We start from the raw sequence: 115,343 nt of genomic DNA, 5'->3' as shown, positions 1-115,343 counted from the left end.
GGTTGCCCGACTGATGCGGCTCGGCGGTAAAATCGAGACTCCGCCCATCGACGCCCTGCTTCACCATCCGGGTCAGCAAAATATCCTCCACCGACTTCAAGCTCATGTCATTGTCGGTGTCGACCTGAATTTTGAGATCTTTTTTATTGAGCTCAACACTGGTTTTGCTGTTTCGCAAATCGTACCGATTGGCTATCTCTTTGATAGCGACATTAATAGCATTATCCAGGGTCTGTAAATCTACTTTGCTGACGATATCAAAAGAAGCCATAGGAGTTTCGGTTTTTTAACGCATAAAAAATAAACGGACCGGAATGGTCTCCCGCAAAAGTAAAGTCATTTTCGTAACCCGGCAACCCCTGAACCGTCCCGGTGCTGCTGACAAGTCAGGCTGCAAACGCCCGGAAAGCTAAATCAAAGAAATCGAGTTTGTTTGTATAGGCAATACGGTTTACTTTTAACCCCTTAAAACCATACACTCACTCTGTTCTATGAAAATTATCCACCTCTTTGTGCTCGTTATTTTACTTTTTCCGGCCGTCTGTTATGGCCAATGTGCCCCGCCAACGCCCTCCTGTGCGGGTTGTGTTGCCCTGACAACCGGCAACCAAACCCTATCATCGGGTACCTACTGCATTACGGCGGCAGTCAGCAACCTCACCATTCAGGCAGGCGCGGTGGTTTGCCTCAGTGCGCCCGGCTCCATCTCCAATTCCAATTTGAGCGGAGGGGTATTGGTTTATAATTCCGGCACGCTTTCTAATTTTAACGCCAATTCAGGCGATCTGCGCATTCTGGGAACGCTTTCCAATCCGTCCAATACCAGTTTCAACGGAGCCCGTGTGATTGTAGAAAATGGTGGTGTCCTGACAATGAATTCACTGGACGTCAACTATGCTCTCGTTGTCAATGGCGGAACGGTCAACACGACGGGTTTATTCCGGATCAATGGCTCCGGGAGTGTCTGCATGGCAAACATGGGGCAGATCCATACCCAGTACTTCCAAAATAACAGCACCAATGGCACCACCGCTCTGTCCACCAAAGGCTGTATTTCGATTGCACAACCCCAGAACGGACAGACCAATTTGAATAACACCCTGACGAATTCATCCAATGTCCTGGTGTGTCTACCCGGTTCCTATACGCCTTCCAATTTGGGATCGGCCACGGTTACCACCAACTGTACGGATTGCGCTGCCGCTTTGCCCGTAGCCTATGCCTATTTTCGCGCCCAGCCTCAGCAGAATGGGGTGCGGCTGGAATGGCAAACCGCTAATGAGCTGAACCACAGCCACTTTATCGTTGAACGATCGAAAAACGCACTCGATTTTGTACCGATCAGCGGTCAGGTGGTCGACCCATTTGGCAGTCAGGAAGGCAAGAAAATATATCGTTATATCGATCATGAGGTGGCGCAGGGCACCTTCTATTACCGCCTGAAACAGGTCGACACGGATGGGCAATTCGCCTATTCAAAATTGCTGGCTGTCAGTCTGGGCGATCAAAGTCCGGTGGTTCGGTTAGTTCCCAATCCGATGGTCGATCAACTGAAAATCGGATTTGAAGCTGACGAAACGGGCATGGTGGATATCGAATTGTCCGACATCAGCGGCAAACAGTGGCTGACCCAGCGTAGTCTGAAAACCGAAAAAAGCCATCTTCAAACCCTCTCGGTTCAGCAGTTGCCGCGCGGCCTATATCTGGTTACGATTCGGCTGGGTAATCAGTATTTTATCCGCAAGGTGCTGAAATAATCGTTAAAACGTTGCTGTGTAAGCGCCCTGCTGGCGGACCGAATGACACTGAATTCCCAGGGTGCGGGCTTCAGCCAACAATCGGTCGGTCAGCGGGGTTTTGTTTGAATCGTCAAAAATAATATGCCGGGCAGCAACCCGGCCTTTCAGCTGGCTCCAGTTCTGCAGGGCATTTTTGCTAATGATGAGGTAATCAACGACGGCCGGCAATCGCCAGCGGAACGTTTTGGTGATTCGATTGACCAGGAGCACACTTTTCCCCTGCCAGTTCAGGAGCGTCACATCCCGGTTCTGGAACAGGGGCAACGAAGGATCGCTGCGGTCCGGCTGTACATACGCAATTTGATTGACGCCCAGACTATCCCAGGTATTCCGAACGTAAAATCTCACCTCCCGGCTGTTGTCAGACATGGGCTCTTTCGTTAGCAATCGGGCTGAATTTCCTTTTATAAAACTGATCGCCGACTGGTGGGGCACAAAATGCACCATAAATAACCGCTGTTGTTTCCGATGGATGGTGGCCCAGCCCACCGAGGTAGTCAGCAAAAAAGTGCTGATGACCAGCGCCCAGCCATACCGTTTTTCACGAAGGATGAACAGGGCAATAGCGGACAAAATGACCGCGTAGAGCAGCAGCAACTCCCCGCCGGTCACCGTGAGCGGTTTTACGATGGAGTGCGGCAATTGTTCGGTCAGCCTGATGGATTGATTAAGAAGCCACATCGACCCGAAAAGTAGTTTACCAACCACCATCCCAACATACGGAATCCAGCCGACAACGAGTAATCCCATCGCCAGGATTAAAACCAGGGAAGAAAGGGGAATCACGACGGGGTTGGCCAGCCAGAAATAAGTCGGAAACTGGTGAAAATAAAAGACACCGAGCGGAAAGGTAACCAACTGAGCCACCAGCGAAACCGCCGTTATTTTCCATAGCCAGTCGGCCCACCAAAACCGGAACGTAAGGCTTTGGTAAAGGCTCCGATGCCACAGAATCAAACCGCCAACGGCAACATAGGAAAGCTGAAAACCGGCTGTTGTCAGGGCGTAGGGATCTGCCAGCAGAATCAGGAAAGCGGAAGCAGCCAGCGTATTCAGCGGGTTGTTCACGCGGCCGATGGTTTGGCCCACGAGCAGCAACGTAAACATAAACGCCGAGCGCAATACCGGTGCTGAAAAACCCGTCATCAGGGCATAAAACCAGAGCAATCCCAGCATGATGGCGGCAAAGACAAACTTCCCGGCTTTTCTTCGTTTCAAAAAAGCCAGAAGAAAGCTGAGTACGGCAAACAGCACCCCGACATGCAGTCCCGAAACCGACAGAATATGAACCGCCCCGGCGGCTGAATAAGCCTGCTGCAAGTCGGTATCGATGCCGTCGCGAACGCCCAGAATCATCGCTTTCACGATGGCAAACTCCGGCCCGTTGCCCAAATGACTGGTAAAAACGCTATCGGCCCAGTTGTTAACGCCATACGCCAGGGCGGTCAGGCGGCTGGCGGGCTGGTAGCCCATCACCACCCGATCGGTGGGGCGTAAATACTGCTGATGATAAATTCCCCGGTTTGCTAAATGCCGTTTGTAGTTAAACTCGCCGGGATTCAGGGGTGGATCAATGGTTCGGGGCGCGCCCCGAACCAGCCAGACGTCGCCATACTGCGGTTTTTTCGCAACGGTTTTATCAAGGTAGATAATCAACCGTCCGCTGGCGGGCTGCCACGACCGACCCGTCAAAACCGTCCGCACATCCAGTTCCAGGCGAAATGTCTTGGTGCGGTTTTCGGCTTGCGACCCCACTACGGCCTGATAGGCTCGTATAGGTGCTTGCACACGCAACATATGAATAGGGTTATTTCGGGCCGTATGACTGGCGGTGATTAACCAGCCAAAACAAATCAGGATCCCCCACCCCGCGATGCCTTTGAACACGGAACTCAGGGCCGGTTTTACGAGAAAAACCGCCATTAAACCGGACAGGCTGATTAGCAATGCGCCGATCAGGATTCGGGAAGCATCCGGAAAAAATAGATAAGCGGTAATTCCGGTCATCAGCGCCAGCACGTAGCGGACGAACGGAAAAGCGCTCCAGCGTAGCATCAGGCCGGAAAGGAAGAAGCGGGCAAAACCATCTTGTAATGCTGAATACCGCATTCTTCGAACTGGGGGCCGACGGCTTTGAATCCGAAGCGGGCATACAAAGGCATGGCCGTAAGCTGGGCGTTCAAATAAACCGATTCGATGGGCTCCGGCTGCTGGCTGAACACATCGTCCAGCACCGCTTTCACCAGCGCCTGACCAACGCCTTTTCCACGATACGGTGCCAGAACGGCAAACCGTTCCAGTTTGACACCATAGGAAGTGGTGCGCCAGCGGGCGGTTCCGCAGGGTGTTCCGTTGTAGGTAGCCAGGAAATGGTGGCTCATTTTTTCAAATTCATCGTATTCATCCTCCGCCCGAACGTGTTGTTCTTTGACGAACACCGCTTCACGGATGGCAAAAACTTGCTGCATTTCAGCCGGACGGATAACCTGAATCACTTCAATCATACGGCAGGATAGTTTTTCGGTATACCGAACCTGTTTAACGAATCAGCAACCGGCGGGAAGCGGTCTCTTTATCAGTATGCACTTTTACAAAATAAACACCCCGGGCGAAGGTGTCCAGGGGAATGCTGATGGACGAACTGGGATAATCGGTAAAGTTCTGGGTCCGGATTACCCGTCCGGATAAATCGGTAATGTCAACCTGAAACGACTGAAAGCCGGTAAACAAAACTTCCAGGGTCGATTGCCGCTGTGCCGGATTCGGAAAAACATTGACCGTCAGCGATTCCGTCTGCGGAAGCGGATCCGACGAGCGGACTACGCGCTGCCGCCGGGGACTGGCTTCAATCACCGCCCGCATGCGAGCCCGCTGATCCTGCGTAAATAAATTCATGCAGGCATCGGGGGTGTAATCGAGGTAATTTTCAATCTGATTCCGGGTTCGGGTTCCGTTACAGGTCGAAAACCGCTCGGTACAGGCCGTGGTCTGATTGGCACTTTCGGTCGGTGGCGTATCGTTGCAGTAATCATCTCCGCAAACGGCATCGCCCCAGATATGAATCAACCCCAGCCAGTGCCCCACTTCGTGCGTCGTCGTACGGCCATATTTATAGGTAGCACTGGTTACCGCCCCCAGCTCACTGCCAAAATACCGGTAATCGATAATGACGCCATCCGTCAGTTCGTTTTCCAGCGGTAACAAACCCGGAATGCCTTCGGCTTCGGGAAACTGGGCGTAGCCTAAATAATCGCTTCGAAGCGTGGTTACCCAGATATTCAGGTATTGATCGCTCGGCCAGTAGGCGATTTGAGACAGCAGACGATCGTCGCCACTGGACTTATCGTAGACGTTGTAATTCGTTTTCTGGTTGTAATTCCGGGTAATGCCGTTGGTTTGTTTTCCATCGGGATCCGTCCGGGCCAGAAAAAATTCAATACCGGTATCCGCGCCGATGGGGTTGGAATTGAACCCCCGGGTATTGGCCATCCGGCGATAATCTTCGTTTAACACCCGGATTTGGGAGGCAATCTGCTCGTCCGAAATATTGGGATTATTAGCTCCGCCGACAAAACCGGATGAATTATTATGCACGACATGCACCACCACCGGGATCCGGTAAACCACTTCCCCAATGCGCGAATGGCCCGGCTCACTGTTTTTTTGCCGAATCAGTTGCTCGACCTGTTCGTTGAGCTTTTGGCGTTTGGCAAGCCGTTGCGGATCACGTTGTTGCAGGATCTGCTCCCGACCATCGATTCCGCAGCGTTGCGGAGACACGGGAGTTTGCGCCCCTGTCTCCGCCCAGCCGAAACCGAGTAAAATACTGAATACCGCCACTAAGTACTTATTTTTCAGCCCGTTCATACGCGGTGATAATTTCTTTAACCAGCCGGTGACGAACCACATCACTGCCATCCAGTTCCACAAAGCCAATTCCTTTGATATCCTTCAACAGTTCAACGGCTTCGGTCAGTCCGGAGCGCTGATTTTTGGGTAAGTCAATCTGGGATCGGTCACCCGTAATGATGGCTTTGGAACTGGGGCCCATCCGTGTCAAAAACATTTTCATCTGCATCGGGGTCGTGTTTTGGGCTTCATCCAGCAGAATGAACGCATGGTTGAGGGTTCGCCCGCGCATGTAGGCCAGCGGAGCAATCTCAATCGTACGGCTTTCGATGTATAATTTAAGCTTTTCGGCCGGAATCATGTCATCCAGTGCGTCGTAGATCGGCCGAAGATAGGGGTCAATTTTTTCTTTCAAATCGCCGGGCAGAAAGCCTAAATTTTCACCGGCTTCCACCGCCGGGCGGGTAATGATGATCTTTCTAACCTCTTTGTTTTTCAGCGCCCGAACCGCAATCGCCACGGCGGTATAGGTTTTACCGGTTCCGGCCGGACCTACGGCAAAGACCAGATCATATTTTTCGGAAACATCCACCAACCGTTGCTGATTGGCGGTTTTTGCCCGAACGATAACGCCTTTGGTACCGTAGACCAGCACATTATCGTCGTTTTGTAAAACCGCTGCCGGTTCGCGTTCGTTGTTTTTGAGGAAGCTGCGAACGTTCTCGTGGGTCAGTTTGCCGTATTTCTGGTAATGCTCGATCAGAGAGTCCAGAATATCAGTGATTCGGGAAATTTCCGGGGTTGTGCCTTTGATGCGGATTTCGTTCCCGCGGGAAATAATCTTGCTCATCGGAAAGGCGGCTGCTACCTCTTTGATGTTGTTGTTTTCAACTCCCAGGAAGTCGATGAGCGATACGTTGTCAAGGGTGATTACTTTTTCTACCAAATCTCCGTTCATATTTTCAGGGTGACCATACTTATTTTTCCTTCTAAATTTAGAGGATCGTACGTAGTAAACAACAAAAATAGTTAATTATTATCTCCCGATCCTTCCAAATTTGTGCAAAGATTTGATGATTAATCAGTTGCGCAATCCCCCGCCCAATCCGAAATTCTATCGGTAAACAAGGGTATAAAACCGGGATAAACCGTAAGCTAAATACAGAAAACATTTTTTCTTTTTTTTCAACCGGTCCACGCCGGAATATGTACTTTAGAGCCAAGAACTTAGTGCCGGAGTAGCTTTCAATCAACCGCTGGCAATCCGTCCGGCGGCTTTTCATTGTACCATCGATTGGCTATACTTGCAAGGCAATGGAGAACGATCGCCCCACCAATTCAAATTTTCGGAAGACCCCTTATCTGGGCAATCGGCGCAGCCTATCCGATGGTGTAAACCACATGTTGACCCCCACCGGGCTGGGAAAATTGCCCCCCCAGGCCATCGATCTGGAGGAAGCGGTGCTGGGTGCGCTGATGATTGAAAAGGACGCGCTCTCGGCCGTCATCGACATCTTAAAGCCGGAAAGTTTTTATAAGGAAGCCAATAATCGAATTTATAATGCCATTGTTACCCTGTTTGGCAACGCCGAACCGGTTGACATGCTGACGGTTACGCAGCAACTGCGAAAAACCGGTGAAATTGAAGTGGTTGGGGGTGGTGGTTACGTTACGGAGCTGACCACCCGCGTTACCTCGGCCGCCAACATCGAATACCACGCCCGCGTCATTGCGGAAGCTTCCATCAAACGCGCGCTGATTACGGTTGCCAACGAAATTCAGCGTGACGCCTACGAGGACACCACCGATGTTTTCAATCTGCTCGACCGGATCGAGCAATCCATGTTCAAAATTTCCGAATCCAACATCCGGAAAAACTACGCCGACATGAGTACCATTATGCGGCAGGCCTTGGACGAACTGGAGCAGAAAAAGAACATGAAAGACGGCCTGACGGGCGTTCCGTCGGGTTTCAGTGCCCTCGACCGGCTGACCTCCGGCTGGCAACGCTCGGAATTGATCATTCTGGCGGCTCGGCCAGGGATGGGTAAAACCGCTTTTGTGGTCAGTGCGCTCCGAAATGCTGCGGTCGATTTTGGTCAGGCCGTGGCGATTTTCTCACTCGAAATGTCGTCGGTACAGTTGGTAAACCGGCTAATTTCGGCGGAAGCCGAAATCGATAGCGAAAAAATCAAGAAAGGGAATCTGGCTCCGCACGAGTGGGCCCAGCTCCACCATAAAATCCAGCGACTGACCGAAGCCCCGATTTTTATCGATGACACTCCGGCGCTTTCGATTCTGGAATTACGGGCCAAATGCCGCCGGTTAAAAGCCCAGCACGATATTCAGCTGGTGGTGATTGACTATTTGCAATTGATGCAGGGCGATAGTTCGGGAAAAATGGGCGGAAACCGTGAGCAGGAAATTGCCTCGATTTCGCGGGCCATGAAAAACCTGGCCAAAGAACTGAACGTGCCCGTGATTGCACTCTCGCAGTTGAGCCGGGCCGTTGAAACCCGGGGTGGCGACAAAAAACCGCAGCTTTCCGACCTTCGGGAATCCGGTTCCATCGAGCAGGATGCCGATATGGTTATCTTCCTCTACCGCCCTGAATATTACGGCATTAGCGCCGACGAACAGGGCAACTCCGTCTCAGGCATCGGGGAAGTGATTATTGCTAAAAACCGCTCCGGTTCGCTGGATACCGTTCAACTGCGGTTTGTTGGAAAATACACGAAATTCGCCGATCTGGACGCCTTCTTCATGCCGCAGACCCCTCCCCCATTCAGTGGTCCATCGGCCGGTTTCGACGCCAAAACTTCGGGGGCGCAGACTTTCGAAAACCAGGGCGGAATTGTCAAAAGCAAAGCCAACAATCTCAACACACCGAATACCAATTTCACCAACTTCGGCCACATCGACCCCAATCAGCAAGAAACGCCCTTCTGAGATAAGAATTAAGAGTTAAAAGTTATATGCGTCGGCAACTCTTAACTCTTAATTTTTAACTGATTAGGCCTGGCTTCTTTTTTCCAGCTTCACCACATTCTCGACGTGGTGGGTATGCGGAAACATATCAACCGGCTGAACCGCTTTCACTTCATACAATTCGTCCAGAATAGCCAGATCGCGGGCCTGGGTGGCGGTATTACAACTCACGTAAACAATGCGTTGCGGAGCCGCCAGGAGCAGATTCCGGGTGACGGCTTCGTCCATTCCGGCCCGGGGCGGGTCGGTGATCACCACATCCGGCTGGCCGTACGTATTGAAAAGTGCGGGCGTCAGGAGCGCGCCCATATCCCCCGCCAGAAAGGTGGCATTTGCAATTCCGTTGATGGACGCGTTTACCCGCGCATCTTCAACTGCGGACTCAACGTATTCAATTCCAATAACTTGCCGGGCTTTCCGGGCCACAAACAACCCGATGGTGCCGGTTCCGGTATAGAGATCGTACACCCGCTCCGAACCCGTCAGGCCCGCCCAGTCGCGGGTAATTTTATAGAGTTCAAATGCCTGTAGCGCATTGGTCTGGTAGAACGACCGGGGTCCGACCCGGAACGTAAGCGGTTGACCGCTGCCATCGTCCATCTGTTCCTCGATATACGGTTTTCCCCAGTACAGGACCACGTCCTGATCCTGATACGAATCATTGAGTTTGGTGTTATGGATGTAATTCAGCGAAGCGATTGCCGGGAACGACTGTTTCAGCATTTCCATCAAACCGGCCAGCTCCTCCGGCCGGTCTTCGGCCACCTGAACGATCACCATAACCTGGCCTGTCGAGGCCGTGCGAATGATTACCGTACGCAGAAAACCTACGTGAGTATTCAGGTTATACATGGTAAACCCGTGCTGGAATGCATAATCGGCTACGGCCAGGCGAATGGCATTCGAAGGATCGGGTTGCAGGTAACAATGCTGAATGGGCAGGATTTTATCAAACCGCTTGGGAATGTGAAAACCCACCGCCCGCTTGTCGACCGACATCCCGGACCGGATTTCCTCCGCCGATATCCAGCGGCCCTCTGCGCAGGTAAATTCGAGTTTATTCCGGTAATAGGTGGTCTGAGCGGACGGCAAAATCGGCTCAATGGCGGGCAATTGCACCTTGCCGATTCGCGTCAGGTGATCGAAAACCTGCTGGCCTTTGAAACGAAGCTGTTCGTCGTACCGGATATGCTGCCATTTACACCCTCCGCAGGTTCCAAAATGCGGACAGAACGGTTCCGCCCGGCTTGGCCCATACGCGTGTATTTTCTCGACCACGGCCTCCCGGTATTGCTTTTTCCGGTTCACCACGCGAATATCGACCACATCGCCGGGCGCCGGTGCGGGGCCTCCCGAACGACCTTCTACAAATATAATTCCTTCATCGGTACGAATCAGACACTTTCCTTCGGCGGCAACATCGTCAATGCGAATCGCTTGCAACCGTTCCACTATCTTTTGGGTCTTTCGAGACATAATATACTGTAATAAATTCTGTAAATTAAGCACCGTATTTTGGTTTCGACAACCCTAATCGTATTTGAATGAAACAGTTTTATCGGATTACAGCCTGGTGTAGTTGGTTCGTCTGGTGCTGGATTGGTCTGGTCGTAGCGGCCCGGGCTACCCACATCGTTGGCGGAGAGTTGGAGTTGAAACGGGTGACCAATCAGAGTTCGTATACCCATCAAATTAATCTGAACCTTTATTTCGATGCTTTAAACGGCAATCCGCAAGCCGAAGATCCCACCGTTGTTATTTTTATTTACCGCAAAGGGGACAATGCCTTTATCGGATCGGTTGAACTTCCCCAGGTAAGCTCTCGTCCCGTCGATTATACCAAGCCGGAGTGTGCGCTGCCTACGCTCATGACCCGTTTACTTCGCTACAGCGGGCTGGTCGTTTTTAACATGAATGCGTTCAACGATCCGCGGGGCTACTACATGGTGTGGGAACGGTGTTGCCGGAATAATTCCATCAGTAATATTCAGAATCCGGGCATGGCCGGGTCCACTTTTTACCTGGAATTTCCGGCGCAACGGTCAGGAACTACGGATTTGATCAACTCTTCTCCGGCTTTTCGACCCGTTCAGGGTGATTATATCTGTGTCAATCAGCCTTTTGCGTTCGATTTTGGCGCAACCGATCCGGACGGTGACAGTCTGGCCTATCGCCTGGTTACCCCGTACAATGGGTTCAGTACGTCGGCCAATCCCCGCCCCCAGGTTGCCATTCCCAGTTCGGCTTATCCCGAAGTTCGGTGGAGCAGTGGCCTGAATCAGGATCGGGCCATACCGGGACCAGCGCCCCTGCGCGTCGACGCCCGTACCGGTTTGCTAACGGTTACGGCCGGACAGGTGGGTCTGTTCGTTTTTTGCGTACAGGTCGACGAATACCGGAAAAATGCGTCGGGTGTCTGGCAAAAAATTGGGCTTGTCCGCCGGGATTTCCAGCTGAAAGTAATTGATTGTCAAAAGAATAATCCGCCTTCGGTGGCGATGCGGCAAGCCGGGCAGGTGGCATTTTACAAGGAAGGAACGGTATTGAAATTAACCGATAAAGACGCCAATTGCCTCGATATCTACATTACCGATCGCGATGCCAACCAGCGGGTAAAAATGTCGGTTTTGAACGGACCGGCACAGGGCATCACGTTTTCGCCGGACGAGGTCCTGATTCGATCATCAGGGGATACGATCCGTACCCGCATCTGTTTTGATAAATGCCTGGCCGATGGAAAACCGTTGCAACTGGCTCTGATTGCCACGGACGAAGGCTGTCCGCAGGGATTAAAAGATACGCTCGTGGTGAGCTTGCTACTAGTCCCGGAGCTCAACCGAAAACCGGATGCGGAAACGACGCTGCCCGGTAATCAGACGACCGTTCAGGCGGGCAAAACGCTCCAGTTTAAGGTTTTGGGAACCGACATCGATCAGGATATGATTACGCTCGTTGCCGTCGGACGCGGTTTCAATCTCGCTCAGGTAGGCATGAGTTTTTCCGCCGTTTCAGGACAAGGATCAGTTAGTCAGCAATTTAACTGGACGCCCCGGTGTGAACAGGTCAGGAACGCCGAGTACATCGTTGATTTTATCGTCACCGACACCCGCTGTAACCGCAATCTGCGCGACACGGTAACGGTTCGCCTGAAAGCCGCCCCCGAAACCAGTCGGCCCCCAACAGTTCGGACTACGCTCCCGAATCCGGTCGTCGAGTTGACCATAACCCACGGCGACTCGGTGCCGGCAGCGGTTCGCTTCGATGTCATTGCGGAGGATGTTGATCCGGAAGTCCTTCAATTAACGGCGGTTGGAAAAAACTTCGACTGGAAAAGCCTGGGAATGCAATTTCAGAACAAAACCGGTCCGGGTCCGCTAACCTCCCCCTTCGTCTGGCAACCGGACTGCGGGGTTTTGCAGGGCAAAGACAAGGCCACGTTCGAACTGGATTTTATCACACAGGACAGCAGCTGCCCCACTCTATACGATACAACCCGCGTGACTTTCGTGGTGAAGGACATCCCGGTAGACTATACCATTACGATCACCAACGTCATTACGCCCAATGGTGACGGCAAAAACGACGTTTTCAGCGTTCCGAACTTACCGCAGGACAATTGCGCCGATCAGTTTCGCCGGGTCGATGTGATGAACCGCTGGGGGAAAACGGTTTTTTCGTCTACCAGCCGGTTTTTCCAGTGGGACGGAGCCGATTATCCGACCGGCCAGTATTTTTACCTGATTCAATATACGAATCGTTCGTACAAAGGAACGGTGACGTTACTTCGCTAGCACACGAAAAAAAAGCGATCCCGAAAAGGATCGCTTTTTTTTCGTGCCTTCAGGCGGTTTTAAAATTCTTTCCGCATGATGTTACCCCGAATTTCACCACCCGGAAACAGGGTTGTGTGCAGATTGGCGTAAAGCCGGCCTTCCATCAGGGCATTTTCCTGATCCTGTTTGAGAATACTTTTTCCGCTGATCGGGCTGGTCAATGACGCAAAGGGAATAATAACGCCCCCGTTGGTGCCGGGGCCGCCCGGAGCCAGGTGGATATGACCCGCGTTCGGTGTTATTCCGGTATAATTAATCGTATAACTTAACTCCTTGGTCGCTTTATTATAAGAGCCTGTCATTGTGCCGGTTGCGGCTGAAGGAGTGGAAGGCACTTCCTGAGCGCCGTTCAAGGTTGCCACAAAATCAACCGTATCTTTCTTATCAGGGGCATCTTTAATGGGTGAGCAGGATGTAACGGCCAGGGCAGTTGCCACAAAGGCAGTCATCAGATACGCAAATGTTCTTTTCATAAATCGTAAATAGTGAATGGTCCAGATTGCTCCGCAATAATACTAACTTTGCCGTAATTCTCTGCAACCTCAGGCGGGCAATACCTATATAACTTATTAAAATGGGAAGTTTCTTGTAAAAACGAACAAATATTTATCAGACCGTCTTTCCCATTCGACCAGGAATTTCCAAAGTTTCATGAAAAATAAAGTTGTTTTGATTACGGGGGCTTCGTCGGGCATTGGCAGAGCGCTGGCCTTTGCATTTGGCCGCCAGCAGGCTTCCATCGTCATTTGCGCCCGGAACGTAGAATCGCTCGAAACCGTTGGTGCCGAATTGAGTCAGGCCGGGATCGAGAACCTCTGCCTGCAGGCGGATGTCAGCAACGAATCCGATGTCAGGCAGTTGATCGATGCCACGCTCCGGACGTATGGCCGACTGGATATTCTGATCAACAATGCCGGCATTAGCATGCGCTCGATGGTGCTGGACCTGGACCCCGAGGTGATCCGGAAAGTAATGGATATTAATTTTATGGGAACGGTCTATGCCACCCGCTACGCCCTGCCGCATATCCTGAAAACCAAGGGATCGATTGTCGGCATATCTTCCATTGCCGGGTACCGCGGTCTGCCGGTTCGAAGCGGTTATTCGGCGTCAAAATTTGCCATGAACGGTTTTCTGGAAGCCCTGCGAACCGAATTGCTAGACACCGGCGTTCACGTGCTGGTGGCCTGTCCGGGCTTTACCACCTCCAACATCCGCGTCTCCGCGCTTAATAACCAAGGCCGGGTGGCGGGCGAAACCATGCGTGATGAAAGTAAAATGATGAGCGCGGAAGAATGTGCCGATTACATTCTGAAAGCCGTCATTCGCCGGAAACGCGACCTGGTGCTGACGTCGCAGGGAAAACTAACGGTTTTTCTCAACAAATGGATTCCCGGAATCATGGACCGCATGGTGTACAACACGCTGGCCAAAGAGAAAGACTCCCCGTTGAAAGTTAAGAGTTAAGAATGAAGAGTGAAGAGTTGGCTGACGCATTAAACCGAAGTAGGAAGTATGCGTCAGCCAATTCTTCACTCTTCGTTCTTCACTACTTTCAAATCAACCACACAGTATCCTTCCGCACGTAATACAGTCCATCATTCCAGAAAACGTGCAGCCAGACATCCTGGCTACCCAAAATATTGACTTTATGGCCACGATTGATGACATCGGCAACGGGAGCCGCCGAGGAAGGATCGCGCCGGAGCAACACCCGATCGCGGTTGATGATACCGGACTGGTAGCGTTCGGGCAGGTTGACCAGCAATAGCAGCCCCGTCAGGTAGGCCAGAACGATCAGTTTATGCCGCCGGCGGGAAGGCTCCTTATTGCGGTATTTCAGCCAGAAAATGCCAAAAGCGTAAGTTCCCAGCAACACCAGACCCAGGGTGATGTAGAGACCATATTGCTTATAAAACAAATAAAAATAATTCAGGTCGTCGGTTTCGTATCCTCTTAAATTATTTTGAATGGCAATATCGTGCATCTTTTTCAGGACGGCTTCGTCGGGACGCCGGTCAAAATAAACCTGCAGATAATAGAGCATTTTGGCCACGTCACCCTGTTTTTCCCATATATATGCCAGCTTCAACAGCATGGGATCCGTCGGTTTATACCCCTGCTGAATGTGGTATTCATAGGCTTCTACGGCGGCCGGATAGCTCCCCGCAGCAAACAGAGAATCAGCCTGATACAGGGTTACGGACGTCGACTTTGCCACCACCGGAAAACCGGGGAGAATCAACAGAACAGAAAAAAAATAGAGCAATTTCAAATGGTAACCTTGCATTTTCACGTCAGAAAAGGTACTTTTGCATCGCAATTTTGGGAATCGCCCTAAAATTACAAAAGGTAAAAGTAGAAAGGGTACGATACGCATCATTTCTTTTCACCTTCCTTTTCCGATCTGGTAGCTCAGCTGGTAGAGCAATACACTTTTAATGTATGGGTCCTGGGTTCGAATCCCAGCCGGATCACCAAAATTAAGTCTACAGTTTTCAGTGCCAATTCTTCAGTCGCATCGAGTTCCTCACGTCTGATCACTGACAATTGCTAATTGATCTGGTAGCTCAGCTGGTAGAGCAATACACTTTTAATGTATGGGTCCTGGGTTCGAATCCCAGCCGGATCACCAAAATACAAATCAGTACATTCCATCTGATCGTCTTCATCAAACCCGCATCCTGTTCAGGGCGGGCTTTTTTGATTCGGCCCCTCCCCACTGGCTGGTTCAGGCCAACTTTTTACCAACAATTCCGTTTAGGGAACAACTGGACAATTACACCTATGAAAACGATCGGACATTTGGTTCGGGTCTTTCTTCTGTTTACCATCGCTTCCTGCAGCTCGGTGCGCGTCGTCAAAACCGAACCGGGCGCCAATTTTGCCTTGTCCAATTACCGCACATTTGCTTTTTCCGACATTGAATCGACGGGCGATGTTCCGCAGAGTGGTTTTTACCGTTCGCAGGTCGATGCGCTCAAAACCGCCATTGAAAAACAACTGGCGAGCAAGGGCCTGCGCCGGGTGGATACCCAGCCCGATCTGATGATGAATATTGGGATCGCCGTCGATGAAAAAACACAAACGCGGGAAACGAACATCCGAACCGATCCGCCGTTTTACATCGGGCAACGGCGCTACACCTGGCGAAGTCAGGAAGTGCCCGTGGGGCAATACCGGCAGGGAACGATCGATGTTCACCTGATCGATCCCAGGCGAAACGAGATGGTCTGGCGGGGAATCGTGGAAGGAATTTTACCTAAGAAACCGGAGAAGCTTCAAAAACAGATCGACGAGGGCATGGAGAAGTTATTCGCCCGACTGTAGTATTGGGAGAGTTCCAGCCTTCTGAAGCTCTCCCAACGCCGGTTCAACTTAAAAAGGCAATCCGTTGTCTTCTTCTTCAAACGTGGTCAGCGGGCGATCGGCGGCAGCGCGCGGTTCCGACCGCCGGGGTGCCGGAGCAGAAGCCGGTTGCTGGTCAGCGCCTTCGGCCGATTCGATTCGCCAGGCCCGAACATCGGTATACCAACGGTCGTTGTATTCCCGGGATTCGATGCTGATGGCACATTTCATGGTGTCGCCGGGTGCAAATTGGGCCAGATCACCGGCTTTTTCGCCCCAGGCCATCAGGCAGACTTGTTTGGGAAACTGGTCAATCGTTTCAATTACAAATTGTTGCTTCGTCCAGGTACCATTGCGTCCCTGGCCCGTTTGTTCGGGTAAAACTTTAACCAGCTTACCTGTTAATTCCATTGCCATATGCGGTGTATTGATTTCGGTTTGGTTCCTTCAATTCGAATTGTGTTTCGTCGGGCGAAGGTTAAAATGAAAGGTTGAAGTTACAACTTTTTGACTTAATTTTCCCCAAAAAACCACCTGGAAGATCCCCTGAGTTATGAAAATCGGAGTCTTGTTACACGGAAACGGCGTCTACGACGGAACCGAAATTCACGAAGCCGTGCTGACCTTGCTGGCGTTAGCCGAAGTCGGTGCCGAAGTGATTTGTGTGGCCCCCAATGTAGACCAATACCACGCCATCAACCACCTCACGGGTGAGGAAATGCCGGAAACCCGGAATGTGCTGGTCGAATCGGCCCGGATTGCCCGCGGCAACATTCGAAATCTGGCCACGCTGACGGCTGACGAACTGGACGCCCTGGTGATGCCGGGCGGTTTTGGTACGGCCAAAAACATTACCAGATGGGCTTTCGAAGGTCCGCAAGGCGCAATTCTGGAGCCGGTAAAACAATTGATACTCGACTTGATTTCGTTAAAAAAACCCATTGTCGGTCTTTGCATGAGCCCGACGACTATTGCCAAGGCACTGGAGGGAAGCGGTATTTCGGCCACGCTGACGGTGGGCACCGATCTTGAAGACAGCCCCTACGAAATCAGCGGCATTGCTGCCGGAATCAACTCCCTGGGGCATCTGGCCGAGATGAAAACCGTGCGGGAAATTTCGGTAGATCGGGAAAATAAAATCATTACGGCCCCCTGCTACATGATGGAAGCATCGATTCTGGACGTTCGCGACAACATCCGGGCCGCAATCGATGAACTGGTGGTGCTGCTGAACGACGAGAAAGTCTAAAAACACTGGCTCTTCTATCGGGAGAAGAGCCAGGTCCCGTGCTAACCTATGATGAACGGGCCAGCCCGCATCAACGATGCTGAACCAACCAGAATGGTTTTAGCGACGCGTCTACGCATCGCCCAAAACCGCCTATACGTTCTGGAATAAAAAGCAGCCGGAGCCGGACACTTACTGATCGATTCATGATTTTTTAGCAATAATGGGCTCCGCCTTGGTTTTTTGAGGTCAAGTTTCTACTTTTGCATCCACAAAAAATACGGTTTTCCTGTCCATGTGGTGGAATTGGTAGACACGCCATCTTGAGGGGGTGGTGCCGTCAAGGTGTGAGGGTTCGAATCCCTCCGTGGACACAGAAAGAAACAAAAACTGCCAAATCAGCTTGATTTGGCGGTTTTTGTGTTTCAAAGTGGCTTCAAAATAAGGAAAACAGGGCCTTTTTTGGCCCTACGTTTCAAACTGGTTTCAAACTTTTTGGGCATTCATCATCTTCCTCTCTCCTCTCCGGCATTATGTCTTATTCATGTAAACTGATGTTAGCGGATCATATTAAGGCAGATGGAACGGCTGATAGGTCAGGGGGCTACCCTGGGCAACGACCGGGACGCTAATGGATTCGCCGAGATGAACCGTGGAGGCTGAAGTGGGCTGGGTAGTGATGAGAGGTACGCGTTTATCGGTAATGGCGATTGAGACCCGGGCCGTACACCCGTTCTCAGCAGTGACAATCACCGGATAAGTGCTGGCTTGATTGACCGTATACGTAGTAGCCGTTCCAATTTGATCCGATCCCGGTCCATAGAAAGCATAAGCAATACCTCCACCAGCGGTTAAGGTGAGCGTGGGGTTATCACAAGAAAGTATGCCGTTGTTGGAAGCGGTCAGGGTTGGGACCGGTGCGGCTAAAATCGAGAATGGACCCGCCACCGTACTGGGTGAGGATGAGTCCTTAATCCGGAAGCGGATTTTATAGTTGGTGCCCTTAGGTAGATTTATGGGCTAACCCCAGTCCAGTTTTGCCTAACGGACGGCCTGGAACTTCTGCCGCCGGATCACAATCTTTGTTCCAAAAACTAACTCCACGAGATGCTTCCGCCGGATTACGAGCCAGTTACACGGCGTCTGTGAAATTCAGGCCCGTGTAACAACTGAGCAGAGCCCAGTTCCGCACTGTGTCCAATGGCTCGGGCAAGACCCGCTGCGCTAACGGGTGCACTTGCGCAGGTCAGACAGTATACCGTTTTAGCAGACTGGGCCTTTGGAACGTTAATCAATTACCGTTTTTATATAACCAACTTGGAGAAGAACCTTTCCGGATACGGGCACTTCAGAAAATCACCAAAAATCTATACCAGAAACTAACATAAAGTTAAGTATTTTATTAAAAACTAGTTAGGTAATTATTATCAGACATAACTTTAAACATATTATGTCAATATTGTATAATTGAAATATTTACTATGAAGAAAATTACTCTACTTTATTTAACTCTCTTTTTGCCTTTTTTATGTCTGGCGCAATCTCAGGAGAGCCAATCCGCTGCTTTACCTGCATATCGGCCCGGTTTGGCCATGGCGATCAGAGCAGGTACAGCAGGCATCGGACTTGATGTTTTTAAATCGATTGCTCCCCGCTTTACGGTCCGGGTTGGTGCTAGCCTATTTTCCTATAAGGGCCTATTAACCAGTGGTAAGCAAACGGATGACATTCAAATAGGCTTCGATTACCGGCTTAAATTAGCTTCAATTAATGCAATGGCCGACTATTACCCCTTCAAACGGGCTGGGTTTCGGCTGACAGCTGGGTTATTCTACAACCTTAATCAGCTGACTTTCGACGGGACGCCTATGAAAGAAGTGAAATTTAATGATGTCATTTTCAGCAAAGAACAAGTAGGCACCATCAATGGACAAGCCAATTTTAGCAAACTAGCACCATACGCTGGTTTGGGTTGGGGCCATCCTTTCCGGGGCACTAAACTGAAGTTTATGGTGGATCTGGGTTTTTTTTACCAGCAATCCCCTAAGGTCACCTTAGTCACTACAGGCATGCTTGAACCGTCCAGCGATCAGGGACCGGTAATTGAGCAAAATCTTCAGCCCTTGAAGTATTACCCCATCCTTAATCTGGGCCTTTCGTATCGTTTGTAGACTTCTTATTTAAATTATTGTCACTATGAAATTGCAATCAAGTTTACCCCAACAATTCCTGCTAAAAGGATCAACACTTCTGGTAGCTCTAACCATTCTGCTAGGAAGCTGTAATGATTTAAAAAATCTCAATCCATTGAAAGGGGTTACCTATAAATTGAATTATAGACCCGCCAATACACAGATACAAGGGTTGGTGGTCGATGCCAAAACCGGTCAATCACTTACGATTCCGGTACAGGTAACGATTTTTGGTAAAGATGCCAGCCGCGTTATAAATTTTGATGGAAAGGCCCAAACTTCATATAGCAGCCCTAAAGGGGATTTATTCATCGGTCTAAGAGGTGATGTACCAACTCGTCAGGCAGCTGCAGAACTCCGGATTGTTGTAGATGCTTCAGGTTATATTCCGTCAGGGGTTGACCTCCGACTAACGACAGCTTTGAATAACCCCTTTATTATTCGTCTGGTAAAGAAAACAGATCCACCGCAGGGAGTCGCCGTGAAACAGGATCAGGTTACCTTAGCGGCCAACGGAACGCTACAATCTGAAAAAGAAATTGGAATGGCCTCCACTTCGATGACCGCACCCACTACAGTTCAGTTTGCCAGCGGAACGGTGATGAAAGATGATAAGGGCAACGTGGTTTCCGGCACCTTAGCTACGGCTATAGCGGTTTATTCACCTCAAGCGACAAGTATTCCGGTCGGTTTAACGACAAAAGTGACTCAGAATGGCGAAACTACATCCACGAATGTATCTCTTCAGATTGCCAGTTATATCTCGATAAATCTCACTAACAGTGCCGGGCAATCAGCAACTTCCTTTACCAAGCCTGTTGTAATTAAAATGGGAATCTTGCCTACCTTTCTAAATAGATCGACGGGCAAATTGGTTCAAGTTGGTGATAAACTGGCCGTATACGTGCGGAATGAAAAAACGGGGAACTGGGCTTTTGTACAGGATGTCAAGACCGAAGCCATGAGTACGGGCTTAGGGGTTAGTTTTCCTGTCACGCACTTTACGGACTATGCCGTCGCTTCAGCTCAGCCTACGTCCAGTTCCTGTCGAGCAGTATGGAACATAAGTGGTTTAGCCGATGGGTATGCTTACCGGTACGAATTGGTTCAGAATGGCAGTATCCGGGCTTCCGGTACCACAACGGATAAAGCACTTGATTTAGGCGAAGCTAGTGAAGGCCCAGCCGAATTATCGATTTTTTCCCCAGCTGGAAATCTGCTGGGGAAATCAAGTGTTCAAAACCTTTGTGGGGATCATACTCTGGCTTTGTCGGTTCCTGCAGGTACAGTTAATGTCGCTTTTACCGTCCGAGCATCTTGTGAAAATGGTAAAAACATTGAAGTCTATCCCACTGTATTGGTTCGCTATGGCAAATCGGGAGGTGATCCCTCTGCTTCGGTTGGTGTCACTTTTGAAAGTGGCCACGGGACACTAGTCGGGTTGGAACCGAATACAAGCTACGAAGCGCGGGTTGATTATGAAGGTTCCTGGTCGGAAGTCTTTACTACGGGTACCGCATCTGAAAGCCGGAATTTAAATTATGTCCTCAAATCACATACGGAAGCCTGTAAGTAAATTTGCCTACTACTTCTCTTGATAACTTTTGTATAGAATCGGCGGATGAGCAAGGCTTATCCGCCGTTACTATAACCAGTAATAAACTCGTTAAGAGCAACTATTAAATACCGTTTTAGTAAAATTGGCACTTGCTTTATTTATAAAAATATTACTTAGCTCTTTACGGATCATGAAACGGTTAGCTTCTGACGAAGAATTAAATGAATTCTGGTTTTCCTTTACTAACTATGGGTTTATAGGTGGTAATCACATCGTTCAATGAAATCAGACCTTTGCCACCGAGGGTACAGTACGCTTTATTCGGGTAATTAAAACCGTCGTCGGGCAGGCCATTAGCCGTGATTTGCCAGCCGATTTCAACAGTCTACTGCTTTTTTCAATACCAAAGGTAATTTTGATTTGTATCTCCGCACCGTAAATGCCTATACCACCTGGTTTTTTAACACCCTTAAATTCTTATTAGAAGCGCCAGTATCACAAGCCCAATAAAAGTTTACTGTAATAGGAAGGACGCTGTTGTTATCGCACATTAATTGCAGTATGAAAAGTGACTACCTCGTCAATATTTGCCCGCTTAGCTAACTCCTTCAGATTTCGATTGATCAACACCTGAATGCTCGAAATCTTGTTGTAAAGCATCGTGTCAATAGCTACTGGCATTCGCGCTTTATCAGCATGTGACTGATATTTTGCGTAAGAAACATTATCATCCAATAAACTGAAAAGATGCTGCGGGCGTTTATCGCCTTCCGCGTAAAATAAACGGATAATACGCCAGTCTGTTTCGGTGAGTTTCATACTCATGAGTTTACCAGTCTTATCCATTTCGTACTCCAGCCGGTTGATGCAATAAAAACCGGTTCGGCTTGGGATCTAATATGAAAGTAAATGTTATACTCATTTAGCAGAAGCGGTTTCAGTAAGGTCCAAATTACTGAAACTGAAACATTCGCTTTGTTTAAATATTTTTCGCAAACAAATTCATACAAAAATATCTACCTTAAATAGCTTTATTGAGGCATACACCCTGCAATTAGAGAAAGGACCAATAAATTATAATGTTCCCTCCGTGGACACCTTTCAAATAGCGAACCTCGAAACTATCGCAAAAACCGCCCCCAAAAGGCGGTTTTTGGCGTTTTACAAGCTCTTATTCTACCTGCTGCTGCCGCCGGATCGAGGCTTTTTTCAGGGCGGTTTTCAGTACGTCAAGCAACAACGGTTTGGAAATGTAATCATCCATACCGGCTGCCAGGCACTCTTCCTGATCTTCTTTCATGGCGTTGGCCGTCATCGCAATGATGATTGGCTGGGGGCCGGCCTGCCGACGGATTTGACGCGTGGCTTCCAGGCCGTTCATTTCGGGCATTTGGACATCCATCAGAATGGCGTCGAAAGCCTGTTGCTGCAACATCGCCAGCACTTCGACGCCGTTCTGAGCCAGCTGGGGTTCGTAGCCAAGTTTATGCAGGATGTTCACAATCAATTTCTGATTCGCCAGGTAATCTTCGGCGATCAGAATATTGAGGGGATTTTCTCTCGCAAAATCCTCCGATAAAACCCGTTGTACAGGTCGGGATGCAATGGGCTGATCAGCCTGTTTGAGCTGCCGTTGAACCAGATCGAACAGTTGCTGCTGACGGATGGGTTTGGTCAGCATGGCCGAAAACAGGTCGGGATGCAATTTGCGGGTTTCTTCACCTACAGAACTCAACAGAATAATTGGCAAACGCGGATAGCGCTCCCGAATGCGCTGCGCCAGCTCCACCCCATTCATACCCGGCATCTGCATATCCGTAATAATGAGGTGATAACCCGGATTCGCGGCCAGTAACTCCAGCGCCTGCTGACCCGATAGCGCCGTGGTGGGCACTAATTTCCACTGCTCCAGCTGCGTCTTCAGGATCGTCAGGTTGGTCTGGTTATCGTCGACCACCAGAATCCGTTTGCCCGCATTTTCGGCCGTGTTAAATAAAATATAATGCCGTTTGGCCTCCTGGCTGATGCGGCAACGAATGGTAAAGGTAAAGGTCGTTCCGCGCCCCTCTTCGCTTTCGACGCGAATGTCTCCCCCCATCAGTTTGACCAACCGCTCGCTGATGGCCAGCCCCAGGCCCGTACCGCCATACCGTCGGGTCATGGACGAATCGACCTGCGAGAAGGCCTTGAAAAGCCGCTGAAGTTTATCGTCGGGAATACCGATACCGGTATCGCGCACCTGAAACACGAGCTCCAGTTCCTGATCATTGATGCGCCGATGAACATCAGCCCGGACAAAAACCTCGCCTTTGTGGGTAAACTTGACGGCATTGCCCACCAGATTGATCAGAATCTGACGCAGCCGCAAGCCGTCTCCAACAATATGCAACGGAACATGGTGTTCAAACTGATAGACCAGATCGAGGCCGCTTTCGGACGCTTTCCCGGCAAACAGATCCAGTACGTCCTCTACGCAATGAAGCAAATCAATATCGCCTTCTTCCAGCTCCAGACTGCCGGATTCGATCTTGGAAAAATCGAGAATATCGTTGATAACGCCCAGCAGGTTGGTGCCGCACTGGTGAATGGTATCGACGTATTCGTGTTGTTCTTCCGAAAGTTCGGTTTCCTGCAGCAGATACGTCATGCCCAGCACGCCGTTCATGGGCGTCCGGATTTCGTGGCTCATTGTGGCCAGAAAGACGCTTTTGGCCTGATTGGCCTGTTCTGCTTCTTCCCGGGCCAGTTTTTCCTGAACCTGCTGTTCGTGAATTTCTTCGTTCAGAACCTGTAAATGTTCCGCCTGCGACTGGAGTTCTTCTTTCTGATACAGTACTTCTGCCGTTCGCTCATGGACGATTTCTTCCAGCTTTTCTTTCTGCGCCTTCAGGGCGCGGGTTCGCCAGCGGATAATCAGGTTCGGGCTGGCGAAAAACGCCAGGGCCAGCAACGATCCAAACCACCAGGTTTGCCAGAAAGGGGGCTTTATAATCACCCGAAAGGCCGTTCCCTGTTCGTTCCAGATGCCATCGTTGTTCGAAGCCTTCACCCGAAACGTATACAGGCCCGGATCGAGGTTGGTATACGTAACCACCCGTTTGTGGTTTTTATAATTCCATTCGTGCTCAAACCCTTCCAGCTTATAGGCATATTGATTCTTTTCGGGCAACGAATAATTCAAAGCGGCAAACTCGAAGGTCAGGGTCGACTGTTCGGCAGAAAGCGTAATCTTGTTGGATCGGAGCAGAATAGGCTGGTCGAAAATTTGCAGACCCGTTATGAAAACCGCCGGCACAAACGGATTGTCCTGCAGACTATCGGGATAAAACGAGTTTAGCCCGCTGATACCGCCAAAGAGTAATTTTCCGGTTGGTGTCTTAAATACCGCCATCCGGTTGAACGGGCTTTTCTGCAACCCATCCGCTGCGTCAAAATGCCGAAACGTTTCGGTGCGAAGATTCAATCTCGACAGTCCTTTGTTGGTACTGACCCAGAGATTCCCTTTCTGATCGCTCGAAATCCCCTGAATCACCTCGTTGGTTAAACCCTGCTTTAACCGGTAACTGACAAACGACTGTTTTTTGGGATCAAACCGATTGAGTCCGCCGTTGGTGCCTACCCACAACCGGCCTTGCGGGTCTTCGTAAAGGCTGTTGACTAAATTATGGCTTAGACTTCCGGGAACCGTCCGATTGTGTTTATACACCGTGAATGTGCCGGTTTTTGCGTGAAACAGATTCAAGCCTCCGCCCTCGGTACCGACCCACAAATTTCCGTTTCGATCGTAACAAAGCGAACTGACTTCGCCCTGGCTGATGCTTCCGGGCCGGGCCGGATCAGGGCGATAATGAGTGAAGACCCCCATTTTCTTGTCGTATCGGCTAATACCGCCCCCCAGGGTTCCCAGCCAGATTTCGCCTTTTTGCCCTTCAATAATGGCGCAAACGCTTTCATTGCTGAGTCCTCTAGCGTTATCTGTACGTTTAAAATTGATGAAGGTCCCGGACGCCTTTTTCAACAAACTGAGTCCTGCTTTGTAATTCCCGACCCAAATATCCTGATCGCTATCCTGAAAGACACTCATGATAAAATTGCTGCCAATGCTCCCGGGGTCGGCCGGATTGTTTTTGTAGTGAAGGTACCGTTGGGTGGCTTTCAGGAGGACGTTCAGTCCTCCGCCGTCCGTACCCATCCACAGATTTCCCTGCTGGTCTTCCACCACCGCCATAACATTGTTGTTATTGAGGCTGTTGGGGTTTACATAATCTTTCTGATAGAGCGCGAATTTGGCAGGTTCGTGATCAAAAAAGTTGATACCTCCACTGTAAGTCCCAATCCACATATTGCCGCTGCGATCCCGGCAAAGGGAATAAATCGAGCCATTGTTGAGGCCGTCCCTTTTATTTTCGTCGTAGAGATACTGCGCAAACGACGTCCCGCTTTTGTTCAGGACGCTGATTCCACCGTTTTCGGTACCCACCCATAAATTTCCTTCGCTGTCTTCGCACAGCGAATTAAGATCATTATGGCTAATCGAGGTAGGATCGGCCGGATGGTGCAAAAACCGGGTAAACGTTTCCTGATCGGGATTTAGTCGATTTAACCCGCCCCCTTCCGTGGCAATCCAAAGCCGCCCTTTCGAATCTTCGTACAGTTTCCGAAGAAAATTATGGCTCAGGGAGGTGGGGTCCGCCGGCCGGTTTTCATACCGCCGGAAGGTTTGCGTGGTCGTATCCAGCCGATTGAGCCCCCCACCGAACGTTGCGGCCCAGATCTGACCTTTCCGATCGATCAGCAAATCATACACAAAATTATGGCTTAAACTGCCGGAACGACCGGCTTGGTTTACGTAGCGCGTAAACGTTCGGCTGGCGGGATTGAAACGGTTGATTCCACCGTCGGTTCCGATCCAGAGGTTACCAAAACGGTCTTCGTCAATGGCTCTCACCCGGTTATTGCTCAGGCTCTTCGGATCTTTTTCCGACTGTCTGTAGATGCTAAATTTGCCATTATTTTTACTCAGTGTGCATAAACCGCCGGTCTCGGTTCCGACCCACAGTTGCCCTTTCGAATCTTCGAACAACGAGCGCACATAATTATCCGGAAGGCTGTTGGGGTCATTCGGGTCATTGCGGTATACCGTAAACGTGTAGCCGTCGTAGAGATTCAGCCCATCCTGCGTGCCGAACCACATGAATCCCCGCCGATCCTGCAAAATGCAGGTTACATTGCTTTGTGAAAGTCCTTCATTGGTCGTAATATGTTTAAAACGCACGTTATCCGTCTGGGCTACAGACGAATTAAATACTAGAAAATAGGCCAGCAGCGCACCAATAAATATTTTCATGAAAGGCCTGATGATTCTTATAAATACAATAATAGTTTATTCTTTACAGAATTATATAAATGTCTGGTAATAGAATATAACTATACAAAAATTGATCCTAAATTCGATCGACAACGGTATCCGCAACGACGGAAACCGGTGCTTCTCAGGGTTTATTTTTTTCAGGAATAAGCCCCGAAACCGGTTCATTTTTTACCAAAAATTTCGTAAATTAGAATCAAGTCTACTCAACACCCGAATCCATTATGTGCTACTCGGTTTATGCCTTATCCGAACTGGCGGAACTGGCCAAACTTTATAAAACTCCGGAGTATCCCGATGATTATGAGCCGGTTGCAAAAGTTTCCGGTTTTGTTCATCCCCACCTTCCCGTCATCACGCAGGAGCGCCCTGCCGAAATCCAGCTTTTTAAATGGGGCTTGATTCCGACCTGGGCCAAAGAAGATAAAGCGGCCGAACTGGCCAATATGACCCTGAATGCCCGCGAAGATACCGTTTTCGAAAAACCATCTTTCCGGGACAGCATCGGAACGCACCGCTGTCTGCTGCTGATCGATGGGTTTTATGAATGGCGTCACGAAGGGAAAGCTAAAATTCCTTATTTCATTACCTTGTCGGACGGAAAGCCATTTTCACTGGGCTGTATTTATTCGGTGTGGAAAGGGACACCGACGTTCTCAATCGTGACCACCAGGGCGAATCCGCTCATGGAATACATTCACAATACCAAAAAGCGGATGCCGCTGATGCTCAGCCGTCAGGAAGAAAGGCGCTGGCTTGATCCGGAGCTTACGAAAACCGAAATTAAGGAACTGATGCAGCCACTGGACGAGGATTTGATGCAGGCGAAGGTGATTGCCTAGTTCCTTCCGGTTACGACAGGATCCGATCGACCTCCGCGATAACCGCAACCAGATCGTCCGGATTGTTGACATAATCCAGTTCATTCACGTCGATCACCAGCAATTTTCCGGCCTGGTAGTCGTCGGTAAAGGCTTCGTAATACCGGTTTAGATTTTCCAGGTAATCCCGGCTGATCGACTTTTCGTACGCCCGGCCCCGCAGCCGAATCCGTTCCTGAAGCTTCGGAATTCCGGCCCGGAGGTAAATCATCAGATCCGGCGGACGAACCAAGGCCAGCATGTTTTCGAACACCCGGCGATACGTGTGGTAATCGCGCGGGCTCATCAAACCGCTTTCGTGCAGGTTCCGGGCAAAAATATAGGCATCCTCGTAGATTGTTCGGTCCTGCACGACCGGCTGACGGCCCTCATTGATCGTCAGCATCTGTTCAAACCGGCTGTTCAGAAAATAGATTTGCAGATTGAACGACCAGCGGCTCATATCCTCATAGAAATCAACCAGATACGGGTTGCCTTCAACGGCTTCTTTCAAAACGTCCCAGCCGTAATGAGCCGCCAGCAAGGTGGCCAGCGTGGTTTTTCCGGCCCCGATATTTCCGGTAATGGCAATGTGCATAGCAGTCCGATTTAAGGTCATCGTACCCGAACGTGGCCGTCAGGATACTTTTTGTATCTTTGTGTGTTAACCAGTGACAGGAAGTATTTGTGTTATGAAGCCCTATCGCGTTTTATTATATTACTGTTATACAACCATTGAAAACCCGGAGCAGTTTCGCGACGAACACCATCGGCTGTGCATCAGCCTGAACCTGCTCGGCCGGATCATCGTAGCACCCGAAGGGTTGAACGGTACGGTTTCGGGTTTGCCCGCCGACTGCGACGCGTACATGCGGATTGTAAAGTCCGATCCGCGGTTTGCCAGCCTGGAATTTAAAGTGGATGAGTACGACACCCACGCCTTTCAGAAATTGAATGTGCGCTTAAAAAATGAGATCGTCAACTCCGACCTGCCGGTTAATCCGCTCGAAAAAACCGGTATTCACCTCGAACCGGAAGAATTCCGGCAAATCAAGGACAACGAAGATGTGGTGCTGATCGACATGCGGTCCAATTACGAACATTCCGTCGGCAAATTCAAAGGGGCGATCACCTTCGACATGGAAAACCTGCGGGAATTGCCGGAGCACCTCGATGAGATCAAACACCTGAAAAACAAGAAGATAATTACCTATTGCACGGGCGGTATCAAATGCGAAAAAGCAAGCGCCTACCTGCTCAAACAGGGATTTGAAAACGTGTACCAGTTGCACGGCGGTATTATCAAATACGGCCTTGAAACCGGTGGCGAAGACTTCGACGGCAAATGTTACGTGTTCGATAACCGGGTCGCGGTCGATGTCAATCAGGTCAATCCGGTCGTCATTTCAACCTGTTACCGCTGCGGAACGCACACCGACCGGATGATCAACTGTGCCAGCCCGGCCTGCAACAACCACGTTACGCTCTGTGAAACGTGCGGAACCGACCACCTGGGAACCTGCTCGGATGCCTGCAAGAACGATCCGTATCTGCGCCCGTACGACGGAACCGGGTATTACGCGAAGGAAACCCGGGGGTATTCGCCCCTGCTCGGCTACCGGAGTCAGCAGTCGTCAATGAGCCACTAATTCCTTTTCCAGTACATAGTCATTCATCCAGTAGGGCCCGATCGGAATATCTTCTTCCCGGACCACCACAAAGCCCAGCCGTTCGTAGAACTGCCGGGCTTTATTATACCGGTTGACGTTCAGAGACAGGCGGTTTCCACCGGCAGCCCGGCACCGGCGCATTACTTCTTCCAACAAAAACCGCCCGGTTCCTTTTCCCTGTTCAGACGGCAAGACGTAGATTTTGTGTAACTTAAACCGCTCATCGTCGGACGCGTTTCGCGAATAGGCGGCAAAACCGGTCAATTTTTGATCCCGATAAGCCAGAATAAAGACCTGATTTTCATTCGTCATTTGATCCAGGAGTGCTTCTTTCGAATAAATGGCTTCAAACATATACCGGATCTGTTCGGGGTCGAGAATGGGCCGGTAGGTTGGCTCCCAAATTTGTTCCTGCAAGGCAATGATGGAATCGATATCGGAACGGGTGGCCGTTTTAAACGCGAGTGACATGGCTTAACTGGATTAAAAACACAAAGTTAACGGTTTTTCACCTCCGCCCCCACCGGTATCTTTACGGGTTTTACGCGTTCCAATTTCATTATTGATTACCTTTGACCACCAGTAAACAAGCAAAACGAAGTATGATGTCGGAAAAAAAACCGTTGATTTTAGTCACGAATGACGATGGCATTACCGCCCACGGTATTCGAACGCTGGTGTCGCTGATGAAGCAACTCGGTGACGTTGTGGTGGTTGCACCGGACAGTCCGCAGTCGGGTATGGGACACGCCATCACCATTGCCTCTCCCTTACGCCTGAATTCGGTCGATCTGTATCCCGGCACGCCCGCGTACGAATGTTCGGGCACGCCCGCCGATTGCGTCAAACTGGCCAAGCATTTTGTTTTGAAAGATCGCAGCCCGGATCTGGTCGTCAGCGGCATCAACCACGGCAGCAATACATCGATCAGCGTGCTGTATTCCGGAACCATGTCGGCGGCCATTGAAGCGGCCATCGAAGGGATTCCGGCGATCGGTTTTTCACTTTGCGATTACGCCCATGACCCCGATTTTTCGCACACCCACGACCATATTCTGAAAATTGCCGGTCACGCCCTGGAAAACGGCATTCCCAAAGGCGTCACGCTGAACGTCAATTTCCCCGCCAAATCGGAAAAACCGCTCGGCGAGATCCGGATCTGTCGGCAGGCGGATGCCCGTTGGCAGGAAGAATTTGATCAGCGCAAAGACCCCTACGGCCGGAGTTATTTCTGGATGTCCGGGAAATTTGTCAACAACGATACGGGGGAAGATACCGACGAATATGCCCTTTCGCAGAACTGTACCTCGGTGGTCCCCTGTCAACTCGATCTAACTGATTATAAGAGTCTTACGGATTTGAAATCATGGAACATCAACGAACGGAGTTCGGCCATACCGGCTCCCGAATCGGTTGATTTGAATGAATCGATTGAACCCGTTAGACAACCATCCTAAAACCCATTGACCCATGGCCTTATTGGGAAGTTTATTGAAAAGAGGGATTTCGTTGACCAACGTGGTCAGACGCAAGAAGTTAAATGCCTTCAAATTACAAAAGAAAACGTTTGTCAAACTGATCGGGAAAGCGCGTTACACGCAGTTTGGTCAGGCTTTTCAGTTTGAAGACATCGAGAATGCCGCTTTTTTCGAAGACGAAAAGGAGTTTTATAGAAAGTTTCGGGAGCTTGTTCCCATTTACGATTACAACAAGATTTACAAAGACTGGTGGCAGCGTTCCATCAATGGCGAAAAGAATGTCTGCTGGCCGGGCCGGGTCAAGTATTTTGCCCTGAGTTCGGGCACTTCGGAAGCCGCTTCGAAGTACATTCCGGTGACGAAAACCATGTCGAAAGCCATTCAGAAAACCAGCATCCGGCAAATTCTGAGTTTGGGTCGTTACCAGCACCTGCCGTCGCAACTCTACGAAAAAGGATTTTTGATGCTGGGCGGCAGCACCCAGTTAAATTACCGTGACAACCACTTTGAGGGCGATTTGAGCGGTATTACGGCCAGCCAGATTCCGTTCTGGTTTCAGCAGTTTTATAAACCGGGCAAAGAAATCGCGCAGGAACGCGACTGGGCACTGAAACTGGATGAAATCACGGAGAAAGCCGACCAGTGGGACATTGGCTTCGTGGTGGGCGTTCCGGCCTGGATTCAGTTGCTGATGGAAAAAATTATTGCCCATTACAAGGTTAAAACCATCCACGACATCTGGCCGAATCTGATGGTTTTCTGCCACGGCGGGGTTTCGTTTGAACCGTATCGGCAGGGTTTTGAACACCTGCTGGCCCACCCCATCACGTACATTGAGACGTATCTGGCTTCGGAAGGATTCATTGCCTACCAGACCCACCCCGATGCGGAAGGGATGCAGCTGGTGCTCGACAACGGTATTTTCTTCGAATTTATCCCGTTTACCGACGAGAATTTCAATGCCGACGGCGAGGTGATCGATAAACCGCAGGCGTTGATGATCGACGAGGTGGAAGAAGGCAAAGAATATGCGCTGCTGATTTCGACCTGTTCGGGTGCCTGGCGGTATCTGATCGGGGATACGATAAAATTTGTCAATAAAAAGCGGTGTGAAATCGTCATTACCGGCCGAACCAAGCACTTTCTGAGTCTTTGCGGAGAACACCTTTCGGTCGACAACATGAACAAAGCCGTTGAACTGGCTTCTCAGGAACTGAAAATCGATGTTCGGGAATTTACGGTTGCCGGTATTTCGTATGATACCCTGTTTGCCCACCACTGGTACATCGGCACCAATGATCCGGTCGACGAGACGGTTTTGAAAAACCTGATCGACGCTAAACTCAAGGAGTTGAATGATGATTACGCCGTGGAGCGTCGGCACGCCCTCAAGGATGTGTTTGTGACGGTTTTGCCGGCTTCTATTTTTTACAAGTGGATGGAAGCCAAGGGCAAAATGGGCGGTCAGAACAAATTCCCCCGCGTTCTGAAAAAGAATTTGGTTGCCGATTGGGAAGGGTTTCTGAAAACCCAGGGCATTGAAGTCGAATCGGCCCGGGCCTAACGCGGTTAGGGTTTCAACATAACCAGCAGCGGATCATAAAGCCGGGTCCAGGCCAGTTGCAAGGCAATACCGATAAAAACAATACCGGTGGTACGGTTAAAGATCAACACCACTTTCGGCGTAAAAAACCGCTTCAGTTTGTGGGCAAATACGGCCAGCGCTGATTCGGTCGTGAAGATACCGATGAGGCTGGCAATCATAAAACCGTACCGCTCCTGGTTGCTGTAGTGGAGTGAGTTCGTTAGGTAAGCCGCCAGCGTCACCCAGGTAATGAAATTGATGGGGTTGATGGCGTTCAGCACAAACCCGGTCGTAAAATAATAGAGAAAATTCCCGAAACGGGTTTTTGGATACGCCAGCCGGGGGGTGCCTTTAAAGAGATTGGCAACGCCCATGGCCATGAGCAAAATAACGCCAAAAAGCGTCAAATAGAACTCGAAACCTTCAATTTTGGGCAAAAAAGCGGTACCGAACAACGCACAGACTACGAAGATCGCATCACAAACGACGACACCGAAGGCAATCTTGATACCCGAGCGGTAGCCGTTGTCGACACTATTTTGCATGAGGGAGAAAAACACGGTTCCGAATGTCAGACAGAGTAGGATTCCCGCAATAAAACCGTAGAAAATAGCTTCAATCATCATTCAATCAAATCCGTTTCAAGCGCGCGATTTTCAACAGGGCGCAGACACTGAGCGCGTCGGTGATTTCACCATTCATCACCATTTGAACCGCATCAGCCAGTAAAACCCGCCGGATTTGCAATTGTTCAGTTTCTTCCGGTTCGTGTGCGCCCTGGCTCAACTCCTCCGCGATGTAGAGAAATCCTTCTTCGTCGGTTGCGGAATTGGACGTATGAATGCGTCCGATCATGGTCCATTTTGCGGCTTCCAGACCGGTTTCTTCCTTTAATTCGCGCCGGGCCGATTCCAGTAGATCCGTGCCGATGGGCGCTCCGCCTTCCGGAACCTCCCAGGAGTATTCATCGAGCGGATAGCGGTATTGCCCCACCAGGTAGGTGTACCCCTCCTGGTCGATCGGGACAACCACAACGGCTTTATTCTTGAAGCTGACGACGCCATAAATACCGGGTGTATTGGACGGCGTAATCACTTCTTCATGCCTGATTTTCAACCAGTTGTTATCGTACACAACGGTCGAAGTAAGTGTTTTCCAGGGATTTTCCGTAAACTCCATACTGGCAAATGTAAAGAGAAATCCTTTACAGTTTACTACCTTTGCGGGCTATAAACCAGCCAACGGCTTCATGCAACCCAGTCAGCGAATCAAATACAAATGGATGTCGATCTCACTGGGTCTGAGTCTAACGCTGATGGTCCTCAAGTTTACAGCCTGGTGGCTGACGTTCTCCACGGCGGTTTTGACGGACGCCCTTGAATCGATTATCAACGTGATTGCCAGCGGTTTCGCCCTCTACAGCATCTACCTGTCGGGCCAGCCCCGCGACCGCAACCACCCCTACGGACACGGCAAGATCGAGTTTTTCTCGTCCGGTTTTGAAGGCGCTTTAATTCTGTCGGCGGGGGTGTTCATCATCTTTCAGGCCATTCAATCATTTTCGGAACCGCAGTCGATTACCAACCTGGATTGGGGCGTTGCGCTGATTGCGCTGACCACCGTTGCCAACGCGGTGGTGGGCTGGCTGCTGATCCGAAATGGGCGTTCCACCCACTCGATTACGCTCATTGCCGACGGCCGTCACCTGTTGACCGACAGTTTGAGCAGTTTGATTGTCGTCGTTGGCATCGGCATCATTCTTTTAACCGGACTGACCTGGCTGGACGGCGTATTGTCGCTGATTCTGTCGGGGGTTATTATGTTCAACGGCTTCGGGCTGATTCGGCATTCGGTAGCGGGTTTGATGGACGAAACCGATCTCACCTTACTGCAACGCATCCTTTCAATTCTTAACCGCCACAAGCGCAGCAACTGGATTGACATTCACAACATGCGGGCCCAGCGTTACGGGGCGGATTTGCACATCGACTGTCATCTGACGCTGCCTTATTACTGGAGTCTGGCGCAGGTTCACCAGGAAGTCCACGAATTTGAAGAAGCTTTAAATAGCGAAATCGATACGGAAGTCGAGATTTTCATTCACGCCGACCCGTGTTTACCGGAATGTTGTTCCTACTGCCGCATTGCCGATTGTCCGGTTCGGGCCCAGGTGTTTTCCGGGGATGTGGAATGGACGATTGCCAATATTTCAACCAATCAAAAACATTTCGTCACGGAAGCGGAGTGACATTTGGGCGGTTCTTCTTCGAAAAAATTTCTTAAAATCCGATTAAAAAAGTTGGTCGTTACCAACTTTTTTGTAATTTTCGGTGAGAATTTAGTGCTCAAATGAGATACTTAATTCAGGTTGTATTCATATCTCGGTTAAAAAGGCCCCCGCACACGCTGCTGAGGGCCTTTTTCCTTTTTTGGGACGTTTGGCTGCCATACCGGCACTCTATAAGAAGGAAAGAGCTGGTTGCTTCTCCAGGATTTCAGTCTCACCGCCGGTCGCCAAAGGTCCTTTTACAGCACGGATGCGGTTCGGGGTCACCATGAGAACCCTCTATTTTACTGGCTCAATCTGTAGACGCTTTCCATGCCAGCTTTCGACGAATTATCCGGGATACTGAACGGGCCGATTTGCTCAAGATGGGTCAGACCGTTTTATCCCGTTTGCCTTTGAGGCTCAGGCTTTCGTATAGTTCCAGGCCCGAATCCCGGTTAGGCAGGTACTCAGCGGTTTTCAAAATCCGGGCGTATACTCCACCAATCCCGTTTGCTAAATTTTTTAAAGGAATTGATTGGGCAATCCTTATAAAATACGTAGTATAGACCTGTTAAATAGCACGTTAACGCAAAACAACAGGTTACTATGGAAACGATTCAAGAGCAGTTAGCCCGTCTCAAACGCGAGAACAATGCCTTGCAGGTGATGATCTCTAATCTTAAAAGGTCGCCCCTGCTTCAGATGCCGACAACCGATCCCGCTATCATTCAAACAAAGCTGGATGAAATTGCCCGTCAGGAAAAAATATACGAGACCAATCTGGTCCGAATCAGGGAAATGGAAAACCAGGTTCAAACCAGTTAAAGCACCAGGAGCTGAGTGCCCCAATTTTAGAGGTTATTATATCCCGTAGGGTTGGCTGCTTATTGAAGCCAACCTTTTTTAGTAACTTGCCAGACAACACAATCCCGGCGTTCGGGAAAAGCCCAAATCAAAACGATTAACCTATGACTTCACGTCGCAATTTTCTGAAACAACTCGGCGCGCTGACCGCCGTTTCTTCCGCCCTGCCGGGTATGGCGGAATCAATGGCGAAAAAACCGTTCTTTGAAATTTCACTGGCCGAATGGTCATTGCACAAAGCGTTGTTTACCGAGAAAAAAATCACGAACCTCGACTTTCCGGCCCTCGCCAAAAATGAATTTGGAATCGATATCGTCGAATACGTCAACCAGTTTTTTAAGGACAAAGCGAAGGATGCCACGTACCTGAAAGAATTGCTGATGCGCTGCAAGGACAATGGCGTTCGGAATCACCTGATTATGATCGATGGTGAAGGATTTCTGGGCGAAACCGATGCCACCAAACGCAACGAAGCGGTTGAAAAACACAAGCCCTGGGTCGAATGCGCCAAAACCCTGGGCTGCAAAACGATTCGGGTCAACGCGTTTGGCAAAGGAACGGAAGAAGAAGTCGCCAAAGCCGCCATCGATGGCCTGGGAAAACTGGGCGAATTCGCCAAAACCATGAACATCAACGTCATTGTTGAAAACCACGGCAGTTATTCGTCCAATGGCCAGTGGCTGACGGGCGTCATGAAGCAGGTAAACATGAAAAATGTCGGTATTCTGCCAGATTTCGGCAATTTCTGCATCAAACGCAGCGATGGTTCCGAATGGGGCGGCAAATGTGTGGAAGAATACGACCGCTACAAAGGCGTTGGCGAAATGATGCCCTTCGCGAAAGGCGTCAGTGCCAAAACCCACGATTTCGACGCCAACGGCAACTGTACGGATACCGATTACATGCGCATGATGAAAATCGTGAAAGACAGCGGTTTCAAAGGCATCGCCGGTATCGAATACGAAGGCTCAACCCTGAGCGAATACGAAGGCATTAAAAAAACAAAAGCGCTCCTGGAGCGCGTCGGAACACTTGTTTAGTAAAGAGTGATGAGTTAAGAATGAAGAGTTAGCGGGCGCCCGCTTATCAACTCTTCATTCTTAACTCATCACTCTTTACTACAAAGTTGCGGTGGGTTCGCTGACGTGGCGCAGGAATTCCTGCCGGGTGGCTTCGTCGTCCTTGAATTTGCCGCAGTAGTGCACCGTCACGGTTGAGCTGTTGGCATCCTGCACTCCGCGCATCGAAACGCACAAATGCCGGGCATCGATGATGACAGCGACGTCTTCCGTCTGCAAAACCGCTTTCAACTCATTGGCAATCTGCACCGTCAACCGCTCCTGAACCTGCGGGCGTTTGGCAAAATATTGCACAATGCGGTTTAGCTTCGACAACCCAATCACTTTCCCGCTCGAAATATACGCGACGTGCGCACGACCAATGATGGGCACAAAATGGTGTTCACACTGGGAATGAACCGTAATTCCTTTTTCTACCAGCATTTCACTGTACTGGTATTTGTTCTCAAAAAGCGTCGCGATTGGCTTTTTGGCGGGATTCAGTCCGCTAAAAATCTCTTTGACATACATTTTGGCCACGCGCCGGGGGGTTCCCTTCAAACTGTCGTCGGTCAGATCAAGACCGAGGATGTTCATTATTTCACGAAAATGGCCTTCGATCAATTCAATTTTTGTATCGTCGCTGAGTTCAAAAGCATCTTCCCGCATCGGAGTTTCACTTGACGAGGCCACGTGGTCATCTCCCATTTCGTCGACCGATACATCATTCAGCAAATCATAAGCAAGGTGATGGCCGTTAGACCGGGTATTCAACGAAGTTCCGTTCGGTTTCATAAAGTCTGATTTTCAAATCCAGAGATGAGTCAAGCTGGCTACGCAGCGAATCGTAAATAACTATAGCGATATGCTCGGCGGAGGGATTTAGATTTTTAAATTCTTCGGTATCCAAATTCAGATTTTTGTGATCGAATTTATCCGTAACCCGGGCTTTGATCAGGTCACTGAGCAGCTTCATATCCATCACGAACCCCGTAACCGGATCCACTTCGCCCGTAACCTGGACAAAAAGTTCGTAGTTATGGCCGTGGTAGTGGGGATTGTTGCACTTGCCAAAAACCCGTTGGTTCTCTTCATCCGACCATTCCGGATTATGAAGACGATGAGCCGCGTTGAAGTGTTCCTTTCGAAACACCGCTACCCGTTTTTTGTCCATTCTGTCAACCGGCAACCCGGCATTTTCGATTGTTATAAAATCTCGACCAAAATGTCGTCAGAAAGGTTGTCTGCAACACATTTGAGCCGTCAAGCGGTGAGAGAATCCGCTTTCAGGGAGCAATTTTAGTGAGTTTCGCAGGAATAACAGCCTGTTTTCTGATTTGGTTCATACGTATATACTCGTACTTTTAATTATATAATTGAGCTATTTGGTAAACCCGGTCCGGAAAGCATTCGGTATTAAACTCAAGTAATCGACCCTTTTTTTTGGCCCTACCGATATTTTCCTTTTTTTTACGGTTTCGTGTACCACTAACCCTTAACGACCAAGACCTTTGAAAACCAATCGACGTCATTTTTTACGTTCTGCTGCCGTAACCGTTTCTTCCGCCCATTTGTTTCCCACCATTTTAACGGGTGAACCGGCCCAGGAAAAGAAAGTTCGCCTGGCTTTCATCGGCGTTGGCGGTCGGGGTCGCAGCCATGTGAACCAGGCTCTTTTCCGGAACGATGTGTCCATTACGGCGATTTGTGATATTGATCCCGAAGCCATCAATCGCACCAAAGCCATGATCAGCAAAGCCGGGCGCGCCGAACCGGCGGTGTATGGAAAAACGGATGAAGACTTTCTGAACATGCTCAAACGCGACGACATCGACGGCGTCGTGATTGCCACGCCCTGGGAGTGGCACGTGCCGATGTCGGTAGCGACCATGAAAGCCGGCAAATACGCGGGCGTGGAGGTGTCGGCAACCGTAACGCTCAAAGAGTCCTGGGATTTGATCGAAGCGTCGGAAAAAAGCGGAATGCCCTGTATGATTCTCGAAAACGTCTGTTACCGGCGCGACGTCATGGCGGTTTTAAATATGATTCGTCAGGGACTATTTGGCGAAATGCTGTATGCCCATTGCGGGTATCAGCACGATTTGCGTAATGTCAAGTTCAACGACGGAACCGTAAAACAGGGCGTCGGAGCTGAATTTGGCGCGAAAGGGTATTCTGAAGCCCGCTGGCGGACCCAGCACTCCGTCGACCGCAACGGGGATCTGTATCCGACGCACGGTTTAGGGCCGGTTGCGCACTGGCTGGACATCAACCGCGGCAACCGGTTTATGTACCTGACTTCAACCGCCACCAAAGCCCGAAGCCTGCACAAATACGTTGTCGATACGGGTGGACCCAACCACCCGAATGCCAAAGTCAATTTTAAACTGGGGGATGTTGTCACGACGGTCATTAATTGCGCCAATGGCGAAAACATTGTGATCATGCACGACACCAACTCGCCCCGCCCCTATTCACTCGGTTTTCGGGCGCAGGGGACCCAGGGCATCTGGATGGACGACGGCAAAACAATTTACATCGAAGGCAAAAGCGCAAAACCGCACGAGTGGGAGCCTTTTAAAGAATACCAGGAAAAATACGATCACCCGGTCTGGAAACGCCACGCCCAGATTGCCGAAAATGCGGGCCACGGCGGAATCGACTTTTTCGTCATTCGGGCCTTTATCGAGTCCGTAAAGCGCAAGGTTCCGCCCCCAATCGACGTATATGACGCTGCGGTCTGGAGTGCCATCAGCCCCCTCTCGGAAGAATCCATCGCCAAAGGCAGCAAACCGATCGAAATTCCGGATTTTACGCGCGGAAAATGGAAAACAAATAAACCCATTTTTGCCTTAAATGACGACTATTGAGTGGTCATAAGCGCCTTAGTCAGAATAGTATTTGCAATTAATAAAAAAATTTAAAATATATTAAACCGGGGTGTGCTATATTGCAGGCTCCTTTTTATACTTTCAAAATTCAAACCGATGACCCCGACCGCAACCCAGAACTCCACCTCTAATTACCTAGGACCGCTGCTCATTGTGGGCATGTTATTTTTCATTTTTGGATTTGTCACCTGGGTCAACGGCGTGCTGATTACTTTTTTCAAGCAAGCTTTTCAGCTGAGCACAGTGGGTTCCAATCTGGTGGTGTCTGCGTTTTTCATATCCTATACGCTGATGGCCATACCCTCGTCCTGGCTGCTGAAGAAAACCGGATTTAAAAACGGTATGTCCCTGGGACTGATCATTATGGCAATCGGTACCATTACGTTTATACCGGCGGCCAAAGCGGTTTCTTATCCGCTGTTTCTGGTTGGCTTGTTCCTGATCGGTATTGGCCTGACGGTCCTGCAAACAGCTTCCAATCCCTATGTGACCATTCTCGGACCACGCGAAAGTGCGGCCCAACGGATTAGTTTCATGGGAGTTGCCAATAAATTAGCGGGGATCATCAGCCAGTTTATTTTCGGCGGTTTATTATTGACGGGTGCCAATGTAATTTCTGCCAAAGAATCATTGGATAAAGTCGTCACTCCCTACCTGATTTTAACGGGAATACTGCTTGTTCTGGCTATGTTGATCCGCTTTTCAACCCTCCCTGAAGTATCGGAAGAACAGGAAGAAGATAATACGGTATTGTCGAAAGCGGCAACAACGGATAGCGTCTGGCAACATGCCAATCTGGTACTGGGAGTTCTGGCTATTTTCTGTTACGTGGGCGTTGAAGTTATTTCGGGCGATACCATCATCAATTACGGCAAAGCCCTCGGTTTCACGAACGACGAAGCGAAATACTTTACGGCCTACACATTATATGGTATGTTAGCCGGTTATGTGCTGGGTATTCTGTTGATTCCACGTTTCCTCTCCCAGCAAAAATCACTTCTGTACGGTACCAGTCTTGGTATGGTTCTGACCATTGCCGCCTTGTTGACGGACGGTTTTACGTCGGTTTTGTGCATTGCCCTGCTGGGTTTCGCAATCGCTCCCATCTGGCCGGCGCTCTGGCCGCTGTCATTAAACCGACTGGGCAAATTCACCAAACTGGGTTCGGCTTTGCTGATCATGGGGATTTCGGGCGGTGCCCTACTCCCGCTGCTGCACGGATATCTGACCGACGCAGTTAGCCCCAAATTAGCCTACGCCCTTATCCTGCCCCTTTTGGGTTACATTCTCTATTATGCCCTGGTTGGCAGCAAAAAAACAAACTGGTAATGAGTCAAGTAAGTGTTTCTACGCCCGGCAGGATTTGTTTGTTCGGCGAACACCTGGATTATTTAGGGCTGCCCGTTATTGCCGCAGCAATCAACCGGCGAATTCGAATTACCGGTTCGCAGCGGTCTGATCGTAAAGTGTTTATCAATCTCCCGGACATCAACGAACGGGAAGAATTTGAACTCTCCGGTTCCAGTTTGAGCTACACCAAACCGCGCGATTATTTCCGGAGTTGTTACAACGTTCTGGTACGACATGGTTACCAGTTTTCCAAAGGAGTCGAATGCGAAGTACACGGCAACATTCCGATTAATTCCGGCACGTCGAGTTCTTCGGCCCTGGTGGCGTCGTGGCTGCACTTCCTGATGCGCATGAGTGACCGCCCCCGGTTGCTCAGTCGCCAGGAAATCGGCAATATGGCCAACGAAGCCGAAACCCTCGAATTTGGCGAACCCGGCGGTATGATGGACCATTACTCCACCGCCATTGGGGACGTGATTTATCTGGAATCTGAACCGAAAATATACATCGAAGAATTACGGCCCAAACTGGGTGCTTTCGTGCTGGGCGATTCGCTCGAAGCCAAAGATACCCTCGACATTCTGGGCCGGTTGCGCAACGGCGTCAACGGTATTGTAAAGAAAATTCAGGAGGGCAATCCGGATTTTTCTTTACAAACCGCCGATGTGCTGGAAATTGCCGACTACCGGCCTTTTCTGTCAGGCGGTGAAAACACTTTGCTGGAGGGTACGATTTCGAACCGCGATCTGCTGCGCGAAGCCCGGCAGGAACTGGAAGCCGCTGATCTGAATCACATCCGGCTGGGCGAATTGCTAAATCTCCATCACGCCAATCTGCGGGATGCCCAGCGCATTTCAACGCCCAAAATTGACCGGATGCTCGAAGCGGCTTTGAATGCCGGCGCATTGGGGGGCAAAATCAACGGTTCGGGCGGAGGTGGCTGTATGTTTGCCTACGCGCCCGGCCACGCCGGAGCGGTTGCCGAAGCCATTGAGCGGGCGGGCGGTGCCGCTTATATCATTCACGTCGATGAGGGAACCAAGGTGGAAGAATAGGCTAACATACTGACTTTCAGGCCACATAGAATAAACCTTTTGATGAACCGAAATGAACAATTTCGGTTAAAAGCGGGTTCTATGAGTAGCTTTTTGCGGGGAAAAGGCGACGGTTTTGTACCTTTGTATCCTCTTCCGCACTCGCTGTTTAGGCTATGCTTGACTTCGCAACACCGTCCTTAGTACCATTAGCCGAAAAACCGGCTTTGTATTGCAACTCCCTCACCGGATATTCCCGTCGTAAGACCATCACCGTTCCCATCGGCTCCGTTCCGTTAGGCTCTGATTATCCGATCCGGGTTCAGTCGATGACGACCATCGACACCATGAATACCGCCGGTTCGGTCGAGCAGTCGATTAAAATGATCGAAGCGGGATGCGAATACATCCGCATCACCGCACCGAGCGTGAAGGAAGCCCAGAATCTCGAAAACATCCGCAAGGAATTACGGGCGAGAGGGTATACCACGCCACTGATTGCCGATATTCACTTTACGCCCAATGCCGCCGAATTAGCCGCGCGGATTGTCGAAAAGGTTCGGATCAATCCCGGTAATTATGCCGACCGGAAGCGATTCGAGGTCATCGATTACACGGATGCGTCGTATGCCGCTGAACTCGAACGGATTCGGGCCAAGTTTCTGCCACTCGTCCGGATTTGTAAGGAATACGGCACCGCCATGCGCATTGGCACCAACCACGGCTCCCTGTCCGACCGGATTTTGAGCCGCTACGGTGATACCCCACTCGGCATGGTGGAATCGGCCCTGGAATTTTTGCGGATTTGTGAAGACGAAAACTATTACAGCATCGTCCTGTCGATGAAATCGAGCAATCCGCAGGTGATGGTCGAAGCCTACCGCCTGCTGGTCCATCGGCTCGATGCCGAAGGGCTGAAACCGTATCCGTTGCACCTGGGCGTAACCGAAGCCGGGGAAGCCGAAGACGGCCGGATTAAATCGGCGGTCGGCATTGGAACTCTGCTGGAAGACGGGTTGGGCGATACCGTCCGCGTTTCGCTGACCGAAGATCCCGAACTGGAAGCACCGGTTGCGCAGGCGTTGATCGACCGGTATACCAAACGGGCCGAACACGCACCGATTCCCGAAATCAACCAGTACCCAATTAATCCGTATCAGTATTCGCGTCGGAAAACCCATGAGGTTGCCAATTTTGGCGGCAATAATGTACCGCGGGTTGTTGCTGATTATTCGAAAATACCGGTCACAGATCATGAACAGCTTCGTCCCATTGGTCACTTTTACCTCTCCGTGCCTGACAAATGGCGAATGAACGATCTGGGGGCCGATTATCTGTATACCGGTTCTCAGCCCGCTGCGTTTATGTTACCAAACGGGTTAAAAGAAGTAATGGATCATGCTTCATGGCTTTCGGCCACCGATCAGGTTCATAAATTTCCGCTGCTCGACGCGGTAAGCTATTTAACTTTCCGTCAAAACCCGGATCACTTGCACCCGGTTCTCAATTTTGTTGAAACCCGTTTGAACGACTGGTCTGATGACTTGGCCAATGCACTTCGGGAAGATCGGCGGATTGTGCTGGTTGTCAAAACGGAGAACGCCCACGCCATGGCCGAACTCCGGCGTCTGTATGTTGAATTGATCAATCGGGGCATCACCTGTCCGGTGGTGAATCAGCGCAGTTTTCCCGACAGCCAGGGCGACTCCCTGCAATTGTACGCAGCGACTGATATTGGCGGTTTGCTCGTCGATGGTTTGGGCGACGGTGCCTGGCTGGCCACCGACCGGTTGCCCGAATTGTCGGTAGCCGAGCGGCTGGTAACGGCAAATCGGTATAATTCCACGGCATTCGGCATTTTACAGGCCGCCCGCACCCGGATGTCGAAAACCGAATATATCTCCTGCCCTTCCTGCGGCCGCACCCTTTTCGATTTGCAGGAAACCACCGCCATGATTCGTAAACGCACCGATCATTTGAAAGGTGTCAAAATTGGAATCATGGGCTGTATCGTGAACGGACCCGGCGAAATGGCGGATGCGGATTATGGGTACGTCGGAATTGGCAAAGATAAAATATCGTTATACCGGGGTCAGCAGGTGATCAAAAAATCGGTCACCGCCGAACAAGCCGTCAACGAATTGATTGAACTCATCAAAGAAGACGGCCGCTGGAACGAACCCGAATCCATCGATAATTAAGAGTCAAGAGTTACGAGTTAAAAGGGTGGCTGACACATTCTTTTTACTCTTTATTCTTCACTCATAACTCTTAACTTTTTATGTCCAGAATTGGAGATTATTTTAAATTAGGCGATGTGTTCCGGTATTTTTACCGGGTCTTTCAAAAGCCGGACCCCAGTCGCCCCACCAACGCAAACATTCGCATGATGCACGGTATCAACCGGATTTCCATCATCATGTTTCTGATTTGTCTGATCGTTATGATTGTCAGAGCCATACTCCGATGAACATCGAATCGTTGCGGACGTATTGTCTGAGCAAAACCGGATCGACGGAATCCTTTCCGTTTGGCGAAGAAACGCTGGTTTTTAAGGTAGGCGGCAAAATGTTCGCGCTAACGTCCATGGATGCCACACCGCTGTCGGTCAACCTGAAGTGCGACCCGGAAGTGGCAATTGAATTAAGAGAGCAACATGATGCCGTTCGCCCCGGTTACCACATGAATAAAGTGCACTGGAATACGGTCATTATCGACGGTTCCATTCGGGAAAGCGATCTTAAAAAGTGGATCGATCACTCGTATGAATTGATTGTAGGCAGTTTACCAAAATCCGTACGAATAGCGCTTGAAAAGTAGGGCTAAAGTTGCTTATGAGCGGTTTTTAAGCTATTTTACGATAGATTTGTGAAAACTTCAGGCTATGGAAGTTGCGCTGTTAGGATTCTTCTTTATTTTCTATCTGTTTGTCCGGTATTTCGTGATCGATCACGATACGCAGGCTGATAAAGACCGCCTTCGCTTTGCTGAAGGCATCCATCTTTTTCAACTTCACCGGTATGACGAAGCCTACCTTTATTTCGATAAGGCGGTAAAACAGCACCCTAAATCGTCTCTGGCGTTTGCCTACCGGGGAAAATGTCACCTTCGAAATGATAATGCGTATTCTGCCCTCTTCGATTTGACCTACGCATTAACGCTGGACAACACCATTGCAGATTCTTATCTCGATAAGGGAATGGCGCTCTATCAACTGCATCAGTTTGATGAAGCCTTCAAGGAATTCGATAAAGCCGTCTGGTATTCCCGGGGGCTACAGCCGGATGCCATCCGCTGGCGGGCCGTAGCGCGTATGCAACTCGACCAATATAGCCAGGCCCAGAAAGACCTGATTCGGGCCATTGAGCTGGGGGACGAAAACTCAGCGTATCTGCTGAAGCAACCGCCTTTCTCGAACGTGATCCATTCCTGACCCGCTCCCGTTGCGCTTATTTTAATCGCCCGATCTGTTCCGTATTTCGTTTGGTATCCATTCGGGCGGTTTTCGCTAATTCATTCGATTTCTGAGCGGCTTTCAAAGCCTCGGCGGTTTTGCCACCCCGGCGATAAACCTCCGCCAGTTCAAAATACAAATCGGCTTGCTCTGCCGGACTTTTCGCCTGGGCAATCGCTTTCATCGCCCAGCGGGCCACCGTTGGCGCATCACTGGCATCCGGACTTTTGCGGTTGAATAACCGGATCACATACAGATATTCAGGCGTTGAAAATTGATTCTGGGCAATATGATCGTCCATCCGCGAAGCCGCCTTTGTGGCTTGTCCCGCCCGGAAATACGCGTTTACTTCCGGCAATAAAGTCCGGTTACTGGCCACACGCCCCTCAATTCCGATTTGCTGAAGCTGGTTGCGAATGCTGCTGATTTTGGCGGCTGGATATAGATTACCCCGGCTGCTGTACAACGAAGACATCAGAATATTTTCCGCTACAGTTTTGACCTGCTCGGCGCCGTTGGTGCGGATAAATTGATCGAGGTGGCCCATCAGGTATTGAAAAAGCGGATTATCGACGTCGAGTATCAGTTTTTGCAGCACCAGCCAGTTTGTTGGATTGGTGTATGTCGTGGCCGTCTGACGGGTCGCATACTCATTCATCACCCGGATATTCGTTGCCGTATCCCGCGTCACCCGCGCGTACATCCCGTAGTCGATCAGAAAATTAGGAGAGCGTTCCCCTTCTTCATACCTTTTGTGCATGGACGACGCCCGAATGGCCGGACTCAATGCCGTGGTTCCGTGTCGAATCACCTCGTCGGCCGAGTTGTTACTCATCGCCATGTGCATCAGGTTTCCCGCTGCATCCATGTATAGAAACAACGGCAACGAAGGAACAAACAGGTGGTTTTTATCCAGAAAAGCGAGAGTACTCTTTGAGGAAATATCGATTTTAGTGCTGATGAAGCGGCTGTTGTAGAACTTCCCAACTTTCGGTTCGGCAAAGGTGGGTATAAAACTCTGGCAAACGTGACAGGTTTCCGAATACACTTCAACAAAAACCGGCTTTTTGGCTTTCCGGGCGGCTTCAAAAACGGCATTGAGGGCACCCGTTCGAAATTGTACGCCCTGAGCTTGGGCTGCGGCTGAACCCAACGTAAGCCAAACAACAACCAGAATTGCATTGAAAAACTTCCTGTTCATAAAATTGCCTTCTGTTTTTCAGAATACCGCTACCAACCGACCGCCGGTAGCGGTATTCTGAAAACGATTACGATTGATTTTGTTGCTCGCGGTATTCTTCTTCCACCTTTTTGCTCAACGTCCGGCAGAGGTTGTCGATCTGGTCGGCCATAGACTGATCGCCCGTGGCCGTAACGATGGTGTCGGCCAGGCTGCCGAGCACTTCGACGCAAAACCGCTTCATGTCCGTTACGGCCATGTCTTTCGTCCATAAATTCAGCCGGAGCGTACCCTGATTATAGTGGTCCCAAACCGAAACAACAACCGCTTTGGTATCACTCAGTCCCTCATTGGGATTATCCGTTGCGTTCCAGAAAATTTTTTCCGGAATATTGTGATCGTCTAATTCAACGGCAAAATTGATTTCTGATTTTTTCATCGTTTGCTTTTCAATACATGAAAAACTCCGCCAACCCAAACCGAACCGCCGGAAGACGACTCAGTTCATTGCGGAGTTTTAGATTTCAAAGGTAACCATTTGTAGAGCGGATTTGCAATCTGACGACCGGTTTCAGCACCAAAACCGGCAGATTCCAGGTCCAGCCTACTGCTGACCAAACACTTTTTTCAATAAATCAGTCACCCGGGCCGCCGGATTTTCGCGAATTTGCTTTTCTTCCTGCGCCACCAGCGTGAAAATACCGTCGATCGCTTTCGTGGCCGCATAATGGGTCAAATCGGGGTCGACTTTCGTGGTAGAAATCGGCAGTTTGTTATACGTTCGCACCAGATCACCGTAATACCGGGTAGCTTCATTTTTTTTCAATGTGCTATCGATAACCGGCGTAAAAGACGCCAGTAATTGATTGGAAGTCGTTCGTTTCAGGTATTGCGTGGCCGCATCTTTCTCCCCCCGCAAAATACCAACCGCGTCCTGGATCGACATCGACGTCAGCGCATTCAGAAAGATCGGTTTGGCTTTTTTAGCCGCATCTTCGGCCGAGCGGTTTAACGACAGAATGAACTGATCCACCTGTTTGCCCATGCCAAATTTACGCAAGGCCGATTCCACTTTTTGGGCTTCCGGTGGCATAAGAATTTTGATCAGCGCATTTTTGTAGTATCCATCCGTCGCCGAGGCCTGGTCGGACCCTTTGCTGATCCCGATCCGGAGGGCTTCTTTCAATCCGTTGGCGATTTCGCTGTTCGATGACGTTCCACCCGAAGCAGCCTCCCCCACTTTTTCCAGAATCTGTCCGAAAATAGTCTTCTTTTTCGGTTGAGTTGAATCCGACTGAGCCCGTGCCGCACCCGAATAAATGGCCAGCAGCAGGCCCAAAATTACTGTTTTTTTCATGTGACAATCCGGTTGATTCTACTTTTGAAACAGGTGCCGATCCTTGGCCGGCAAAAGATAAACGGTTTTTTTACGTATTTTTGGTCCGAAACCAGCATTCTGGTGTTGAGTTGTCAATCGGACTTTTTACTTAAGACAGGAAATCGGACGAAAAGTAAAGAGACGAACCCTAAAACATGTAGATTTCTTTTCATGAAACCCATACTGGCCGAAGTAATAACGATTGGTGACGAAATACTGTTTGGACAAATCACCGATACCAACACCCAATGGCTCGGTGCCGAATTGACGAAAATTGGAATTCGAACGATCCGTAAATCATCGGTTGGTGACAAAAAGGAAGCGATTCTGGACGTTCTGAAGGAAGCTACCGAACGGGCCGATCTGGTAATCATCACGGGCGGCCTGGGCCCTACCAAAGATGACATTACCAAAGCGACCCTGTGTACGTATTTCAACACTACGCTCGAACGAAATCCCGAAGCACTGGCTTTTGTGACGAAGTTTTTTGAAAGCCGGGGACGGCAGATTACCGAAATAAATGCCAAACAGGCTGACCTTCCTCTCAACTGCACTTACGTGCCCAATGACTGGGGAACTGCGCCGGGAATGTGGTTCAATGAAAATGACACCGTTTATGTTTCCTTGCCGGGGGTGCCGTTTGAAATGAAAAATCTCATGCAATACCGGATCATTCCGCTGTTGCAAAAGCAGTTTGAAACGCCGACGATCGTTCATAAAATCATCCGGACCGTCGGAATCGGTGAGTCTTTTCTGGCCGAAACGATTTCAGATTGGGAAGATGCATTGCCGGGCCACATCAAACTGGCGTATCTCCCCCATTTCGGTCAGGTGCGACTCCGTTTGACCGGCACCGGTGATGATGCCACGCTGCTGAAAAAACAACTCGATGAGCAGGTCGAAGCGGTTCTGCCGCTCATCAATTCGTATGTTTTTGGCTTTGATGACGATGAACTGGAAACGACTGTAGCCAGGCTGTTGTCTGACAAAACCTGGATGCTGGCAACGGCGGAAAGCTGCACGGGCGGTTATGTTGCCAGTCAGATTACCAAGTATGCCGGATCCTCCGCTTATTTCGTTGGCGGTGTGGTCAGCTACAGCAATACGGTTAAAGTCAATCAGTTGGGTGTAAAACCGGAAACGTTGAGCCAGTTTGGTGCCGTCAGCGAACAAACCGTTCGGGAAATGGCGGAAGGGGTTCGGAAAACGCTGGGCGCTAACGTCGGAATTGCCACCAGCGGTATTGCCGGGCCCGACGGCGGAACGCCCGAAAAACCGGTCGGCACCATCTGGATTGCCTGCTCCACCGAAAAGAAAACCGTCGCCCGGCTGCTGAAACTCGGACCCTACCGGGAACAGAACATTCAGCTCACCTCCGTTTATGTTTTAAATCTACTCCGGCAAACGTTGCTGGAAGAGAATTAAAAACCATTCGTTTTCAGACTTTTACCTCACCAAACTCTTAAATCTACCAATCAATGGCACTCGTTGACATGGTTATGCCCACAATGGGCGAAAGTATTGTCGAATGCACCGTGATCTCCTGGCTTAAACAGCCCGGCGACCGCATTGAAGCCGACGACTCCATTTTAGAAGTGGCTACCGATAAAGTCGATACCGAAGTTCCCTCTTCTCATTCCGGTATTTTAAAGGAGATTCTGGTCAATGATGGCGACGTTGTGGCCATTGGTAGTCCCGTAGCCCGGATCGAAGTTGAACACGAAGCAGGAGTTCCGGCCAGCCAGCCGTCTTCTTCGCCTTCTGACACCTCATTCGTCGGCGAAACCGAGGAACAGGATGTAGCCAGCGTTGCGGCCAAACTGGAAGCGGACATTTCGAAGCTCTCACCCGGCAATCCGCCCATCCGGACGGACGCCGAAACGACCATTGCCGAAACCAACCGTTTTTATTCACCTTTGGTCGTGAGCATTGCGAAAGCCGAAGGAATTTCTCAGGCCGAACTGGCATCTATCCGGGGAACCGGGGCCGAAAACCGCCTTACCAAAAATGATATACTGGCTTACGTCGAAAAACGGAAAGCCGAGCCGGTTTCCCCGGGTGTATCGTTCCCAAAAGCCGCTTCCGTCACTGGACAGGATGATATCATTCAGATGGATCGGATGCGTAAGATCATTGCCGAGCGGATGGTGGAATCGAAGCGGATTGCGCCCCACGTCTCTTCGTTTGTTGAAACCGATATGACGGTTTTGGTGCAATGGCGGGAGCGGATCAAGAAGACGTTTCTACAGCAATACGGCGAAAATATCACCTTTACGCCCCTGTTGATCGAAGCCGTCGTAAAGGCCATCCGCGACTTTCCTCTGATCAACATTTCGGTGAATGGCGACAAAATAATCGTCAAAAAGGCCATCAATATCGGAATGGCCGTGGCGCTTCCGAGCGGTAATCTCATCGTTCCGGTTATTCACAATGCCGATCAATATAACCTGGTTGGGCTGACCCGGAAAGTGAATGACCTCAGTCGTCGCGCCCGCGAAAATAAACTCACCGCCGATGATCTGGCCAATGGCACCTACACGGTTTCCAACATTGGCACTTTTGGAAACGTCATGGGAACTCCCATTATCGTACAGCCACAAGTCGCGATCATGGCGTTTGGAACCATTGCGAAAAAACCGGCGGTCATCGAAACGCCCCAGGGCGATCTGATTGGCGTGCGTCAAAAAATGTTCATTTCCCACAGTTATGACCACCGCGTTGTCGACGGTTCGCTGGGAGGACAGTTTGTTAAACGGGTTTCCGATTATCTGGAAGGTTTCGATTCGGAACGTAAAATCGTCTGATGCGCATCCAATTCAGTAAGCCATTTTGGCGCTTCATCGGTTGAATTCAGCACACGAAGGTTTTAGCCGGCATTGTTTGCCACCGTTCCAGTAGATTAGCGCTGTTTTTACTTTAACAACAGATCACTCCAATGAAAAAGAAACTAATTTTTTCCTCTTTTTTCGGTACACTTTTTAGTCTATCTACCGTTCTCGCCCAATCCAATGCGCGGGTTGACAAAATTCAGGGCATCGAAACGTACGTGATGTGCGAACCTTTACGCCCCTACGAAACGGTATTTGAAATCTCATCGGGGGCCAAAGCCGCTTCCTTGTTTACGGGTGGCGTGGTAAATGAAGGCGTTTCCGAAAAAGCCGCTCAGTTTGTCCGGCGAGCCAGTAAAGACGGCAAGAAAGATCACAAAGAATTCGATGCAGTGGTTATTTCGGGATCAAAAACCGCGATTGCTGTCAAATTTAAAGGAGAAGCAGGCGCCGACAAAGGACTGGCGAAGGTCCGGAAAATCGATGGATTGGCCGTGTATGTCATGAATGAACCCGTAGCGGACTACCAAACTGTAGTCGATGCCTCCGGTGGAATTAAAGCGAAATCCTACTTTACCGGCGGCATTGTCAACAATTCCATTGAAGAAGACGTGGAGCAATTTGTCCGACGCGTTAAAAAAGAAGCTGACGAAGCCAAAAAACCAATCGACGCTATCGTATATTCAAGCGGAAAAAGAGCTATTGGCGTAAAATTTAACTAATGAAGCCTCGAATTGCAATTGACATGGATGATGTGCTGGCGGATACCGTTGGCAAGTTTATTGACATTTATCGCCGTGATTTCGATACGGAAGCGCAGCCCGACCTCTTCCGGGAAAATTCGTTCCACGAAGTGCTGGAGAAACACATCTCCCAACGCCTGTCCGATTACGTCCATGAGCCCGGTTTTTTTGCCGACATTGCGGTGATGCCGGGTGCTCAGGAGGTAACGAAGGCGCTTGCGGAGAAATACGATCTCTTCGTTACTTCGGCTGCGATGGAGTTTCGCAATTCACTTTCGGAAAAATACGACTGGCTCGATCAGCATTTTCCGCACATTCACTGGAAAAACCGGGTATTCTGCGGTGACAAGAGCATTCTGCGCGCCGACTTTATGATCGATGACATGCCCTATAATCTGGTCAGTTTTCAGGGAAAAGGGCTGCTCTTCGACGCCCCCCACAACCGTGACAACACGATTTTCCAACGGGTTCTTTCGTGGGACGAAATTGCGAAAGAGTTGTTGTGAGAAGAGGAAAGAGAGTAGATAAGAGAGGAAAGACGGTTCAAGGCTGATAAAGCCGTTCTGCATTTGTTTACTCTCTTTTCTCTCCTACCAAACAAAAATGCCCGCCAGATCGATCTGGCGGGCATTTTTGGTATATCCTATGGCTTCTGACGGAGACCGTTAAGCCGACATTTTCTCATTGTGTTCAACCAGACGGTCGTGGCCGGTTTCGAATTCGTTGGTAGTTATTTTGGCGGGACGCATCTTGATAATTCCCACTACCGACAGAAACTTGATCACCGGATAGGTTGGATCCAGTTCATACCAGCGAGCTCCGAAATTAGCGGCATTCGGGCGTTTGTGGTGATTGTTCTGGAATAATTCGCCCATCATTAGCCAATCGAAAAACATGGAGTTCTTAGACCGGTCGTGGTTGTCGAAATTAGCGTATCCGTATTTATGGCCGCTCCAGTTAACGATCGCTCCGTGGATCGGTCCCATCAGGAAGTGAATCGGCAGCAGGAAGAAAAACGCCCAGTGCATATCCAGGTAAATGAAAGCAAAGATGTAGAACAGCGAATAAACCGTTCCCCAGGCAACGCGGGAAATCCATGAATCGCCGATTTTTTCCAGCGCATACCATTCCGGGTAGTTGCGATCAAATTTGGCTTCGATAGGCCGAACCCGGTTCAGGACGGCATTGTATAAATCTTTCGTTTTCCACATCATCGTAAATACGTTTTTCGTGTGGTGTGGCGAGTGCGGGTCTTTGGGAGTATCACTGAACGCATGGTGCATCCGGTGTAAAACGGCGTAGGCGCGGGGACTCAGGTAGGATGAGCCTTGTGAAAGATAGGTCAGGAAAAAGAAAAACCGTTCCCATACCTTGCTCATCGTGAACATTTTGTGAGCCGAATACCGGTGCAGAAAAAATGTCTGGCAGAAAAGTGATACGTACCAGTGAACAACAAAGGCAATAAGGATTATTACCACGGGATTAAATTAGTTAAAGGTGAATGGCTAAAAACCAACTTCAGTGCAATTAGATTCTACAAATCTACAACAATAACGTCGATAGTTAACCGAATAAGACAAATTTTTATTTTTTATTTATTTTACTAAAATGCAGTAGTTGAATACTGTAACAGGTTGGCTCCCATGCGTAAAGCTTGCTGACGGGCCTCTTCCGGGTCATTATAGACCGATTGATCTTCCCAGCCATTCCCCAAATCGCACTCATAACTGTAAAAACAAATTAAACGGCCTTCCCAGATTAATCCAAATCCTTGCGGTGCTTTGCCATCGTGTTCGTGTATTTTTGGCAAGCCATTCGTGAAGGTGTATTTCTGGTGATAAACCGGATGATTATAAGGCAATTCGATAAAGGAGAGTTCCGGAAACACTTTTTTCATCTCGCGCCGGATGAATTTATCAAGGCCATAATTATCGTCGATGTGCAGGAAACCGCCCGACATCAGATACCGGCGCATGTTTTGGGCTTCAGCATCCGTAAAAACGACGTTCCCGTGTCCGGTCATGTGAACGAATGGATACGAAAATAACTCCGGACTACCCACCTCCACGATGTCTTCTTCGGGGAAGATATTCATCCGCAGATTGGAATTACAAAATTTGATCAAATTGGGCAAGGAGGTTTTGTTCGCATACCAGTCGCCCCCACCATTGTATTTCAATTTGGCAACTTTGTACGAATACTGCGCCTGCACGGATGCCGTCATGGCAAACGTAAAGACCAAACCCGCAAGAAAAATTCCAGTAAGCCGCTTCATAATCACGATATAGCATTAATCAGATGAATCGTATGACAGGCCGCCAAAGCCGCCGTTTCGGTGCGCAGCCGGGTTGAGCCCAGCGTTACCATTTTATACCCCGCATCAACGGCCTGCTGAATTTCAGGTGCCGAAAAATCACCCTCGGGGCCGATCAGCAGGATGGTTGCCCCGCCCGGTTTTGCGGCCTGAACCAAGGGCGTAGCCGGTTCATCGACAGGCAGATGGGCAATAAACCGATTCTCCGCTACCAGAGTCAGAACGGTTTTAAAGTCCACAACCGGATCGATTACCGGCATAAACAGCTGCAAGGACTGTTTCATGGCCGCCACGGCGATTTTCTCCAAACGGTCCGTTTTTACCATTCGCCGTTCCGAATGCTGGCTAACGAAAAACGTGAGCTGGTCGATCCCCAATTCAACCGATTTTTCCACCAGCCATTCGATTCGATCCATGTTTTTTGTGGGTGCCACTGCCAGATGAATCCGGTAAGGCCGGGGTAATTCCACAACAGTTTCAACAATCCGATAGGTACACCGTCGCGGGTCCGCCTTTTCAATAACACAGTTGTGACGCCTGCCTTTTCCGTCGGTCACATCAATCGTGGAACCTTTGGTCAGACGCAGCGTTTTGACGCAATGCCGGGATTCTTCTTCACTCAGAAACGGGTTTATTTCGGCTTCAGGCTGATAAAACAAATGCATAGTCAATGAGCGAGCGACTACGGTTGGATTCACGATCCATCTCCTTTAGTCTTCGGGTTCGTCGTTCGAAAATGAATACATCGTCTTATCCAGTTTCAACGTATTGGAATTGAATTTAGCAATAAAATCTTCAATGACCTCTTCCGAAATCTCTTCGACATTCAGGCAGACGTCCAGGCTGATTCCGTATTCGAACTCATAATCGATTTCAATGTGTTCCTGAACTTTAACGGCTTCCGTCTCCTCAATTTCTTCGATCAGTTCCGTCAGAAACAATTCAATTTCTTCTTCCAGTTCCGCGTCGATCCGGTAGTCGGGTTTCCGGTCTTCCACCGGAATATACTGCGGAAATGATTTCTTTACCTTTTCCATGGCCATTTCATACACCAGGCTGCTGTGGTGCAGCCGCAGCGTATAGATGATGGCATCATAGATTACTTCGTCTTCTTTGTATTTCCCGACAAACTGAACATGAACGCATTCGCCGGAATTCAGAACCTCCAGATCATCGTCTTCATCCTCCACATAGACGAATGAGCTTCCCTCTTCCTGGCATTCCTCTTTAAGAAGTTGAATCGTTGCAGGTTCAAATCCTTCGTTTTTATACGTCCCCATTTATGTTATCGTTAAATTATCTGTTTATTCTGATCAGCAAAGCTACAAACCCACTTGTGAATTTCAACATTTAAAACCGGCAGACCGTTCAACTCACAATCGCTCGGCCGTTATTTCGTAGCTCTGATAATGCCGGACAATCGTGTGAATGGCAAAATCGATGGCCGTTGGAATGGCGGTTAAATCCGTCACTAGCAACTGATCTTCCGGACGGTGAATGTTGGGCATCCGGCCTTTTTCGTCCATCGCCGTCAGCGTCATCACCGGTATTTTCCGTCGAACAAACCAGACACTGTCAAAGTCGGCGGTATGCCAGCGAGCGGGTTTGACCAGACCCCGGAACGGTTTCTCCTCCAGGAGTCGCTCCGCCGACTCCATCAACGGGTTGGTATATTCAATAACTTCTACGGTTCCGGTATGTTTAATTACCCGCAGCGATCCGTTCCCGAGTGTATCGAAATTGACCACCACCGTCCGGCCCTGGGGCCAACCAGCGCTGTGTTTGTCCAGGTAGGCGCGGGCGCCAATCATGCCCACTTCCTTGGCACCGGTCAAGACCACTTCGGTTTCGAGTCCGGGCAAATACAGTTGACGCAGACGCTCGGCCGTAGCAATGGCCGCAACAACGCCCGTGGTATTGTCACTGGCGCCATTGGAATGACCGTAGATCCAGTATCCGAGTGTGCCGAGTAAAGACTGTAGCACAAAAAACGCGATCATTCCGTAGCGAGCCCAGAGCATCCAGCCACTGCTAAAAACGAATTGTTCGAAAAGGAGTAAAAAACAGGCTACCAGCATCAAAGCCAGCGAAATTACGAGCGTTGCGTGAAAGCTAATGACCGTTCCCGTGCGGTATAACAGCGAGATCGGTGCGGTATCGTAATGAGCCATCAGAATCACTTTCATCACCGGTTTATCCTGATCCCCGGCGTAGCCAAACCCCGTTTCCCGCCAACGCCCGATAATATTGTTGGAAGTTACGAGCGGAGGCAGCCGGGTAGCCGGCGAAAACCGCCAGTTGAAAAACAACCAGGCCAGCGTCACCCAGCCCCAGGTCCAGATAACGGCGACCCAGCCCAGCCAGGTGGATGCCAGCAAACCCGAAACGATTCCGCCCAGCAACCAGTAAACGACCGTTACGTAGGTGGCCGGTGTGCGGAATGGCTCAACCGTTACCGTAGCCTGGAGTTGCCGAAGCGTCGAAGACAACAGGTCAATAGCGGGTGCTTCGAAAGCCGTAGCAGTTCCCCGATGGGGCAGGCGGCTCAAATCACGCATCAGCGTTTCAACGGTAAAAGGCATTTATGGTTTCGGTTAGAGATCGAAAAGGTACTCAATAAACGCGCACAACCGGTTTTTGGTCTGAGCTGGCGAACCCGTAAATAAACCACGGATTACCATCAAAACCGATTAAGCGGATTAAAAACAGCTTAAGTTACCACTAAAAACAAAAGCCTGCACCAAATGGCGCAGGCTTTATGTGACGATATGGTTGGAAAAACATCTTTATTTTACAAAAAGTAACTCCCGGTATTTCACCAATGGCCAGTCTTCGTCATCGATAATGAGCTCCAGTTTATCGACTTCGTAGCGAATGACATCAAAGAAATCCTTCACCTCCGTCGCATACGATTTGGCCATTTCGGCGGTATCGGTCATGGCGTTTGCTCTCTTCCGGGTTTCGGTCATTTCTTCAACGTTCTTCTTGATGGTGATAACGCGTGAAGAGATTTCCTGAATCAAGGCTTTGATCGGTTCCGCTTCGGCCGTCATTCCCAGATCAACCAGTGCTTTGGCCGTTTCAGCTAGTTTATTGAGGTATTTCAGCGCGGTTGAAACCACGTGATTCATGGCCAGGTCACCCACAACCCGCGACTCGATCTGTACTTTTTTAATGTACTTTTCCAGTTCGATTTCATAGCGTGATTCTACCTCGGCATGACTCATTACCCCCACGCGCTCGAACAATTCCAGCGATTCGGGTTTCACATAAACGCCCAGCGCTTCCGGTGTCGATTTGATGTTTGACAGGCCTCTTTTGGCGGCTTCTGCAACCCACTCATCCGAGTAACCGTTTCCTTCGAACAGGATGCGTTTTGAAGACTTGTAGTATTCTTTCAGAATCTCGACGATGGCCAGTTCTTTTTTCTCACCAGCGGCCAGACGGGCGTCTAATTCCTGCTTGAAAGCGGCTAACTGAGCGGCCACAATCGAATTCAATACCGTCATCGTAGACGCGGAATTGGCACCACCCCCTACGGCACGGAATTCAAATTTATTACCCGTAAAGGCAAAAGGTGAAGTCCGGTTCCGGTCGGTATTATCCCGAAGTAACGAAGGAATGCGGTTGATACCCAGCTTGTAATACACGTTATCGCCTTTGTTGACGATCACTTCCGACTTGGTTTCCAGGTCTTCCAGCGCTTTCGTCAGCGATTCTCCCAGGAAGACGGATACGATGGCCGGAGGGGCTTCGTTGGCACCCAGACGGTATTCGTTACCGGCCGATGCAATGGAAGCACGCAACAGATCGGCGTGGTCATGAACGGCTTTTACGACGTTAACCAGGAACGTCAGAAAACGCAGGCTTTCTTTCGGTTTCGAGCTTGGAGCCAGCAGGTTAACCCCCGTGTTGGTTCCCAGCGACCAGTTGTTGTGTTTACCGCTACCGTTGATTCCAGCGAACGGTTTTTCGTGGAACAGCACCTTGAAGTTGTGTTTTTCGGCCACTTTTTCCATCAAATCCATCAACAGCGCGTTGTGATCGATCGCCAGGTTGACCTCTTCAAACGTGGGAGCCACCTCAAACTGACCCGGAGCCACCTCGTTGTGACGCGTCCGGACCGGCATTCCGAGTTTCATGGCTTCAAACTCAAAATCAACCATGTAGGCATTCACCCGCGGAGGAATCGTACCAAAATAATGGTCTTCCAATTGCTGACCCCGCGCCGGTGAATGACCAAATACGCTCCGGCCGGCCATAACCAGGTCAGGACGTGCGTAGAAAAGAGCTTTGTCGACAACAAAATATTCCTGCTCAACACCCAGGGTTGGGGTCACTTTTGTAACATTCCGGTCGAAATACTGACAAACGGCCGTAGCGGCTTTGTCCATTTCCAGGAGGGCTTTCAGCAAAGGCGTTTTGTAGTCTAGCGCTTCACCGGTATACGATATAAATACGGAAGGAATACACAGCGTTTTACCACCCGCACCATTGTCCATTAAAAAAGCCGGCGAACTGGGATCCCAGCCCGTATACCCCCGTGCTTCGAACGTATTCCGCAAACCACCACTTGGGAAGGATGACGCATCCGGTTCCTGCTGAACCAGCGCACCACCTTTAAATTTCTCGATGGCCTTGCCATCCATCGTTACATCAAAAAATGCATCGTGCTTTTCGGCGGTCGCTCCCGTCAAAGGCTGAAACCAGTGCGTATAATGGGTAGCCCCTTTTGCCGTTGCCCAGGCTTTCATGGCATTGGCCACCTCATCAGCAATATCACGGTCAATTTTACCACCGGTATCGATGGCTTGCGTAATCTTCAGATATGCTTCCGGCGAGAGCAGGGACCGCATAACCTCGTTGTTAAATGTGTAGGAGCCATAGTATTCCGTTACTCGTTCTGCCGGTGGTGGAACAGAAAGGGCTTGCCGACTTTGTGCAATTTCGAGAGCTTTAAACCGAAAGTTTGACATATTAGGTTCGAGGTGGTTTTTGGATTAAAAACACCCAAAAATAGTGATAATTAGTTGTAATTTCCAAGAAAACACATTCATTTTAACCTATTTTTCACGAATAATTGCCAAAAATCACAAAATTCAGTTTCAGTATCCTCAACAAGTACGTTCTGAGAAAATAACTATTTCATCCAAATTTTTGTATCTTATTCAGAACAAATTGCACCTACTAAAGATGAAGTACACCCTTAGTTGGTAACCGTTTACATAATAAGCAAGTATACGTCTCTGATTCGTGTTAACTTTGCGGCTTGGTGATCGTAATTTCTGTTGTCAATGAAGAGTCGTTTGTTGCTGATGCTGGCTTATCTGATCGGCTGGACAAGCTGGTTAGTGGTCAGTCGCATCCTTTTTTTGATCTATCAACCCCAAACCAGTCAGTTGGACGGGTCGACGCTGGCGGGGGTTTTTGCCCACGGTTTGCGGATGGATCTTTCGACGGCGGGCTATCTCACGGTCTTACCGGCTTTACTGATCGCGCTCACCCCGGGCCTGGCATTCAAAAAGGTTTCCATTCCGCTGCGCATCCTTACGTTCATCGAGCTGATCATCGTTTCGTTCATCACCGTGGCCGACCTGGAGATATTTCGTACCTGGGGTTTTCATCTGGATATTACGCCCTTGCATTACTTGAAATCGCCACGGGAAGCAGCCGCATCCGTAGCGGCCTCCCCCATCCTTTCGCTGCTAACGTTGCTGGTGGCTCTGTTACTGGTCGGCAATTATTGTTTTAACCGGCTCATTCATCGGTTTATCAGTTCCGTTAAACCGGTCCGGTGGTGGATCGCAACCCCGGTTTTACTGGTTGCTTCAACGGCGCTCATTCTTCCCATCCGGGGTGGATTCCAGCTCGCGCCCATGAATGTCAGTACGGTTTATTTCTCGCCGGTGGCGTTCGCCAATTATGCCGCCGTGACCCCACAATGGAATTTTATGCATTCATTTCTGGAGCGGAATAAATACGGAGCCAACCCGTTCGTCTTTTTTCCGAAAGGACAAGCGAATCGGGCGTTACAGGTTCTTCGTCAGCCAGTTGCAGACAGTTTACCGCTGCTTTCGACGTCGAGACCCAACGTCATCCTCATCGTCTGGGAAAGTTTTACCGCCAAATCCGTAGCGGTTTTGGGGGGCCGAACCGGCGTGACGCCCCAATTTGAAAAACTAGTCCACGAGGGTTTGTTGTTCAATCAGTTCTATGCCAGTGGCGATCGCAGCGAAAAGGGGCTAATTGCCCTCTTGAGTGGTTTTCCGGCCCAGGCAACGGCTTCCATTATGACGCTGCCGTCCAAAGCGGCTAAATTGCCCACGCTCGGCCAGAAACTTAAAACCGCCGGCTATGCGACGTCTTTTTATTATGGCGGAGAAACCGAGTTTGCCAACATAAAATCGTATCTCTACCACAACCAGTTCGACCGGATTGTATCCAAATCCGACTTCAAACCCAGCGACTGGAATTCCAAGTGGGGGGCTCATGACCATATCGTTTATAACCGGATTCTTTCTGATTTGAACGGAGCCAAAACGCCGTTTTTTGTTTCGCTCTTCACCCTGAGCAGCCACGAGCCATTTGAGGTTCCGATGCCGACGGTATTTCCCGGAAAAGAAGAAGAATCGCTCTTTTTGAATTCCATGTATTACGCCGATCGCAGTTTGGGAGCGTTTATTGCTCAGGCAAAAAAACAGCCCTGGTGGTCGAATACGCTCATTATTATCACGGCCGATCACGGACACCGGCTACCGGTTTTGTCGACCGACCGGGTGCGGGATTTCCACATTCCGATGCTCTGGCTGGGAGGAGCATTAAAGGCAAAACCGCGCTTTATCGATCAAATTGGTTCTCAGACCGATCTGGCTGCCACGCTGTTACACCAGTTACACCTGGTTACTTCCGAGTTCAAATGGAGCCGTGATTTGCTGAATCCCCAAAACCGCCCCTTTGCCTATTTTGCGTTCAACAATGGTTTTGGGGTGGTTCAGCCGAATCGCCATCTTTTGTTCGATAACACCAGCCGGCAGTTGATTTCGGCCAGGGGTGATGTCGGAAAACAGGATATTGAATTGGGCGAAGCGTATGAGGAGGAGTCGTTTCAGGATTTTTTAAATAAATAGTACCCGAAAACTTCAGCCCGTGCGAATTTCTGCCTTACATCCAGAATCTCACGGACTGAAGTCCGTGGGTGCCAATGTTTTTGTAATTTTGCAGCAATGAAAAAAATTGCATTTTATACACTCGGCTGTAAATTGAATTTCTCCGAAACGTCGACTCTGGCCCGCATGCTGGAGCAGAAAGGGTATGAGCGCGTAGAATTTAATCAAAAGCCCGACATATTTATCATCAATACCTGCTCGGTAACGGATAATGCGGACAAAAAATGCCGGAAAATCGTTCGGGAAGCCCAACACATCAACCCCGACGGGTACGTGGCGATTGTTGGGTGTTATGCACAATTGAAACCCGAAGAAATTGCGTCCATTCCCGGTGTGGATGCGGTTTTGGGCGCGGCTGAAAAATTCCGTCTGGCCGAATTGCTGGGTGATTTTGTGAAAGAACCGACCGGAAAAGCAACCGTTTATAATTCACCCATCGAAGAAGCCGTAGCCTATCACGCTTCGTATTCGCTCAATGACCGCACCCGAACCTTTCTGAAAGTGCAGGACGGTTGCGATTATCCCTGCGCTTACTGCACCATTCCGCTGGCGCGCGGCAGCAGCCGCAGTGATACGATTGAGAATGTGGTTCGGGCGGCCCGCGCTATTGCCGCCCGCCATGTGAAGGAAATTGTGCTGACGGGCGTCAATATCGGCGATTTTGGCCTGCAACCCCAAACCGAAGCGAGTGGTCAACGGAAAGAAACGTTCCTGAATCTGATCCAGGCGCTGGACGAGGTCGAGGGGATCGAGCGGTTTCGGATTTCATCCATCGAGCCTAATTTACTGACCGACGATATTATTTCTTTCGTGGCCAAGTCCCGGCGGTTTGTGCCCCACTTCCACGTTCCTTTGCAATCGGGCTCCAATTCGGTTCTGGCCGCCATGCGCCGTCGGTACAAGCGGGAGCTATACGCGGAACGCGTGGCCAAAATCAAGGAACTGATGCCGCATGCCTGTATTGGGGTCGATGTGATCGTGGGTCATCCCGGCGAAACGGACGATGCCTTTCTGGAGACGTACCACTTCCTGAATGAACTGCCGGTTTCTTACCTACACGTTTTTACGTACTCCGAACGTCCCAATACCCACGCGTTGACGATTAAACCGGTGGTACCTTCCTCCAAACGAGCCGAACGGTCGAAAATGCTGCACAATCTTTCCGATAAGAAAAAGCGGTTTTTCTACGAACAGCAAGTGGGTCGGGAAGCCTCCGTACTGTTTGAGGAAGATGTGGAAAATGGTCAGATGCTGGGATTTACCGAAAACTATGTTCGGGTAACGGCCACTTATGATCCGCTACTCATCAACGAAACCAAGCGGGTTCAACTGACGGGCCTGAATCCGGCTGGTCTGATGGAAGTTTCGGAATGTGTTTCTGAAGCGCCACTCGTTCATTTTCACTAAAGTACTCTTCCACCAGGAGCCGGTTATTTTCAACATTCTTGCTCACATTCTTGCTCAAAAAAAGAAGGTATCCGTCAAAGACAGATACCTTCATCGAGTACAACAAAACCACAGGCAACCCCTGTGGCTCTGTTTGTATATCTTGGACTAAGCGTCTACCAGGAATTCGTCGTGCTGACTTACATCCAGACCCACTTTTTCGTCTTCTTCGCTTACACGAAGAGGCAGAATAGCGTTGGTCACAACCAGCAGAATGTACGAAGCTACGAAGGCGAATACGGATACGATCACCAGCGCCATCAAGTGGATGAAGAACAATTTGGTTTCACCGAATGCCAGCCCTTCGTCAACAACGGCCGAGTTTACACCTTTGGTGGCGAAAATACCCGTCATCAACATACCGACCATCCCACCGACACCGTGGCAGGGGAATACATCCAGCGTATCGTCCAGTCTTGATTTGGTACGCAGGTGAGCCACCGTGTTACTAACCAGCGAAGCAACCGTTCCGATGAAGATCGAAGTCGGGATCGTCACAAAACCAGCCGCGGGTGTGATGGCAACCAGACCCACAACGGCACCAATGGCGAAACCTAAACCGGATACTTTTTTGCCTTTGGCCGCGTCGAACAATACCCAGCCTAAACCAGCCGCAGCAGCCGCCGTGTTCGTAGTTGCGAAAGCGGAAGCGGCCAGTGGCGTGGCTCCTACCGCCGAACCGGCGTTGAAACCGAACCAGCCAAACCACAGTAAACCCGTGCCCAACAGAACGAAAGGAATGTTGGCAGGTGGGAAATAATTCGCTTCCATGTGTGATTTACGACGCTTCAGGTACAGAGCACCCGCTAAAGCCGCCCAGCCCGCTGACATGTGAACAACCGTTCCACCGGCAAAATCAAGAACGCCTAATTTAAACAGAAAGCCGTCCGGGTGCCAGGTCATGTGTGCCAGTGGCGTGTAAACGAACAGGCTAAACAGGATCATGAACAGCACATAGGATTTGAAATTAACCCGTTCGGCCATTGACCCCGTTACCAGGGCTGGTGTGATCATGGCAAATTTCAACTGGAAGAAAGCAAAGACGACCAGCGGAACGGTAGCCGCCAACGGCCACGGTTTGCCATCAAGCACGCCATTGAACATGAAGAAGGTAGTCGGGTTACCAATAAAACCCCCGATGCTTTCACCAAATGCCAGGCTGAAACCGACGACAACCCAAAGAATGCTGATCACGCCCATCGCAATGAAACTTTGCAGCATCGTTGAAATCACGTTTTTGTTGTTTACCATACCTCCGTAGAAGTAAGCCAAACCAGGAGTCATCAACAGAACGAGGGCAGCGGAAACGAGCATCCAGGCGGTATCTCCGGAGTTGATGCCCTCGGTGACGATACCTTTGGGAACTGCCGGAAAAATCACGCCCAATACACTGACAATCAGCAATAAAACAAGCGGTAAGTAAGACGGTTTTTGCATGATACTTAAACGGTTTAGTTGTACATTGTTATGATAGGTCTTTGCAGACCAGTGTGGGGTTGCGTATTAAAATTTGTAGATAAAAGCGATGCCCAGCGTCGATTGCGATGACTTGGTGAAATTTCCGTCACTGTCTTCGAACTGTTGTCTTTCTGCCGTGTTGGTGCCACCGGGCTTGGCGTAGCTGTCGAGCCGGAACTCCGGTTTGATAATCAGGTTGCCATCGGCCGCCGTAATGTTACCGGTAATTGTGATGGAGCTAACACTTGAACCTTGACCCAGGTTATTGCGCAAACCACGGGCGCCGTCTTTGTTATCAAAATACTCATAACGGGCACCCAGGCCAAACTTGCCGGTGAAGGCATAATTGGTATAGACGGCCACACCGCTCCATTTTGACGTTCCGGTTTTAAGCGGAGCAAATCCCTGAAAATCTTCTTTCTGAGAACCAATTGCCGCGTTCAAACCCAGGTAAAATTTCTCCGTAATCTGATACGTCGTTGTCAAATCGAATACGGAGTAGTTGCCTTTTACCGCTTTACCCAACGAATCCTTATTGGCTTCGTTGCTCACAATACCGTTCAGGTACACGTTCCAGCCCGATACGGGTGAAAAGAAGAACTGGCCGATGATCCCTTTCGCTTTGTTATTGTCTCTCCAGCTATCCACGTTGTTGACAATACCCAGCATCAGGGAAGCTTTGCTGCTGAAGGCGTAGGTTCCTTTAATACCGGTGTGGTAGAAAGGTCCATTATTGAAAAGGTTGGAAAGCGAGTAATTGTAGTTGACCGGCGCATCGATTACTTCATAGCCGATGTGCGTTCCGAATTGCCCGATCATGAGCGAGAATTTGTCGGAAGTCTTCCAGTTGATGTAGGCCTGCTTGATCGCCAGTGCCGTTGTTCCCTGCCCCAGTGGACCTACGACGTTCCCGTAGTTGCCAAGGTCAGCGTTGGGTCCAAATGTCAAATCAGCAACGGCGTCTACTTTGTCCGTGCTGTAGCCAATTTTAGTCTGAATCAAGCCCAGGGAGAACTGACCGGCCCGTTGGTCGAACACGCGGGCTGTGCCGGCGGCTCCCAGGTTGCTTTGCGAACGTGGATTATTAAAGTTACCGATGTAATACGTATCAATGTAGCCTGAAAAAGAAAATTTACCCTTGTTTTCGGATCCCGATTCGGCAGTGGCTACTTCCTGCGGCTTAGAGGTAGCGGAGGTACTGTCCTGAGCTTTGGACAATAAGACGGAAAACGAACAACATACCAGTAAAAGTGTTTTTTTCATAATTTCCTTTGGTTCGTTCGAGAAGAATTTGATTAAGTTTATTAACACACAAATATTATGAGCAGATACTTAATTTGCAAATATTTAGTAAAATTTAATCCATATTTCCTCAAAACCACCTACAAATTGCCAAAAGTCACTCTAAACTAACCCAGTTTTACCTATTTTTAAATATTTTTATCAATTTCAGTATATTTTGTCATCCGGCGTTATTTTGAAATAATATACACCTCAGGCATTGATATGTTATTCAATTAATTATAAGAATAATACCATTCTATTCACTCTATACGTTTGAGGGATGGACAAAAAAAATCCCGGATCGGTGATCCGGGATTTTTTTGATGTATGTAGTGAATCGATCAGACCGTCTCGGCGTGAAGCCAGGCCTTTTTTGCCAGAAGGGTATCTTCCTCTTCCACCACATCCGGGTCAGGTATACAACAGTCGACCGGACAAACGGCTGCACATTGTGGCTCCTCATGGAAACCCACACATTCCGTACATTTATCAGAAACGATGTAATAAAATTCGTCGGATACCGGGGTTTGCGGATCTTTACCGTTGACTACCGTACCATCACCAAAATCGACAACATCCAATTCTGTGCCTCCGCCCCAGGTCCACTCCACACCGCCTTCATAAATGGCCGTGTTAGGGCATTCCGGTTCGCAGGCACCACAATTGATGCATTCATCTGTGATCATGATTGCCATTTGCAGGTAGAAATTTAGTGATTCGTGGCGGAATCCAATCTCCGATCAAGAGATTCGTTACCTTACGAAACAGTTGCTGGTTAATTAAATTGATAACTAATCAACAAATATAATTATTTAAAGGTTGGCACCAAACTATAATTTATTTTTGCCGGTTCATCTGTATGTAAAGTCGCCTGAATCAAAATGAATTTAACCAATCGAATTGCCACGTTTGTCGAATTAGGTCATTTCCTGAAAGACCCCCAAAACACGCCGGAATTGCAGGAAATTATCGAAAAAGCCTACTATTCCAACCATTGGTTCACCCCGGAAAACTGCTCAAAATCGCTCCAGGCTATCGCTGATGAGTACCTTAATGAAGAAAAGTTATGGGCATGGATAAAAGGTTATACTGTCGTTACCGAGGGTCCTAAAAATGTGGGAGTTGTCATGGCAGGCAATATTCCGGCTGTCGGTTTTCACGATCTGCTGTGTGTACTTTTGAGCGGGCACCGGATTCTAGCCAAAGTAAGCACCCCGGATTTTGTACTAATCAATTATTTAATACAAAAAATCGTTGAAATCAATCCGGATTTTGCGGAACGTATCCTTATTAGTGAACGGTTGAATCAGGCCGACGCCTTTATTGCGACCGGCAGTTCCAACTCGGCCCGGTATTTTGAGTATTATTTTTCCAAAAAACCGCACATCATTCGCCGAAACCGCTCGTCGGTCGCCATTTTAACGGGCCGTGAAACGGCCGACGACCTGAATGCCCTGGGTCACGATGTGCTCGATTATTTCGGATTGGGTTGCCGGAACGTCTCCACGCTCTTTGTGCCCGAACACTACGATTTTATTCCGCTCCTGAAATTGCTCGATCCCCTGGCTTTTCAGTTTACGAGCCATCACAAGTACAATAACAATTATGATTATAACAAATCGATTTATCTGATCAACGGTGTGCCCCATTTCGACAACGGCTTTTTGTTGCTAACCGAAAATGACGGGCTGGTTTCCCCCATTTCGACGCTCTATTTCCAGCAGTATGCCGATTTGAGAGCCCTTGAAGAAAAGCTAACACCACTGGCGGATAAATTGCAGTGTATTGCTTCAAAAGACGGCTTTTTTCCGGGCAGCATCCCGTTGGGGACAACCCAGCGTCCCGGGTTGAACGACTATGCGGACGGAATTGATACGATGGCATTTTTACTGACGCTCTGACTCACCAAAAAAAGTTCCGGGAAGTCAGTGCGTCTTCCCGGAATCTCATTGGTTAACCTAGTATGAATGGTGTGGATCGCTACTCTTTTTCCGAAACCAGCGAATCCGTCGTTGACCCTGACGGCATTTCAGGTCTGAGCGAAAAGTAGGTCTGCGAGGGTTGTCGGCTGAGACTGACCCGATTATCTACGGCCGGCATTCGTTCCGATGATTTAAAAATCTGAACCCGGTAGTCCCCGCTCGGCATATTGCTCAGGTTGAATCGATAATACCGCTGATAACTATTTTCGTACTGCTGGCAAACCGTTTGGCCTTTCGAATTCAGAATTTCGATCCGCAGCCGTTCTTCGTGTGGATTATAGATAAATACCTTCAATACCGCATCTCCGCCGTTGGCCGATGCGACAATTCGCGTCATCAGATCGTCTGACGATGCACGACGCGCAGCCTGCATCAGTTCTTTGCGCTTGGTAGCCACCCGTCGGTCTTCGGTATGGGTCGGCAGGTTTACCGTTTTCACCCGGGAATCCTCCGGTTGATTCTGGCTTACCTTCGTCAACGTTGCGTTCAGCTGGCGAACATTCCGCTTCGTTAACTTGACCAGTTTATTCGGATGGGTTTCCTGATGGAGTAGCTGCTGATCAGCCGTGTAATACCGGATGGCAGTTCCGTTGGTACGGTAGTCGGTCGACACTTCCCAATAGCCGGGAGTTTTTGACTTTGTGCTGTCGTAATACGCGTTGGTTTGCGCCAGCAACGAACCGGCCGAAAGCAGGCAGAGGGTCAAAACACTGAAAATCGTTTTCATGGTGTGTGAAAGTTTGTTCTGTCATTTTAGTCGCTTTCTTTTCCATGAATGGTAACATCTTCTGCATAAAAAATTGAAAACCAAGCATTTTTCGGCATATTTGGCTAAAGCATACCTCTGTACCGATGCGCTTTTTTGCTCGCCAGCCCCCTGATTCTGACCTAATTGCCGGACTGCTAGCCGGTGGCATTCAACGCAGGCAATGCGAAGATCGGCTGTACCAGAAATACGATTATCTGATTGCTACAGGCACCCGAAAACACCGGCTGCAGGAAGACGATTGCGCCAGTGCCTATTCGGATACGATTCTGACCGTCATCGAACATATTCTTGCCGGACATTTTGAGGGACGGTCGGAGTTGGCAACGTATATTTATCAGATATTCAATAACAAGTGTATCGACCTGATTCGGAAGAAATCAACGCAGCGGGATCAGGTTCATCAGGCGGTTTCTCTCGACGATTCGCTCTTGCAACTGCCCGATTCGGCCCGGTCCATCGTGCAGCAGCTGATTGCGCAAAGTGACGTCGATCGCCTGCGCAGCCTGATCGGCAAACTGGGCGAAAAATGCCGGGACATGATTCTGGCGTGGGGAGAAGGCTATTCGGATGAGGAAATTGCCCGCCAGCTGAATTATAACACGGCTTCGGTTGCTAAAACCAGCCGGCTCCGCTGTTTAGAACGCTTGAAGGAATTATACAGATGAACGATCTGGAACTCATCGATGATTATTTTTCCGGACGACTGCCCGTGGAGGAACGCGCGCGTTTTGAAACGTCTCTGCAAACCAACTCCCAATTGGCCGATGCTGTCGCTTTCTACCTGCTAGCCCGGCAAGCGGCCCAAAACGAAGCCCGCGCCAACCAAAAAGCCCGTTTTGAAACGCTGCGGAAAAAATCGGCCTCCGTGCGACCCATGCCCGTTCGCTCCCGGATCGCTCTGGCGGCTTGTTTGCTGCTGGTTCTCGGGTTGGGCGGTTATTGGTTTTTCCAGCAGCAAACCCCGTCGGCAACCGAGTTGGCCGATCAGTATATTCAACAGAAATACAGCCGGTTAACCACCACCATGGCTGAAAAGAGCGATAGCCTTCAACTCGGAGTCAATCTGTATAATGATGGAAAATTAACCGAAGCCGGAGCGGTTTTTAGTGACTTGCTGCATCGGCAACCTAACGATGACCGCGCCCTGAAATTAGCCGGACTGGTATCACTCCGAACCGGTCGCTATGATCAGGCCATCATTTTCTTTCACCGGCTGGGTGAGCAAACCGACCTGTTTGCCAATCCCGGCTTGTTTCTGGAGGCCCTTACCCGTCTCAAGCGCGGCCAACCTACGGATAACCACCAGGCGGAGGTATTGCTAAAAATCGTTATCGGGCATAATCTGGAAGGCAAGGCGGAAGCGGAAGAATTGATCAGGAAATTATGAAATACCGTCAGGACCGGGCCCACCCGTTTCATAAATGCCACGGATGGCCCGCAGAATGCGCTCCTGAGGTAGTTTTTTAAGTAAATACCCGGAAGCCCCCGCGCCGATGGCATCAATCACCCGATCATCCAGGTCATCTCGTATCAGCAGTAACAGATCGATGTGCGGAAATCTCCGCTGAAGCCGGGCCGTTGCGGCATTCTGGTTCGCACCGGTTAACTCAACGTCCATCAGCACCACATCCGGATAAAACCGGGTCAATTGCCCTTCCAAATCATCCGTATCGGCAAATGACCCCAATAAGGCATAGCCTTCCGTTGCTGCAATCTGTTTCGAAAGAGCCTTTCGAAAGCAGACATCCTTTTCATAGATAAGTATCCGTACTGCCATGACGTCCGTTTAGCTTCGTGCGTCTCCTTTGTCGGAATCGACCGAGCAAACGGAAACAAGTAGGCGTTCAACGTTCCGTGACGGATGGAATTTCCAGACAGGGTGTTATCCTGAAGTGAGGGAATAACGACTAATGGTGTATGGCCTCAAACGCCAGTAAGACAACGACTTAGGCAACCAGAAAACCACCCGTCATGAAGGAACTTGAATGGATCGACGATTATTTTTCCGGGCGGTTATCACCGGTTGATCGACAGCATTTCGAAGCGTCCCTTCTGAAAAACACACCCTTTGCCCAAACCGTCGCCTTTTATCTGCTAGCCCGTCAAGTTGCCCGGAAGGAAACCCGCCGAAACATAAAACCGCTGCCGGTCCGGCGATTACCGGGCTGGGTGGTGGGAGCCGTTGCCGCCAGTCTCGTATTCCTGCTTGGTTTAAGCTGGTACTTCTGGTTACGACCGACGCCACCGTCGGCAACCGAACTGGTCGAACACTACCTTACGGGCAATTACTACCACCTGCCCACGACCCTCGACGGGCGGAAAGACAGCCTCACAACCGGCGCCCATTACGTCAATGAGGGAAGATGGCAGGAAGCGAAAGCGGTTTTCGAGTCCATCCTCGAACGCCAGCCTGATCATCCCGACGCATTAAAATTGGCCGGTCTTGTTTCCCTCCGGCTCGGCCAATACGACCAAGCCATTGACCGTTTCCACCGGCTGGGGCAGCAATCGGATTTGTATGCTAATCCCGGCATTTTTCTGGAAGCCCTGGCTTATCTGAAGCGTGGACAACCGATGGATAAAAACCGGGCCGAAAATTTGTTACGCACTGTAATTCAGGACAATTTGGAGGGTAAGGACGAAGCGGAGCAGTTGGTAAAACGAATCAAGGGTAATTAACTAAACCTTTATATCCCCATGCGTATTTTTCCTGCTTTTTTAAGCCTCTGCGTCACACTCTTTGCCTTGCAATCCTGTCAATGGGTTTATACGACCATCCGAACACCACCCAAGGCCGATACCTATAATCCCGACCAAAACATCATTCTGTTCGCGCCAAGTATACAGGGGCAGGATACCGTTTCGATGCCGGTTGCCTTCCAGCGCAGTATGATTGCCAAAGTCAATCAAACCTTGCGTGATGCGGGGAAAGACACGATTTCAATCCGGACCTGGTGCCCTTGTGACAGTTCCCTCGTCTTGCTGGAAGGCACGAATCTGGATCAGTTAAACATTAGCGGCAAAGAAATGGCATCCAATACCCGACCCAGCGGTGGTGTCGAAGGCAACCCGCCGACCGGAGAAATCTCCTTCACGAATGGCAATAACACCCTGAAATGGGATCAGGTTATCGAGGGCGGTTCCCGAAATTACATTCTTACCTTGCCTTTAGCCAAACCCGAAAGTCCCAAGCTGAAGACCATGCCACCCGTACCGCAAGCCCCTACAACAACGGAACAACCTTTTATTATTGCCATCACCGATACCGGCATTACCCCCGACCTGTATCCCGCTGTTAATGGCTGGACCTGGGTAAACCCCGATGAAGTAAACGCATTGGATCTGGACAAAAATGGTTTGATTGCCGACAAAAATGGCTGGAATTTTGTCAACAATACCACTACACTTACCGACAGCAACGGGCACGGCACGCTGGTCAACTCGCTGATTCACGAGCAGTTAACCAGCAACACCTGGGCCACGCAACACGTTCGCTACCTGCACCTCAAAACGTTCAATATCAACGGAAAAGGAACCCTTTTCAACAATCTCTGTGCGATGTCCTACGCTCGCCAGAAGAAAGCCAAAATCATTAACGCCAGCTGGGGATTTTATAACGCAGCAGAAAGTAAGCTGCTAAGTTATTTTCTGCGGGAATTAGCCGCTACGCATATCGCCTTTGTGGCGGCCGCCGGAAATGAATCGCCCGAACTTGAGTCTTCCTGGTTTGGACTGGTTCCGACGCCTTTTTTTCGAAATCTGGAAACCAATCCATTCTGGCCTGCCAATTTCAGCCACTCACACAAAAATGTAATTACAGTTACCACAATTCATCCCAAACAGGATGCAGGTCACAACGGGCATACCCGAGACAGTTACGAAGCCTACGAAACGTGTAAAGGCCAAAACTACTCCCGGCAGTATGTCAACTTCGGTGTTTTCAATTTTAATTTGAAAAATGACCCTTTTTGCAGTGTCTGGGATTTTACGAAACAAACCCCGGCATTTACATCCGGCAGTTCGTTTGCGGCTCCGGTTGTAACCGGCAAACTGGTTGCCAAACTGGGACCCGACTGGCCCGGCAGTGACCGAGATGAGCTTATAAAAGCCCTGGATAGGCTCGCTCCACCCGCTCCCGGTCAACCCATTCTGAAAAAGCACCCCTCGCTGGAAAGTCAAATAATTGCAGGAAGGTATATCCTGCGTTAGCCCCCGAATCCCGACCAAGATGCAAAGAAAGCCCGTCCGTTCAATCGCAGTTGCCACCCGGTATCGCCCATTCCCGTGGCGGATCGGGTGGCCGTTGTACGGACGAATCCTCGGATTCCTGCTGCTGGTTGGCAACGGAATTCAAGCGCCTGGTCAATGCCCAGACCCGGAAGCCATCCGCGCCCGGTACGATAGTCTGATGGGCTTGCCGAAAGAACACCAGGCCAGCGGTTTTCAGGCGCTGGTGCGCATCTGCGACCGGTGTCATCAAAACCGGGATTCTACTTACGCCAAAATCTGGCACCGGCTGGGTGCGTTGGCTTATTTTCAAAAAGATTATCCGAACGCGCTGACATTCACGCGCCGGGCCATTTCGCTCAACAGCCGGAAACGGCCGGATACCAGCCCTTCTTTTCTGGCCAAAAGCTACTTCAATCTGGGTAAAATTTACCTGGACAGTCAGGACGATCGGATGGCACGGTTAATTTTTCAGCAGTGTGTCACCAAAGGGAGCCTGTATCCCGAGCGATACGAACAGGTAGCCATGGGCTACTGGCATTTAGCCAACCTTTATTTTAAGGAATCCGACTACCAGAAAAGCATCCGTCAGGCCGAATTGGGTGCTTCGTTTGCCGGTCGAATCGGAAATAAAGAATTAGTTGCCGCCAATCTTACTGAAAAAGCCAATGGCCTGAAGGAAATCGGTGAGTATGAGCAGGCCCTGGCGATTATCCGTCAGATCATTCAATTGTTGGGCACTACGCCCAAACCGTCGATCGAACTGGCGAACGGTTATTCGTATCTGGCCAGCATATTGGCCAGGATGAATCGATTTGACGACGCTTTTACGGCCTACCACCAATCCTACAGCATTCACGCCCTACTCAACAATTCATACGGTCTGTCGGAAGTCACCTCCAACATCGGTTTTGTGTATGACAATTACCTGCACCAATACGACAAAGCACTGATTCAATACCGGAAAGCGCTGGAAACCATCGGCGACGACCAGTACGGACGCGTCCGAATCATCAGCAATATCGGTGAAATTTACTGGCGGAAACGGCACTACCCGACGGCCCTGCGTTATTTCCGCAGTGCGCTCGACACCCTGCATTTTGATGATCGTCAAAAACCAGCCCGGCTGACCGAAGCCATCAAACTGACTCCCTACAAAGAATACCTTCTTAGCCTTATTCTGAATCAGGCAGATACATGGCTCGATTATGCCAAAAACCAACCGGAAAATCAGCTGAAACACCTTCAGGAAGCCCTTAAACAGTACCAAATTGCCGATCAGATCATCGACGTCATGCGATTTGAACAGTCCGGTCAGCAATCAAAATTGTACTGGCGGCAGAAAACCCACAGCATGTATGAACGGGCCATCGAAACCGCTTACCGCCTGAACGATGCGGAACAGGCCTTCCATTTTTTTGAGAAAAGCCGGGCGGTTTTGTTAAGTGACAAGCTCAACGAACTGGGGGCCCGCCAGCAATTGCCTCCGCAGCAAACGCAACAGGAACTGGCCCTTCGTCAGAAAATCAGTGTCTGGCAAAATGAGTTGTCCGCCTTGAAAACCGGGAGCCGCCCATACGATTCGACCCGCACGGTATTACTGACCGAACAGGAAAAACTGGACGCTTTCCTGAAAAAAATCGAGCAGGAAAACCCGACCTATTACCGCTACAAATTTGACAATACCGTGCCGTCGCTCGCTCGGCTTCAGGATTGGTTACGGCAACGGAAGTCAACGCTGGTGGCGTATTTTGTCGGCGATAGCGCCTTGTACCTCCTGGCGATTGCCCCATCGGGGACCAAATTGCTGCGACAATCGGTCGTGGCCTACCAAAAATCCGTTCGGGAATTTTTGCCGCTTTGTGCCACTGAACAGCAAAACCGGCAGTTTGGTCGGTTCATAACTGCAAGCAATCGACTTTACAATCAGTTGATAAAACCGCTGGAACTTTCGACCGAGCGGGTTATTGTTTCGCCTGATTATCACTTCATTCCATTTGAATGCCTCAGCCAATCGGCCGACAAACCGGATTTTCTCATCAACCGCCACGCCTTCAGCTACGGCTATTCGGCGACGGTTTTGCTGAAAGAATCGACGGCTAGTTCCGCCGGGAGTTCGGAGTTTCTGGGCATGGCACCGGTAACGTTTAACGCGCCACTTCAGCAGGCAACCCTGTTGGGTTCCAGTCAGGTTTTGACGAAAATAAGCGACCTGTTCAGCCATCCGACGGTTTTGACCAACCAGACCGCTACCCGCCGGGCTTTCCGGACGCTGGCCCCGAATCATCAGGTTGTTCAGCTGTTTACGCACGCCGAAGCCGACAGCATCGGGCGCGAACCGCTCCTGTATTTTGCCGACTCCACCCTTCGTCTTTCCGAGCTGGACGACGAGGTACCGTACCAGACCCAGCTCATCGTTTTGTCGGCCTGCAAAACCAGCATCGGCGTCAATCAGCAGGGAGAAGGCATTTTTAGTCTGGCACGGGGCTTTGCAACCCTCGGAATTCCCAGCGTGCTCACCACGCTCTGGAGCGTCGAAGATCAGGCGACCTATCGGTTAACGGAGCGGTTTTACCACCATTTGAGCAAAGGGCTCCCGAAAGATCTGGCGCTCCAGAAGGCCAAGCTCGACTGGCTGGCGTCGGCTTCCCGCGCCGATCAACTGCCATATCGCTGGGCGGGCCTGATTCTGGTTGGCAACGCCGACCCACTTTCCCTTTTCAAAACGACCTGGTGGTGGCTGGGTGGCGGTTTAATGGTGGTTCTGGTCACAATCGGAGCCAGAACGCTGCACCGGCGGAACCGGTCGCCCAAAAGCGTTTACTGATAAACCCGCACATAATCTACTTCCAGCCGTTGCGGCCAGATCGATTCATCGACGCCTTTTTGACCGCCCCAATTTCCGCCAACGGCCAGGTTCAGAATCAGGTAAAATGGCTGATCAAACGGCCACTGTTCGTAGCTGCTGCCGGTTTCTTTTTTGGTAATGGTAAAATACACCGCGTTGTCGATCAGAAAAGCAATCGAATCGGCCGTCCAGTCGACGGAATAAACGTGGAAGTCATCCGTGGCCCCGGGCAGTGGTTTGATCCCGGTTTTTTCGGTGTGTTTGGTATGGTTATACGCTTCGGTATGAATCGTGCCGTGAATCTGATTTTCGTTGAAACCAACGTGTTCCATGATGTCGATTTCTCCATCGAGTGGCCATTTCATCGGTGTTTTCGCGCTTAGCATCCAGATGGCGGGCCAGGTCCCCCGCCCTTTCGGTAATTTAGCCCGAACGTCAATTCGGCCATATTGCCACTCGCCAAGTCCTTTTGTGGTGAGTTTGGCGGAGGTGTACTCCCGGTTTTCGAATTTTTCTTTCCGGGCTTCAATCCGAAGGATTCCGTTTTCAATCCGGGCATTTTCCGGACGGGACGCGCGGTAATACTGGAGTTCATTATTGCCAAAACCACTGCCGCCCACGTCGTACTTCCATTTACGGGTGTCGGGCAAACCGGCTTTTTCAAACTCGTCGGACCAGACCAGTTTACGTTCCGCAACGGTCCGGGTCGGTTCAGGGAACGTACAGGCGATCAAGGTGACCAGGGCAACAAGTAAGGTGCGCATACTGAATTTGATGAATTAACAAGGCTGGATTATTCCGCAAAACACATTCTAGTCCACAAGGATACCACTGTAAACCACAGAATGGTAACCATGAAAACGGTTCAGAGCGCGTAAGGCGTCTCGACCACATCCAAACCGTTGTTACCAAATGCATGTAACAACGCAATGAAATAAAGGTTTTTTGTACTTATAAAGACCAGAACAAGAGCGATTCCCAGGAGAACTGGCGACAGCCATGCGTTTCCGAGAGGAAGACTAGTACTGCCCAAAAGCCCAAATTAAAAATTGCGGCATCACCTGCCCCCAGGTTTCCGGATCGTGCCGACCGTCTTTGACTTCAACATACTGAACATCCCGGCCCCAGCGAAACCCTTTGCGTTCAATTTCGGCAATGAGGTCGAGCGTATCGTCGATGGAGTCGATAACGCCGTCGTGATCACGGTCGTCCGTTTCGTCCAGCGTACCGGTTTGAAACCAGAAAGCCGAGCCTTTCGGCGGTTTCGTTTTCCGAACCTGGGCATGCATAATCCGGTCAGTATCATCCGAATATCCGTCGTTCAGCCCGCGTTGCCGCCACCAGAAAGAGCCGGAAAAAACGCCCGCTTTCCGGAATACTTCCGGATGATGCCAGACCAGGTCGAAAGCCGACAAGCCACCGAGCGAAAACCCGGCGAAAACCGACTGATTCGGATCGTTCGTGATGCGGTAATGCTTCCGGAGGTACGGCAACAATTCATGCATGACAAAATTCGCATACGACCCGGCTTTGGAACCCCTGTGCAGGTAATCGGCCTGGGCGGCCACGCCGTATTCCTGAATCCGGTCACCGGCGTGAATGGCCACCAAAACGAAAGGCCGGATGGCGTTCTGGTGGTAAAGCGAATCCAAAACCGACGTCATCCGGAGCCGTTCCAGATCCTGACCATCGTTGAGGTATAAAACCGGAAATGGTTCTTTTGACGCGTCATAACCCGGCGGCAAAATGAGGTCCAGACGAACGGGGCGGTTCAGATAAACCGATACCAAACCGGTGTCGACCCGACTCAGGACGCCATTACCAGGTGTAGAAGTTGTAAGCAGTACGCTCATTATAAAACAGTTACAGTGTTTCCATATTTTATCCATTCCGTTGAAACAGGCAAAATAATGTATGGCTTTAGAACCAAAATTACGTACAGTTTTCTTGGAAATTGGCAATTATGGTTATCTTTCCTCCTGAATCATCCATTCATTTCAAACTAAAACCGCACGAAATTTTGCAGGAACACTACAGAAAATGGTACTCCCACCACCTGGGACGCGACATTGAAATGCTGGTTTATGGGGATTGGGGATACCCGGTTTTGCTTTTCCCCACCACCCTGGGGCGGTATTATGAAGCCAAGGATTTTAAACTGATCGACTCCGCCCGCTGGTTTATCGAGAACCGGAAAGTTAAAATCTACTGCATCGACAGCATCGACCGGGACAGCTGGTATGCCAAACATCTGCACCCTTCCGTCCGGATTCAGAATCACATTTTTTACGACAAAATGGTGAATGACGAACTGGTGCCGTGGATTCAGCACGAGTGTCAGGTCGGTAAAATTGCGGTGGGCGGGTGCAGTTTTGGCGGTTTTCAGGCGCTTAATTTCGCATTTCGCCACCCCGAGAAAGTAGCCCATCTCTGGTCGATGGGGGCCAAATTTGACATCAAATCGTTCATGAACGGGTATTACGACGATAATGTCTATTTTAACAACCCGCCCGATTACATTCCCAATGCGAACAATGATCAGTTTTACCAGATGAAAATCATTTTGGGAACCTCGGAGCACGATTTCTGCAAACCGGCTAATTATGCGATGTCTGAAATCCTGAACCGCAAAGGCATTCACCACTGGCTCGACGTGCGCCCCTGGGGCGAGCACGACTGGCCCGTCTGGCGCGAAATGTTTCCGCATTATTTGTCAACGATTTAACGGTTTACCAAACCCTCTACGGCTTTGAAATACGGCTACATCGAAAACCCGCGTCCGCTTCCGGAGGTTTTACACCAGCTTCGAACCTACATCGGGGAGTTGCCGGAACGGCTGCGGGGCTTCAGTGAAGAAGAACTGAGGTACCGAAAACCGGGCAAATGGTCGCGAAAAGAGATCCTGGGGCACTTGATCGATTCGGGGCTGAACAACCTCAAACGGTTTACGGATGCCCAGATTCTGCCCCCGCCGTATGAGGTGCAGCGGTATGATCAGAATCAGTCGGTGGTTTTCAACCGGTATCAGGACCTGCCGCTCGAACATTTGTTGACGTACTGGCAGTCATTGAATCGACAAATTTTGTATGTTACCGAAGTTATACCGGAGGAAACTCTACGACAACCGGTGATTCCGCCCGGCGATTCCCAGACCGTCACCCTGTTGTGGCTGATCGACGACTATGTAGCCCACCTGGGCCATCATTTCAAACAAATTTAAGTACATTGACTTTATCCATTTACCACAGGCGCTAATCCTGTACACGTACATGAAGAAAATTGGAATCCTTTTTGGGCAGGAAAACTCGTTTCCACAAGCCTTTGTCGACCGGGTCAATAGTAAAAACGAAACCGACATCAGGGCCGAATTTGTGACCATCGACAAGGTTGTTCAGGGAGAAGCAACGGACTATGCCGTCATCATCGACCGGATTTCGCAGGACGTACCGTTCTACCGGGCTTACCTGAAAAACGCGGCTTTGACCGGAACCGCCGTCATCAACAACCCATTCTGGTGGAGCGCCGACGAGAAGTTTTTCAACAACGCCATTGCTACCAAGCTGAACGTGCCGGTGCCGAACACCGTCCTGCTGCCTTCGAAAGACCGGCCCGACGATACGAATGAAAACTCGTTCCGGAATCTGAAACTGATGGATTGGGACTTCATTTTCAACTACATCGGTTTCCCGGCCTACATGAAACCGCACTCGGGCGGGGGCTGGAAAAGCGTTTACAAGGTTTATAACGCGGACGATCTGTGGGAAAAATACGCCGAAACCGCTCAGCTGGTGATGATGTTGCAGGAAGAAATCATTTTCGATGATTATTTCCGGTGTTATTGCATTGGCGGAACCGATGTTCGGATTATGCCCTACGAACCGCGCAATCCGCACCATTTGCGGTATGCTGCCGAGCCCAAAGTAACCGGCGATGCGTATAAAAAACTGATGACGACGATTAAAAACTACGTCATTGCCCTCAACCGCGCATTGGGCTATGATTTTAATACCGTCGAATTTGCCATTCGTGACGGTATTCCGTATGCCATCGACTTCTGCAACCCCGCGCCGGATGCCGATATTTATTCGGTGGGTCAGGATAATTTCGAGTGGGTAGTGGAAGCTGCCGCCAACATGGCCATCGCCCGGGCGAAAGCTCAACAACCGGGTGGTGACAACCTGACCTGGGGTTCCTACATCCAGCGTTCGTCGCACGGGCGCCTTTTTGTGCCGGAAACGCTGGTTGAAGAATCCGTCGAAAAACCGGTTGAAAAGAAAAAAGCGAAGAAAGACGAGAAAAAAGCCAGCGACAAGCCGAAGAAAAAGGAAAGTGCTGATGCCGATGCGGGAAAAAAAGCGACCAAAAAAGACAAAAAGGCCAGGTAATTAATCGGTTCACTCAGCCAAACTCTTATTCATGCCAGTTTTCACTCTAGGAATCGAAGAAGAATTTCAGACGATCGACCCGGTTACGCGCGAACTGCGTTCGCACATGTCGAAAATTGTGGAAGGCGGTCAAATCCAGTTGCAGGAACGCGTAAAAGCCGAAATGCACCAGGCCGTCGTAGAAGTAGGTACCAACATCTGCACGAACATCCACGAAGCGCGCGAAGAGGTTACGTACCTGAGACGGATGATTTTTGAACTGGCCGAGAAGCAAAATCTGAAAATTGCGGCCGCCGGAACGCATCCCATTTCCGACTGGCAGGACCAGCTGATTACCGACAACGAACGCTACGATAAACTGATCGACGAGATGCGTGACGTGGCGCGGTCCAACCTGATTTTTGGCCTCCACGTACACGTGGGCATCGAAAACCGGAACGAGGGCTTGCACATTATGAATGCCGTGCGGTATTTTTTGCCCCACATCTACGCCCTTTCGACCAATTCACCCTTCTGGTGTGGCCGGAATACCGGTTTTAAATCGTATCGTTCGAAGGTGTTCGACAAATTTCCGAGAACCGGGATTCCCGATTATTTTTCGTCAGCCGCCGAGTATGACGACTATATCAATCTGCTCGTAAAGACGAACTGCATCGACAATGGCAAGAAAATCTGGTGGGACATCCGGCTGCACCCGTTTTTCGACACGATTGAATTCCGGATTTGCGACGTGCCGATGCGGGTCGATGAAACGATTTGTCTGGCGGCTGTGATGCAGGCACTCGTGGCCAAAATTCATAAACTTCACAAGCAAAACCTCAATTTCCGCCCGTATCGCCGACTTTTGATCAACGAGAATAAGTGGCGGGCGGCCCGTTACGGCATCGAGGGCAAGCTCATCGACTTTGGTAAGCAGGAAGAAGTTCCTTACCACACGCTGGCCCAGGAATTGCTCGATTTTATCGACGATGTGGTCGACGACCTCGGTAGCCGGAAAGATGTGGAATACGTCAAAACGATTCTCGAAATGGGAACCGGTGCCGATCGCCAGTTGGCAGTTTTTCGTCAAACCAATGATTTGAAGCGGGTTGTCGATTATATTGTTGAGGAAACTTCTCACGGTTTATGATAGTTATCCTGGAATAGGATTTTTTCCAACCCGCCGAAGGTGTTTTGAAATTTTAGATGGAAAAGCCCCTTTTAAGGGTTGGGAGCTTTTAAAACGTACCAATGGAATCAATGAAAGTGGCCGTTCTGGACTTAAATAATAACGTCCCGAATGAAGGAATGCGCTGTATTTTGAAATTAATCCGGAATATCAGCGAAAAGGAACAGTTGGAATTAACGCACACGGTTTTTGACGTACGAGGCAAAAGTGAAGTGCCGGGCCTGGAATACGATATTTACATTTCCAGTGGAGGCCCCGGCAGTCCGATGCCCAGCAACGAGCCGTGGGAAGACGCTTATTTTCAGTTGATCGACCAGCTATTTCTGCACAACCGAACCAACGGGCAAAAAAAATATTTATTTCTGATTTGCCATTCCTTTCAACTGGTGTCGCGGCATCTGGGCATCGGAACCATCAGCAAACGCCGATCAACGTCGTTTGGCATTTTTCCGATTCATAAAACGGACGACGGGCAATCTGACCCGTTGTTTCAGAACTTACCCGACCCGTTTTTCGCGGTCGACTCACGGGATTATCAGCTGATCGAACCCAATTGGCAACGCATTAGCGAACTGGATGCCAAGGTGTTATGCCTGGAGAAAATCCGCCCGCACGTCGAGTATGAACGGGCGATTATGGCCGTCCGGTTCACCAATGAAGTGTTCGGCACTCAATTTCATCCGGAAGCCGACGGCGAAGGCATGTTACGGTATTTTATGAAAGACGAGAAAAAACGGCAGATCGTGGAAAATTACGGGGAAGATAAATACAACGAAATGGTTGCGTCGTTGCTCGATCCGCAAAAAATCGGGCTGACCGAATCGGTTGTTATTCCGGGGTTTCTGCGCCAAACCATCTAAAAATCTAACGACGCGCCCGGGGTGATTGAATTCACCCGGGTTGCTCCCACTGTTTATGATTCAATCGATTCGCCAGGCCTACAACCAAGCTTTTAGCCCGGAACAATACCGGGCTTTTTTGGATCAAATTCAGCACGATTATCCGGGCCAGCTGGATTTCCGGGTAGCTGAGACGCCGGTTTTTGTTCCTCTGTCGTTAAAAAACCGGATTCTGCAAGCCTGCGAGTCGATTATCGATACGCTCACGGATGATCAGTTTAAAACCTGGTCCGAAGCCGCTATTCCGCCCGGTCAGCGGGTTCCCAACGAGAACGATCATTCCTCCTTCCTGGCGATTGATTTTGCCATCTGTAAGGACGACACCAACGAGTTGATACCGCAGTTGATCGAACTTCAGGGCTTTCCTTCCCTCTTCGGATTCCAGTCCTACGTGTCGGGTAATTACAGACACCACTTCCCCATACCCGACGGTTTCAGCCACCTGTTCGACGTGGATTCCGACGAAACCTATCGCCAGCATTTGCGCCGGCTGATCGTGGGAACGGAGCAACCGGAACAGGTTATTCTGCTGGAAATCTATCCGGAAAAACAAAAAACCCGCATCGACTTTGTCATTACCCACGAGATGCTGGGCATTGAAGCGGTTTGCCTGACTAAAATCCAGAAGGAAGGACGGAAGCTTTACTACGAAAAAGACGGCCAGCGGTATCACATCAAGCGAATCTATAACCGACTGATATTCGATGAGTTAGAAAATTTTCCGGATCTAAAAACTGCCTTTTCCCTAACCGACGACGTAGATGTTGAATGGATCGGGCACCCCAACTGGTTTTTCCGCATCAGCAAACATACGCTGCCTCTTTTGAACAGCCCCTATGTGCCGGAAAGCCATTACCTGAATGCGCTGACTACTTACCCCGAAGACCTGGAAAACTACGTTTTGAAGCCCCTTTTCTCGTTTGCCGGTAGTGGCGTAAAACTGTCCATTACGAAAGCGGACCTGGATTCAATTACCGATAAAGAGAATTATTTACTGCAACGGAAGGTAAAATACGAGCCGGTTATTCAGTCACCGGACGGGCTGGTGAAGTGTGAAATCCGGATGCTCTACATCTGGCACGAAAAAGATCCGCGCCCGACCTTACTGACGAATCTGGCCCGGTTAAGTCGGGGTGAGATGATCGGCGTCCGATTCAACAAGGATTTTGACTGGGTGGGCGGAACGGTTTGTTATTTTGAGGAATAAAGAGGAAAGACAAGCGAGACTTCAATCCTTAAAGATCCGGTCCCCGCTTGTCTTTCCTGTTTATTCACTTTCCAATCCGTACCTGATAGCTTAAATACGGCAGCGGACTGGTCCGAATCAGTCCATTGGAGCTGTAAATGGGCATTAAAATAGCGGTATCGAAGGCATGTCGTCGCCGGTTAAACCGCAGGCCCGCCGAAGTCAAACCGGACAGATAGGTATATTGCGGCTCGACGGCCTCTCCCACCAAAATAATATTCTGATTGATAAACGTCAGATCCGGGGTGAGCTTCCGCACATAACCGATCGTTACGACCCCCGAGGAGGCAACTCCCTGCCCGGAAAAGGTCACCCCTGCGCCAACGGTAATGTTACGCTCCGCGTCGCCCACCGTGACAATGCCCTGAGCCAGCCCCAGTTTCGTCAACAGCCGTTCGTTCAGGCGAACGCCAACGTACTGAACGTGCAACGCAATGTGGGTGCGGGAGGTAAGTTTAGTGCCAAATTTGGTCGAGAACGTGTGGAAATTTTGCGGACTTAAGGTCTGGAAAGTCGTCCCGACGCTCCAGTTTTTGGTCACACCAACATCCAGGCGGCTGAACAAAACGTAACTGCTTTGAAAATAAAGGCTCCTTTTTTCGGGCATATACGCCGTAGGCATGAAAAATAACCGGAACGGAAAGCCATTGGGAAAGTCGGGACCACTGCTTAAGGTGCCGCCAACCAGATCGGCGCGGAGGATTTCATGGGTCGACAACAGCCGATCGCCCTCTTTTTTGGTCCGGATCAGATACGACGCACTATCCCGACGAACGAATTGCCCGCGAAAGGTAGTGCCATTTTTGAGGATAAAATCGTACGTTCCGGGAATGTGCGTCATCCCGGGTTCGTAATAAACATCCTGCGCAAAAGCCCTCGAAATCAATACTATTCCCAGAAAAACAGACAGGTAGATTAGCTTCATAGGCAGGCTGGATTTCGTAATAATTAAAGTTAATAAACTTACTCATTTCGCCCAAGCGATATATAGATGTATTTTTGTACCGGCTACTAACTATTTCATTGACGAACAACCCTATTTTAACCCATCGGCAGCTGTTTTTTCAGCACGTTGCCCAAACATCCGACTTCCCGCTGGCACTCGAAATCGAGCGGGCTGAGGGTCTTTATCTGTATGGATCGGGTACGCGTTACCTCGACCTGATTTCCGGAATTGGTGTCAGCAACGTGGGCCACCGGCATCCGCGTGTGATCGCTGCCATTCAGGAACAACTGGACAAATACCTGCATTTGATGGTGTACGGCGAATTTGTGCAGGCACCGCAGGTTGAACTGGCGCAGGCACTGGCACAGACCTTGCCCGAACCGCTCACCAATGTGTATTTCACCAACTCCGGCACTGAAGCCATTGAAGGGGCCATGAAACTGGCGAAACGCTTTACCCGGCGAGGGGAAATTATTTCGTGTTTCAATGCCTATCACGGTGCGACACAGGGTGCGCTTTCGCTGTCGGGAAGTGAGAATTTTAAACGCAATTTCCGGCCTCTCCTACCCGGTATTCGCCATATTCAACACGGCGACTGGCAGCACATCGACCACATTACCACCAAAACGGCGGCTGTTATTATGGAAGTGGTTCAGGGCGAAGCGGGCGTTCGGGTGCCGGAAGCGGCTTATCTTCAGGCTGTGCGTCAGCGGTGTACAGCGGTGGGGGCTTTGCTGGTTTTCGACGAAATCCAGACCGGTTTTGGCCGTACCGGAACCTTCTGGGCGTTTGAGGATTTTGGCGTGGTGCCCGATGTGGTGGTTTGCGCCAAAGGAATGGGGGGCGGAATGCCCATCGGCGCCTTCATTAGCTCGGCGGAAATCATGGGCGTTTTTAAGAACAACCCAATTCTGGGCCACATTACGACGTTTGGCGGCCACCCGGTTTGCTCGGCGGCCTCGCTGGCGACGCTGCGGGTCATTCAGGACGAAAAATTACACGAACAGGCCGAAGCGAAAGGCCAGTTGTTCAAGCAGTTGCTCGTCCACCCGAAAATTAAAAGCATTCGGGGAAAAGGGCTGATGCTGGCGGCTGAGTTTAACTCGTTCGAGGTTTTAAAACCGGTAATCGACCGCGCGATTTTCAACGCAACATCCGGCATGGGCGTCATCACCGACTGGTTTTTATTCTGCGATAATTCGATGCGCATCGCGCCCCCGCTGATCATCTCGGACGATCAGATCCGGGAAGCCTGCGCGGTGATTCTGGACGCCGTCGATGCCTGAAACCGGTTTTCGACCCGTTACGAACGTTGTTTGACCGAGCGAACCGGCGAGCCATTCCGGACTTCTTCCGTGGCCGAAGTCATGATCTGATCGCCTTCTTTCACATCGCCAAAAACCTCGACGCTGTCGCCGTCTTCCAGTCCTTTCTGAACCGGAACCCATTCGGCTTTCTGATTCAGCACTTTAACAATAAAAACGCCGGTCGATGAATTGATGATGGCCGATTTGGGAACAATGAACGTGGTATTTTTGGTCGGCAACGGAATGGTCACTTCTGCCACCATGCCCGGCAACAATTTCCGGTCGGTATTGATCACATCCACTTCGGTGCGTTCCGAGCGCAGGCGTTTGTCGAGCGCGCCCGCCAGGCGTTTCACTTTTCCGGTGAATTTTTTATCCGGAAATGCCTTGACCGTAAAACTTACTTCGTCGTTCAGGTCGACATAACCCGTATACGCTTCGGGAACGGCAATGACCAGACGCAACCGTTTTTGCTCCGTTAAGACAAACAGCGGCAACTCCGATCCTTTGCCCGAGGGCCCGATGTAGGCACCGGTGCTGACGTTCCGCAAACTGATGATACCGCTGAAAGGTGCCCTGATTTCCAGGTATTTCCGCATATCGGCCACTTCCCGATAGGCCGACTTAGCGGCTTGCAGTTGGGCATAATCGGATTCTTTTTTTGCCAGTGTCTGTTCGATCATCGACTGCGCAACGGTTCCCGGCGTTTTGGCGGCATCCACGTAACGGTCGTAATTCGACTTGCTGGCGATATAGAGTGCTTCCTGCGACTTCAACTTCGATTCGGCCGATGCCAGTTGGGCGTTCAGCTCGGGGGCTTCGGCCAGGGCCAGCAACTGGCCTTCCTTTACCTCCGAACCCACGTCGGCGTGGATGGATTTAACAAACCCGCTGACCTTGGCGTACATATCCACATCCCGAAACGCCAGCAATTCGCCGGGAATCTGAAGGCTCGATGACAACTTGCCTTTGTGAAGCGCAAACACCTCGATCGGTTCCGGTTCTTCCGCAACCGCTACCTTATCCGCTTTTCCTTCCGTCGAGTTGCAGCTATTCAGGGAAGTTAGCACCAGAATTCCGGAAAAAGCCGCCAATACCGGATAGCCAACTCTATTCATTAACCGATTCATATGCACCAGGAATATAATGTTTACTTTCTTTGTCTTCAGGATCCAGGGATACCGATTGGGTCGATGAGTTACCCTGCACCCAGGCAAATACCAATGGTAAAATGTGCAGGGCCGCAAAAGTCGAAGCAATCAGACCGCCAATCACCGCGCGCCCCAGCGGAGCCGCTTGAGAGCCGCCTTCGCCAAACCCAAGCGCCATCGGCAGCATCCCGACCACCATCGCCACGCTGGTCATCAGAATGGGCCGCATCCGCAGCGAAGCGGCTTCTTTGGCCGCCAGCAACGCATTGTGATTTTTCATCCGCAACTGTTCCGCATTGGTTACCAGCAACACGGCATTGGAAATGGAAACCCCAACCGACATGATCATGCCCATGTACGATTGCAAATTGAGCGTCGACCCGGTGAGCAACAACAGCGCCAGCGACCCCGCCAGCACGGCCGGAACGGTACAAAGCACGACCAGCGACACTTTAAAGGATTGAAAATTGGCCGAAAGCATCAGGAAAATCACAATGATCGCCGTCAACAAACCGGTCTGTAAACTATCGAGCGTCTCGGTCAACACCTGCGTCAGCCCCCGGGTTTCAATCGTTAAACCGCGTGGCAATTCGCCGAGGCTGGCAATGGCTTTTTTGACGTCGACCGTGGCCGTTCCCAAATCCATATCATTCAAATTCGCCGTGACGGATAAAACCGGTATCGCCCCAATGTTGTCATTTTCACCGTAGGTTTTACCTTTTTTAATCGTTGCCACATCACTCAAAACGGGCCGGTTTGTATTCGGCGTAACCGGTATTTCACCGATGTCGTTGATATCGGTCATCTGGTTCTCCGGAATCTGCACCTGCACGCTGTACATCTGACTACTTTTCGGGTCGATCCAGACGTTTTTTTCGGTAAACCGGGATGACGAAGTCGATGCCGTCAACGAACGCGAAATAGCCGAAACATCGGTTCCCAATTGAGCCGCTTTGATCCGATCAATTTCAATGTTTATGGCCGGGTAATTAATGGCCTGGCCAATCTGAATGTCCCGCAGATACGGTATCTTTTTCAAGCTGGCAATAACCTTGTTAGCGTATTCTTCATTCTGCGGTTTATTCTTGCCCATTACTTTCACTTCAATGGGCGTGGGCGATCCCTGACTCAGGATTTTATCCGTCAATTCAATCGGCTCGAACGACAGTTTTATGCCGGGCAAAGCCGCTTTCATCTTCTCCCGGTATTGATCCTTGAGCGCATCCAGATCGACGTCATAATCGTGTTTTAAACTCACCTGCAACACGCCTTCCTGCGGCCCTGCCATGAACAGATAAATCGGACTGGTTGAAAATTGTGACCCGTGCATGCCCACCATAGCTGAGGTAATATCGACGTTTTCTTTGCCCACCAGCTCATGCAACACATCGATGGCTTTCAGCATCGTGGTTTCGGTTTTTTCCAGTCGGGTGCCATCCTGCGCCCGCAGCCGCACCTGAAACTGACCGGAGTCGACCCGGGGTAAAACGTCGCGGCCAATGATCGACAAAAAGAGAGCTGTCAGGCCCAAAGCAACCACCACATAACCGACCGTAATCGATTTTTTATACGGAATGGTCCAGTCGATAAAACGAATAAACGCCAACCGGAGCCGTTCAAAAAGTCCGATTTTTCCGTCATTATCGAGGTCGGCCTGGTTTGCCAGACTGGCTTTTCCATTCAGTGATTTACCAACATTGGTCCCATTCCCGTTCAGGGCAAGGGTTTTCGCATCCCGCAAATCGTGTTTTCCGGCTTTTCCATTGGCTTTGTGCTTGTGCTCCTTCATCAGCCAGTTGGCCAAAACCGGAACCAGCGTCTGGGCCATCACGTAGGACGTCACCATCGAGAACGCAATGGCCAGCGACAAGGGCATGAACAAGGCCCCGGGAATGCCTTTCATGGTAAAAGCCGGCGCAAATACCGCCAGAATACAGAATAAAATCAGCAGTTTGGAGAACGCAATTTCCTTACAGGCATCCCAGATCGCCAGGGCTTTGGGCTTGTTCATGGCCAGATGCTGGTGAATGTTTTCGATGGTTACGGTCGATTCATCCACGAGAATACCAATGGCCAAAGACAAACCGCTCAACGTCATAATGTTGATGGTTTGGCCGAATAACGAAAGAAATAAAACACCCGAAATAATACAGATCGGAATGGTAATAATCACGATCAAAGCGCCCCTTGGATCGCCTAGAAATAACAATACCATTAAACCGGTTAAAATAGCCCCAATAATTCCTTCCGTAATGAGACTTTCGACCGAATTAATAACATAAACGGATTGATCGAATTCATACGACAACTTGACGTCCTCCGGTAATAAGGACTGAAAACGGGGCAGTTCTTTTTTCAAATTCTGAACCACTTCCCAGGTCGATGCATCCGCGGATTTGGTGATCGGTAAATACACCGAACGGCGACCGTTTACCAACACATAACCCGACGTTATATCCGCGCCATCTTCCACCCGGGCCACATCTTTCAGGTAGAGATTCTGGACGGTTCCAGTGTATAACGGGATGTTTTCAAAGTCTTTAACATTTTTGATGGTGGTGTTGGCCGGCGTGAAATAATTCAGGTCGCCAACCCGTACATTTCCGGCCGGTGTTGCCTGATTATTAAGCCGCAAAGCCGCCACTAACTGATCGGGCGTCAGGTTATGAGAACGCAGTAAAGCCGGGTCGGCTTTGATGACAATGGTCCGGGAATTTCCGCCAAATGGAGCCGGCGCCACCAGGCCGGGAATGGAGCTAAAACCGGCCCGAATATAAACATTGGCCATGTCCTGCAACTCATTATTCGTCCGGATCGGGCTACTCAAAACCAGTTGCCCGACCGGTAAAGTCGACGCATCGAAACGGAGAATAAACGGCGGTTGTGATCCGGGTGGAAAGATGGCCTGCGCCCGGTTGGTATAAGCCGACACTTCGGCCGCGGCCTGCGCCATATTGGTGCCTTCATAAAAAGAAAGCTTAATCAGCGTAAGCCCCTGGATATTACGGGTTTCGATACTTTTTACGCCCGATACATACAGCAGAAGATTGACGTATTGCTTGCCAAAAAACGCTTCCATCTGGTTGGGCGTGTACCCACCAAACGGGTGAGAAATGTAGATAACCGGCAAATCCAGATTGGGAAAAATGTCGATCTTGATCGTGCGAACGGCACCGACACCAAAATAAAATAGCCCCGCCACCAGCACCAGAACGGTAATGGGCTTGCGTAAGGCGGATCGGATTAACTCCATAACGTACTAATTAAAAGTTGGAATGTATCGGGCATTCTCACCCGATTACCGGATTTGCCCCGTAATCTTAGCCGCCCAATACCAGGCTTTTTTGGGATCACGGTCTGCGACACTTTGCAGGAGTGACGTGTGCATCGTTTGCTTACTCAGCAAGGTCTCCGTCGTTATGAAAACTTCCATAAACGACTTCTTCATTTTATCGGCAATGATTTTGTACAAATCGACGAGTACTTCATTTTTGGATGCCATCGCCAGCCGGATATGAAATTGAATATCGGCTTCGATGCATTCTTCCGGACGGTTTTGCAGGGCGGCTTCGTGGCGCTGTTGCAGGTAGCCGGTCATAATGTCGATGTCTTCCTGGGTCCGGTTCAGCGCGGCTTTTTCGGCAATTTTCAGTTCCAGAAGTTGACGAACTTCGTTCACATCGTCCCCCTCGGCGCGGGACAAACTCTGATGAAAAGGCTCAATACTGAGTTGTTGAAGCTCCACAAAAGTGCCCAACCCCTGCTGAACCCGGATTAAACCCTTGTTTGCCAGGATGCGGATGGCTTCCCGGATCGTTGACCTCCCAACGCCAAACTGTTGCATGAGTTCGGGCTCGGATGGCAATTTCTCGCCAATTTTGTAATGGCTGGATGCAATGAGCTGTTGAAGCTTGTTTACCACCGCATCGGCCAGGCTCTCCCGCTTTATGAGGATCGTTTCTGAAGTCATCATATCATCTGATGAGTAAAAATAACGCTTAGATTTTAAACGAACAAGCCACTCAATCGATATGCATTTTTCGGAAACAGCGGAATACGAATAACAAAAAATACCAGCGGAATACTGCTATACCCTTGAGCCTTATGGGTTAGCGTCCCTCAAATTGTCTACTTTGAGCTCTATTGCAAAACAATATGGGCTGAAAATACATTGTATTTTAATGAACGATCAACTACCGACCCCAACCAATTCCTATCCGGCTCCCCGCAAAAATGTTTTGCTGCTTAGTTGCATGGACTTACGGCTTCTTGACGATATTGTGCGGTTTATGCAGCGCGACAACCTGACCAACCGCTACGATCAGTTCATCCTGGCCGGTAGCTCACTGGGCGCCAATCTGCATGCATCGTGGAATGAAGTGCTGTTTGAACACATCGGGACGGCTTGCGAATTACACGGCATCAAGGATGTTTATATTCTCGAACACCGGCATTGCGGAGCCTACGAAAAATTCCTGGGCGCTGAAGGCACGTTTGACGACTCGCCGGAAGGTCAGCTAACGGAATACCAGCTGCATAAAGAGAATGCCGGGCGACTAGCCCACGCCATTCACGAATGGTGTGAAAAAAATAACTATCCCTTGAATGTACGGACGCTGTTGATGGATCTGCGGGGTGAGGTTTCCAACCTTGACTACCTGCCCACTTCGATTAATTCGTAGGCATCTGATCTGAAAAACCGTTGTCTGATCCGGTTCCTTTTGCTATATTGACCTTAAATTTGAGGACGAACGCCAAGGTGACAACCCCCATGTAACTTATTGACGTTCAGCATTTTATTTATTGTTACTATATGCCCGCCATTGTCAACGAAAAGCGTCAGCTCGCGTACGATTTCATCCTGCACACGAATCGAAACGTGTTTCTGACGGGAAAAGCCGGAACCGGGAAAACGACGTTCTTACACGAGATTAAACAATTGTCGTCCAAACGACTGGCCGTTGTTGCCCCCACCGGTGTAGCCGCCATCAACGCCGGGGGTGTCACCATCCATTCGCTGTTTCAACTGCCCTTTGGCCCCCTGGTGCCGGGGGCTGCGGGGCAGGAATCGAAGAAAATCAACCGCGAGAAAATCAAGCTTTTCCGGACGCTCGATCTGCTGATTGTCGACGAAATCAGCATGGTTCGGGCCGATGTGCTCGACGGAATCGATGAAGTTTTACGACGCTACCGCCACCGTTCGGAACCATTCGGCGGGGTTCAATTGCTGCTCATTGGCGACATGCAGCAGTTGCCACCGGTTATTCGGGATGAAGACTGGGCTTTTCTGAAACCGCATTACGAAACCGGTTATTTTTTCGGAAGCCGCGCCCTGCGAAAAACGCCGTACATCGCCATCGAATTGCAGCATATTTACCGGCAGTCCGACCAGCGGTTTATCGATATCCTGAACGGCATCCGGGAAAAACGGGTAACGCGAGCGCAGCTGGATGACTTAAATCAACGCTATATTCCTGATTTTAAACCGGATGACAGCGAAGGATACATTACCCTTTCCACCCACAATACCGTCGCCCAGCAGATCAACAACCAGAAATTAGGGGCGTTAACGAATCCGGTTCATACGTTTGAAGCGACCATCGAAGGCGAATTTCCGGCCCACGCCTACCCGACCGAAGCCCGTCTGGAATTGAAAGTGGGGGCGCAGGTGATGTTTGTCAAAAACGATATTTCGCGCGATAAACTGTTTTACAACGGAAAAATCGGGCGTATTACCGACATCGATGACGATTTTATTTACGTCAAATGCCCCAAAGAAACGGAAACGCTCGTTGTGGATCGACTCGAATGGACGAATATCCGGTATTCGCTCGATGCCACCACGAATGAGATCAAGGAAGAACCCATTGGCAAATTTATCCAGTATCCCCTCAAGCTGGCGTGGGCCATCACCATCCATAAAAGTCAGGGACTGACGTTCGAAAAAGCCATTATCGATGCGTCGTCGGCGTTTGCACACGGACAGGTGTATGTGGCGCTCAGTCGGTGTAAAACCCTCGACGGATTAGTATTACGCACCCCCATTCCCTCCCACAGTATCAAAACGGAGATGCTCCTGGAGGAATTTCACGAACAGGTCCAGTTGCAAACGCCCGATGAGCAGGAGTTGTGGAATTCGAAGCAGACTACTCAGGAGAATCTGCTGCTGGATCTTTTTTCGTTCGACCGATCGGATTATTTACTGAACAAAGCCCTCCGGCTGGCCAGAGAAAATGCGTCGAGTTTAGACGAAGGCATTGACCAGCTGCTTACACAATTAAAATCCCTCTTCAGCGAAAAAGCCGCGGGTCTGGCCATCCGGTTCCGCCGGCAGCTTCCGGCCTATTTTGCCGAAAGTCTTTTACCGGAGGAAAATCAGCCGTTGCAGGAACGGATCCGGAAAGCCGGTACCTATTTTAAAGATCTGATCCATCACGAACTGCTTCCTGTGCTGTACGTTTGCCCAACGGAATCGGACAACAAACTCGTTCAGGAATCCCTGCGCGAATCGCTGGACGAACTTGAAAAAGAATTGTTCATCAAAATGCACTGCTTCGACAGTTGCCGAACCGGTTTTGATGCCCTGGCCTACCTGAAATCCCGCAATGAGTCGGACCTGATTTTTCAGCCCAATCGAAAATCGAAGGAGCGCCGGAAAACCGGTGACGCAACGGAAAGCAGCGGCAGTAAAGCCGGAACGAGCCTGTATAAGGCCCTGACGAAATGGCGGGACGACCTGGCGGGCGAAAACGACAGCGCCGGTTATATGGTTTTGCCCCGAAAAACGATCCTTGAATTAAGCCGCATCCGCCCCACGACAACCGAAGAATTGTTAACCGTCAAGGGATTCGGAAAAACAAAAGTAAAAATGATCGGGGAAGAAGTTTTGGCCATTATTCGGGCGTTTTCTGACGAGGAGCCCAGAACAAGCCCACCGATGCCGGTTCCGGCCAGCAAGGAAAAACCGCCTAAAACACCTTCTCCCGCCCTGAGCCTGACGCTTTTCCGGGAAGGCAAAAGCGTCCAGGCCATCGCACAGGAACGAACTATTGCCGTTTCGACGGTTGAAGGGCATCTGGCGCAGTTTGTCAGCACCGGCGATTTATCGATTCATGACCTCATACCCGTTGAAAAAGCAGAAGCCATTCGGGCTTACCTGGAAACTCACCTGCCCAAAACCCTGACGGAGGCCAAATCCGGACTAGACGATACCGTTACGTATGGCGAAATCAGGATGGTGTATAACTGGATTTTGGCCGGAAAGGAAAAGCCGTAATACCGCCGGTCCTCACTCGCCCGGATGATACGTCTTGCCAACATGCTGCTGAATTTCTTCGGGGTAAAACCAGATGTCCTTGAATTTTCCGGCGCTGTACAGGGCCGCCTGATCGTTGAAATGCGGAGAGGCCGGGTTGCTGCTGTGCCCCCCGTTGACGACGGTTCGGGCTTTCACGCGATCACCAAACTCCACGACGGCCACAAAACTATTGCCCACACTGCCATACCGTTTTTTCGTACCCGGATAGGTTCGTGCCCCAAAAGACGCCAGCGAACCCCAGGTCGCGGAGGTGAAACCGACCGGCAGACTCGGTTTTTGATCGTCGAAGGTTTCGGTAATTTTGCCGGTCAGCCGCTGAAAACGATTGATTTCTCCCCAGGGTGTTTTCCAGGTACCAAAATCCCGCGTGAGCTCATCCATTGCGTCGGAGAGCATTTTCACTTTATCCTGGGGTGTGGTGTTTTTGATCACATAATCGGTAAACGTCAGAAAATCAAACCGTTGGTCTCCTTTAAGTTGAGAACGGGCCAGCCGTTGAATCCGCTCACCCCAATAAACCGCCAGCGTGGTAGGCACCGAGTTCGTGCCATAGGTGTTATCCCAGTTGCTCAATAGCTCGATGGCTTCGGCCAGCGGTTTCGGCTGGTCGTCCGATTTTGCTGCGACGGTTTTATACGCCTGCACCAATGCGGGAATCAGGTCGTCAAACCCGGCCAGGTGCGGATCGTTAGCGGCTGCAATTAGGGTATCCAGCGTAAATACTTTCTTTTGGCTCAAAACCCGGACTGCATTGACGCCCCGGTAATTTTCGGCATCCGGTGCCATGTACGTCGGATACTGACTAATGGCCGGGCTGCTGGGTCCGGAAACCGAAAACGGCGTTGAATTGCAATTCTGAATCCAGCCGCTGGCCGGATTTTTAACCTGAACGATCTCATCGATTTCGTGGAATCCCTTCCAATCCGTTTCCGGATTGCTGCCATCAACGGGCTGGCTCCAGTCAAATTTTGGATTGCGTTTTGGGATGAAGTTTCCGTGCCAGTAGGCAATCGTGCCGTTTCGATCGGCGTATACGGTATTATTGGTTGCATTGCCGTTCAATTTCATCACGTTCCGGTAACTCGCGTAGTCCTTCGCTTTGGTCCGCAGATACGACTGCGCCAGGGCGTTCAGCGGATCATCCATCATCCGGATGGTGATCCATTTATCGCCCAGCTGGCCCGCCACCGGCCCGTGGTGAGTGCGGTAAATCGTAAATTCCCTGTACTGTATCCCGTTGCCGGACTTATAGGGCAGCGCTATTTTCTCGGTTTTAACCGGACGCCATTCATTCCCGTATTTGTACTGGTAGACCCCGTCTTTTTTCTCGACGGTTTCGAGGTATTCGTCCATCGAATCCGCATCGCCGGAGGTATGCATCCAGCCACAATTTTGATTAAAGCCCTGATAGACAAAGAATTGACCCCAGGTTACGGCCCCGTACGCATTCAATCCTTTCTTACTCACCAAATGGACTTCCGACCGGAAATAAAACGAAGTATGCGGATTGATCAGCAGCATGGCCTTCTTCGATGCGGTTTTTGAGGGAGCAATCGCAAAACCGTTCGAGCCGACGGGTTCGCGTTCGTTTTTATCAAAAGCCGGCACCTCAGCCGACCATTTCGTATTGGTATAAAATGCCTTGATTCGCTCGGTTGAAACCACGCTGATGTTTCCGCCAATACTGCCTTCGCTGAACATGAGGGGCATCCAGGGTTGAAACCGGGTTAGCAAACGGGGTTTGACATTGGGGTGCGTATAGAGATAATAATTAGTACCATCCGCAAAAGCATCCAGTAGTTTTTTCATCCAGGCTGGCGATTTTTTATACAAAGCAATAGCGTGCGTGGTGTCCATAAAAAGCCGGGCGCGGAGATCGTGGTACAACGCCTTTTCGCCGTCGACTTCGGCCATCCGCCCGATGGCGTCGAGGTAATTTTCTTCCACCCGCGCAAAATCGTCTTCACACTGGGTATACAAAAGCCCGAAAACAACGTCAGCGTCGGTTTTTCCGTAAATATGAGGGATGTCCCAGGTATCGCGGGTGATGGTGATTTTTTTCGCCCGCTTCTGCCACCGCGCGATTTCTTTGGGAAGGAAAGCCTGGGATTGGGCCGAAATTGAACCGAAAAGAAAAATCAGCAGGAAAAATGATCGCATGGTTGGGGTCGTATTCGTTCCATCGTAAGATAGACCAAAAGACGAAACCGGGCAAGTTTTCAGAATCAGTTTGTGACTTTACATTCCAAAAAGACAACAAAAAAGCCCGACATTTCTGCCCGGCTTTTAAAATCTATGGGTAGGTAACCCGCTTACAACTGGGCTACTAATTTCTGTTCCAGAACGGATTTGGCAACGGCACCGATCACCTTATCAACCATTTTACCGTTTTTGAAGACCATCAAGGTCGGGATGCTGCGAATACCGAATTGAGCGGGGATCTGGGCGTTCATATCCACATCCATTTTAGCGACGATGGCTTTGCCTTCGTATTCGCCCGCCAGTTGTTCCACAACGGGTCCGATCATTTTACAGGGGCCACACCATTCAGCCCAAAAATCCACTAGTACCGGTATATCAGAATTGATTACTTCTGCGAAGTTGGCGTCGGTTATTTCAATCGCTTTTGCCATGATTGTATCTCGATTATTTGTCTATTTTAACTCTTATGTACGTACAATGTTTTGAATTGGAAAAAAGTTCAACATTAATTCAGCCGGTAGCCGACTCCATCGATCGCGTCCAGTTCTTTTAACAATTCATTCACCGGCGCAATTTTAAAGGGCCTCGACAGCATGCTGACATCGACCCGGTCTTCATCGTCCGTTACCCGCAGCACCAGATTGCAGGAACCCGGATAGGTTTTTACCAAATCCGCAATTTTGGCCACAAACTCGTTGTTTATCAGCTTCAAATCCAGCTGAACACACAATTCCTTGCTGTATTTCTGCCGCACCTCGGTCAAGAGCTGGATAAAATTCGGCCGAAATTCGAAGGTGTCTGAGTTCCAGCGGTTTTGCAGCTTTCCTTTGATGTGCAAAAACAAGCCTTCTTCGATGTAATTGCCCATCCGCACAAAATCCTCGCCGAACAAGCTCATTTCCACCGTTCCGTTGTAATCTTCCAGTTTAAAAATCACGAACGGATTTCCGTTTTTGGATTGCCGCAGTTGTTTGCTCGTCACAATACCGCCCACGGTAATTTCCCGGCCCTGATTGGCTTCGTCAAATAATTTATCGAGGGTACACGTACAGAAACTCTCCAGTTCGATCCGAAATTCATCGAGCGGGTGGCCGGAAATGTAAAATCCAACGACATCTTTTTCAAATTTCAGTCGTTCGATCTCGCTCCAGGGCTCCACAACGGGCGGTTTGGGCCGGGCAATATTGGGTTCACCACCAATACCGCCAAACAACGACTGCTGGGCCGCCGACTTTTCAGCGTGGTAGTTGTTGGCATACCGGGTCAATTTTTCAATATACGTCGTCGTTTCGCCTTCGGCCGGGGTGAAATACTGCGCCCGGTGAAATTCCTCCTGATTATCAAAAGCCCCGGCGTAGGCCAGACTTTCCAGGGTCTTTTTATTGACGGTTCGCAGGTTGATCCGAATCACAAAATCGTACACATCCTTGAACGGCCCGCCGTTTTTACGTTCCTCAATGATGGATTCCACGGCCGCATCGCCGGTCCCTTTAATGGCTCCCAGTCCAAACCGGATTTCCCCTTTCTGGTTGACCCCGAAAAACCGCTCCGATTCATTGATGTCCGGACCCAGAACCGGAATACCGATGGCTTTGCACTCTTCCATAAAGAAGGTGATTTTATCGATGTTGCCCAGCGAACTGGTCAAAACGGCCGCCATGTATTCCGATTTGTAATGCGTTTTTAGATAGGCCGTCTGGTAGGCCACAAACGCATAACAGGTTGAGTGTGACTTGTTAAAGGCGTACGAAGCAAACGCTTCCCAGTCGGTCCAGACTTTTTCGCAGATCTTGATTGGCAATTTATTGGCCGTGCAGCCGTCCATGAATTTGCCCTTCATTTTGTCGAGCGTCGCGCGGTCTTTTTTCCCCATCGCTTTCCGCAACACGTCGGCATCCCCTTTGGTAAAATTGCCCAGTTTCTGCGAAAGCAGCATCAATTGTTCCTGATAGACCGTAATTCCGTAGGTATCCGCCAGAAATTCCTCCATTTCGGGCAAGTCGTATTTCACTTCTTCCCGCCCGTGTTTCCGGTTGATAAAGTTCGGTATGTAGGCAATCGGGCCAGGTCGATACAGGGCGTTCATCGCAATCAGATCCTCAAACCGGTCCGGCCGAAGATCTTTCATGTATTTTTTCATACCGTCGGATTCGAACTGGAAAATGGCGTTCGTTTCACCGCGCTGGAAGGTCTTGTAGGTTTCCTCGTCGTCGAGCGGAATGTCATCGATGTCGGTTTCAACCCCGTTTACGAATAATCCGCCGTGGTTTTGTTTGATGAGCCGCAGGCTTTCCTTGATGATCGTGAGGTTTCGTAACCCCAGAAAGTCCATCTTGATAACGCCCGCATCCTCGATCACTTTTCCTTCGTACTGCGTGATAATCAGGTCGGTTTCCTTGGAAGTCGATACCGGAACGATGTTCGACAAATCCTCCGGCGCAATGATAATCCCGGCCGCGTGAATACCCGTATTCCGGATGTTCCCTTCTAGTTTCCGCGCCTGCTTCAAGACTTTGGCCGACAAATCGTTGCCCGCTTCGATGGCCCGCATTTTCTTCACATTCTCGACCTCCTCCGGCTGAATCATCATGCCCAGCGTATCGATCGAGTCCTCAAAAATCTTTTTGAGGGTCATGTTGTACGTCGGCTTGTCAGGCACGAGCTTGGCCAGGGCGTTTGATTCGGACAGCGGCAATTCCATCACGCGGGCAACGTCCTTGATGGCCGATTTAGCCGCCATCGTACCGTACGTAACAATCTGGGCCACCTGCTGCTTGCCGTATTTTTTCACCACGTAATCGATCACCTTCTGGCGACCTTCGTCGTCAAAGTCGGTATCAATATCGGGCATGGACTTCCGGTCGGGATTCAAAAACCGCTCGAAAAGCAGGTTGTACTTGATGGGGTCGATGTTCGTTATCCCGATGCAATAGGCCACCGCCGAACCAGCCGCCGAACCCCGCCCCGGGCCCACCATCACACCCAGATCGCGCCCGGCCTGGATAAAATCCGACACGATCAGAAAGTAGCCCGCGAATCCCATTTGCCGGATCACGCCCAGCTCAAACCGCAGACGCTCATCGACTTCGGGCGTCAGAACCCGGTAGCGCTGGTTGGCCCCGTTAAAGGTCAGGTATTCGAGGTAATCGTCCTGCGTTGCAAAACCGTCGGGAATCACGAAGTTCGGCAGCAGAATATCCCGCTTCAGTTTCAGCGTTTCAACCTTGTCGACAATCTCGTTGGTGTTGTCGATCGCTTCCGGCAAATCCCGGAAAAGCGTCGACATTTCCTGCGTATTCTTGAAATAAAACTGGTCGCTGAAAAACGCAAACCGCGTGCCTTTCTTGGCTCCTTCCTCATCGTTAAATTCTTTTTCGGAAGGCGTACTCAACTTTTCGTTCGTGTTGACACACAGCAGGATATCGTGCGCCACCCAGTCTTCGCGGTCGACGTAATGCGAGTCGTTGGAAGCAATGATTTTGACGTTGTATTTGCGGGCGAACTTCACCAGCACCTCGTTGACTTTGATCTGATCGGGAATCTCGTGGCGTTGCAGTTCCACGTAATAATCTTCGCCAAACCGGTCGAGCCACCACTGAAATTCTTTCTCGCCCGCTTCTTCGCCCTTCTTCAGAATGGTTTTCGGAACCGACGCGCCGATGCAGCAGGTCGACGCAATCAGCCCTTCTTTATACTGGTCGATCAGGGCTTTGGTGATGCGCGGGTACTTCCCGTACAAGCCTTCCATGTAGCCCAGCGAGCAGAGTTTGATCAGATTTTTGTAGCCTTGCGGGTTCTTCGCCAGCAGCAACTGGTGGTAGCGAATATCTTTCTGTTCTTTGGTAAACTGTTTTTTGGTATGGTCTTCAACGACGTAAAATTCACAACCCACAATCGGCTTGACGCCCTGTTTGGCGGCTTCGGCTACGAACTCGAACACGCCGAACATGTTGCCGTGGTCGGTGATGGCAACGGCGGGCATGTTGTCGGATTTGGCCTTCTTAATCAGCTTTTTGATCTCAGCCTGCCCGTCGAGCAGCGAGTACTGGGTGTGGCAATGGAGGTGTGAGAATTGCATCGGTACCGGTTTTCAAAAGAAATTATCTGGCTAAAATAACGCTTTCGATCGAGCTTAATCCGGTTTGCCAACAGAATATTTGCCGAAATCTGATTGTCAGCGGTTAAAAAAATACGTTTTAAACTCATTTGATTTCGCCAACTCGTTTTCCAGGTATTTACCAAATATCCTCTCGCCTACCTGCGCTTTCAAGGCTGAGATCACAACGTCGATTTGCCTCAATCCTTTGGTAGTCAGGATGGTAGTTCCGTAAAAACAAGTAAATTTTCTGGCAGTTCAGACAATTGGATTTACTTCCTCTGCTTCTCAGCTTTTACCCATTCCTGCTGAAATGTAATCATAATCGACTCATAATCAGACACCGGATAATTCACCAGCATGTGTCTGGCATCGCGGCTCATGGGCAAATACACCAGTCCCCGAACGGATTCGCCGGGTTGAATCGTCGTGGGTTTTAAGGCCAGTTCCTTCCAGCGATACGCTTCGTAATCGTAGCGTTGCATCCGGTCGGCAAACATGCCGTGGTCGATGATGCGCTTCGCCTGAATAGCCGAATAGAGGTTGTTGTGCGTAATCCGGTTTTGAGCCCAACGCTCGGGGCGCTGGTTGTTGCGGGATGACGAGCTCGCGACGTCGCTGGCAACGGCAGCCACCAACAAAACCGTATTGATGATTTTCGCCGTTTTCAGCCGTTTTACTTCCCGTTCCTGGTTATAAACCGTTCGGTCGGCTTCGTGAACAGGATCGGCAGCCGAGAACATGAGGGGTTTCTGGGGTGAACTCGTCGTCCGAAATACCGTATGCTGCTCCTCATCCAAAGCCGTGTATTCAAAATCCGCCGGGTTGACGTCGAATGGACGGTCGGTCCTGTTTTTGATTTCAACATCCAGCGCAACATATTGCAAATCAAGCCGTTCGTAGGAAGCGACGACCACAATACCGTCTTTCTCCGCTTTCGTGGTCGGTCGGCCATCAATCAAAGCCACATCGCCGGAAACCGGTTTTAGCTGGTACACTTTTGGGGCACAGCCACTTAAGGCCAAAATCGACCCGATACAAACCCACAAAGTCAGTATATTTTTTCTCGTTTTCATACCATCATTTGTTTGATTAATCGAAGATACACTTCTCCAAAACCAAAATCAACCGGATTTGTGATGAACGATCCGGAGCGGGTTTAATCCGTCTAATTCAGCAAATTCCGGACTGCCAGCCAGACGTTCCACCCGCCAAAAAGCAGGGAAACGCCAACCACCAGAAGCATAGCCACATTTTGAAGCCAGGAGTTCCGATACTCGTCAGGAATCAGCTTTTTGCTGTTGACCGCCTGAAACAGAAATATCGTTACGACGGGCAGCAAAATACCGTTAATGGCTTGAACAACAATGATGACGGGTACAGGTCGCGCATTCAAAAGTCCGAAAATCAACCCAATTCCCATTACGCCCAGCCAAACCAGCCGATATTGCCAGGAGGTACTCCCCCAGCCCATCAGGCTCTGGGCCGTTACGGCAGCCGCTAATGGGGCAGTCAGCGCGGACGTAAAACCGGCGGCAAATAACCCAAAGGCAAACAGAACCTGGCTCCAGATGCCAAGGCGGTTTGCCAGGGTATCGGCCACATTGCGGAATGAAAACTCGCCCGTTACCAGCGTTCCACTCACTAAAATTGCCATCGAAATCAACCCACCGATCAGGATGGCCACGCCAATTCCCCAGCGCATCTCGGCCAGCGACTGTTCTCGTCCAATGCCCGACGCCAGAAACAAATTATAAGGCACAATGGTCGTTCCAATCAGCCCAATCACCAGCACAAAGGAATCGGTGGGCAAAACCGGCCGCACCAGCGCACCAACAAACGCTCCCGCCGATTGATCAGACCGGGTGGCAACATACGCAAAGGCAATTCCCATAACGAATACAATTGTGCCTAAAATTTGGGCAATCAATCCGGTTGAACCGCGCCAAAGCAGAAACACACATACGGCCCCAATGGCTGCGGTCAGAAAAGTGGGTGAAATGGCGGTTATCAACGAAAGGCCGGAAACGGCACCCAGAATATTTCCGGCCTGGTAAGCGGCACAACCCCCTATCACAGAACTTAATAATAAACCGGCGATCAACCGACTTCGTGTTCCATACGACTGCGCGACGACCTGCCCCAGGCTCAAACCGGAGGCAATTGTGATGCGGGCAGCGGCTTCCTGGAGAATAATGGTTCCGATGGTTGAAAAGGAAAGCGCCCAAAGCAACTGAAGGCCAAACCGCGAACCCGCCAGTAAACAGGTCGTGACGGTGCCCGGACCAATGAAAGCCGCTGAAATGACCGACCAGAACAGAATGCTCCCCAGACCAGAGCGAAAGGATAGCGATTTTGGCACAAGAAGAGGGATAAAATGTTGCGGTATGAATATACCAACTAATGCGTTATTTCAATTTCCACCCACCGAATAACTTCCATTTTTAAGCGGGTTTAACGAACCACCAGCTTGGCATACGCCCGAACGGGAAAGGTCCCAACGCCCTTGAATTTCGGCGGAACGGCATTGAATAGAAACCCGGTAGGCGGCAACTGATCCAGATTGCACAGATGCTCCACAATCAGAACTTCCTGTTTCAATAAGACCGAGTGCACGGGTCTTGATTTCGCCCGGGTATCATCGATGTTATGGCTATCGATTCCAACCAGCCGTGCTCCCCGATCCACCAGGTACTGGGCCGCTTCTTCGGTGACATACGGATGATTTTCAAAATACAAATCCGTCCGCCAATGCCGTGCCCAGTCGGTAAAAATCAGCACCGCCCGGCCCTCCACATCCTTATTCATGAAAAATTCGACGCCAATTTCGAGGGCGTTGCGCGCGTCGATGACTACGCCTTCCAGATCGACAAAGTTGTGAAGCCTGGTTTCTGACAAATCCTTCCCGTCTGCGTAGCGATGAAACGGACAGTCGATATAAGTCCCGGTGTTCGTCACCAGTTCGATTTTACCGATCTGAAACTGCGTTCCTTCCTCGTAAAACGTCTTCGAGTCTTCCCGACTTAAATAATCGCAGATGATCGGTGCCGGTAAGCCTTTATACGTAATCATGCCATTTTCAATGACATGGCTCAGATCGATTAAGTTTTCTGGTTTCATGATTTCGTACTTCCAAACCCACCACCACCCGGCGTTTCGATCCGGATTTTTTCGCCCGCTTTCATGGCTCGTGTAAAAATTCCCGGCAAGGCGGTTTCCGTTCCATCCGTTTCGACCAATGTTTGTTTTCCGGTTTGACCCGGTTCTCCCCCCTTTAAACCATACGGAGCCTCGCTCCGGTGCTGGCTGAGCAGCGTCGCCTGAACGGGTTCCAGAAATTCAATTTCCCGAACCAGGCCATCACCGCCCGGCCATTGCCCCGCCCCGCCCGATCGCTGGCGAATGGCAAACCGGTGTAAACGAACCGGATACCGGCGTTCCAGTTCCTCAGGATCAGTCAGTTTGGTATTGGTCATGTGCTGATGTACGGCCGAGCGACCTACAAAACCCGGCCCGGCACCGCCCCCCCCACCCAGGGTTTCGTAATACCCGAAAGCGTCCGAAAGCGGGGCCGATTTGCCAAACAGAAAGTTGTTCATCGTCCCCTGACTGCACGCGGCCAATCCCAGGGCTTTCAGCAACGTATCGACCAGCCGCTGGCTGACTTCCGTATTTCCGCCCACCACCGCGGGGCATTCCGCCGGATCGTCGGAAAACGTGGGATTGAGAAAGCAATCGGGTAAAAGCAGCGAAACCGGGGCCATCAGCCCTTCATTCAGGGGCATATCCTGACCGCACCACAGCCGGAGAACGTACAAAACCGCACTGTACAGAATCGACAAATTAGCGTTCAGATTGCGGGGATGCACCGCCGATGTTCCTTCAAAATCAAAGTAAATCCGCTCCTTTTCAACCGTAATAGTGACGCAAATCCGGTGACCATCGTCCAGCGATTCTTCTGCATGAAACGAGCGTCCGGCATACTGTGCCAGCACCGGTTTTAACGAATTGGCCGCCGAATCACCCAGTTGCTGCATGTACTGATGAACCGTGGCCAAACCGTGCTGCCGCACCATTTCCTGCAACGCGGTTTCGCCCGCCCGCAGCGATGCCAGAGCGGCCTCAATATCCGCCCGGTTTTCGGCCAGCGAGCGCGTTGGATAGTCGGCTTCTACAAACCGTTTTTGAATTTCTTCCCACAAATAGCGCCCGCCCTGAACGAGGTACTGGGGTTCCAGAACCACACCTTCCTCCACCAACCGCGTGGCATCGGGCGGCATCGATCCTGGCACTTTTCCACCAATTTCGGCGTGGTGAGCGCGGTTGATCACGTACCCAATCAACGCTTCGTTTTCGGTATATACGCCCGAAATCAGGGTTACATCGGGCAAATGAGAACCGCCGTATTTGGGGTGATTGGTGATGATGACATCTCCCGGATTCAAAGGCAACTTACTCAATACCAAACGGGTACAAATCCCTAAACTGCCCAGATGCACCGGAATATGGGGCGCATTGACCAGCAATTCAGCCTTTTCATTGAGCAACGCGCAGGAAAAATCCAGCCGTTCTTTCACGTTGACCGAAAAGGCCGTTCGCTGCAACTGTGCGCCCATTTCCTCCGCAATCGCCACGAAGCGCCGGGCGAACAATTCGGTTTGAGCCGCTTCCAGCAAAGGGGTATCGACGGTTTTTGCGGCTCCGGTAAACCGGGCAACGGCATTCCGGTTTGGGCCGATCGTGACCTCCCAACCGGTTTCGAGGAAGCCCGATGAGGTTGTATTTAACAGCAAAGCCGGGCCTTTGAAAAAAGAACCTTCCGGCAGTTTTTCCCATTCATAAACCGGAACTGAACCCGTAGAAAAGGACGGTTTTGCCGGAAGGGTGGTTTGACTTTTCGGATTGATCAGGGAAAGCGGTTTTTGCTCACGAACAATAACCCGAATGCTTTCCAGTTCGATTCGCCGGTTTGCCGGAAAATGACCGTAAAGTTGCTGATACCGTTGCCGGAAGAGGAAACCGATTTCCTGTTCATGGTCACGAATTGTTGTCCGGTTATACGGTATTTCAAGCGTACTTTCCTGGCCAGTCAGTCGCATGAACAGAAGGACGTTTTGCACATCCGCAACAACCGATTCGCCACCGTCCTGCCGCAGATCCTGCGTTGCTTTTTGGATTAATTCATCGACGTGATCGGCCAGCGTCAACACCGCGTCAGAGAAAGGTTTCAGGATTTGCCGGGTTGCCATTCGCTCGATCCGGGCCTGACCAATACCGTAGGCGCTCAACAAACCGCCATCGAATGGCAAAATAAGCGTTTGAATACCAAGCAATTGAGCAACAGCGCAACCATGTAACCCACCGGCTCCACCAAAAACCAGCAAGGCATACTCCTTCGGATCAAAACCGCGGGCGACGGAAATTTTCCGAATCGCCCCGGCCATCGTTTCGTTGGCAATCCGCTCGAAACCAATTAGCAGGCTTTGCTCGTCGACGGGCTGACCCGTCTGCTCTTCCAATTGTTGCCGAATTACCTGCAAAGCTTCCCGGGCTTTTTCGGGATAAACCGGAATGCCAAACAACGCCGGATGCAGTCGTCCCAGCAACAAATTAACGTCGGTAATCGTCAGCGGACCACCGGCTCCGTAGCAGGCCGGTCCGGGAAAAGCGCCCGCACTCTGGGGGCCAACGCGCAATTGGCCGAACGTCGAACCCGTTTCTTCAAACCAGCAAATCGAACCGCCACCTGCCGCGACGGTTTCAACCGCCAGGGAAGGCGATTGCAGTTCAAACGAGCTCACGTTTGTTTTAAACCGGTAATCGACCTGCCCGTCGAATCGGGCCACATCGGTGCTGGTACCGCCCATATCGAGTGTCAGCGTTCGCTGAATTGAAAAGTCGGCCAGGGTGCTGGCAACCTGCCCGGCACCAATCACGCCCCCCGCCGGTCCGCTCAACAAGCTGTCTTTGGGCTGGAACAGCTCCGCTTTTACCAGGCCGCCCCCGCTGGTCATCACCCGAACCGGATGGCCGCCCAGTTGGTGTGTCAGATTGGATAAATACGAACTCAAAACCGGCGTCAGGTAAGCATCGACAACGGTTGTCTGGGTCCGGGGCAGATACTGAATAGCAGATGAAATTTCACTGGAAAGCCTGACTGTCCAACCGACTTTTCGCAGTGCTTCGCCCAATTGTTGTTCGTGCAACGGATTTTGGTACGAATTCAGCAGCGAAACGGCGATAACATCCGGTTTTGTCAGCCCGATTTGGTGGAGAAGTAAGCTCACTTCCTGGTCCGTCAGCGAAGTGATGGGTTGCCCCCGGGCGTCCATCCGTTCATCCACTTCCCAGACCGTCTCGTAAATGACCTCAGCGGGCGGAATGTCCAATTGAAATAGATGGGGCCGTTGCTGGGTGCCAATCGTGAGCAAATCGTTGAATCCTTTGGTAACGATCAGGGCCACCCGTCCGCCTTTTCGTTCCAGCAAGGCATTGGTCCCTTTCGTAGTTCCCAGACGCATCTCCAACGGGGGAAATGACTTATCTAACGGCGTTAAGGTTAACAGACGAGTGGCTAAAACCGGAGCTTCTTCGCCCGTAAATAGCTCAACGGTTACTTTATCTTGACAGTGTATTTCTCTATCCAACAGCAACTTACCAGATAATTCCAGGCTCAAAACTGTGGCCACCTGAGCACTTTCAAGGACCCGAAGCTGGTAGCCATTAAAAATCGGATTTTTCAACCATTTCGCTTCGAGATAAAGCCCGTTATCAGACACAAGTATGCCCCGAAGACAGCTGCTGCTAAGTACTTTGGTACGGTGAATAACCCCATCCGGATCGGTTGCCATTCCATCCGTAAACGTCCCCCCCGTATCAATTTGGATTTGCCACATTCCGTACTCACGAACTTTAGTCCGTGACTTTCATAGAATTTTTATACCCAGGAATTAGACTAAACGCACAGACCTGACGGACACGTCCGCTGGTCCGCAGGCACTTATTTACCAACCGAAATCATATTGGCAAACAGGCGGTAAGCACCCGGGACACCCGCGGGCAGTTCCCGAAAAAACACCAGACCGGTATACATATAGTGTCCTTTCCCGTATTTACAGTAAATTAAACTTCCCTCTTTGGCGGCTTCATTGACATCATGAGCCGAGAAAATGGGTTCGTAGGCTTTGTCCCAATCCTGAGCAAAATAGATGCCCCGCTCCTGAATCCAGCCGTTGAAATCCTGATCGGTAATCTTGTTCGGGGTGTTCAACAGCGGATGTTGCGGATTCACGAACGTCATTTTAGCATCTTCCTCCGTTACGCGCTCCCGCCCAACCGTAAACGGATATGGACCGATCTGATTGATTTTCAAGCCATTCTGAATAAACGAACCGCCGGGAGTTACGTACTGCACAATCATCGTCCCGCCATTTTTGACATATTCCATCAATTTGGGCTGATAATACCGCAACCACTCTTCTGTATTATACGCCCGAACGCCCACGACAATGGCATCATAGGCGGCTAAATCCGCATTCAATTCACGGGGGCTTAGCGGGGTTACCAGACAACCGATCTGCTGCAGAGCCGCCGGAACTTCGTCGCCCGCACCGGCAATATACCCGATATTTTTGCTCTTTACCTTGACATCCAGTTTGACCAGTTTGGCTTCAGCGGCCGGAAACAGGGTTTGCGTAGGAATGTGTTTGTAGGCCACCATTCGCAGGCTGCTGGCGTAAGCGGTTTTCTCGGGAGAACTGGTAGTAACCACCGCCCGCAGTTTGCCCTCGCTATAGGTTGCCGATGGAAACACGCGAAACGACACCCGCATTTCCTGCATTTTCTCCTTTAACTCAAAGGGCTGTTGCGCCGGTTCGATCCGCCAGCCCGCCGGGACTTCCAGTTTCAAGCTGCCAGAAACGTTCGTCCGGCCCGATTTCAGAATGACATCGACGGTTTTTGGGGTATCATCCGCAAACACATAAACCCGTTCGGCGAGGTTGGCCATAACGGCAGGCTGAATGACAAACGGGCGATACACTTCACCATCGACGGGATCGGTCGATTTGTAACTCCAGGGTCGGCTGAAGGTAAACGTCTGGCCATCAATATCAAACGTGTACAGCGTTGTAAAAGCCGGTGGGTTTTCGGGATTGCCAATCAGCGTCTGGTTGCTAACCTGAAACAGCCCTTTGACCACCGGTTTCTCCAGCCAATACGGCTGCGAGATGGGCTGATTTGCCGGAATCGTTACCGTAGTGGTGAATGCGGCCACATCGTTTGGCTTTAACACCAGATTCGTGACGGTATCTTTGTGGATGGCGGGCATGTGTATGCCGACCAGTTTTACCGGAAAATCGGTGCGGTTCACAACGCTGCTGGTTACCCGAATAGCTTCACCGGGCGACGCGGCAAAATCGCCGGGATTGGTTTCAAACCACAGCCCGATGCACTGCTGAATGAGGTTTTCGACCTCCGCCTTTTTTGCTTTCACGTATACATTGGCGGTATCGAGCTGGTTGAGCGCCTTGTAGGTCTGTACCAAAACGGGAACGGAAGCCGATGGTTTATCGGACTTAAAATTCGCAATGGCCTGCGTAATCAATTGCTGCACTTTGCTACTGCCGGCCACGCGTTTCCAGGTTAAGTCAATGGCATCAAACGGGTCGTTTGGGGCCGGATCACCGCCTTTCAGCGCCAGATAGTCAATTTTAACCCCCCGGCTGGCCGGAACGCCAAACCCCTGGCTCTTGTGCTGGCTTCGGCTTTCGGCGGCAATTTCACCGTACGATTTCCCCAATAAGGGATTGTATAAGCCGGTTTCTACCGAAATCACCCCCGGTTCATCCGGTTTTTTGTTGCTCAGGAAGGCACCCGGAATAAAGACGTTCCAGAAAATACGTTTCGGCTGCCATGGTTTTACCCATTTTAACTGTTCAGGATATTTGGTAGGGTCGTTCGCAATCTTGAAGGCTTCTTCGGCCAGATAAGCCGATGCACTATGGTGACCGTGACCGGCGCGGCTGTCGGGCGGAAACCGGGTGATGATCACATCCGGGCGGTATTTCCGGATCACCCAGACCACATCGCCCAGCACCTGATCCTGCCCCCACATCCGAACGGCTTCATCGGTGGACTTGGAAAATCCAAAATCATTGGCCCGGCTGAAAAACTGATCCGGCCCGTCGATTCGCCGGGCGGCCAGCAATTCCTGCGTCCGGATCACGCCGATGTATTCGCCCTGCTCCGGCCCGATCAGGTTCTGACCACCGTCGCCACGGGTAAGTGCCAGGTAGCCCGTTCGCAGGAGTCGTTCATTGGCCAGGTACGTCAGGAGTTGCGTGTTTTCATCGTCCGGGTGAGCGGCTACGTAGAGTACAGATCCGACGACATTCAGTTTTTTCAATCCCTGCAAAATCGTTCCGGCTGCGGCAGGCTTGGTTTGACCGAACGAAACTTGCACAAACGCCGTGATTGCGAGCGCGGTATAACAACAGAAACGGAGCGAAAGGCGGTTTATCATCAGAAGAAAGCGGTCACTTGATCAACAAAAATAGTCAGGGTAAATTAACCAACTACTACGTTCTGAAATGCATTGTAAATAATAGTCTGATTTTTTTCAAGCCATAAAAATAGCAACACTTTTTCCCTAAAAAATCTATCAAATCCAGTTTAGTGATTTTCAATTGCTGTCAATCCAATTATATTTGCGACTTTGCAAAAATTAAACCTCATTAATCTTACAGCATGAATTCGAGTATTTACCTTGTTCCCATTCTGGGTCTCATTGGCCTGGTGGTGATGTACACCAAATTTATGTGGGTTTCGCGCCAGGATGCTGGCAACGAACGGATGCAGGAAATCGCATCCTACATCGCCGACGGTGCCATTGCCTTTCTAAAAGCCGAGTGGCGCGTTTTAATTGTATTTGGTATTTTCGTAGCCGTGCTGCTCAGTTTTGCCGGAACACTGGTTGAAAACTCCGACTGGCCCATCGGGATTGCTTTCGCCATTGGTGCCTTCACGTCGGCCCTGGCGGGGTACATCGGCATGAAAATCGCTACCAAAGCCAACGTCCGGACCGCCCAGGCCGCCCGAACCAGCTTAACCCGCGCTTTAGCCGTATCCTTTACGGGGGGCTCGGTGATGGGAATCGGCGTTGCCAGTCTGGCCGTGATCGGATTGAGCGTCCTATTCATCATTTTTTATTCCATCTATGTGGGCACAACCGGCGATGTCAACGGTATTCCCATGGAAAAAACGCTGGAAGTTCTGGCCGGTTTTTCGTTGGGGGCCGAGTCAATTGCCCTGTTTGCACGCGTTGGGGGCGGTATTTACACCAAAGCCGCTGACGTGGGGGCCGATTTAGTGGGAAAAGTAGAAGCCGGTATTCCGGAAGACGATCCGCGAAACCCGGCGACCATCGCCGATAACGTCGGGGATAATGTGGGTGACGTAGCCGGGATGGGGGCCGATTTGTTCGGCTCGTACGTTGCCACGATTCTGGCCACGATGGTATTGGGCCGCGAAATCCGCATTCCGGATGTAAGCAATATTTTTGGCCACGCACCCATTGTGCTGCCGATGCTGATTGCAGGCATGGGGCTGATTTTCTCCATTATTGCGACGTATTTTGTTCGGGTAAAAGACGATAAAGGCAATGTCCAGGCGGCTTTAAATCTAGGCAACTGGGCATCCATCATCCTCACGGTTATTGCTTCCTATTTTCTGGTCAATGCTGTTCTGCCAACCGGAATACTGGAAATCCGGGGTGTTGAATTTACGCGGCTCGATGTGTTTTATGCCATTTTCACCGGTCTGGTGGTGGGTGCGCTGATGTCGATTATCACTGAATATTATACCGCCATGGGCCGCCGGCCCGTTATGACCATCGTTCGGCAGTCGTCAACGGGGCACGCGACCAACATCATTGGCGGCCTTTCGGTGGGTATGGAATCGACGGTTTTGCCGATTCTGACGCTGGCAGCCGGGATTTTTATCTCCTATAAATTTGCGGGGCTATACGGCGTGGCCATTTCGGCCGCCGGGATGATGGCGACCACGGCCATGCAATTGGCCATCGACGCCTTCGGTCCGATTGCTGACAACGCCGGTGGAATTGCCGAAATGAGCGAACTGCCCGAAGAAGTCCGGGGACGCACCGATATTCTGGATGCCGTTGGGAACACGACCGCAGCTACCGGAAAAGGATTTGCTATTGCATCGGCCGCCCTAACCTCCCTGGCGCTTCTGGCGGCTTTCGTGGGCGTTTCGGGCATTACCGGTATCGATATTTACAAAGCGGACGTCCTCTCCGGTTTATTCGTCGGCGGTATGATACCGTTCATCTTCTCGTCACTGGCGATTGCCGCCGTTGGTCGGGCCGCCATGAAAATGGTGGAAGAGGTTCGGCGTCAGTTCCGCGAAATTCCGGGCATTCTCGAAGGAACGGGCAAACCGGAATACGAAAAATGCGTTGCCATTTCAACCCAGGCGTCGATTCGCGAGATGATTTTACCGGGAGCCATTGCGCTCATTTCACCAGTGCTCGTCGGTTTTATTTTTGGACCGGAAGTACTGGGCGGTTTTCTGGCCGGTGTCACGGTTTCCGGCGTATTGATGGGCATTTTCCAGAGCAACGCCGGTGGTGCCTGGGACAACGCCAAAAAATCATTCGAGAAAGGCGTGGAAATTAACGGGCAGATTTATTATAAAAAATCGGAGCCGCACAAAGCTTCGGTCACGGGCGATACGGTTGGTGATCCCTTTAAAGATACCTCCGGACCTTCGATGAACATTCTGATCAAGCTGATGTCGATCGTTTCGCTCGTTATTGCGCCGTATATTGCCGTGCAGTCGTCCGAAACTGCCGACTTCGCCCAGGAAGGCCAGGTTGCCGTGGGTGGTGTGGAAGGTGTGGATCTTGAAAAATCAACGGCGGCTGATAATGAATCCGTCAGTACCCCAAATCTGGGCGATTTTCAAACCGTTAAGCTGTCGAGTGGTGTTGATTTAAACCTGCCGGAATTGGGTGTGGAAAACAAGCTGCTGGCGTTTATCAAAGATGACACCAAAGCCGTTGACAAAGAAACCTGGTTCGACTTCGACCGTCTGACGTTCGAAACGGGTAGTGCGACCCTCAAACCGGAATCGCAGGAGCAATTGAAAAACATTTCCGAAATCCTGAAGGCTTATCCTCAAGTTAACGTCAAGCTCGGTGGCTATACCGACAATACCGGCAATCCGGATTCAAACCTGAAGCTGTCCGATGACCGGGCCAGCTCGGTTGAAAGTGAACTGGCATCTTTGGGAGTTGACAAAAATCGCCTGGATGCTGAAGGATACGGCCAGGAACATCCGGTTGCATCCAATGCTACCGAAGAAGGCCGCGCTCAAAACCGCCGGATTTCAATTCGCGTGACGAAGAAGTAAAAGTTTACGGTTTACGGTATTCGGTTTACGGTGGCTGACGCGTTCTTTCGTCGTGTTTGAGCCTGTATTAGCCACCCTAAACTGAATACCGAATACCGTAAACCGTAAACTAAAAAAAGCCAGCCCTAACGAGCTGGCTTTTCCATTTAATCTATTAGCAACGAAACCGGTGTTAAGCGGCTTTTCCCCGCATAGAACGCGGAATTTCAATCGTGGCAATCGGCAGCATCGGGCCATCGAGAATTTCGACACCTTCGAGCTGGACGGCACTTACTTTGACGGTTTTACCCAAATCCAGGTCCGCGATGTTCACATCGACGTAATCAGGAATGCGTTCAGCCGCACCGCGAAGTTTCAGTTTACGAAGCTTCTGGATCAGTTTACCACCCTTTTGAACGCCGGGGGCAACACCGGTAAACCGGATGGGCACCTCCACTTTAATATCGACACCATCCACAATTTCCAGAAAATCACAGTGCAGAATCTGGTCGTTGACCGGATGGAACTGGGCGTCCTGTAAAATTGCCTTGTATTCGTCACCTTCAATGTTCAGAGTCACTTCGTAGGCTTCTGGCGTCGTCAGCAATTTCCGGAACAGGATAGCTGGTGAATAAAAATGCACCTGCGTTTTACCTCCGTACAATACACAGGGTACATTTCCTTCGATACGAAGAGCCTTCGACTCTGTCTTACCGAGATTCGCTCTGTTATACCCTACAATCTCGTGTTGTTTCATTTTAATTCGATTTTAGATGTTAGACAAGAGACGAAAGACCGAAACACTAAAGAACCGACAATTTGCATGTTGCTTTTTGTCTTTACTCTATTGTCTATCCTCTTTTCTCTCTTTCAATAATTTATAAACAATGAACTAATAGATTCATGATCCCGAATGCGGCCGATGGCTTTGGCAAATAAATCCGCCACCGTCAGCACTTTTACTTTTGGACTCAACTGGCGCATCGGCAAGGTGTCTGACACCACCAGCTCTTCCAGCACCGAATTCGAAATATTATCGTGCGCCTTCCCCGACATCACCGCGTGGGTACAAATGGCCCGAACCGACTTCGCTCCTTTTTCCAGGATAATTTCGGCCGCTTTGCATAACGTCCCGCCCGTATCGATCAAATCGTCGACCAGCACGACATTGGCACCTTCCACGTCTCCGATCACCTGCATCGACGCAATTTCGTTGGCCCGTTTGCGGTGTTTGTCGCAGAGCACAATGTCAGCGTTGAAATGCTTCGCAAACGTGCGGGCCCGGGCCGCTCCGCCCACATCCGGCGATGCGATGAGGAGATTGTCCAGATTCAAACTCCGGATGTAGGGAACAAAAACCGATGTTCCTTCGAGGTGATCAACCGGAAAATCGAAAAATCCCTGAATCTGACCGGCGTGCAGGTCAATCGTCATCAGACGGTCGGCACCCGCAGCTGCCAGCATATTCGCCACCAGTTTGGCGGCAATGGCCACCCGCGGTTTGTCTTTCCGGTCCTGCCGGGCATAACCGAAATACGGAATAACGACCGTCACGTAGTGGGCGGATGCCCGACGGGCTGCGTCGACCATCAGCAACAACTCCATCAGGTTGTCGGCGGGCGGATTGGTGGAGTGAATCAGAAAAACGTCACACCCCCGAACCGACTCTTCATAACTCGGAGACAACTCTCCGTCGCTGAATTTACGAAGGGTGTAGCCGCCCAGATCTTTGCCGTATTGATGGGCAATTTTCTCTGCCAGATACGTCGATTGACTACCTGAAAAAATTTTAACCGTGTTGAGGGATGCCATTCAGTGCTGAATCAGTGCCGAAAATGTCCGCAAAAATACGAATATTGTTGGATGATTGGGAAGTGTGGGCTAAAGTTTTCTTATATAATCGTGAGTATAAGACTATTACCGGACCAATTTGGACAAACAGATTACCGACTCACCCCGATTCTGTTTTTTGCCTGCCATTTGTGGTACACCACGACGCATCCGGTTGCCATCAGAACCCCGACTCCTGCGCCCGCCAGCACATCCAGCGGATAATGCGCTCCCACGTAAATCCGGCTATAGGATACCAATACCGCCCACAGAAACACCCACCGTACCCAGCCAAACCGCTTGCCGATCAGCAACCACAAGGCCATCGCCAATGCAAAGGTGTTGGCAGCATGGGACGATGCAAACCCGTAGGTTCCTCCGCATTCCAGGACCGGATGAATGAGTTTTTGCAAGGCGGGTTCGTGGCAGGGCCGCAACCGGAGTGTCAGCGGTTTCAGGACGGTCGACGCCATCTGATCACTCAAAACCACGGCCACGATCAGCGTCAACACCAGACCCAGCGCCTGTTTCCGGTAGTGAAAAATCAACCACCCGACCAGCACGGCATAAAACGGAATCCACGTATTTCGCTTCGTGGCTCCCACCATAATCGCATCGAGCCACGGGGCATACAACCCGTTGAGCCACAGGAACAGGTCGGTATCGAGTTGGTTGAGTGTTTCCAAAATCAATGCGCGATTGAGTGAATGCGTGATTGAGTGAAAAGTATGTTAAGAATCCGGCATACTTTTCACTCAATCACGCATTCACTCAATCGCCGTTACGTATAGCCTAATTTCCGGCGGACCCGTTCCATCGTTACGGAGGCAACGGCACGGGCTTTTTCTTCCCCGTGGCGCAGTTCAGATTCCAGCGCGGTTTCGTTGTCCATGAAGTAATTGAATTTTTCGCGAGCCTCCGCAAACTGGCTGATGATCAGTTCGTACAGCTCTTTTTTGGCGTGACCGTAGCCATAACCACCATTCAGATAATTCTGGCGCATGGTTTCTACCTGCGTTTCATCCGCCAGCAGGGCATACAGCTGAAAAGTAATATCCGTCGCCGGGTTCTTGGGTGCTTCGAGGGGTGTGGAGTCCGAAACGATTTTTTTAATGACCTTGTACAATTCGTTGGCGGGCAGAAAGATATCGATGTAATTGTTATACGACTTGCTCATTTTCTGGCCATCGATGCCCGGAATGGTCATAATCCGCTCGTCGATGCGTGATTCGGGCAACACAAAAATATCCTCACCCACCTGATGATTGACCGCACTCGCCATATCGCGCGTCATTTCAACGTGTTGTTTCTGATCTTTCCCGACCGGCACCAGATGGGCATCATACAGCAGAATATCGGCCGCCATCAGACACGGATACGTAAACAAACCGGCGTTGACATCCGCCAGTCGTTCGGATTTATCCTTGAACGAATGCGCATTGGACAACATGGGAAACGGCGTGAAGCAGTTCAGATACCAGGCCAGTTCGGTGTGCTCGGGAACGTGCGATTGCCGCCAGAACGTATTTCGGGTCGTATCCAGTCCGAACGCCAGCCACGCAGCCGCCACGGCCCGGATATACTCCCGGCGCAGCGCACCGTCTTTGATGGACGTTAAGGAATGCAGATCGGCAATGAAAAAAAAGGATTCATTGCCGGGTTGCGCAGAAAGTTGAATGGCGGGTTTGATCGCGCCCAGAATATTACCCAAATGCGGACGGCCGCTGCTTTGAATACCGGTGAGAATGCGAGACATGTTTTTTATATTGAGCGATTGAGTGATTGAGGGATTAACTTCGCCGGAACTTGCTTTCTGCGAAGCTATTCACTCAATCACTCAATCGCTCTTTCACAATTGATCTTCGTGCAAACTTCGCTATTTCTGGTTAGCTTTGGAACTGTATGAAGATGAAAAAAGCACCTAATTCTCAGCTCACCGTTCAAACGCTTGACTTTCTGCGGGATCTGGTTCAAAACAACAACCGCGAGTGGTTTCAGGCAAACCGGGCTCGATATGATGCGGCCAAATCCGAGTTTGAAAGCTTTGTGAGCCGACTGCTTCAGGGAATCGAAACCTTTCAGCCG

The 115,343-nt window shown here is 50.3% G+C and carries 95 protein-coding genes and 3 tRNA genes (2 of these 98 cut by a window edge); 48 read left to right on the top strand and 50 right to left on the bottom strand.

Features of this window, described 5'->3' with window-relative positions:
- Window positions 1-271, bottom strand: the 5' portion of a protein-coding gene (locus EHT87_RS06145; protein ID WP_124904870.1) for a YajQ family cyclic di-GMP-binding protein. Its footprint begins 221 nt before the window's first position; 271 of the gene's 492 nt are visible here — the first part of the coding sequence; it begins with the start codon at window positions 269-271; its stop codon lies off the left edge, out of view.
- A 220-nt stretch (window positions 272-491) separates the two neighbouring features.
- Between EHT87_RS06145 and EHT87_RS06140 the strand changes: the two genes are divergently transcribed.
- Window positions 492-1,757 (top strand): T9SS type A sorting domain-containing protein, encoded by a 1,266-nt coding sequence (locus EHT87_RS06140; protein WP_124904868.1) that lies wholly within the window; start codon window positions 492-494, stop codon window positions 1,755-1,757.
- A 3-nt stretch (window positions 1,758-1,760) separates the two neighbouring features.
- On the opposite strand, the gene EHT87_RS06135 is transcribed toward EHT87_RS06140, so the two are convergent.
- Genes EHT87_RS06135 through EHT87_RS06120 form a run of 4 tightly spaced genes read right to left on the bottom strand, consistent with a single transcriptional unit; the run spans window position 1,761 to window position 6,594 of the window.
- On the bottom strand, window positions 1,761-3,854 hold the full coding sequence (locus tag EHT87_RS06135; RefSeq protein WP_124904866.1) for a ComEC/Rec2 family competence protein: 2,094 nt from the start codon (window positions 3,852-3,854) through the stop codon (window positions 1,761-1,763).
- The gene (locus tag EHT87_RS06130) at window positions 3,854-4,303 is read right to left on the bottom strand and encodes a GNAT family N-acetyltransferase (RefSeq protein WP_124904864.1); all 450 of its coding nucleotides are present in this window, start codon (window positions 4,301-4,303) and stop codon (window positions 3,854-3,856) included. Before EHT87_RS06130 ends, EHT87_RS06135 begins: the two co-directional genes overlap by 1 nt.
- Window positions 4,304-4,337: 34 nt before the next feature.
- Window positions 4,338-5,666, bottom strand: a complete 1,329-nt coding sequence (locus tag EHT87_RS06125; RefSeq protein ID WP_229320867.1) for a M43 family zinc metalloprotease — start codon at window positions 5,664-5,666, stop codon at window positions 4,338-4,340.
- A complete protein-coding gene (locus EHT87_RS06120; protein WP_124906053.1) occupies window positions 5,647-6,594 on the bottom strand; it encodes a PhoH family protein in 948 nt (315 codons plus the stop codon). The genes EHT87_RS06125 and EHT87_RS06120 overlap by 20 nt, the downstream gene beginning before the upstream one ends.
- 455 nt (window positions 6,595-7,049) lie before the next feature.
- Here EHT87_RS06120 and dnaB point away from each other — a divergent pair, with 455 nt between their 5' ends.
- Window positions 7,050-8,597: a replicative DNA helicase gene (dnaB, locus tag EHT87_RS06115; protein ID WP_374756019.1), complete on the top strand. Its 1,548-nt coding sequence runs from the start codon at window positions 7,050-7,052 to the stop codon at window positions 8,595-8,597.
- 63 nt (window positions 8,598-8,660) lie between these two features.
- On the opposite strand, the gene rlmD is transcribed toward dnaB, so the two are convergent.
- Complete coding sequence (gene rlmD / locus EHT87_RS06110; RefSeq protein ID WP_124904858.1) at window positions 8,661-10,112, bottom strand: 23S rRNA (uracil(1939)-C(5))-methyltransferase RlmD; 1,452 nt, start codon at window positions 10,110-10,112, stop codon at window positions 8,661-8,663.
- A 68-nt stretch (window positions 10,113-10,180) separates the two neighbouring features.
- Between rlmD and EHT87_RS06105 the strand changes: the two genes are divergently transcribed.
- The gene (locus EHT87_RS06105) at window positions 10,181-12,427 is read left to right on the top strand and encodes a T9SS type B sorting domain-containing protein (RefSeq protein ID WP_124904856.1); all 2,247 of its coding nucleotides are present in this window, start codon (window positions 10,181-10,183) and stop codon (window positions 12,425-12,427) included.
- Between the two features lie 59 nt (window positions 12,428-12,486).
- Here EHT87_RS06105 and EHT87_RS06100 read toward each other — a convergent pair whose 3' ends face one another.
- The gene (locus EHT87_RS06100) at window positions 12,487-12,942 is read right to left on the bottom strand and encodes a CHRD domain-containing protein (protein ID WP_124904854.1); all 456 of its coding nucleotides are present in this window, start codon (window positions 12,940-12,942) and stop codon (window positions 12,487-12,489) included.
- Window positions 12,943-13,120: 178 nt separating this feature from the next.
- Here EHT87_RS06100 and EHT87_RS06095 point away from each other — a divergent pair, with 178 nt between their 5' ends.
- Window positions 13,121-13,936 carry an SDR family oxidoreductase gene (locus EHT87_RS06095; protein WP_124904852.1) on the top strand — a complete coding sequence of 272 codons (816 nt, stop codon included), beginning with the start codon at window positions 13,121-13,123 and terminating at the stop codon, window positions 13,934-13,936.
- Between the two features lie 88 nt (window positions 13,937-14,024).
- Here the strand turns inward: EHT87_RS06095 and EHT87_RS06090 are convergent, their stop codons facing one another.
- Window positions 14,025-14,759 carry an SH3 domain-containing protein gene (locus EHT87_RS06090; protein WP_124904850.1) on the bottom strand — a complete coding sequence of 245 codons (735 nt, stop codon included), beginning with the start codon at window positions 14,757-14,759 and terminating at the stop codon, window positions 14,025-14,027.
- A 114-nt stretch (window positions 14,760-14,873) separates the two neighbouring features.
- On the opposite strand from EHT87_RS06090, the gene EHT87_RS06085 reads away from it, so the two are divergent.
- The 3 genes from EHT87_RS06085 to EHT87_RS06075 all read left to right on the top strand — a co-directional run bounded on the left by EHT87_RS06085 (window position 14,874) and on the right by EHT87_RS06075 (window position 15,799).
- A tRNA-Lys gene (locus EHT87_RS06085) sits at window positions 14,874-14,949 on the top strand.
- A 79-nt stretch (window positions 14,950-15,028) separates the two neighbouring features.
- A tRNA-Lys gene (locus EHT87_RS06080) sits at window positions 15,029-15,104 on the top strand.
- Between the two features lie 152 nt (window positions 15,105-15,256).
- Window positions 15,257-15,799, top strand: a complete 543-nt coding sequence (locus tag EHT87_RS06075; RefSeq protein WP_124904848.1) for a DUF4136 domain-containing protein — start codon at window positions 15,257-15,259, stop codon at window positions 15,797-15,799.
- Window positions 15,800-15,847: 48 nt separating this feature from the next.
- On the opposite strand, the gene EHT87_RS06070 is transcribed toward EHT87_RS06075, so the two are convergent.
- Window positions 15,848-16,228 (bottom strand): DUF3127 domain-containing protein, encoded by a 381-nt coding sequence (locus EHT87_RS06070; RefSeq protein ID WP_310587514.1) that lies wholly within the window; start codon window positions 16,226-16,228, stop codon window positions 15,848-15,850.
- Window positions 16,229-16,370: 142 nt separating this feature from the next.
- Between EHT87_RS06070 and elbB the strand changes: the two genes are divergently transcribed.
- Window positions 16,371-17,066 (top strand): isoprenoid biosynthesis glyoxalase ElbB, encoded by a 696-nt coding sequence (gene elbB / locus EHT87_RS06065; protein ID WP_124904844.1) that lies wholly within the window; start codon window positions 16,371-16,373, stop codon window positions 17,064-17,066.
- A gap of 270 nt (window positions 17,067-17,336) precedes the next feature.
- A tRNA-Leu gene (locus tag EHT87_RS06060) sits at window positions 17,337-17,419 on the top strand.
- A 196-nt stretch (window positions 17,420-17,615) separates the two neighbouring features.
- Here the strand turns inward: EHT87_RS06060 and EHT87_RS06055 are convergent.
- Window positions 17,616-17,993 (bottom strand): hypothetical protein, encoded by a 378-nt coding sequence (locus EHT87_RS06055; RefSeq protein WP_124904842.1) that lies wholly within the window; start codon window positions 17,991-17,993, stop codon window positions 17,616-17,618.
- Window positions 17,994-18,526: 533 nt separating this feature from the next.
- On the opposite strand from EHT87_RS06055, the gene EHT87_RS06050 reads away from it, so the two are divergent.
- Together EHT87_RS06050 and EHT87_RS06045 are read left to right on the top strand one after the other, a co-directional pair.
- Window positions 18,527-19,216, top strand: a complete 690-nt coding sequence (locus EHT87_RS06050; RefSeq protein WP_124904840.1) for a hypothetical protein — start codon at window positions 18,527-18,529, stop codon at window positions 19,214-19,216.
- Between the two features lie 25 nt (window positions 19,217-19,241).
- Window positions 19,242-20,813, top strand: a complete 1,572-nt coding sequence (locus EHT87_RS06045; protein ID WP_124904838.1) for a fibronectin type III domain-containing protein — start codon at window positions 19,242-19,244, stop codon at window positions 20,811-20,813.
- A gap of 522 nt (window positions 20,814-21,335) precedes the next feature.
- Here the strand turns inward: EHT87_RS06045 and EHT87_RS06040 are convergent.
- Window positions 21,336-21,614 (bottom strand): hypothetical protein, encoded by a 279-nt coding sequence (locus tag EHT87_RS06040; RefSeq protein WP_124904836.1) that lies wholly within the window; start codon window positions 21,612-21,614, stop codon window positions 21,336-21,338.
- A 352-nt stretch (window positions 21,615-21,966) separates the two neighbouring features.
- Window positions 21,967-26,142: a hybrid sensor histidine kinase/response regulator gene (locus EHT87_RS06035; protein ID WP_124904834.1), complete on the bottom strand. Its 4,176-nt coding sequence runs from the start codon at window positions 26,140-26,142 to the stop codon at window positions 21,967-21,969.
- Between the two features lie 245 nt (window positions 26,143-26,387).
- On the opposite strand from EHT87_RS06035, the gene EHT87_RS06030 reads away from it, so the two are divergent.
- On the top strand, window positions 26,388-27,005 hold the full coding sequence (locus EHT87_RS06030) for an SOS response-associated peptidase (RefSeq protein ID WP_124904832.1): 618 nt from the start codon (window positions 26,388-26,390) through the stop codon (window positions 27,003-27,005).
- A 10-nt stretch (window positions 27,006-27,015) separates the two neighbouring features.
- On the opposite strand, the gene EHT87_RS06025 is transcribed toward EHT87_RS06030, so the two are convergent.
- A complete protein-coding gene (locus EHT87_RS06025; protein WP_124904830.1) occupies window positions 27,016-27,621 on the bottom strand; it encodes a deoxynucleoside kinase in 606 nt (201 codons plus the stop codon).
- Between the two features lie 94 nt (window positions 27,622-27,715).
- Here EHT87_RS06025 and trhO point away from each other — a divergent pair, with 94 nt between their 5' ends.
- Window positions 27,716-28,672 (top strand): oxygen-dependent tRNA uridine(34) hydroxylase TrhO, encoded by a 957-nt coding sequence (gene trhO / locus EHT87_RS06020; protein WP_124904828.1) that lies wholly within the window; start codon window positions 27,716-27,718, stop codon window positions 28,670-28,672.
- Here trhO and EHT87_RS06015 read toward each other — a convergent pair.
- Window positions 28,658-29,164 (bottom strand): GNAT family N-acetyltransferase, encoded by a 507-nt coding sequence (locus EHT87_RS06015; RefSeq protein WP_124904826.1) that lies wholly within the window; start codon window positions 29,162-29,164, stop codon window positions 28,658-28,660. The two genes, trhO and EHT87_RS06015, sit on opposite strands and share 15 nt — an antisense overlap.
- Window positions 29,165-29,298: 134 nt before the next feature.
- On the opposite strand from EHT87_RS06015, the gene surE reads away from it, so the two are divergent.
- Together surE and EHT87_RS06005 are read left to right on the top strand one after the other, a co-directional pair.
- Window positions 29,299-30,150, top strand: a complete 852-nt coding sequence (gene surE / locus EHT87_RS06010; RefSeq protein ID WP_124906051.1) for a 5'/3'-nucleotidase SurE — start codon at window positions 29,299-29,301, stop codon at window positions 30,148-30,150.
- Window positions 30,151-30,163: 13 nt separating this feature from the next.
- Window positions 30,164-31,735 (top strand): GH3 family acyl-acid amido synthetase, encoded by a 1,572-nt coding sequence (locus EHT87_RS06005; protein ID WP_124904824.1) that lies wholly within the window; start codon window positions 30,164-30,166, stop codon window positions 31,733-31,735.
- Window positions 31,736-31,740: 5 nt separating this feature from the next.
- Here EHT87_RS06005 and EHT87_RS06000 read toward each other — a convergent pair whose 3' ends face one another.
- Both EHT87_RS06000 and EHT87_RS05995 read right to left on the bottom strand, forming a co-directional pair.
- On the bottom strand, window positions 31,741-32,379 hold the full coding sequence (locus EHT87_RS06000; protein ID WP_124906049.1) for a LysE family translocator: 639 nt from the start codon (window positions 32,377-32,379) through the stop codon (window positions 31,741-31,743).
- A gap of 7 nt (window positions 32,380-32,386) precedes the next feature.
- Complete coding sequence (locus EHT87_RS05995) at window positions 32,387-32,935, bottom strand: NUDIX domain-containing protein (RefSeq protein WP_124904822.1); 549 nt, start codon at window positions 32,933-32,935, stop codon at window positions 32,387-32,389.
- Between the two features lie 70 nt (window positions 32,936-33,005).
- Between EHT87_RS05995 and EHT87_RS05990 the strand changes: the two genes are divergently transcribed.
- The 3 genes from EHT87_RS05990 to EHT87_RS05980 all read left to right on the top strand — a co-directional run bounded on the left by EHT87_RS05990 (window position 33,006) and on the right by EHT87_RS05980 (window position 35,929).
- On the top strand, window positions 33,006-34,004 hold the full coding sequence (locus EHT87_RS05990; protein WP_124904820.1) for a cation diffusion facilitator family transporter: 999 nt from the start codon (window positions 33,006-33,008) through the stop codon (window positions 34,002-34,004).
- Window positions 34,005-34,631: 627 nt separating this feature from the next.
- The gene (locus EHT87_RS05985) at window positions 34,632-34,850 is read left to right on the top strand and encodes a hypothetical protein (protein WP_124904818.1); all 219 of its coding nucleotides are present in this window, start codon (window positions 34,632-34,634) and stop codon (window positions 34,848-34,850) included.
- A gap of 143 nt (window positions 34,851-34,993) precedes the next feature.
- Window positions 34,994-35,929, top strand: a complete 936-nt coding sequence (locus tag EHT87_RS05980; RefSeq protein WP_124904816.1) for a sugar phosphate isomerase/epimerase family protein — start codon at window positions 34,994-34,996, stop codon at window positions 35,927-35,929.
- Window positions 35,930-36,007: 78 nt separating this feature from the next.
- Here the strand turns inward: EHT87_RS05980 and folE are convergent, their stop codons facing one another.
- Together folE and EHT87_RS05970 are read right to left on the bottom strand one after the other, a co-directional pair.
- The gene (gene folE / locus EHT87_RS05975; RefSeq protein WP_124904814.1) at window positions 36,008-36,742 is read right to left on the bottom strand and encodes a GTP cyclohydrolase I FolE; all 735 of its coding nucleotides are present in this window, start codon (window positions 36,740-36,742) and stop codon (window positions 36,008-36,010) included.
- Window positions 36,705-37,121 (bottom strand): 6-carboxytetrahydropterin synthase, encoded by a 417-nt coding sequence (locus EHT87_RS05970; protein WP_124904812.1) that lies wholly within the window; start codon window positions 37,119-37,121, stop codon window positions 36,705-36,707. Before EHT87_RS05970 ends, folE begins: the two co-directional genes overlap by 38 nt.
- Before the next feature lie 397 nt (window positions 37,122-37,518).
- Between EHT87_RS05970 and EHT87_RS05965 the strand changes: the two genes are divergently transcribed.
- The 7 genes from EHT87_RS05965 to EHT87_RS05935 all read left to right on the top strand — a co-directional run bounded on the left by EHT87_RS05965 (window position 37,519) and on the right by EHT87_RS05935 (window position 44,655).
- On the top strand, window positions 37,519-38,817 hold the full coding sequence (locus EHT87_RS05965) for a Gfo/Idh/MocA family protein (RefSeq protein WP_374756018.1): 1,299 nt from the start codon (window positions 37,519-37,521) through the stop codon (window positions 38,815-38,817).
- Between the two features lie 117 nt (window positions 38,818-38,934).
- The gene (locus EHT87_RS05960; protein ID WP_124904808.1) at window positions 38,935-40,167 is read left to right on the top strand and encodes a sugar MFS transporter; all 1,233 of its coding nucleotides are present in this window, start codon (window positions 38,935-38,937) and stop codon (window positions 40,165-40,167) included.
- Window positions 40,167-41,243: a mevalonate kinase family protein gene (locus tag EHT87_RS05955; RefSeq protein ID WP_124904806.1), complete on the top strand. Its 1,077-nt coding sequence runs from the start codon at window positions 40,167-40,169 to the stop codon at window positions 41,241-41,243. The genes EHT87_RS05960 and EHT87_RS05955 overlap by 1 nt, the downstream gene beginning before the upstream one ends.
- Before the next feature lie 155 nt (window positions 41,244-41,398).
- Complete coding sequence (ispG, locus tag EHT87_RS05950) at window positions 41,399-43,423, top strand: (E)-4-hydroxy-3-methylbut-2-enyl-diphosphate synthase (protein WP_124904804.1); 2,025 nt, start codon at window positions 41,399-41,401, stop codon at window positions 43,421-43,423.
- Between the two features lie 80 nt (window positions 43,424-43,503).
- Complete coding sequence (locus EHT87_RS05945; RefSeq protein ID WP_124904802.1) at window positions 43,504-43,692, top strand: DUF6728 family protein; 189 nt, start codon at window positions 43,504-43,506, stop codon at window positions 43,690-43,692.
- Complete coding sequence (locus tag EHT87_RS05940) at window positions 43,689-44,042, top strand: MmcQ/YjbR family DNA-binding protein (protein WP_124904800.1); 354 nt, start codon at window positions 43,689-43,691, stop codon at window positions 44,040-44,042. Before EHT87_RS05945 ends, EHT87_RS05940 begins: the two co-directional genes overlap by 4 nt.
- Before the next feature lie 64 nt (window positions 44,043-44,106).
- Entirely contained in the window at window positions 44,107-44,655 is a 549-nt protein-coding gene (locus tag EHT87_RS05935) for a tetratricopeptide repeat protein (protein ID WP_124904798.1), read from the top strand.
- A 16-nt stretch (window positions 44,656-44,671) separates the two neighbouring features.
- Here EHT87_RS05935 and EHT87_RS05930 read toward each other — a convergent pair whose 3' ends face one another.
- The 3 genes from EHT87_RS05930 to EHT87_RS05920 all read right to left on the bottom strand — a co-directional run bounded on the left by EHT87_RS05930 (window position 44,672) and on the right by EHT87_RS05920 (window position 47,213).
- Window positions 44,672-45,877: a thioredoxin family protein gene (locus EHT87_RS05930; RefSeq protein ID WP_124904796.1), complete on the bottom strand. Its 1,206-nt coding sequence runs from the start codon at window positions 45,875-45,877 to the stop codon at window positions 44,672-44,674.
- A 67-nt stretch (window positions 45,878-45,944) separates the two neighbouring features.
- Window positions 45,945-46,295, bottom strand: coding sequence for a gliding motility protein GldC (gene gldC, locus EHT87_RS05925; RefSeq protein ID WP_124904794.1), 351 nt, complete (start codon window positions 46,293-46,295; stop codon window positions 45,945-45,947).
- Between the two features lie 165 nt (window positions 46,296-46,460).
- Window positions 46,461-47,213: a DUF4197 domain-containing protein gene (locus tag EHT87_RS05920; RefSeq protein WP_124904792.1), complete on the bottom strand. Its 753-nt coding sequence runs from the start codon at window positions 47,211-47,213 to the stop codon at window positions 46,461-46,463.
- 192 nt (window positions 47,214-47,405) lie between these two features.
- On the opposite strand from EHT87_RS05920, the gene EHT87_RS05915 reads away from it, so the two are divergent.
- The 4 genes from EHT87_RS05915 to EHT87_RS05900 all read left to right on the top strand — a co-directional run bounded on the left by EHT87_RS05915 (window position 47,406) and on the right by EHT87_RS05900 (window position 51,311).
- Window positions 47,406-48,659, top strand: a complete 1,254-nt coding sequence (locus tag EHT87_RS05915) for a competence/damage-inducible protein A (RefSeq protein WP_124904790.1) — start codon at window positions 47,406-47,408, stop codon at window positions 48,657-48,659.
- 53 nt (window positions 48,660-48,712) lie between these two features.
- The gene (locus EHT87_RS05910) at window positions 48,713-50,038 is read left to right on the top strand and encodes a dihydrolipoamide acetyltransferase family protein (protein WP_124904788.1); all 1,326 of its coding nucleotides are present in this window, start codon (window positions 48,713-48,715) and stop codon (window positions 50,036-50,038) included.
- 131 nt (window positions 50,039-50,169) lie between these two features.
- Window positions 50,170-50,784, top strand: coding sequence for a hypothetical protein (locus EHT87_RS05905; protein WP_124904786.1), 615 nt, complete (start codon window positions 50,170-50,172; stop codon window positions 50,782-50,784).
- Window positions 50,784-51,311 carry a 5' nucleotidase, NT5C type gene (locus EHT87_RS05900; protein WP_124904784.1) on the top strand — a complete coding sequence of 176 codons (528 nt, stop codon included), beginning with the start codon at window positions 50,784-50,786 and terminating at the stop codon, window positions 51,309-51,311. The genes EHT87_RS05905 and EHT87_RS05900 overlap by 1 nt, the downstream gene beginning before the upstream one ends.
- A gap of 159 nt (window positions 51,312-51,470) precedes the next feature.
- Here EHT87_RS05900 and EHT87_RS05895 read toward each other — a convergent pair whose 3' ends face one another.
- From EHT87_RS05895 to EHT87_RS05870, 6 genes are all read right to left on the bottom strand, one after another.
- The gene (locus EHT87_RS05895) at window positions 51,471-52,283 is read right to left on the bottom strand and encodes an acyl-CoA desaturase (RefSeq protein ID WP_124904782.1); all 813 of its coding nucleotides are present in this window, start codon (window positions 52,281-52,283) and stop codon (window positions 51,471-51,473) included.
- A 125-nt stretch (window positions 52,284-52,408) separates the two neighbouring features.
- The gene (locus EHT87_RS05890) at window positions 52,409-53,029 is read right to left on the bottom strand and encodes a DUF4159 domain-containing protein (protein WP_229320934.1); all 621 of its coding nucleotides are present in this window, start codon (window positions 53,027-53,029) and stop codon (window positions 52,409-52,411) included.
- A 53-nt stretch (window positions 53,030-53,082) separates the two neighbouring features.
- Window positions 53,083-53,784: a 16S rRNA (uracil(1498)-N(3))-methyltransferase gene (locus EHT87_RS05885; RefSeq protein ID WP_124904778.1), complete on the bottom strand. Its 702-nt coding sequence runs from the start codon at window positions 53,782-53,784 to the stop codon at window positions 53,083-53,085.
- Between the two features lie 45 nt (window positions 53,785-53,829).
- Window positions 53,830-54,399 (bottom strand): hypothetical protein, encoded by a 570-nt coding sequence (locus EHT87_RS05880; protein ID WP_124904776.1) that lies wholly within the window; start codon window positions 54,397-54,399, stop codon window positions 53,830-53,832.
- A gap of 93 nt (window positions 54,400-54,492) precedes the next feature.
- Window positions 54,493-55,701 (bottom strand): M28 family peptidase, encoded by a 1,209-nt coding sequence (locus EHT87_RS05875; RefSeq protein ID WP_124904774.1) that lies wholly within the window; start codon window positions 55,699-55,701, stop codon window positions 54,493-54,495.
- A gap of 204 nt (window positions 55,702-55,905) precedes the next feature.
- Window positions 55,906-58,095 carry a glutamine synthetase III family protein gene (locus tag EHT87_RS05870; RefSeq protein WP_124904772.1) on the bottom strand — a complete coding sequence of 730 codons (2,190 nt, stop codon included), beginning with the start codon at window positions 58,093-58,095 and terminating at the stop codon, window positions 55,906-55,908.
- A gap of 318 nt (window positions 58,096-58,413) precedes the next feature.
- Here EHT87_RS05870 and EHT87_RS05865 point away from each other — a divergent pair, with 318 nt between their 5' ends.
- Together EHT87_RS05865 and mtaB are read left to right on the top strand one after the other, a co-directional pair.
- A complete protein-coding gene (locus tag EHT87_RS05865) occupies window positions 58,414-60,246 on the top strand; it encodes an LTA synthase family protein (protein WP_124904770.1) in 1,833 nt (610 codons plus the stop codon).
- A 96-nt stretch (window positions 60,247-60,342) separates the two neighbouring features.
- Window positions 60,343-61,692 (top strand): tRNA (N(6)-L-threonylcarbamoyladenosine(37)-C(2))-methylthiotransferase MtaB, encoded by a 1,350-nt coding sequence (gene mtaB / locus EHT87_RS05860; RefSeq protein WP_124904768.1) that lies wholly within the window; start codon window positions 60,343-60,345, stop codon window positions 61,690-61,692.
- 147 nt (window positions 61,693-61,839) lie between these two features.
- Here mtaB and EHT87_RS05855 read toward each other — a convergent pair whose 3' ends face one another.
- The 3 genes from EHT87_RS05855 to EHT87_RS05845 all read right to left on the bottom strand — a co-directional run bounded on the left by EHT87_RS05855 (window position 61,840) and on the right by EHT87_RS05845 (window position 65,168).
- Entirely contained in the window at window positions 61,840-63,168 is a 1,329-nt protein-coding gene (locus EHT87_RS05855; RefSeq protein WP_124904766.1) for an ammonium transporter, read from the bottom strand.
- A 66-nt stretch (window positions 63,169-63,234) separates the two neighbouring features.
- A complete protein-coding gene (locus EHT87_RS05850) occupies window positions 63,235-64,452 on the bottom strand; it encodes a porin (protein WP_124904764.1) in 1,218 nt (405 codons plus the stop codon).
- A 362-nt stretch (window positions 64,453-64,814) separates the two neighbouring features.
- Window positions 64,815-65,168, bottom strand: coding sequence for a 4Fe-4S dicluster domain-containing protein (locus tag EHT87_RS05845; protein WP_124904762.1), 354 nt, complete (start codon window positions 65,166-65,168; stop codon window positions 64,815-64,817).
- Between the two features lie 186 nt (window positions 65,169-65,354).
- On the opposite strand from EHT87_RS05845, the gene EHT87_RS05840 reads away from it, so the two are divergent.
- Window positions 65,355-66,374, top strand: a complete 1,020-nt coding sequence (locus EHT87_RS05840; protein ID WP_124904760.1) for an acyl-CoA reductase — start codon at window positions 65,355-65,357, stop codon at window positions 66,372-66,374.
- Between the two features lie 79 nt (window positions 66,375-66,453).
- Here the strand turns inward: EHT87_RS05840 and EHT87_RS05835 are convergent, their stop codons facing one another.
- Entirely contained in the window at window positions 66,454-67,182 is a 729-nt protein-coding gene (locus EHT87_RS05835) for a T9SS type A sorting domain-containing protein (RefSeq protein WP_124904758.1), read from the bottom strand.
- A 125-nt stretch (window positions 67,183-67,307) separates the two neighbouring features.
- Here EHT87_RS05835 and EHT87_RS05830 point away from each other — a divergent pair, with 125 nt between their 5' ends.
- Both EHT87_RS05830 and EHT87_RS05825 read left to right on the top strand, forming a co-directional pair.
- A complete protein-coding gene (locus EHT87_RS05830) occupies window positions 67,308-67,889 on the top strand; it encodes an RNA polymerase sigma factor (RefSeq protein WP_124904756.1) in 582 nt (193 codons plus the stop codon).
- The gene (locus tag EHT87_RS05825) at window positions 67,886-68,611 is read left to right on the top strand and encodes a tetratricopeptide repeat protein (RefSeq protein WP_124904754.1); all 726 of its coding nucleotides are present in this window, start codon (window positions 67,886-67,888) and stop codon (window positions 68,609-68,611) included. Before EHT87_RS05830 ends, EHT87_RS05825 begins: the two co-directional genes overlap by 4 nt.
- Here EHT87_RS05825 and EHT87_RS05820 read toward each other — a convergent pair.
- A complete protein-coding gene (locus EHT87_RS05820; protein WP_124904752.1) occupies window positions 68,606-69,001 on the bottom strand; it encodes a response regulator in 396 nt (131 codons plus the stop codon). The genes EHT87_RS05825 and EHT87_RS05820 overlap by 6 nt on opposite strands.
- A 194-nt stretch (window positions 69,002-69,195) precedes the next feature.
- Here EHT87_RS05820 and EHT87_RS05815 point away from each other — a divergent pair, with 194 nt between their 5' ends.
- The 3 genes from EHT87_RS05815 to EHT87_RS05805 are packed head-to-tail and all read left to right on the top strand — an operon-like array spanning window position 69,196 to window position 74,278.
- Window positions 69,196-69,903, top strand: coding sequence for a tetratricopeptide repeat protein (locus EHT87_RS05815; protein ID WP_124904750.1), 708 nt, complete (start codon window positions 69,196-69,198; stop codon window positions 69,901-69,903).
- Between the two features lie 18 nt (window positions 69,904-69,921).
- A complete protein-coding gene (locus tag EHT87_RS05810) occupies window positions 69,922-71,433 on the top strand; it encodes a S8 family serine peptidase (RefSeq protein WP_124904748.1) in 1,512 nt (503 codons plus the stop codon).
- A gap of 19 nt (window positions 71,434-71,452) precedes the next feature.
- On the top strand, window positions 71,453-74,278 hold the full coding sequence (locus tag EHT87_RS05805) for a CHAT domain-containing protein (RefSeq protein WP_124904746.1): 2,826 nt from the start codon (window positions 71,453-71,455) through the stop codon (window positions 74,276-74,278).
- Here EHT87_RS05805 and EHT87_RS05800 read toward each other — a convergent pair.
- Both EHT87_RS05800 and EHT87_RS05795 read right to left on the bottom strand, forming a co-directional pair.
- Window positions 74,272-75,063: a glycoside hydrolase family 16 protein gene (locus EHT87_RS05800; protein WP_124904744.1), complete on the bottom strand. Its 792-nt coding sequence runs from the start codon at window positions 75,061-75,063 to the stop codon at window positions 74,272-74,274. The genes EHT87_RS05805 and EHT87_RS05800 overlap by 7 nt on opposite strands.
- Before the next feature lie 255 nt (window positions 75,064-75,318).
- Window positions 75,319-76,152, bottom strand: a complete 834-nt coding sequence (locus EHT87_RS05795) for an alpha/beta hydrolase (RefSeq protein ID WP_124904742.1) — start codon at window positions 76,150-76,152, stop codon at window positions 75,319-75,321.
- 167 nt (window positions 76,153-76,319) lie between these two features.
- Between EHT87_RS05795 and EHT87_RS05790 the strand changes: the two genes are divergently transcribed.
- The 6 genes from EHT87_RS05790 to EHT87_RS05765 all read left to right on the top strand — a co-directional run bounded on the left by EHT87_RS05790 (window position 76,320) and on the right by EHT87_RS05765 (window position 81,958).
- Window positions 76,320-77,024: an esterase family protein gene (locus EHT87_RS05790; protein ID WP_124906047.1), complete on the top strand. Its 705-nt coding sequence runs from the start codon at window positions 76,320-76,322 to the stop codon at window positions 77,022-77,024.
- A gap of 24 nt (window positions 77,025-77,048) precedes the next feature.
- Window positions 77,049-77,519: a DinB family protein gene (locus tag EHT87_RS05785; protein WP_124904740.1), complete on the top strand. Its 471-nt coding sequence runs from the start codon at window positions 77,049-77,051 to the stop codon at window positions 77,517-77,519.
- Between the two features lie 49 nt (window positions 77,520-77,568).
- Window positions 77,569-78,684 (top strand): ATP-grasp domain-containing protein, encoded by a 1,116-nt coding sequence (locus EHT87_RS05780; RefSeq protein ID WP_124904738.1) that lies wholly within the window; start codon window positions 77,569-77,571, stop codon window positions 78,682-78,684.
- Window positions 78,685-78,715: 31 nt separating this feature from the next.
- On the top strand, window positions 78,716-79,813 hold the full coding sequence (locus tag EHT87_RS05775) for a carboxylate-amine ligase (protein WP_124904736.1): 1,098 nt from the start codon (window positions 78,716-78,718) through the stop codon (window positions 79,811-79,813).
- Between the two features lie 101 nt (window positions 79,814-79,914).
- A complete protein-coding gene (locus EHT87_RS05770; protein WP_124904734.1) occupies window positions 79,915-80,712 on the top strand; it encodes a type 1 glutamine amidotransferase in 798 nt (265 codons plus the stop codon).
- 55 nt (window positions 80,713-80,767) lie between these two features.
- On the top strand, window positions 80,768-81,958 hold the full coding sequence (locus tag EHT87_RS05765) for a hypothetical protein (RefSeq protein ID WP_124904732.1): 1,191 nt from the start codon (window positions 80,768-80,770) through the stop codon (window positions 81,956-81,958).
- A 64-nt stretch (window positions 81,959-82,022) separates the two neighbouring features.
- On the opposite strand, the gene EHT87_RS05760 is transcribed toward EHT87_RS05765, so the two are convergent.
- Complete coding sequence (locus tag EHT87_RS05760) at window positions 82,023-82,922, bottom strand: hypothetical protein (RefSeq protein WP_124904730.1); 900 nt, start codon at window positions 82,920-82,922, stop codon at window positions 82,023-82,025.
- A gap of 98 nt (window positions 82,923-83,020) precedes the next feature.
- On the opposite strand from EHT87_RS05760, the gene EHT87_RS05755 reads away from it, so the two are divergent.
- Window positions 83,021-84,229, top strand: a complete 1,209-nt coding sequence (locus tag EHT87_RS05755) for an aspartate aminotransferase family protein (protein ID WP_229320865.1) — start codon at window positions 83,021-83,023, stop codon at window positions 84,227-84,229.
- 17 nt (window positions 84,230-84,246) lie between these two features.
- Here the strand turns inward: EHT87_RS05755 and EHT87_RS05750 are convergent, their stop codons facing one another.
- The 3 genes from EHT87_RS05750 to EHT87_RS31800 are packed head-to-tail and all read right to left on the bottom strand — an operon-like array spanning window position 84,247 to window position 89,374.
- Window positions 84,247-85,368, bottom strand: a complete 1,122-nt coding sequence (locus tag EHT87_RS05750) for an efflux RND transporter periplasmic adaptor subunit (RefSeq protein WP_229320863.1) — start codon at window positions 85,366-85,368, stop codon at window positions 84,247-84,249.
- Window positions 85,361-88,654: an efflux RND transporter permease subunit gene (locus tag EHT87_RS05745; RefSeq protein ID WP_124904726.1), complete on the bottom strand. Its 3,294-nt coding sequence runs from the start codon at window positions 88,652-88,654 to the stop codon at window positions 85,361-85,363. The genes EHT87_RS05750 and EHT87_RS05745 overlap by 8 nt, the downstream gene beginning before the upstream one ends.
- A gap of 45 nt (window positions 88,655-88,699) precedes the next feature.
- The gene (locus EHT87_RS31800; protein ID WP_124904724.1) at window positions 88,700-89,374 is read right to left on the bottom strand and encodes a FadR/GntR family transcriptional regulator; all 675 of its coding nucleotides are present in this window, start codon (window positions 89,372-89,374) and stop codon (window positions 88,700-88,702) included.
- A 208-nt stretch (window positions 89,375-89,582) separates the two neighbouring features.
- Here EHT87_RS31800 and EHT87_RS05735 point away from each other — a divergent pair, with 208 nt between their 5' ends.
- Entirely contained in the window at window positions 89,583-90,083 is a 501-nt protein-coding gene (locus tag EHT87_RS05735) for a hypothetical protein (RefSeq protein ID WP_124904722.1), read from the top strand.
- 131 nt (window positions 90,084-90,214) lie between these two features.
- Entirely contained in the window at window positions 90,215-92,677 is a 2,463-nt protein-coding gene (locus tag EHT87_RS05730; protein ID WP_124904720.1) for a helix-turn-helix domain-containing protein, read from the top strand.
- Between the two features lie 12 nt (window positions 92,678-92,689).
- Here the strand turns inward: EHT87_RS05730 and EHT87_RS05725 are convergent, their stop codons facing one another.
- The 8 genes from EHT87_RS05725 to EHT87_RS05690 all read right to left on the bottom strand — a co-directional run bounded on the left by EHT87_RS05725 (window position 92,690) and on the right by EHT87_RS05690 (window position 108,540).
- Complete coding sequence (locus tag EHT87_RS05725; RefSeq protein WP_124904718.1) at window positions 92,690-94,879, bottom strand: penicillin acylase family protein; 2,190 nt, start codon at window positions 94,877-94,879, stop codon at window positions 92,690-92,692.
- 152 nt (window positions 94,880-95,031) lie between these two features.
- The gene (trxA, locus tag EHT87_RS05720; RefSeq protein ID WP_114406522.1) at window positions 95,032-95,352 is read right to left on the bottom strand and encodes a thioredoxin; all 321 of its coding nucleotides are present in this window, start codon (window positions 95,350-95,352) and stop codon (window positions 95,032-95,034) included.
- Between the two features lie 74 nt (window positions 95,353-95,426).
- Window positions 95,427-98,999: a DNA polymerase III subunit alpha gene (gene dnaE / locus EHT87_RS05715; protein ID WP_124904716.1), complete on the bottom strand. Its 3,573-nt coding sequence runs from the start codon at window positions 98,997-98,999 to the stop codon at window positions 95,427-95,429.
- A 290-nt stretch (window positions 99,000-99,289) separates the two neighbouring features.
- Window positions 99,290-100,093, bottom strand: a complete 804-nt coding sequence (locus EHT87_RS05710; protein WP_124904714.1) for a hypothetical protein — start codon at window positions 100,091-100,093, stop codon at window positions 99,290-99,292.
- 92 nt (window positions 100,094-100,185) lie between these two features.
- Window positions 100,186-101,379: an NRAMP family divalent metal transporter gene (locus tag EHT87_RS05705; RefSeq protein ID WP_124904712.1), complete on the bottom strand. Its 1,194-nt coding sequence runs from the start codon at window positions 101,377-101,379 to the stop codon at window positions 100,186-100,188.
- A gap of 92 nt (window positions 101,380-101,471) precedes the next feature.
- Window positions 101,472-102,137, bottom strand: a complete 666-nt coding sequence (locus tag EHT87_RS05700) for a cyclase family protein (RefSeq protein WP_124904710.1) — start codon at window positions 102,135-102,137, stop codon at window positions 101,472-101,474.
- On the bottom strand, window positions 102,134-105,913 hold the full coding sequence (locus EHT87_RS05695) for a hydantoinase B/oxoprolinase family protein (RefSeq protein ID WP_124904708.1): 3,780 nt from the start codon (window positions 105,911-105,913) through the stop codon (window positions 102,134-102,136). The genes EHT87_RS05700 and EHT87_RS05695 overlap by 4 nt, the downstream gene beginning before the upstream one ends.
- A gap of 104 nt (window positions 105,914-106,017) precedes the next feature.
- Window positions 106,018-108,540 carry a PIG-L family deacetylase gene (locus tag EHT87_RS05690; RefSeq protein WP_124904706.1) on the bottom strand — a complete coding sequence of 841 codons (2,523 nt, stop codon included), beginning with the start codon at window positions 108,538-108,540 and terminating at the stop codon, window positions 106,018-106,020.
- 224 nt (window positions 108,541-108,764) lie between these two features.
- Here EHT87_RS05690 and EHT87_RS05685 point away from each other — a divergent pair, with 224 nt between their 5' ends.
- On the top strand, window positions 108,765-111,449 hold the full coding sequence (locus EHT87_RS05685; protein ID WP_124904704.1) for a sodium-translocating pyrophosphatase: 2,685 nt from the start codon (window positions 108,765-108,767) through the stop codon (window positions 111,447-111,449).
- A 172-nt stretch (window positions 111,450-111,621) separates the two neighbouring features.
- Here the strand turns inward: EHT87_RS05685 and EHT87_RS05680 are convergent, their stop codons facing one another.
- The 4 genes from EHT87_RS05680 to trpS form a co-directional block, all read right to left on the bottom strand.
- On the bottom strand, window positions 111,622-112,185 hold the full coding sequence (locus tag EHT87_RS05680; RefSeq protein ID WP_124904702.1) for a 50S ribosomal protein L25/general stress protein Ctc: 564 nt from the start codon (window positions 112,183-112,185) through the stop codon (window positions 111,622-111,624).
- 113 nt (window positions 112,186-112,298) lie between these two features.
- Window positions 112,299-113,240 (bottom strand): ribose-phosphate pyrophosphokinase, encoded by a 942-nt coding sequence (locus tag EHT87_RS05675; protein WP_124904700.1) that lies wholly within the window; start codon window positions 113,238-113,240, stop codon window positions 112,299-112,301.
- A gap of 131 nt (window positions 113,241-113,371) precedes the next feature.
- Window positions 113,372-113,947 carry a phosphatase PAP2 family protein gene (locus EHT87_RS05670; RefSeq protein WP_124906043.1) on the bottom strand — a complete coding sequence of 192 codons (576 nt, stop codon included), beginning with the start codon at window positions 113,945-113,947 and terminating at the stop codon, window positions 113,372-113,374.
- A gap of 92 nt (window positions 113,948-114,039) precedes the next feature.
- On the bottom strand, window positions 114,040-115,014 hold the full coding sequence (gene trpS / locus EHT87_RS05665) for a tryptophan--tRNA ligase (RefSeq protein WP_124904698.1): 975 nt from the start codon (window positions 115,012-115,014) through the stop codon (window positions 114,040-114,042).
- A gap of 146 nt (window positions 115,015-115,160) precedes the next feature.
- On the opposite strand from trpS, the gene EHT87_RS05660 reads away from it, so the two are divergent.
- Window positions 115,161-115,343: the 5' portion of a DUF2461 domain-containing protein gene (locus EHT87_RS05660; protein WP_124904696.1), read on the top strand. It continues 528 nt past the right edge of the window; 183 of the gene's 711 nt are visible here — the first part of the coding sequence; it begins with the start codon at window positions 115,161-115,163; its stop codon lies beyond the right edge, outside the window.

The organism is Larkinella knui, from assembly GCF_003858645.1.
In the GTDB taxonomy this organism is placed as follows: domain Bacteria; phylum Bacteroidota; class Bacteroidia; order Cytophagales; family Spirosomataceae; genus Larkinella; species Larkinella knui.
This window is presented reverse-complemented; position numbering and strand designations above follow the sequence as displayed.

What these genes read in the sequence shown, in the direction of transcription:
- EHT87_RS05695 (WP_124904708.1), bottom strand. Translation starts at nt 105,913, where the DNA reads ATGTGGCAAATCCAAATTGATACGGGGGGGACGTTTACGGATGGAATG.
- EHT87_RS05905 (WP_124904786.1), top strand. Translation starts at nt 50,170, where the DNA reads ATGAAAAAGAAACTAATTTTTTCCTCTTTTTTCGGTACACTTTTTAGT.
- ispG (WP_124904804.1), top strand. Translation starts at nt 41,399, where the DNA reads ATGCTTGACTTCGCAACACCGTCCTTAGTACCATTAGCCGAAAAACCG.
- EHT87_RS05995 (WP_124904822.1), bottom strand. Translation starts at nt 32,935, where the DNA reads ATGGAGTTTACGGAAAATCCCTGGAAAACACTTACTTCGACCGTTGTG.
- EHT87_RS06135 (WP_124904866.1), bottom strand. Translation starts at nt 3,854, where the DNA reads ATGCTACGCTGGAGCGCTTTTCCGTTCGTCCGCTACGTGCTGGCGCTG.
- EHT87_RS06040 (WP_124904836.1), bottom strand. Translation starts at nt 21,614, where the DNA reads ATGAAACTCACCGAAACAGACTGGCGTATTATCCGTTTATTTTACGCG.
- gldC (WP_124904794.1), bottom strand. Translation starts at nt 46,295, where the DNA reads ATGAAAAAATCAGAAATCAATTTTGCCGTTGAATTAGACGATCACAAT.
- surE (WP_124906051.1), top strand. Translation starts at nt 29,299, where the DNA reads ATGTCGGAAAAAAAACCGTTGATTTTAGTCACGAATGACGATGGCATT.
- EHT87_RS05830 (WP_124904756.1), top strand. Translation starts at nt 67,308, where the DNA reads ATGCGCTTTTTTGCTCGCCAGCCCCCTGATTCTGACCTAATTGCCGGA.
- trhO (WP_124904828.1), top strand. Translation starts at nt 27,716, where the DNA reads ATGAAGCCCTATCGCGTTTTATTATATTACTGTTATACAACCATTGAA.
- EHT87_RS05940 (WP_124904800.1), top strand. Translation starts at nt 43,689, where the DNA reads ATGAACATCGAATCGTTGCGGACGTATTGTCTGAGCAAAACCGGATCG.
- EHT87_RS31800 (WP_124904724.1), bottom strand. Translation starts at nt 89,374, where the DNA reads ATGATGACTTCAGAAACGATCCTCATAAAGCGGGAGAGCCTGGCCGAT.
- EHT87_RS05690 (WP_124904706.1), bottom strand. Translation starts at nt 108,540, where the DNA reads ATGATAAACCGCCTTTCGCTCCGTTTCTGTTGTTATACCGCGCTCGCA.
- rlmD (WP_124904858.1), bottom strand. Translation starts at nt 10,112, where the DNA reads ATGTCTCGAAAGACCCAAAAGATAGTGGAACGGTTGCAAGCGATTCGC.
- EHT87_RS05805 (WP_124904746.1), top strand. Translation starts at nt 71,453, where the DNA reads ATGCAAAGAAAGCCCGTCCGTTCAATCGCAGTTGCCACCCGGTATCGC.
- dnaB (WP_374756019.1), top strand. Translation starts at nt 7,050, where the DNA reads ATGTTGACCCCCACCGGGCTGGGAAAATTGCCCCCCCAGGCCATCGAT.
- EHT87_RS06090 (WP_124904850.1), bottom strand. Translation starts at nt 14,759, where the DNA reads ATGCAAGGTTACCATTTGAAATTGCTCTATTTTTTTTCTGTTCTGTTG.
- trpS (WP_124904698.1), bottom strand. Translation starts at nt 115,014, where the DNA reads ATGTCTCGCATTCTCACCGGTATTCAAAGCAGCGGCCGTCCGCATTTG.
- EHT87_RS05730 (WP_124904720.1), top strand. Translation starts at nt 90,215, where the DNA reads ATGCCCGCCATTGTCAACGAAAAGCGTCAGCTCGCGTACGATTTCATC.
- EHT87_RS06125 (WP_229320867.1), bottom strand. Translation starts at nt 5,666, where the DNA reads ATGAACGGGCTGAAAAATAAGTACTTAGTGGCGGTATTCAGTATTTTA.
- EHT87_RS05945 (WP_124904802.1), top strand. Translation starts at nt 43,504, where the DNA reads ATGTCCAGAATTGGAGATTATTTTAAATTAGGCGATGTGTTCCGGTAT.
- EHT87_RS05845 (WP_124904762.1), bottom strand. Translation starts at nt 65,168, where the DNA reads ATGGCAATCATGATCACAGATGAATGCATCAATTGTGGTGCCTGCGAA.
- EHT87_RS05900 (WP_124904784.1), top strand. Translation starts at nt 50,784, where the DNA reads ATGAAGCCTCGAATTGCAATTGACATGGATGATGTGCTGGCGGATACC.
- EHT87_RS06035 (WP_124904834.1), bottom strand. Translation starts at nt 26,142, where the DNA reads ATGAAAATATTTATTGGTGCGCTGCTGGCCTATTTTCTAGTATTTAAT.
- elbB (WP_124904844.1), top strand. Translation starts at nt 16,371, where the DNA reads ATGAAAATCGGAGTCTTGTTACACGGAAACGGCGTCTACGACGGAACC.
- EHT87_RS05980 (WP_124904816.1), top strand. Translation starts at nt 34,994, where the DNA reads ATGACTTCACGTCGCAATTTTCTGAAACAACTCGGCGCGCTGACCGCC.
- EHT87_RS06015 (WP_124904826.1), bottom strand. Translation starts at nt 29,164, where the DNA reads ATGTCACTCGCGTTTAAAACGGCCACCCGTTCCGATATCGATTCCATC.
- EHT87_RS05685 (WP_124904704.1), top strand. Translation starts at nt 108,765, where the DNA reads ATGAATTCGAGTATTTACCTTGTTCCCATTCTGGGTCTCATTGGCCTG.
- EHT87_RS05765 (WP_124904732.1), top strand. Translation starts at nt 80,768, where the DNA reads ATGATTCAATCGATTCGCCAGGCCTACAACCAAGCTTTTAGCCCGGAA.
- EHT87_RS06070 (WP_310587514.1), bottom strand. Translation starts at nt 16,228, where the DNA reads ATGGAATTAACAGGTAAGCTGGTTAAAGTTTTACCCGAACAAACGGGC.
- EHT87_RS05800 (WP_124904744.1), bottom strand. Translation starts at nt 75,063, where the DNA reads ATGCGCACCTTACTTGTTGCCCTGGTCACCTTGATCGCCTGTACGTTC.
- EHT87_RS05880 (WP_124904776.1), bottom strand. Translation starts at nt 54,399, where the DNA reads ATGGGGACGTATAAAAACGAAGGATTTGAACCTGCAACGATTCAACTT.
- EHT87_RS05725 (WP_124904718.1), bottom strand. Translation starts at nt 94,879, where the DNA reads ATGCGATCATTTTTCCTGCTGATTTTTCTTTTCGGTTCAATTTCGGCC.
- EHT87_RS05855 (WP_124904766.1), bottom strand. Translation starts at nt 63,168, where the DNA reads ATGCAAAAACCGTCTTACTTACCGCTTGTTTTATTGCTGATTGTCAGT.
- EHT87_RS05815 (WP_124904750.1), top strand. Translation starts at nt 69,196, where the DNA reads ATGAAGGAACTTGAATGGATCGACGATTATTTTTCCGGGCGGTTATCA.
- trxA (WP_114406522.1), bottom strand. Translation starts at nt 95,352, where the DNA reads ATGGCAAAAGCGATTGAAATAACCGACGCCAACTTCGCAGAAGTAATC.
- EHT87_RS05680 (WP_124904702.1), bottom strand. Translation starts at nt 112,185, where the DNA reads ATGAAACAACACGAGATTGTAGGGTATAACAGAGCGAATCTCGGTAAG.
- EHT87_RS05675 (WP_124904700.1), bottom strand. Translation starts at nt 113,240, where the DNA reads ATGGCATCCCTCAACACGGTTAAAATTTTTTCAGGTAGTCAATCGACG.
- EHT87_RS05865 (WP_124904770.1), top strand. Translation starts at nt 58,414, where the DNA reads ATGAAGAGTCGTTTGTTGCTGATGCTGGCTTATCTGATCGGCTGGACA.
- EHT87_RS05795 (WP_124904742.1), bottom strand. Translation starts at nt 76,152, where the DNA reads ATGAGCGTACTGCTTACAACTTCTACACCTGGTAATGGCGTCCTGAGT.
- EHT87_RS06030 (WP_124904832.1), top strand. Translation starts at nt 26,388, where the DNA reads ATGTGCTACTCGGTTTATGCCTTATCCGAACTGGCGGAACTGGCCAAA.
- EHT87_RS05870 (WP_124904772.1), bottom strand. Translation starts at nt 58,095, where the DNA reads ATGTCAAACTTTCGGTTTAAAGCTCTCGAAATTGCACAAAGTCGGCAA.
- EHT87_RS05760 (WP_124904730.1), bottom strand. Translation starts at nt 82,922, where the DNA reads ATGAAGCTAATCTACCTGTCTGTTTTTCTGGGAATAGTATTGATTTCG.
- EHT87_RS05850 (WP_124904764.1), bottom strand. Translation starts at nt 64,452, where the DNA reads ATGAAAAAAACACTTTTACTGGTATGTTGTTCGTTTTCCGTCTTATTG.
- EHT87_RS06050 (WP_124904840.1), top strand. Translation starts at nt 18,527, where the DNA reads ATGAAGAAAATTACTCTACTTTATTTAACTCTCTTTTTGCCTTTTTTA.
- EHT87_RS05735 (WP_124904722.1), top strand. Translation starts at nt 89,583, where the DNA reads ATGAACGATCAACTACCGACCCCAACCAATTCCTATCCGGCTCCCCGC.
- EHT87_RS05710 (WP_124904714.1), bottom strand. Translation starts at nt 100,093, where the DNA reads ATGAAAACGAGAAAAAATATACTGACTTTGTGGGTTTGTATCGGGTCG.
- EHT87_RS05920 (WP_124904792.1), bottom strand. Translation starts at nt 47,213, where the DNA reads ATGAAAAAAACAGTAATTTTGGGCCTGCTGCTGGCCATTTATTCGGGT.
- mtaB (WP_124904768.1), top strand. Translation starts at nt 60,343, where the DNA reads ATGAAAAAAATTGCATTTTATACACTCGGCTGTAAATTGAATTTCTCC.
- EHT87_RS06000 (WP_124906049.1), bottom strand. Translation starts at nt 32,379, where the DNA reads ATGATTGAAGCTATTTTCTACGGTTTTATTGCGGGAATCCTACTCTGT.
- EHT87_RS05825 (WP_124904754.1), top strand. Translation starts at nt 67,886, where the DNA reads ATGAACGATCTGGAACTCATCGATGATTATTTTTCCGGACGACTGCCC.
- EHT87_RS06100 (WP_124904854.1), bottom strand. Translation starts at nt 12,942, where the DNA reads ATGAAAAGAACATTTGCGTATCTGATGACTGCCTTTGTGGCAACTGCC.
- EHT87_RS05910 (WP_124904788.1), top strand. Translation starts at nt 48,713, where the DNA reads ATGGCACTCGTTGACATGGTTATGCCCACAATGGGCGAAAGTATTGTC.
- EHT87_RS05745 (WP_124904726.1), bottom strand. Translation starts at nt 88,654, where the DNA reads ATGGAGTTAATCCGATCCGCCTTACGCAAGCCCATTACCGTTCTGGTG.
- folE (WP_124904814.1), bottom strand. Translation starts at nt 36,742, where the DNA reads ATGAAACCGAACGGAACTTCGTTGAATACCCGGTCTAACGGCCATCAC.
- dnaE (WP_124904716.1), bottom strand. Translation starts at nt 98,999, where the DNA reads ATGCAATTCTCACACCTCCATTGCCACACCCAGTACTCGCTGCTCGAC.
- EHT87_RS06045 (WP_124904838.1), top strand. Translation starts at nt 19,242, where the DNA reads ATGAAATTGCAATCAAGTTTACCCCAACAATTCCTGCTAAAAGGATCA.
- EHT87_RS05890 (WP_229320934.1), bottom strand. Translation starts at nt 53,029, where the DNA reads ATGACGGCATCCGTGCAGGCGCAGTATTCGTACAAAGTTGCCAAATTG.
- EHT87_RS06005 (WP_124904824.1), top strand. Translation starts at nt 30,164, where the DNA reads ATGGCCTTATTGGGAAGTTTATTGAAAAGAGGGATTTCGTTGACCAAC.
- EHT87_RS05935 (WP_124904798.1), top strand. Translation starts at nt 44,107, where the DNA reads ATGGAAGTTGCGCTGTTAGGATTCTTCTTTATTTTCTATCTGTTTGTC.
- EHT87_RS05780 (WP_124904738.1), top strand. Translation starts at nt 77,569, where the DNA reads ATGAAGAAAATTGGAATCCTTTTTGGGCAGGAAAACTCGTTTCCACAA.
- EHT87_RS05955 (WP_124904806.1), top strand. Translation starts at nt 40,167, where the DNA reads ATGAGTCAAGTAAGTGTTTCTACGCCCGGCAGGATTTGTTTGTTCGGC.
- EHT87_RS05775 (WP_124904736.1), top strand. Translation starts at nt 78,716, where the DNA reads ATGCCAGTTTTCACTCTAGGAATCGAAGAAGAATTTCAGACGATCGAC.
- EHT87_RS05990 (WP_124904820.1), top strand. Translation starts at nt 33,006, where the DNA reads ATGCAACCCAGTCAGCGAATCAAATACAAATGGATGTCGATCTCACTG.
- EHT87_RS05875 (WP_124904774.1), bottom strand. Translation starts at nt 55,701, where the DNA reads ATGCCTTTTACCGTTGAAACGCTGATGCGTGATTTGAGCCGCCTGCCC.
- EHT87_RS05930 (WP_124904796.1), bottom strand. Translation starts at nt 45,877, where the DNA reads ATGAACAGGAAGTTTTTCAATGCAATTCTGGTTGTTGTTTGGCTTACG.
- EHT87_RS05810 (WP_124904748.1), top strand. Translation starts at nt 69,922, where the DNA reads ATGCGTATTTTTCCTGCTTTTTTAAGCCTCTGCGTCACACTCTTTGCC.
- EHT87_RS05840 (WP_124904760.1), top strand. Translation starts at nt 65,355, where the DNA reads ATGAATTTAACCAATCGAATTGCCACGTTTGTCGAATTAGGTCATTTC.
- EHT87_RS06095 (WP_124904852.1), top strand. Translation starts at nt 13,121, where the DNA reads ATGAAAAATAAAGTTGTTTTGATTACGGGGGCTTCGTCGGGCATTGGC.
- EHT87_RS05915 (WP_124904790.1), top strand. Translation starts at nt 47,406, where the DNA reads ATGAAACCCATACTGGCCGAAGTAATAACGATTGGTGACGAAATACTG.
- EHT87_RS05820 (WP_124904752.1), bottom strand. Translation starts at nt 69,001, where the DNA reads ATGGCAGTACGGATACTTATCTATGAAAAGGATGTCTGCTTTCGAAAG.
- EHT87_RS05770 (WP_124904734.1), top strand. Translation starts at nt 79,915, where the DNA reads ATGGAATCAATGAAAGTGGCCGTTCTGGACTTAAATAATAACGTCCCG.
- EHT87_RS05700 (WP_124904710.1), bottom strand. Translation starts at nt 102,137, where the DNA reads ATGAAACCAGAAAACTTAATCGATCTGAGCCATGTCATTGAAAATGGC.
- EHT87_RS06130 (WP_124904864.1), bottom strand. Translation starts at nt 4,303, where the DNA reads ATGATTGAAGTGATTCAGGTTATCCGTCCGGCTGAAATGCAGCAAGTT.
- EHT87_RS06105 (WP_124904856.1), top strand. Translation starts at nt 10,181, where the DNA reads ATGAAACAGTTTTATCGGATTACAGCCTGGTGTAGTTGGTTCGTCTGG.
- EHT87_RS06025 (WP_124904830.1), bottom strand. Translation starts at nt 27,621, where the DNA reads ATGCACATTGCCATTACCGGAAATATCGGGGCCGGAAAAACCACGCTG.
- EHT87_RS05970 (WP_124904812.1), bottom strand. Translation starts at nt 37,121, where the DNA reads ATGGACAAAAAACGGGTAGCGGTGTTTCGAAAGGAACACTTCAACGCG.
- EHT87_RS05960 (WP_124904808.1), top strand. Translation starts at nt 38,935, where the DNA reads ATGACCCCGACCGCAACCCAGAACTCCACCTCTAATTACCTAGGACCG.
- EHT87_RS06140 (WP_124904868.1), top strand. Translation starts at nt 492, where the DNA reads ATGAAAATTATCCACCTCTTTGTGCTCGTTATTTTACTTTTTCCGGCC.
- EHT87_RS05885 (WP_124904778.1), bottom strand. Translation starts at nt 53,784, where the DNA reads ATGCATTTGTTTTATCAGCCTGAAGCCGAAATAAACCCGTTTCTGAGT.
- EHT87_RS05835 (WP_124904758.1), bottom strand. Translation starts at nt 67,182, where the DNA reads ATGAAAACGATTTTCAGTGTTTTGACCCTCTGCCTGCTTTCGGCCGGT.
- EHT87_RS05750 (WP_229320863.1), bottom strand. Translation starts at nt 85,368, where the DNA reads ATGAATAGAGTTGGCTATCCGGTATTGGCGGCTTTTTCCGGAATTCTG.
- EHT87_RS06075 (WP_124904848.1), top strand. Translation starts at nt 15,257, where the DNA reads ATGAAAACGATCGGACATTTGGTTCGGGTCTTTCTTCTGTTTACCATC.
- EHT87_RS05985 (WP_124904818.1), top strand. Translation starts at nt 34,632, where the DNA reads ATGGAAACGATTCAAGAGCAGTTAGCCCGTCTCAAACGCGAGAACAAT.